The organism is Variovorax sp. 3319 (assembly GCF_031456585.1).
In the GTDB taxonomy this organism is placed as follows: domain Bacteria; phylum Pseudomonadota; class Gammaproteobacteria; order Burkholderiales; family Burkholderiaceae_C; genus Variovorax; species Variovorax paradoxus_P.
In genome coordinates, this window is the sequence record NZ_JAVDUZ010000006.1 from 1 (window position 1) to 113,729 (window position 113,729).

Consider the following 113,729-nt stretch of genomic DNA (forward strand, 5'->3'; position numbering starts at 1 on the left):
GGGCGCTGCTGATCATTCCGGTGATCCTGATGTACACGGCATGGAGCTACTGGGTGTTCCGCGGCAAGGTGAGGCATGGGGATGGGTACCACTGACCCTGGTGCTGTCCCCGGTGCTGTCCGCGGTGCTCACGGCCGCGGCAAATGGCTGCGCCGGCTCGCATGGCTGCTCGCCATCTGGGCGGCCAGCGTCGGCACCCTCTTTGCGGTGGCGCTGGTCTTTCGCTGGCTGATGCGCGCGGTAGGCCTCACTGCGCCGTGAGGCCTGCTGCAGGCTAGTGGTGCTGCGCGTGGGCAGGTGCAGCCCGCCGGCGGATCTCGCTCTGGAGCGCACGTTGTCCCGCTGCCAGGGCGGCTTCGTAGGTGTCCGCCGGATCGAAGGCGTCGCGAAGCACCTTGGGGTTCGCTCCGTCCGTATCCGTTTCAAGCAGGCGCCAGACATATGAACCGAGGGCTGGCTCCTCGATGATGAGTTCGATGGGTTGTGTCATTGCTTCAACTTGCACACACCGAGGGCATCTGTATGTAGGCGAAGTTCGAATGCTGCAGGCCCCGTCTTCGATTTGGGGTTCTTCTACCTGGAGTTCTTTCGATTCGAACTCTTCAGTTGGGCTTTCTGCCGTCGCTCGCAGCCGTCAACCGCAGCGCATTGCTGATGACCGACGCAGAGCTCAGGCTCATCGCCAGCGCCGCGATCATCGGCGACAGCAGCCAGCCGGTGAACGGAAACAGCACGCCGGCGGCCAGGGGCACGCCCAGCGCGTTGTAGATGAACGCGAAGCCCAGGTTCTGCTTCATGTTGGCAATGGTTTTTTCCGAGACGATGCGCGCCTGCGCAATGCCTCGCAGATCGCCCTTCACCAGCGTGACCTGCGCGCTGTTCATTGCAACGTCGGTGCCGGTGCCCATGGCCACGCCCACGTCGGCCTTGGCGAGCGCGGGCGCATCGTTGATGCCGTCTCCGGCCATGGCGACGATGCGGCCTTCGCGCTGCAGCTTTTCGACCAGAGCCAGCTTGTCGGCCGGCTTGACTTCTCCATGCACCTCGTCGATGCCCAGCCTTGCGGCCACGGCCCGCGCCGTGGTCAGCCCGTCGCCCGTTGCCATGATCACGCGCATGCCTGATTGCTTGAGCGCCTCCAGCGCCTCGATGGTGGTGGCCTTGACGGGGTCGGATACCGCGAGCAGGCCCGCCGGATGGCCGCCCGAGGCAAGGAACATGACGCTGGCCCCTTCGGCGCGCAGGGCTTCGGCCTGCGGCTTGAGTGCATCGACGGGCACGCGCAGCTGATCCATCAACGCAGTGTTGCCAAGCGCCAGCTTCTTGCCGCCAACCATGCCGCTCACGCCGATGCCGCTGCTCGATTCGAACTCATCCGCCGCGGTCAACGGCAGGCCGCGTTCGCGCGCCGCCGCCACGATGGCGTGCGCCAGCGGATGCTCGCTCCCCTGGTCGAGGCTGGCCGCAAGGCGCAGCACGTCGTCTTCGGTAAATCCGGGCAAGGCCACTGCGCGTTCGAAGCGGGGCTTGCCTTCGGTGAGGGTGCCTGTCTTGTCGACGATGAGCGCATCCACCTTGCGAAAGTTCTCTATGGCCGCCGCATCGCGGAAAAGCACACCCTGCGTGGAGGCCTTGCCGGTGGCCACCATGATCGACATGGGCGTGGCAAGACCCAACGCACAGGGGCAGGCAATGATGAGTACCGCCACCGCATTGATGAGGCCGTGGGTCCAGCTGGGCGCCGGCCCGAAGAACCCCCACGCAAAGAAGGTCAGCAGCGCAATGCCGATGACGACCATGACGAAGTAGCCCGCCACGTGGTCGGCCATTCGCTGCATCGGGGCCCTGGAGCGCTGGGCCTGCGCCACCATTTGCACGATGCTCGCGAGCACGGTCTGCGAGCCGACTTTTTCCGACTGCATCACCAGCGCGCCGTTGGTGTTGAGCGTGGCGCCGATGAGCTTGTCTCCAACGCGCTTGGTCACCGGCAGGGGTTCGCCCGTGAGCATGGATTCGTCGACCGCGCTCGCGCCCTCGACTACCACGCCGTCCACCGGCACCTTTTCGCCGGGCCGCACGCGCAGCTTGTCGCCGACGTGCACATGGGCGATGGGTACGTCTTCTTCAGCACCGTCGGCACCGATGCGCCGAGCTGTCTTGGGTGCAAGGCCCAGCAGCGACTTGATGGCCGCCGAGGTTTGCGAGCGCGCCCTGAGTTCGAGAATCTGGCCGAGCAGGGTGAGCGAAATGATCACCGCGGCGGCCTCGAAGTACACCGCCACGCGTCCCATGGACATGAACGATTCAGGAAAAACGCGGGGCGCCACGGTGGCGACCACGCTGTAGACGAAGGCGGCCGCTGTGCCGAGGCCGATGAGCGTCCACATGTTGGGGCTGCGGTTGGCTACCGACTGCACCGCGCGCTCGAAGAAAGGCCATCCCGCCCACAGCACGATGGGAATGGAGAGAGCCAGCTCGATCCAGCTCTGCGTGGCCATTTCGAACCACTGCAGGCGGTGCCCGGCCATTGCGAGCACGGCGACTGCAATGGTGAGCGGCAGCGTCCAGAGAAAGCGGCGCTTGAAGTCGCGCAGCTCGGGATCTTCTTTTTCTTCCGCGTCGAGGCTGGGCATTTCGGGCTCCAGCGTCATGCCGCACTTGGGGCAATTGCCGGGGTGGTCTTGCCTGATCTCCGGATGCATCGGGCAGGTGTAGATCGTGGGCGATCCGGTTGGCGCGCCGGGCTCGCCGCCGGCCATCGCCGCGTGGTGGCCTTCGCGAGGATGGTGGTGCTGATGTTGGTGGTGGGAATGTCCCGGGTTGGAACGCATGTCGTTCATTCGAGCTCTCCAGAAAGAACCGTGAGTACGCGCGTGCCTCGGCGGATAGCCATGTTCATGGCAACTCCTTTGTTGAACACGGGCTTCAGTGTCAGGGTTGACATCGTGGCAAGGTCAAGCCCGTCTGCGGCCGCCAGGAACGCTGCAAGAACGTCAAGCAAAAAGCCCCCGGTTCATTGCAGAACCGGGGGCTTTTTGGTTTGGGCGCGGTGTTGTGTCAGACCGCTGAAACGGACGGCTTGGCTGCATTGGCAGCGGCGCCGCTGCGAGCGCCCGGCGGGGTCTTGACGATGGAGGTGAGCGCGGGCTCGGCCATGCGCAGCGACGCGAGATCCGGGCGCGGGCGCCGCAGTTGGGCGTCGGCGGCAAATGCCAGTTCCATGGCATGCGCCGCACCCAGCACCTGGTGGTCGGCCCGGAAGCCGCCGACGATCTGCAGCCCGAATGGCATGCCCGCATGGTCGACGCCGCAGGGCAGCGAAAGCGCCGGGTGCGTCGTCAGGGTGACGACGTACGTCAGTGCCAGCCAACGGTAGTAGTTGGCCTGCTTCTCGCCGTTGATGGTGTCCGCATACAACTGCGTCCACGGGAAGGGCGACACCGGCGTGGTGGGCGAGAGGATCAGGTCGTAGTCTGCAAAGGTCGCCTGGAACCGCTTGATGAGCCGGGTCTGCTCGGCCTGCGCCCAGGCGCTGTCGAGCAGGCTCATCTGCGCGCCCATTTCGTAGTTGGCGCGGGAGTTGGGGCCAAGGCTGGCCGGGTCGCGCTGGTAGGCCGCGTGCATGCCGGCCACGAAGGCTTCGGCGCGCAGCACGTCGAAGCAGCGGTGCGCCTCACCCAGGTCGAGCGTCACCTGGTCGCACGACTTGAACAGGTGCCGCATGGCGCCGATTTTCTGGCGCATGGTGGCGCGAATGCTGTCGTCCACCGCGCAAACGCCGAAGTCTTCGGTCCATGCCACGCGCAGCCTGCTCAGGTCGATGTCCATCGGCTTCTGAAAAGACAACGCGTCGAGCGGATAGCTCAGCGGATCGCCCGCGTGCATGCCGGCGGAGGCGGCCATTTGCAGGCACGCATCCTCGACCGTGCGGCCCATGGGGCCGACGACGGAAATCGGCGTCCAGCTGAGCAGCTTTCGCACGCTCGGCACAATGCCGGGCGAAGGCCGGAACCCGACCACGCCGCACTTGGAAGCCGGAATGCGCAGCGAGCCGCCGGTGTCGGAGCCGGTGCACACGGGCAGCATGTCGCACGCAAGGGCCGCGGCCGAGCCGCCGGAGGAGCCGCCGGCATTCAGGTTGGGGTTGAACGGGTTGCCGGTGGCGCCCCACACCTCGTTGCGCGAATTGGCACCCGCGCCCATTTCCGGAACATTGGTCTTGGCCGCAACGATGGCGCCGGCCCTTCGAAGGCGTGCGACCAGCTCGATGTCTTCATCGGGCACGTGATCGCGAAAGATGGCGGAGCCCCAGGTAGTGAGCAGGCCCGCGGTGGGCTCCAGGTCTTTCACGCCTAGCGGAAGGCCATGCAGCAGGCCCAGCGCATCGCCGCGCATGACGGCGGCTTCAGCAGCCTTGGCTTCGGTGCGCGCACGTTCGAAGCAGGTGGCGGTCACGGCGTTGACGAACGGGTTCACCCGTTCGATCTGCGCAATGCACGCCTCCAGCAGCTCGACGGGCGAGACCGCCTTGCTGCCGATGAGCCGGCGCAGTTCGACGGCGGATTGTTCGATCAATTGGGTGTCCATCAGTCTGCGGTGATGTTGGCGCGGGCGGCAACGGCGCGCATCAGCGGCAGTTCCTTGTTGATCAGCTCGCTCACGGCGGCGCCGTTGCTGAACGCCGGCTCCAGGCCCTGCGCGACCAGCTTGGCGCGGGTGTCCGCGTCGGCCACGGTTGCGGCCAGCGCCTTTTCGAGCTTGGCCTTCACGTCGGCGGGCAGGCCCTTTGGCGCCGACACGACCAGCCAGGTGTCCATGTTGATGTCGGGGTAGCCGCTCTCGGCCATGGTGGGCACATCGGGCAGCAGGGTGGAGCGCTTGGCCGTGGTCACCGCAATGGCCTTGATCTTGCCGCTCTTGAGCTGGGGAATGGCTGCACTCACCGTGTCGATGCTGAACGGAACCTGGCCGCCCATGAGGTCGGTCATGGCCGGTGCGCTGCCTTTGTAGGGCACGTGCGTCATCTTCAGGCCGGCGGCGCTCAGGATGGTTTCTCCCGCAAATTGCGCCGTGGTGCCGGTGCCGTACGAGGCATACGAATACTTGCCGGGCGATGCCTTCACGTAGTCCACGAACTGCTTCACGGTCTTTACCGGCACTTCGCTGTTGGCCAGCAGGATGAGGCCGACGCGCCCGACCAGGCCAATCTGGTCGAAGCCCTTGACCGGGTCGTACGGAAGATTCGCGCGGATGGCCGGGTTCACGGTGAAGGTGGTGCCCGAGCTCACCAGCAGGGTGTAGCCGTCTGGCGCCGCCTTGGAGACATAGCTCGCCCCAATGACCGTGCCGGCACCCGCGCGGTTCTCTATGACCACGGGTTGGCCGAGCTCCTTGCCCAGGCGCTGGGCGAGCACGCGGCCGTTCACATCGGTGGCGCCGCCCGGCGGAAAAGGAATGACGAGCGTGACGGGGCGCGACGGAAAAGCGGTCTCCGCGGCGGCCGCCATCGATGCAAGGCCAAGGCAGGACATCAGCAGCAGGCTGGCCAATGCGGGGAGGCGTTTCATGAAAGTACTCCTGAGGGACGGTGGGCGTGACGGGGGTGTGACGGTGGAATGCAATTCCATCCTAGGAGCCGCAGCCTGCTGCCACAAGCGCAATGTTTAGAATTGTGGATTGCCGTTTCGGCAATCGAGACAACCGCTTGCCACCCTTGCACCGGAGAATTCCATGGCTCTTCATGCGCTGCAGGAGACCGCTGTGCGGTACTTCCTGGAGGTGGTGCGTACCGGCTCCGTAAAAGAAGCCGCGCTCAAGCTCAACGTGGCGCCTTCGGCCGTGAGCCGGCAGGTGGCACGGCTGGAGCGCGAACTCGACACGTTGCTGTTCGACCGCCACGCACGCGGCATGGTGCCCAACGCCGCCGGCGAACTGCTGGCCGCCCACGCCAAGCGCATGCAGCAGGACATCGAACGGGTTGCAACCGACATCGAGGGCTTGCGAGGCCTGCGCAGCGGCCGCGTGCGTGTGGTGAGCACGGAAGGCTTTGCCTTCGACTTTCTTCCGACGCTGATTGCGCGGTTTCGCAGCAAGCATGCGGGCATCCGCTTTCACCTGGAGGTGTGCTCGCCGAGCGACATACCCGCGCGCATACGCGACGGCGAGGCGGACATCGGCATTACGCTGAGCTCCGTCCCCGAGCCGGGCATCAAGATCGAGTTGCGCCATCCGAGCCCCATCCTCGCCGTGATGGCCAACGACCATCCACTGGCGGCGCAGCGGCAACTGTCGTTGCGGCAGGTGGTGGCCTATCCGCTGGGGCTGCCGCCGCAGGACAGCTCGATCAGGCAACTTCTGGACACCAGCTGCAGCAGGCAGGGGCTTCAATACGTGCAGGCCATGTCGAGCAACCACGCGAATGCGCTGGTGAGCTTTGCTGCGGCAGGGGGCGGCAGCATCGCGTTCTACGGGGAGTTGTCGATTCGCACGCAGCTCAAGTCGAAGGCGCTGGTCGCCATTGCGCTGAAGGACCGCGAAATGAACGAGCGCCACCTCGAGGTCGAGACGCTGGCAGGCCGGTCGCTGCCCGATGCGGGCAAGGCATTCGTGCAATTCCTGACAGATGCCGTCAAGGCGAGTGGGTGAAGGCAAAGAAACCGGTTCCCGCGTGCGCTACACTCCGCGCCGCTTGCAGTGGCCCCAGCTGCTGCGCCGTCATAGGCAACATGACGAGAACAATCCAAAGGAAATTTTCAAGTGAACCGTATCGAACTGGTCGAAAAGATCGCCGCCGCCCATAACGTCAGCAAGGCCGAAGCCGCCCGTATCGTGGAAACCGTCACGGGTTCCATCGTCGCCGCAGTGAAGAAGGGCGACCCCGTGCAGCTCATCGGCTTCGGCACCTTCAAGCAAGTGGCTCGCGCCGCGCGCACCGGCTTCAACCCGCAAGCGGGCGCGAAGATCAAGATCGCCGCACAGAAGGTGCCCAAGTTTGTGCCGGGCGCAGCATTCAAGGCCGCCATCGACCCCAAGGCTGCAAAGCGCAAGGCCGACAAGGCAGCTGCCAAGCCCGTCGCCAAGAAGGCAGCACCGGCCAAGAAGGCCGCCGCTCCCGCCAAGAAGGCCGCCAAGAAGTAAGACTTCGGCGAGCATGGCTTGCGGCTGCAAGGCTGCTGCCAAGGCAAAACGGCCCTTCGGGGCCGTTTTTTTATTGCCCGTGCGCCCCGCGAGCATCAAGCCAGCGTTGTGCCCAGTCTCGCAAGGATGAGGTCGTACAGCGTCTGGGCTGCGACCGAGAGGCTTCCTTCGCGGCGCTGCACCAGGTAGATGGTTCGGGTGAGCCCTGGCAGCGCCAGGGGCCGTGTCACGAGCGTGTCGCGCCGAAAGTGAAAGAGCGTGAGCTCCGGCACCACGCTGATGCCGATACCGGCCTCGACCAGCCCCGTGACGGTGGCCAGGTGTTCCACCTCGAACACCGCATTGAGCCGCAGCGGGTGCAGCGCGGCGTCCAGCGACTGGCGCACGCTGCTGTTGCGCGCCATCTGTATGAAGGGCCAGGGCGCGAGCTGCTTTGCAGTCAGCCTGGGTACGTCGGCCAGCGGATGGTCCTTGCGGCAGACCAGGTGAAAGCGGTCTTCGCAGAGCTTGCGCCCGCGCAGGTCGCTGGCCGCGGCTGCATCGGCGCCGGTGGTGGCCAGCGCAAAGTCGGCCTGATGGCTGCGCAACTGCGCAATGCACGCGTCGGACAGCGCATCGTGCAGTTCCACCGTGATGCCGGGCCAGGTTTGCATGAACTCGGCAAGGATGGCCGGCAGCCAGCCCGCGGCCAGCGAAGGCAGCGCCGCCACGCTCACGCGGCCCTTGCGCCGCTCCGTGTGGTCGGCGAGGTCGCCGATGGCGTCCTGCATATCGTCGAGCAGGCGCCGCGCAGAGGGTTCGAACAGCCGGCCCTCCGCCGTGAGCTGCACGCTGCGCGTGTCCCGGTCAAAAAGGCGGGTGCCGAGCGTTTCTTCCAGTGTGCGGATCAGCGCGCTGAATGCCGGCTGCGATAAATGACAGGTCTGCGCCGCGCGCGTAAAGTTGCGCTGCTCGGCCAGCGCCGTAAAGGCGCGCAGTTGTCGGCTGGAAAGGTCGGGCGCGGACATCGATCTGGAAATTGGATAGAACGGCCCCGGCTCCGGGGTTTGCGGATGGTATCTCTGTGCCTTGCGCGCAACGAGTCCGCCCGGCTTTCCAGTCTGCGAGTCATGGGAAACACGCGATTCTGTAAAAAACTTCTTACAGGAAGCACAATCGGCATCATGATCCGGGGCATGAAGACCGGCGAAGCAGCATCCGCTTGGCGACCTGCCCTCTGGGTTCGTGTCGCCGCGCTTGCTTTGGCTTTCGCGGCAACGCACAGCGCAGCACAGCCATCCGCGCCAACGCGGCTGCGCGTTGTGGGCGGACTGGCCGGCCTCAACCAGTACGCGCTGCACGAAGAGCGTTTCTGGGGCAAAGACCTGGCTCGCCTGAGCGGCGGCAAATACACCGCGAGCATCGTTCCGTTCAACCAGGCCGGCGTGCCGGGGCAGGAAATGCTCAATCTCATGAGATTGGGCGTCATTCCGTTCGGCACCGCCTTGCTGAGCCAGATCAGCAACGAGTACCCCGAAATCGGCACGCCGGACATCGCGGGCCTCAACCCCGACATGCCCGCCATGCGGCGGGTGATCGGCGCCTTCAGGCCGTACCTCGAAAAAACGCTGCGCGAGCGCCACGGCGTCGAGCTGCTGGCGGTGTATGTGTATCCGGCCCAGGTGATCTTCTGCAAGCAGCCTATGAAGCAGCTTTCCGATCTCTCCGGCCGGCGCGTTCGTGTTTCGGGCGCCACCCAGGCCGACTTCGTGCGGGCCCTTGGCGGCGTGCCGGTGTTCACCGAGTTTGCCGAGGTCATGGCGAACATGAGTTCGGCCAACACCGAATGCGCCATTACCGGTGCCATGTCCGGCAACACGCTCGGCCTGCACAAGATCACCACCTCGCTCTATACGTTGCCCATCAACTGGGGCGTTGCGGTATTCGGCGCCAACACCGACGCATGGAACGCGCTTCCCGCTGACCTGAAAGTCCTGCTGAAAAGCGAGCTCCCGAAATTGGAGGCCGCGGTCTGGGAAGAGTCGGAGCGCGACACCGGCAACGGCATCGCGTGCAACACGGGCGCCGCTACTTGCGTGAAAGGTACCAAGGGCTCCATGGTCGAGGCACGTCCTTCCGCCAATGACGAACGCCGCAGGCGCGAAATATTCGCCGCGAGCGTGCTGCCCCGGTGGGTGCAGCGATGCGGAGCCGTGTGTGCGGAGGTCTGGGATCAGACTGTCGGCCCGGTCGTGGGCATCAAGGCTCCCGTCGGGCAGTGAACAAGCTGCTGCCCCGCCGCATCACCGCCTTTATCTATGGCGTAGCGGCGCTGTTCCTGACGGCCGTTCTGGCCATTGCCGCATTCACGATGTGGCAGACCTACGAAAAGGCGATTGCCGACGACGAGAGCCAGGCCATGCGCTTCGTCGTTACCTCGGAAGCCGCGCTCAACCGCAGCCTTCTGGCGGTCGACATGCTGCTGGCGGGCATGGGCCAGTTCTTGCGCAACTCCAGCCTGGAGAGCGTCGCCAACGACATGGTCAAGCCCGAAACCGCGCAGCTGATCGAAACCGTCGTCAGGCAGAGCCTGCTGGTCCGGTACGTTGCGCTGCTCGACCCCGAAGGCGCGGTGATCGCGTCTTCCGACCGCCGGGGCGCAAAGCTGGCGCTGCAGTTGCCCCCGGGGTTCCTGAAGGAAATCCTGAGCCGGCCGGGCTCGATGCTGTCGGTGAGTGCGCCCACGGTGAGCCAGGCGACGTCGCAGCAGGTGCTTTATTTTGGGCGTGTGCTCCGGCTGGCGGACGGCGGCAAGATCGTGGCGGTGGCCGAAGTGCAGGTCTCCATGCTCACCACCATCCTGGCGCAGGGGGCGAACATCAAGGGGCTCGAGGTCACGCTGGAGCGCGAATCGGGCACATTGCTGGCCAGCACGCCGCCGCGCGACGATCTTGCCGGCCGATCCGTCGGGCCGGCCTTGATGGACCAGGCCAGCGACGGGCGCCCGCACCGCATGAAAGCACGGCTCAGCGGCGAGCCCGCCATCGTCGTCGCCCGGCCCACGCTGCACAGAAACCTGCTGATCGTCGCCGGTATTCCGCTCGAGTTCACCCTGGAGGACTGGCGCAGCGAACGCAACTCGATCCTCGGCGTAACGCTGGCTTTTGCGCTGCTGATCCTGTCGGTCAGCTACTTTGCGCGCGCGCAGCTTTCGCGCCAATGGCGCGCGCGTGCCGACCTGGTTCGCTCCAAGGCCACGCTGGACCAGGCGCTCGAATCCATGGCGGACGGCTTTGTGCTGCTTGACCCCGATGGCCGCGTGATCACCTGGAACCGCCGCTTCGTCGACTACTTTCCGTGGGCGGAAAAGCTGCTCGCGCCCCAGGCGCCGTTCCAGCCCATCGATGAACAGAATTCCCGCAGCCTGCAGGCGCACAGCGAGCAGGAGCTCGTCTTGCCGGGCGGGCAGGTGATTGTCGCGGTCAAGAGCCCGACGCCGGACGGCGGCCTGGTGTGCATCTACCGCGACGTTACCGAGAAGAAGCGCCACGTTTCCGACATTCTCGAAGGCAAGGCGCAGCTGCAGGCCACGCTGGACGCACTGCCCGACGTGCTGCTGGAGGCCGGCATCGACGGCCGGTGCTACCGCTTCCATTCGCCGCGCAGGCCCAAGTCTTCGATCAAGGTGCGCGAGCCGGTCGGCAAGATGATGTCCGATCTCTTGCCCGCGAATGCCGCGGCCGAGGTGATGGTCGCGCTGCGCGATGCGTTCGAGTTCGGGTTTTCTTCAGGGCGGCAGTTCGAGACCCGGGTTCTGAAGGGCACCGTATGGTTCGAGATTTCGGTCTCTCGCAAGCTGGTGGGCGAGGGCGCCGACGCGCGGTTCATCGTCATCCTGCGGGACATCACCGAAAGCAAGCTGGCTGCCCGCGAGATCGAGCACCTTGCCTTCTATGACAACCTGACGGGCCTGCCCAATCGGCAGCTGTTGCTGCACCGGCTGCAGGCCGCGGTCGATTCCAACATTCGCCGCACGCGCCATGGGGCGCTGTTGTTCCTGGACCTGGACGACTTCAAGACGCTCAACGATGCACTCGGGCATGCCACCGGCGATGCCTTGCTCAAGCAGGTGGCCGGCCGGCTGCAGGGCAGCCTGAGCGAAGGCGGCACGGTGGCGCGTCTTGGCGGCGACGAATTTGTGGTGCTGCTCGAAAACCTGAGCGAAGACCCCGCCGTTGCGGCAATGCAGACCAACGCGACCGGCGAAGCCATTCTTGCGGAGCTGGGCGAATCGTTCCAGCTGGAAGACCACGAGTACCACAGCACGTGCAGCATTGGCGCCGTGGTGTTCAGTTCGGCGCACCAGTCGCTGGAAGACCTGCTCAAGCAGGCCGACATTGCCATGTACTACGCAAAGTCGGCCGGCGGCAATGCGCTGCGTTTTTTCGAAACGGCAATGCAGACCGCTATCACTGCCCGCGCAACGCTCGAGAGCGAACTGCACGCGGCGCTGGCGGGCAACCAGTTCGTGCTGCACTACCAGAGCCAGGTAACGTCGGAAGGCCACATTGCCGGCGCGGAAGTGCTGATTCGCTGGCACCATCCGGAGCGTGGCATGGTGCCGCCCGGCGGCTTCATCGAGCTGGCCGAAGAAACCGGGCTGATCGTGCCCATTGGCATGTGGGTGCTAGAGACGGCCTGCGTGCAGCTGGAGCGCTGGAGCCACGACCCGAGGCGCCGGCACCTGCAGCTGGCCGTCAACGTCAGCGCGCGCCAGTTCCGTACGGCCGACTTCGCGGAACGCGTTCGCGATGTGCTGCGCAGGACCGGCGCAGACCCGACAAAGCTGAAGCTCGAGCTGACCGAGAGCCTGCTGCAGGACAAGATGACCGAAACGGTCAGCAAGATGCAGTTGCTCGCGTCGATGGGCATCCGTTTTTCGATGGACGACTTCGGCACCGGCTATTCGTCGCTCTCATACATGACGCAATTGCCGCTGGACCAGATCAAGGTCGACAAGTTCTTCGTGCAGAGCATCGGCACCGATCCGAAGGTCGAACTGATCATCCAGGCCATCATCGGCATGGCGCGCAACCTCGAACTCGAAATCGTGGCGGAGGGTGTTGAAACGCAGCAGCAGTTCGAGTTTCTGCAAATGCACGGAAAGATGCTGTGCCAGGGCTACCTGTTCAGCAGGCCAGTGCCGCTCGAAGAGTTCGAAGCGCAGCTGGACGTTGCCATGGCGGACTGAGCGCACGCCACGCCCCGCCGGAGTCCACATACGATGCGTCTCCAGATTTCCGACCTGACGCAATTCAGCCTGCGAGCCCGGCTCTCGGCAGGCGTGGTGGCCATTGTTTTCCTGACGACGGCAGGCATTGCCGGCGTTGCGCTCTACTTCATCAAGCGCAACATGCAGGCGACCATCGCCGAAGAGCAGTTCGAGCGGATCTCTGCCATTGCCGATGCGGTGGACCAGAAGTTCCTGAGCCGCCGCACCCTGCTCAAGACCTTCGGCGACAGCGTGGAAAGCCGCAATTTCACTGGCGCCGAGGGGCTGCAAGACCTTGTCATGCAGCACAAGTCGCTCAAGGAGGCGTTCGACAACCTGGCCTTCATTGACGCGCAGGGCGAGATCGTTGCCAACCTGAACGGTGCGCAGCAGATCGGCAAGATCAACGTCAAGGACCGCGATTATTTCAAGGGAACCATCTCGACCGGGGCGGGAGTGGTCTCCCAGCCTTTCAGGAACCGCATCAGCGGGCTCGCGCAGGTTGCCATGACGGAGCCCGTGCTCGACCGGGAAGGCAAGGTTGCGTATGTCATTGCGGCGTTCATCACGCTGAGCGAACAAAACTTCCTGGGCGAGCTTGCCAACGTGAGGTTCGGCAAGAGCGGGTACATGTTCATCGTGAACACCGCCGGCATCATCGTCGACCATCCCGACAAGTCCCGGCTCCTGCAGCACATCGATGCCGACGGCGTACCCAACCCTGCCGTCGATCGCGCCATTGCCGGCGTGGAAGGCGCAGCCGAAGGGGTGAACCGCAGGGGCGTGCATGCCCTCTACGCGTTCAAGCGCCTGCAGCAGACCAACTGGGTGCTCGGTGCGATGTATCCGCGCCAGGAAGCCTTTGCCAAGACGGAGCAGATCGAACGCTTTGCGTGGACGGCCGCACTCTTGCTGACGCTCCTGGCCGGCGGGCTCACCTTTGCGACCGTTCGCTCGCAGCTCGCGCCGTTGTCGCGCCTGCGCGAGCACATGCAGGTGTCGCGTGCCAATTCGGGCTATACGCCGCTCGAGGAGGAGCCTGGCTACGACGAGGTGGGCGATCTTTCGTACACCTTCAATTCGCTCATGCGGGAGCGCAGGGCGGCGCAGCAGCGCTTGCAGTCGAGCGAACGATTCTTGCGCGACGTTACCGACAACCTGCCCGCCGTGGTCGCCTACTTCGACAGCAAGCAGCGCTGCCTCTTTGCAAACAAGCCGGGGCTGCGGATGCGCGGCAGAACGCAGGCGGACATCGGCCGCATGACCATGCAGGAATCGCTGCCCGACGCGGTCTACCGGCAACTCGCGCCGCAGGTTGCCAAGGCGCTCGAAGGAACGCCCACGCGCACCGAGGGCACCTATGAGCGCAAGGGCAAGGAGGGCTTCTTCGAATGCCACCTGCTGCCCGACATGCGCGATGAAGGCGTGGTGGGCTACTACGTCATGACCTTCGACATCACCGAGCGCAAGCAAGCCGAGATGCGAAGCGCCAGCAGCGAGCGGCGCCTGCGCGGGCTCACCGACAACGTGCCGGCGCTGCTGACCGAACTCGATCTTGAAGAGCGTGTGGTTTTCTGCAATGGCCGGTATCTCACCTGGCTCGGCATCGAACCGGCCTCGATGATGAACCGGCACATCCGGGAGATCATCGGCGAGGCGAACTACGAGGTGCGCAAGCCGCTTTTGGCGCGCGCCTTTGCGGGCGAGGTGCTGTCGTTCGAACAGACGGCCGAGCTGCTGATCGGCGAGCGGACCCTGCAGACGACTTACCTGCCGCAGAGGAACGCCGACGGCGCCGTGGTCGGCTTGTACGTGGTTGCGCACGACGTTACGGACCTCAAGCAGAAGCAGCGGCAACTGGACACCCTTGCGCGTGAAGACGCGCTCACGGGCCTGCCGAATCGCCGTTCTTTCGAGGAACATGTCCGAGAGGCGATGGCCAGGTCGCGGCGCTCGGGCAAGCCGGTGTGCCTGCTGTTTCTGGACATCGACTACTTCAAGTCGATCAACGATTCGCTGGGCCATGCGGCAGGCGACGCGGTGCTCAGGGAGTTTGGCCGTCGTCTCAAGGAGAGCGTGCGCGAGACGGACATGGCGGCGCGCTACGCCGGCGACGAATTCGTGATTCTTCTCGAAAATGCCGGCGGTGCGTCCGAAGCGGGCACGGTCGCGCAGAAGGTGCTTGCCGCCATGCGGCCGGCGTTCCACCTGTCGAGCCGCACCTTGCAGGCGACCGCCAGCATCGGCGTTGCGATCTCGGAGGGGGACGAGGATTTCCCGTCCTTGTTCATGCGCGCCGACGCCGCGCTCTACGCCGCCAAGAAAGAGGGAAAGAACCGGTTCATGATGGCTGCGCCAAGAACCGAGCCGCCGGACAGCAACCCATGGCCGCGCCAGGAGCCTTCGAGCGCCTGAAGCCTTGAAGCCTCCCGGTGCAATCTGGCGAATCTGCTCAATCTGGGTTTTGTCCTACGCGGAAAGTACCTGCCGCTGTCCTAAATTGGCGGCACCTGCCGCACAAGCAGGAAGCGCATGCCGTGCACGGATGAACGGCCACTGGAGGAAAAAGAGCAATGGCAGATCACGGCGGTGGGAGTGCACCTCTGAATCAACGCACTCTGACCGACGCCGATTTCCGGCAGATGGTCGAAACGGTTTCGGACTATTCCATCATCCTGCTGGACCCCGGCGGCATCGTCATCAGCTGGAACGGCGGCGCACGAAAGCTCAAGGGGTACGACGCGCCGGAGGCCGTGGGGCGGCACTTTTCTCTTTTCTACCCGAGCGAGCTGCTGGAGCAGGGCCAGCCCGAGCTCGCCCTCGAAGCGGTACGCAAGACCGGCCACATGGAAGAAGAAGGCTGGCGCCTGCGAAAGGACGGCACGCGCTTCTGGGCCAGCGTGGTCATTACGCTGATGACCGCGCCGGGCGGAGAGGTGCGCGGCTTCTCGATGATCACAAGAGACCTCAGCGAGCGCCGCCGCCAGGACGAGATGCTGCGCATGAGCGAAGAGCGCTTCCGGCTGTTGGTGGAAGGCGTGAAGGACTATGCGATCTTCATGCTCGACCCCGGCGGGCATATCGTGAGCTGGAACCTCGGCGCGCAAAAGAACAAGGGCTACGAGGCCTCGGAGATCATCGGGCAGCACTTCTCGGTGTTCTATCCGCCGGAGGTTGCCGCGGTCGGCTGGCCCGAGGAGGAACTGCGCAACGCGCTGCGCGACGGGCGCTTCGAGGACGAGGGCTGGCGCATACGCAAGGACGGCAGCCGCTTCTGGGCCAGCGTGGTCATTACCGCGCTGCACGACGCCACCGGGCGGCACCGGGGCTTTGCCAAGGTGACGCGCGACCTGACGGAGCGGCGCCGCGTGACGGCGCTGGAAGACGAAGGGCGCCGGGTCACCAACTTTCTCGCAATGCTCGGGCACGAGCTGCGCAATCCGCTTGCGCCGATTTCGAATGCACTGGAGCTCCTCAAGCGCGAAAAAACCGAATCGGCCGTCATTGCCCATAGCCGCGACATCATCGGCCGTCAGCTCAGGCAGATGACAAGGCTGGTGGACGACCTGCTCGACGTAGGCCGCATCACGAGCGGCAAGATCCACCTGGAGAGCAAGCCGGTTCGCTTGCGCGAAGCCATTGCCGAGGCGGCCGAGGCGGTCCGCCCGCTCATCGACAGCAAGTCGCAGGCCTTGCACCTGCACTGCGAGCGGGACGACCCCTGGATCTCGGGCGACCGCGCGCGAATCATCCAGATCGTCAGCAACCTGATTCACAACGCCGCAAAGTTCACCCACAACGGCGGCAACATCCATGTCTCGCTCTCGCAGCCTGGAGAAGATGCAGACATCAGCGTGCGCGACGACGGGCCCGGCATACCGCCCAAGGACTTGCAGCGCATTTTCGACCTGTTCGTGCAGGGCGAGCAGAACATGGCCAGAACGCAGGGCGGCCTCGGCCTGGGGCTCAGCCTTGTGCAGCAACTGACGACGCTGCACGATGGCCGGGTGAGTGCATTCAGCACCGGAAGGCCGGGAGAGGGCAGCGAGTTCGTGGTGCAGTTCCGCACCACCCAGCCGCCGGTGACCACGCTCGAGGCGCAGCCGCGGCCTGTGGGCGAGCAGTGCGTGCTAGTGGTGGACGACAACGTGGACGCGGCCGAAACCATGGCGCTGCTTCTGGATGCGCTGGGCTACAAGTCCAGCGTGGCGCACGGCGGCCTGTCGGCCATCGAGGCGGTCAAGGCGCAAGACCCCGACGTGGTGCTGCTGGACATAGGCCTGCCGGACCTGAGCGGATATGAAGTCGCCAGGCGCCTGCGGGCCGAAATGATCAACCCCCCGCCGCTGATTGCCATTACCGGCTACGGCCAGGCCAGCGACCGCGAGACCAGCCTCGAGGCGGGCTTTCGTGCCCATCTCACAAAGCCCGTGGACATCGACAAGCTGACCGCGCTGCTCGAGCAACTGCTCGAATCTTCGCGGCCCTGAGGCGCTAGGCCGGGTGCGGCGGCTCCACGGGCAGCGCCCGCTTGTGGGCGCTCTTGCGGTGCGTTGCAAGAATGATCTCGCGTGCCGCGGCCGACACCGGCTTGCCTTCGAGAAAGTCGTCGATCTGCTCGTAGCTGACGCCGAATGCGTCTTCGTCGGGCTTTTGCGGCACGAGCGATTCGAGATCGGCAGTCGGCACCTTGAACACCAGCGCCTCGGGTGCACCCAGTTGCTGCGCTAGCGCACGCACGCGGCGCTTGTTGAGCCCGGTGAGGGGCGTGATGTCGGCCGCGCCATCGCCGAACTTGGTGAAGAAGCCCATCAGTGCCTCGGCCGCATGGTCGGTGCCGATGACGATGCCATCGTGCGCGCCGGCCACCGCAAACTGCGCAATCATGCGTTGGCGAGCCTTGATGTTGCCGAGCACGAAGTCTTCATGCGCCGCATCGCGGAACGCGAGCTCGCCGCCTTTCAATGCCGCGAGCATGCCGTCCGCGGCGGGCCGTATGTCGACGGTCAGGGTGCGGTCGGGCTTGATCACGGTGAGCGAGCGTTGCGCTTCGGCTTCGTCCTTCTGCACGCCGTAGGGCAGGCGCATGGCAATGAAGGTGGCGTCGCGGCCTTCGGCGCGAAGCCGCTCCACCGCGCGCTGCGCAAGGCAGCCGGCCACCAGCGAATCGACACCGCCGCTGATGCCCAGCACCAGCGTCTTCAGGCCGGTGGTGCGCAGGTAGCCGGCCAGAAAGTCGATTCGCCGCTCGACCTCTTGCGCGGCATCGAACACCGGCGCCACGTGCAGTGCGGCAATGATCTCGCGCTGCACGGCGTCGACGGGGGCAAGTTCACCAGCATTCATGAGACGGCCTTTCTGCGTTCATTCATTGGAGCGAATTAAAAATCGACCAGGCTGAGGCCGATGCTCAGCACGGTGCGCTTCCGGTTGTAGTCCACCAGCGTATCGCCGTAGCCGTGGAACAGCTGCGTGTGGAAGCGCAGGTTGCTCGTGGTCGGATCGCCGATGGCCTTCAGCCACTCGAGCCGGATCGAACCGCGCCCGCTGTCGCGCAGGTTGTTGCGCACCGTGAGGCCCAGGGTGTTGTCGCGGTTGAAGTTCCAGCGGCCGGTAACTTCGGCACGGCCGATGTAGCTGGAGATGTCGGGGTTGTCGTCCTTGGCCACGTCTTCCGACAGCCGCTGCCAGACCCGCCCGGTAATGCTGAAGCGGTCGTCCAGCTCGGCCCCGCCCATCAGGTACACGCGGTTCCAGCTGCGGGACAGCGGCAGGCTCTGGCCGTTGGACTGGTGCACGAGGCCCACGCCCGCATAGCGCCAGCGCCAGCCGCCGGGCAGCTTGAAGTCGAGCGGGTAGACATACATCATCTCGGGCTCGTGGTCGGTCGTGCGGAACGGCCGCGAGATCGAGCCGTTGAACAGCTGCCAGGTCGACTGCTGCGAATACGCGAACCAGAGCGAGTCTTTCTTGATCGGGTCGTCCTGCGTGAGCAGGCCCTGCGCGATCTTGGTACGCACCGAGAGGCCAATGCGCATTTCGTTCGCCTGGTAGTTCACGGGGGAGGCGGTGTGGCCTTCGGAGGGCGAGGTGGGCGTGTCCGGCTTGCTGGTGGCAGCCGAGGCCGACACATTCAACGGCCGGTAGCCGCGGAAGCCGAAGGTGCCGCAGTCGGTGCCGTTCTCCAGCTCCCAGAAACGGGAAAGCGCCGAATACTGCCGGTCGCGGCAGCCCTCGCTGGTAGCGACCGACACCACGCGGGTGGCCGGAATGGAGCCGTCCACCGGCGGTGCGGGCTGCGTGCTTGCCAGCACCGGCGGCGCGGCCGGCACCGACACCGAGGGCAGTGTCTGCTGCTGCGCCCAGCGGTCGAAGCAGGCCAGCCGGGCTTCGTTGCTGTTGCCCAGTGCGGCGCATTGCTGCCACGTGAGCTGGGCATCGGCCAGCGGGCTGGAAGGCTTTTCGACAGCTTGTGCGTTGGCCAGCGACGACGCAAAGAGGCCGGGCGCCAGCAGGCTCGCGGCAAGAGTGGTTCGTAGGTGGATTGCGTTCATTTGTCTGCGGTCCGTTCCGTCTTTTTCAGAGTGAAGGGATGTGTGGTTTCGTCGGCTGCATTGCGCCAGGTGCCCCTGAACTCGCGTCCGCAGGAGTCCGGCTGCAGCGTGCCCGACCACACGCCGCTGATGCTGCGCCCGTCGAGCGACTCGTCGATGGCGAGCTCGCCCTCGTCGTCCACGTCGCCCGCCAGTTGCGCAACCGATGGGCTTGCCGAAGGAGCCGCCGCCGCACGCGTGATGGTGCCGCGCACGCCCACGTATTCAGGGTGCTTGCCGAGCACCACCGTTGCGGTGCCCGGAAGGCCGTCGAAGCGCGCCTGCCAGCTGCCATACAGCGCCTCGACCGGCAGTTCACGCGCGGTGGCGGGGCATCCGGGCGCGGCCGTGCTGCGGCCGGCCAGGCCCCCGGGGCCGGCGCATGCGGTGCACAGCGCCGCCAGCGAAAGCAATAGAACCCGCGCCTTCATGACGCGGAAGCGGCAGCCGCTGCAGCTGCCGCGCTGTCTTGCGCCTTGCGCGCGAACTCGGCGCGCAGCGCCTTGAGCTTCTCGCGCGGGTCTTCGCGGGTGGTGGCCTTGTCCAGGCCCATTTCGGCAATGAAGCGGCTCGGCACGCAAGGCACCATTTCGCGTCCTTGCTTGCGCTTCTTGGTCCAGCTCACCGCAAGGCTGCGCTGCGCGCGCGTAATGCCCACGTACATCAGGCGGCGCTCTTCCTGCAGGCGCTGCAGCGTTTCGTCGCTCACCTTGAGCTGGCGGCCGTTGTCGTCTTCGAGCTTGAACGGCAGCAGGCCTTCGGTGACCCCGATGAGCATCACGTGCGGCCATTCGAGGCCCTTGGAGGCATGCAGCGTCGACAGCGTGACCACGTTCTGGTCCTGCTCGCGCTCGCTGATGGTCGAGAGCAGCGAGATGGTCTGCGCCACCTCGAGCAGGCTCTTGCGTTCGCTCTCGATGTTGTTGTCGGCGCCCGAGGCGTCGTCGATGGTGCCGCCTGCGCGCTGCGACATCCAGTCGACGAATTCCAGCACGTTGGTCCAGCGTGCGGCCGCGGCCTGCTCGCTGTCCTCGCCGTCGTAGAGGTGCTTTTCGTAGTCGATCTCTTTCAGCCAGTCGAGCATGAAGGTGCGCGAATCTTCGGCGCCCATGGTGCGGCGCGCGCGGTATTCCAGGTCGTTGATGTAGCGGCCGAACTCGTGAATGCCCTCGAGCGTGCGCTTGGGCATCACGCTTGGCAGCGACGGGCTGAAGAGCGCTTCGAACAGGCTCAGCTTGTACTGGCTGGCAAAGGTGCCGAGGCTCGCGAGCGTGGTGTGGCCGATGCCGCGCTTGGGCGTGGTGATGGCGCGCAGGAACGCCGGGTCGTCGTCGTTGTTGACCCACAGGCGAAACCAGCCGCACAGGTCCTTGATTTCGGCGCGGTCGAAGAAGCTCTGGCCGCCCGAGACCTTGTACGGAATCTGCGCCTTGCGCAGTGCCTGTTCGAACACGCGCGCCTGGTGGTTGGCGCGGTAAAGAATGGCGAAGTCGCGAAACTCCTTGTACTGCTTGCCCTGCGCCGTGGCGTCGCCCGCACGCAGGCTGATGATGCGCGCCACTGCGCGCTCGGCCTCGTGCGCCTCGGAGTCGGCATCGACAATGCGCACCGGCTCGCCTTCGCCCAGTTCCGAGAACAGCGTCTTCGGAAACAGCTTCGGGTTGGGACCGATCACGTTGTTGGCCGCCCGCAGGATGGCGCTGGTGGAGCGGTAGTTCTGCTCCAGCTTGATGACCTTCAGGTTGGGGTAGTCGACCGGCAGCTTGCGCAGGTTGTCCAGCGTGGCGCCGCGCCAGCCGTAGATCGACTGGTCGTCGTCGCCCACCGCCGTAAAGCGCCCACGCTCGCCGGCCAGCGCCTTCAGCACTTCATACTGGGTGGCGTTGGTGTCCTGGTATTCGTCCACCAGGATGTGGCCCAGCGTGTTCTGCCACTTGGTGCGCACTTCGTCGTAGTCGCGCAGCAGCTTGAGCGGCATGCCGATGAGGTCGTCGAAGTCGACGCTCTGGTAGGCCGTGAGCCGCTCTTCGTAGCGCGCCATGATGCGCGCGGTGATGCGCTCGTTGTCGTCCACCGCGGCGGCCTCAGCCTGCGCCGCGTTCAGGCCCATGTTCTTCCACTTGCTGATGGTCCACTGCCAGATGCGCGCGGTGGCGGTGTCGGTGGTGCCGCCGGCGTCCTTCAGGATCTTGGTCACGTCGTCGCTGTCCAGGATGCTGAAGGCCGGCTTCAGGCCCAGCACGGCGCCGTCTTCGCGCATCATGCGCACGCCCAGTGCGTGAAAGGTGCAGATCACCACATGCTTCGCGTCGCGTCCGATCAGCCCCTTGGCGCGTTCGCGCATTTCGCTCGCGGCCTTGTTGGTGAAGGTAATGGCCGCAATGCGCTTGGGCTCCAGGCCAGCCTGGATGAGCCGGCCGATCTTGTGCGTAATGACGCGCGTCTTGCCCGAGCCCGCACCCGCGAGCACGAGGCAGGGGCCATGCAGGTAATTGACAGCTTCTTGTTGCGCGAGATTGAGACCGGAAGACATGAGGAGTGGGAACGGAAGGCCGCGAGGGAACGGGCAGGCGCAAAGCGGGCAATGATACGGGGCGCAGCTCTCGCACAACCCCTTCGAAGTTCACGATGCGGGATGCAACGACAATCACACCGTGCTGCCCGTATTTCTCGTTACCTTTCCTTTCTTTGCGTTGATTGCCGCAGGCTATGGCGCCGCCCGGTCGCGCGTCCTTCCGCTGGACGCGATTCCCGGCCTCAACACCTTCGTGCTTTATTTCGCGCTGCCTTGCATGCTGCTGCGCTTTGGCGCCGACACGCCCATTGGGCAGTTGCTCGACGGCAGCGTCGCACTGGTGTGGGGCCTGTGCGCGCTGGCTGTGGTGGCGGGCACGGTCGCTTTCACCCGCAACCGGCGCATCGGCTGGAACGACGGTGCCTTCGGCGCCCTGGTGGCGGCGTTTCCGAACACCGGCTTCATGGGCGTGCCGCTGTTGGTGGCGCTGCTGGGTGCGCAGGCGGCGGGGCCGATGATCATCACCATTGCATTCGACCTGGTGGTGACTTCGTCGCTGTGCATTGCGCTCTCGCGGCTCGACAGTGCCGGTGGCGCGGGCGGTGCCGGCGCAGGCGGGGGGCATCACGGCCCGCGGCAGGCGGCGCGCCAGGCGCTGCGCGGCGTTCTGGTCAACCCGATGCCTTGGTCCATTCTGTTGGGCGTGCTGTTGTCGGCCGCGCGCTGGCGCCTGCCGGGGCCGGTGGAGCGCACCGTGGCCATGCTGGCCGATGCAGCCTCGCCGGTGGCGCTCTTCACCATTGGTGCGGTGCTGGCCCGGTCGGCATTGCTCGCCCGCGAGCATGCCGCAAGCGCGGAGGTTGCCGCTGCAATGGGCGTCAAGTCGGCGCTTGCGCGCAAGGCACCGCTGGCCGACGTGCTGCCGGTCGTGGGCATCAAGCTGCTGGTGCATCCCGTGCTGGTGTGGGTGGTGGGGCAGGGCGCCATTGCGCTCGGGCTGCCGCTTTCTTCTTCGGCGCTGATGGTGATCGTGCTGGTGGCGGCGCTGCCGAGCGCCAGCAACGTGGCCATGCTCGCCGAGCGCTTTGGCGCCGACAACGGCCGCATCGCGCGAATCATCTTGTGGACGACCGTGGCGACGTTCTTCAGCTTTCCATTGGCGGTGGGCCTGCTGCGCTGAGCCGGCGCGCCGCAAGGCGCTTTCGTCGAATCAGGGCGTCAGCACGCCGAGCTTGAACGGATCGGCGTCCGAAAGGCGCTCGCACTTGGTGAAGTCACGGCCCTGGGTGCCGTCGCAATAGAAGGCGTTGTAGATGCGGCCGAAGAGCGTCGGGCTCGCCGTAAAAAGCACCCCATGGTCGGGTTGCCAGTTGTCCTTGACAGGCCCGGCAGTGAGCTCCGCAGTGCTGGCTGCGTCAGGCGAGGTCACGGCAGAGGTGGTGCTGGAGGGCGAGAATTCGGCAAGCGTCTTGTGGACCTCGCCGCCCCGCCAGCGCATTGCCAGTTCTGATGCCGAGGGCCTGGCGGCCACGGGCAGCAGTACGCCGTTCACCTGGAAGCCGGCGCCAAAGCGATGCGTCTTGCCGGCAAGAAAAGCGTAGGCGCAGGCGGCCATGCACTGGCCGCGAACCTCGGTTTCGACGCCGCTCGAGCGGATTGCGTCGGCAAAAGCGCCGGCTGCTTCGGCGGTGCCGCCGAAAGAATCTTCGAACACCACGGTGCGCACCGTGCCTTTGTCGAGGTACTCGGTAAACGTCTTGATGGCCGTGCCGTCGAGCATGCCCGACACCACCAGCCGGCTACCCTTCAAGTCGAGTTCGGCCGCGGAACATGCGAGGCATGCGAAAAAGAGAGCCAAAACCAGAGATGAAGGCAGTTTCACGGCAACCCCAGGCGAGCAGCGTTCTTGCTTGACGCGCGACGCCGGAATGGGCTCGCGCCATCACAGCTTGATTAGCGGACGGGTATGCAGTCAACCGTTTTTTCAGATTATTTCCGATTGGCGTGTAGGCCATAAGCCATAGCTATCGTTACCACTACAGATGAGTGCTTGTGTTTTCAAAACACTGCTAAAGTGTTTGCAAATCAAAGTATGTATGGGGGCACTATGGCAATACTTGTTCGTATTCTGCTGTGGCTGGCCTGGGTCGCCAGCGTAGGCTGGTTGTGGCACGCCGAGACGCTCGGCACAGCCACCTCGCTTGCGCTTGGCGCCTTGAGCCTTGTGGTGTTCGCATGGCCCGGAAGCATTGCGCGGCGACGCAGCAGCGAGCTGCGCTACGTCGACATGGGCAAGGAGCCGGCGGGCCTGCACCACTGACCACAGAGCCTGGCCTCGCTGCGAGGCCGGCTCAAATGCTGTGCGGGTCTACGTCGACCAGCCAGCGGATCACGCCCTTGCCTTCAGGCGTGCGACGCAGCGCGTGAAGCAGTGGCTGCCAGGCTGCGAGCAGGCGCTGCAGCGCGGCGCGCGACGGGCTTTCGATCAGCATCTGCGCCCGCTCCACATTGGCCACGCGCTGAATGGCAAGCGGCACTGCGGGGTAGCGCAGCACACGGTCGGCGCCTTCGAGTGCGTCGGCCGCCGCATTTGCCGCATTCAGAAACGCCTGGGCCGCCTCTTGCGTGCGCGCGTCGGCGCGCAGCAATGCCTGGAACGCAAAAGGCGGCATGCCGGCCGCGGCGCGCTCTTCGAGTTGCTGCCGCGCGAAGGCCGCGTAATCGTGCCTTCGCAGCGCGGCGAAGAGCGGATGCTGCGAATGATGCGTCTGGATCCACATCTCGGCCGTGGCGCCTTGCGCCGCCAGGTACGCGGCGTCGCGGCCTGCGCGTCCTGCCGATTGCATCAGCAGGCTGAAAAGCCGCTCGGGTGCGCGAAAGTCGCTGGAGAACAGCGCGCCGTCGGGGTTTACGGCCGCCACCAGCGTGATGCGCCGGAAGTCATGCCCCTTGGCGATCATCTGCGTGCCGACCAGCACATCGACCTCGCCCGAATGCACGGAGGCGAGCTGCGATTCGAGCGCGCCCTGCTTCTTGGTGCTGTCTGCGTCGATGCGGGCAATGCGCACCGCGTTGCCGTCGGGCCTTTTTACGCTGGCGAACAGTTCGGCCAGGTGCTCTTCGAGCCGCTCCGTGCCCCGGCCGACGGGCGCAATGTCGGGGTTGCCGCAGGCGGGGCAGGCGCGCGGCACGCGCTCGGTAAAGCCGCAGTGGTGGCAGCGCAGCGTACGGTCGATCTTGTGGAACACGCGAAAGGCGCTGCAGTGCGGGCACTCGCTCTTCCAGCCGCAATCGGCGCACGCCAGCACCGGTGCGTAGCCGCGGCGGTTCAGGAACACCATGCTCTGTTCGCCGCGCGCAATGCGCTGGCCGATGGCGTCGAGCAGCGCGGCCGAGAGCACGGTCTTGGGCGGCTGCAGGTTCATGTCGACCAGCCGCACTGCCGGCAGCTCGCCGGCGCCGATGCGCGAGGGCATGGCAAGCCGCACGTAGCGGCCGCCCGGGTCTTTGCCCTCGGCTGGGCGGCTTTGGTGCCAGCTTTCGAGCGAGGGCGTGGCCGAGCCGAGGATGACTTTTGCGCTCTCGCGCTGGCCGCGCCAAACGGCGAGGTCGCGCGCCGAATACCGGGCGCCTTCCTGCTGCTTGTAGCTGGGGTCGTGTTCTTCGTCGACCACGATGAGCTTCAGCCCCGGCATCGAGGAGAACACCGCCATGCGCGTGCCCAGCACGATGCGCGCGGCGCCGCTGTGCGCCGCAAGCCAGCTTGCGAGCCGCTGCGGATTGGTCATGCCGCTGTGCAGCGACACCACGGCGTCGTCGCCGAAGCGCGCCTTGAAGCGGGCTTCGAGCTGCGGCGTGAGGTTGATCTCGGGCACCATCACCAACGCCTGCGCGCCGGCATCGTGTGCGAGCAGGTCGGCCACGCAGCGCAGGTACACCTCGGTCTTGCCGCTGCCGGTGCTGCCGACCAGCAGGAAGGTGCCCGTTTCGGCCTCGATGCGTGCAAGGGCGGCGGTTTGCTCCGGGCTGAGCGCGATCAGGTTGGCGGCTTCGGCCGTTTCGGCGACCGGTCCCGTCGTGGTCTTGCGCTTGAGGCGGCGGGCCAGTTGCGTGCCGGTCAGGTCGCGCAGCTGCGGCGGCAAGGCTGCGAGTGCGATTTCACCGATCGAGCGCTGGTAATAGCGTGCGGCAAAGGCCACCAGGTCTCGCCACGCGTCGCCCAGGGGGGCGAGCGCATCGAGCGCGGCGCCCACTGGCTTGAGCGCCATGTCCGGCTCGGCGCCGTCCAGCGAAGCGGGGTCGTTCCAGACCACGCCCAGCACTTCGCGCCGACCCAGCGGCACCCGCACCAGCGTTCCGGGCACAAGCGGCACCGCGCTGGCGTAGCTCAGCAGGTCGCCAAGCGCGGCATGCGCGGGGGTTTGCACGGCGATGTCGAGCCGCCAGGCCATCGCGGCGGGCGTGCTCGCCGGCGTTGCCGCCGTTTCCGGGTCTGGGCTGCTGGCGGTGGAAATGGGCGTCCCTGTTGGCAATGTTTGTTAATGCGACTTTGAGCAAAATCACTTAAGTCGTTGATTTTTCAGTGCTTTGAAGCTCATCCAGAGATTCTGTGGATAACTTTGTTGACAACAGGGCTCGACACGCTGGGGAGCCTTGAAAATCAAGCGTCTGACTGGATTGCCCTTAAAAAATGCAAAGTTCAAATCCTATATAAATCAACCACTTACGAGCGCTACTTGTTTAGGAGCAAAGAGGGCCTCGCCTCAGATAATCTTGCGCAGTGCAGCACGTGTTTTGTGCATAAGTCGCCCCTCCTACACCGTTTTTGCGCTTGACAAACGCCGGCAAACTGCTTTTCAGAGAAAACCAGTTCACCGTCACGGGCAGCCCGGCGTGTAACAGTTTCAACTACGCGAGGCGCGCAACGAGCGGGACTGCGCATGCACCGCCTGCACCAGTGCCGCCACGTGGTCGGGCGGCGTAAATTGGCTGATGCCGTGGCCCAGGTTGAAGATGTGGGTCGGCCCTTTGTCAGCCCCGGCGTGCGGCTTGCCGAATGCCTGCAGCACTTTGGCCACCTCGGCCTCGATCTGCGCTGCGGGCGCGAATAGCACGTTGGGGTCGATGTTGCCTTGCAGGGCCTTCGCCTTGCCATCGCTGCCTTCGCCGACCAGTCGGCGCGCGGCGGCGAGGTTCACGGTCCAGTCGACGCCGAGCACTTCGCAATCGAGTTCGCGCATGGTTTCGAGCCACAGGCCGCCGCCCTTTGTAAACACGATGCGCGGCACGGCCTGGCCGTCGGGGCCGGTGCGCTTCAGGCCAGCCAGCACGCGAGCGGTGTAGGCAAGGCTGAATTCCTGGAAGGCGCCGTCGGCAAGAACGCCGCCCCAGCTGTCGAAGATCATCACGGCTTGGGCGCCGGCGTCGATCTGCGCATTGAGGTAGGCGGCGACCGCGTCGGCGTTGACCGCGAGCACGCGGTGCATGAGGTCGGGGCGGCTGTAGAGCATGCTCTTTACGAGCCGGTAGTCGCTGGAGCCCGCGCCTTCGACCATGTAGCAGGCGAGCGTCCACGGGCTGCCCGAAAAACCGATGAGGGGCACGCGGCCGTTGAGCGCCTTGCGGATGGATGCCACGGCATCGAACACATAGCGCAGCTTGGCCATGTCGGGCACTTCGAGCGCCGCAACGGCCGCTTCGTCGCGCACGGGGCGCGCAAAGCGGGGGCCTTCGCCGGCTTCGAACGACAGGCCCAGGCCCATGGCGTCGGGCACGGTGAGGATGTCGGAGAAAAGAATGGCGGCATCGAGCGGGTAGCGCTCAAGCGGCTGCAGGGTGACTTCGGTGGCGTAATCTGTGTTGGTCGCCAGCCCCATGAAGCTGCCGGCCTTGGCGCGGGTGGCCACGTACTCGGGCAGGTAGCGTCCGGCCTGGCGCATGAGCCAGACGGGGGTGTGGTCTGTGGCCTGGCGCCAGCAGGCCCGCAGGAAAGTGTCGTTTTGCAATGGGGCGAAAGGCATGTCCCGATTGTCGCAGGGGGACTGGGTTTCTTTTCTGGGCGCTGTTGTTTGGGGCGCCGCTGTTCAGGGAGGGTGCCCAGGCCACCGGGTACTCCCCTCCGCGAATGTCCCCCGGCCTTCGGCCTCCTCCTTTATTTCGCTGCGCGGAGCACCCGATGCCCTGTGCCCTTGGGCAAGCTGCTCCTGGGTCAAAAATCAGACTACCGGCACCCGCACCGAATCCGCAGGATTCACCTGGCGCCGGTACAGCAACAACGTGGCCACCAACCCGCAAATGGCTGCGGCAGTCATCCACAAACCTGGCGCGCCCTTGTCGCCGGTCATCTCGATCAGGCCGGTTGCAATGGCCGGTGTGAAGCCGCCGAACAGCGCCGTGGCCAGGCTGTAGGCCAGTGAGAAACCGGCGGTGCGCACGTTGACTGGCATCACCTCGGTGAGCGCCACTACCATCGCGCCGTTGTAGCTCGCGTAGAGGAAAGACAGCCACAGCTCCACTTCGAGCATGCGCGCAAAGCTGGGCGCGCCCACCAGCCACTTGAGCGACGGGTATGCCGTGAGGATGGTCAGTGCCGTGAACAAGACCAGAAGCGGCTTGCGGCCGACGCGGTCGGAAAGCGCGCCCATGATCGGCAGCCAGATGAAGTTGGAAATGGCCACGCACAGCGTCACGATGAGCGCATCGGTCGTGCTCAGGTGCAGCACCGACTTGCCGAAGGTGGGCGTGTAGACCGTGATCAGGTAGAACGACACGGTCGTCATCGACACCAGCATCATTCCTGCGACCACCAGGCCCCAGTTAGCCATCATCGACTGGAAGATTTCGCGCGCATCGGGGCGGTGCTTGCGCGCCATGAACTCCTCGGTTTCTTGCAGCGAGCGGCGAATCATGAACAGCACCGGCACGATCAGGCAACCGACGAAGAACGGAATGCGCCAGTAGAAGTCGCCGATTTCCTGCGAAGTGAAGGTCACGTTCAGCCAGTAGCCGAGCGCCGCCGCCACGATGATTGCCACCTGCTGGCTCGCGGATTGCCAGCTTACGTAAAAGCCCTTGCGCCCCGGCGTGGCCATTTCGGACAGGTAGACCGAGACACCGCCCAGTTCCACGCCGGCCGAGAAGCCCTGCAGCAGCCGTCCGACCAGCACCAGCAGCGGCGCGGCAAAGCCGATGGTGGCGTAGGCCGGCACGCAGGCGATGAGCAGCGTGCCCAGCGCCATCAGCGCGAGCGTAACGATCAGGCCCTTGCGGCGGCCCACGCGGTCGACATACGCGCCCAGAAAAATCGCGCCCAGCGGCCGCATCAGGAAGCCCGCGCCGAAGGTCATGAAGGTCAGCATCAGCGAGGCGAACTCGTCGCCCGCCGGGAAGAAGGCCTTCGAGATCTGCGTGGCGTAGAAGCCGAACAGGAAGAAGTCGAACATCTCCATGAAATTGCCGCCCGTCACGCGCAGGACGGTGGCGAATTTCGAGGAAGAGGAAGAAGGGGAAGACGAGGAGGGCGACGAAGCCGCAACTGGAGCGGCATTGTCTGAAGAAGCACGGGCGGCCGGACCCGGTTGCGCGGCGGTGTGCGCAGTGTTCATTTCGTTGTCCCCTTGGGCGAAGTAGTTCGTCCGAGGGTAGGCCGGGGTTCCCGACCGCCGCCTGACCACCGCGGTCAGGTACCTGTCATTGCCGGTTCTTGCTTCAGGTCTTGTATTTGACCGAGCAGCCGTACGGCCGCGTGGAGGCTGCTGAAACCGGCTTGCCGCCGAAGGCTTCACCGAGCGCCTGGTTCACGTAGTTGGTCGCGCTCTTGATGTCGTCGGGCCGGGCCGAGGCAATGCTGTCGATGCCGCCCGCGTAGACCAGCATGCCCTTGGGGTCGATGATGAAGATGTGCGGCGTGGTGCGCGCGCCGTAGGCCTGGCCGATGACACCGTCTTCGTCCATCAGCACCGCGGTGGGCGAGGCCTTTTGCGACTTCATCCATGCGTCGAGTGCGGCGGGCTGCAGGTAGTCGCTGGCTGCGCGCTCGGTGGAGTTGACCGACAGCCACACCACGCCCTGGGCCGTGGCGGATTTTTGCGTGGCGGGCATGTTGCCGCTGTTGTAGTGCTTGCGCACGAACGGGCAGCCCGGGTTGGTCCACTCGAGCACCACGAACTTGCCGGCAAAGTCGGAGAGCTTGTGCTTGGCGCCGCTGGTGTCCACGGCAACGAAGTCGGGCGCCTGCTGGCCCACGGCGGGCGCTGCAAAGGCGTTGTTGCCCATCAGGAAGCTGGCGCCGAGCGCCACGGCTGCCGCCACGACGGCGCGTCGCGAGGCACGGGAGAGGGCGGCGCGGGCGTGGCGCGCGGCACGGATGGAACGCGAGTCGGACGATGGCGAAAGTGACATGGCCAGCTTGAACTCCAGAATAAAAAAACAAACAACGGCGACAGCTTAGGCCGCTTTTCTAAAGTGCATGTGACAACCCATGTCACGCTGGTGGTCAAAGCGCCGACAGCGCCGCGCGAACCTCGTCCTTGCCCAGAATCTCGGTCAGGACGATCGGCGCCTTGCCGGGCGCCTGCAGCACATAGAGCGGCACGCCGCTGCGTCCGAGCGAAGTCAGCGCGGCGGTAATGGCAGGGTCGCGGCGCGTCCAGTCGGCGCGCAGCATCGCGACCTTCTTGCTGTCGAAATCGGCCAGCACCTCGGCGTCTGCAAGGGTGGCCTTCTTGTTGTATTGGCAGGTCACGCACCATGCGGCCGTAAAGTCGATGAACACCGGCTGCCCCGCACCCGTGAGCTCGGCCACGCGCTCGGCAGACCAGGGCTGCCAGCGCTGCCCCGCGCTCGATGCCAGCCTGGCCGGCTCTACCGTTTGCAGCACGTTGCGACCAATGGCCGCGGTGAGCACCGCAGTAAAGGCGACCAGCACCGTGGCAATGACCAGCCGCGTGCGGCCGCGCAGCGTCAGCGCCCAGACGATGGCGGCCATGCACACCAGCAGCGCGAGCAGCGTGCCTGCGCCGTCGATGCCGCTTTGCTGCCCCAGCACCCAGACCAGCCAGGCCACCGTCGCGAACATCGGAAACGCCAGCAGCCGGCGCAGTGTGTTCATCCAGGGGCCGGGCTTGGGCAGCAGCCGGGCAATGGCCGGAACGAAGCCCGCCACCAGGTAGGGCAGCGCCAGGCCCAGGCCCAGCGCCGCGAACAGCAGCAGGGCCTGCGCGGCGGGGAGGCCGATGGCAAAGCCGAGCGAAACGCCCATGAACGGCGCGGTGCACGGCGAAGCGATGACCACGGCCAGCACGCCCGAGAGAAAGTCGTTGGCAATCGGGTGCTTGGCCTGGGCGGAACACACCGACACCGGTGCCGCGCGGCCGAATTCGAAAAGCCCCACCAGGTTGAGACCGATGAGCGTGAACAGCGCCGCCAGGGCGGCCACCACGGCAGGCGATTGCAGCTGAAAGCCCCAGCCGAGTTGGGCCCCTGCCGCACGCAGGGCGAGCATCGCGCCGCCCAGCGCGAGAAACGAGAGCATCACCCCCCCCGTGTAGGCCAACCCCGCCGCGCGCTGCGCGCTGCGGTTGCCCGCCTGGCGCGCGAAGCCCAGCACCTTGATGGCCAGGATCGGGAACACGCAGGGCATGAGGTTGAGCAGCAGGCCGCCGAGCACGGCGCCAAGCAGCGCGACGATGAAAGCGCCCGCGGGCTGGGGCGGCAGGTCCGTGGGCGGGGCCGAGGCAGCCGCGTTTGCAACGTTTGCGGCGTTGGCCGCGAGCGCGGCTTGCAGCGCGGGCGAAACCTCGGCGCGCGGCGCGGCGGTCGGCCAGGTGCCGCTCACCGGCGCCTCGGTACGCCAGGCCACCGGCTGGCCCGGCTGCCGGTCGGCCTCTGCCAGGGCGACCACCAGCGGCAATGCCGTAGGGCTGGCGCTGCGCTGGTCTGCCAGCGGCAGCGTGGCGGTCCAGGTACTGCCTTGCCAGCTTTGCGTCCAGTCCTTGCCCGACACGGCCGCGGTGCGGATCACTTCGGGTGTTTCGGGAAAGAAGCCGAGGGTCTTGCCCTGAACCGCTGCGGGCAGGCCTTCGAGCCGCACCTGCAGGTTGTTGCCGCTGACTTCAACGACGCCGGGCTTTTCGAGCGGCTGCGGCTGTGCGGCCTGGGCGGCATCGAAGTCTGCCTTGTGCAGCGCGGTCGAGCCCTGCAGCGGCAGGGCCAGTGTGAACTCGCCTTCTTCGGGAATGCATTCCTTGCGGCACACCAGCCAGGTGGCCTTGAGCCGTATGTCCAGCCCCGAAGCGCCCGTGCCCAGCGCCAGCGGAGGCTTGAAATTGCTCGACACCTCGAGCGGCACCGGCAGCAGCACCGTGTTCTCGTAGCCGTAGTTGGCGAGGTTGCCGATGGGGATCTTCTTCGGCACGGGCCATGCAATCTCGCCGGCGGCCACGCCCGGCGGGAGCGTCCAGTTCAGCTCCGTCGGCAAGCCGGAATCGCCGGCGTTCTTCCAGTAGGTGTGCCACTCGGGCTGGTGGGTGATCTGCAGACCGACCCAGACCGGGGCGCCGGGCGCAACGCCGTTGGGCGCATGCGCGACCAGTTCGGCGCGCACGTGGGGGGTGGTGACGACAGCACCTGGCTTGGATGCCAATTGCGCGGCAGCCGGCATGCAGGCTGCGGCGGTTGCTACCAGAAACGTAGCTAAATGAATGCGGGAGAGGATCATGCCGATCAGTCGGAGCAGGCGGGCGGTGCGAAGTTCCGGGCGTTTCGGGGGCTCAAGCAGCCCAGCCCAGCACCACGCGGCGGCTGTTGGCGCTCTTTTTCTCGATCTTGGTGACCATCACCGCGCCAATCTCGGCAGTATTTGCAACATGTGTGCCGCCGCAGGGCTGAAAGTCGATCTGTGCCTCGCCTTCGCCGCCGATGCGAATGGTGCGCACCGTACCCGTGCCGCGCGGCGGCTGCACGCTCATGCTTTTCACCAGCGCCGGGTTGGCGTCGAGCTCTTCGTCGGTAATGGCGCCCACGGTCAGCGGATGGGCCGCTTCCACCAGCCGGGCGAGGCCGGCGGTCAGCGCTTCCTTGTCGAGCGGGTCGGTCATGTGGAAGTCGATGCGCGCGTAGTCGGGCGTGATCGAGCAGCCGTTCACCGGCACGGGCACCAGGTGGCACAGCAGATGGCTCGCCGTGTGAAAGCGCATCAGCCGGTGGCGGCGCTCCCAGTCGAGGCGTGCCGTTACGGTGTCGCCCGGCTTCAGCGTGGCCAGCAATTCGGCCTGCTCGGGGGCGGGCACGTGAACGAATTCGCTCGTCGGCTGGCCGTCTTCATTCTTGGCCTTTCGGGTGTCGGCAATGACCACCTCGCGTCCGTCCGCCAGCGCCAGCACGCCCGTGTCGCCGGCCTGCCCGCCGCCAAGCGGATAGAACACGGTGCGGTCCAGCACGATGCCGGAGTCGTCGATGCGCAGGATGCGGGCTTCGCAGGCGCGCAGGTACGCGTCGGCGCGGAACAGGTCGTCGGTCATGCGGCGATGGTAGCGGCGATGCGTGAATGAGGTGCGCTCACGCCAAAAAGCGCCCATGACCGACAGTCCATGCGGGCGCCGTCCGCATGATTTGCGAGATGCGGCCCGCTTGCCGCGACAACCAAGGAGAGCGAATGAAGGTTCCTCGCATCAACGTTTCCTCGCTGGCCTCCGTTGCCACCGTCACCGCCGCGGTAGCCGCCGCGCTGGCGCTGGCCGGGTGCGGCGAAGCCGCAAAGATCGCGCCCGAAGCAACGACCGGGCCTCGCCCGCAGCTGGCCGAGCCCAACAAGACGCTGGTTCCCACCGTGAACGTGGCCACCGCGGTCGGCTGGGCCGACGCCGCCGCTCCCAAGCCCGCCGGGGGCTTGCGCGTGCAGGCGCTGGCGCGTGGGCTCGACCATCCGCGCTGGGTGTACACCCTGCCCAATGGCGACGTGCTGGTGGCCGAGAGCAACAAGCCGCCCAAGCCCGAAGGCAGCACCGACGGCGGCAGCGGCCCGGTGGCCAAGGTCCGCAAATGGGTCATGGAGAAGGTCATGAGCCGCGCCGGTGCCGGCGTGCCGAGCCCCAACCGCATCACGCTGCTGCGCGATGCTGACGGCGACGGCACGGCCGAAGTGAAGCAGGTGTTCCTGTCGAACCTGAGTTCGCCGTTCGGCATGGCGCTGGTGGGCAACGAGCTTTTCATCGCCAATGCGGATGCGCTCGTCAAGGTGCCCTACACCGAGGGCCAGACCTCGGCCAGCGCCGCGCCCACGGTGGTAACGCCGCTGCCCGCGGGCATCAACCACCACTGGACCAAGAACGTGATTGCAAATGCCGAGGGCACCAAGCTCTACGTCACAGTCGGCTCCAACAGCAATATCGGCGAGAACGGGCTCGCGGCCGAAGAAGGGCGCGCCGCCATCTGGGAAGTGGACGTGAAAAGCGGCGAGAAGCGCCTGTTTGCGAGCGGCCTGCGCAACCCCAACGGCCTGGCCTGGCACCCCGAAACCAAAGCGCTCTGGACCGTGGTCAACGAGCGCGACGAGATCGGCAGCGACCTGGTGCCCGACTACCTGACCTCGGTAAAGGACGGCGCCTTTTACGGCTGGCCCTGGAGCTACTACGGCGGCCACGTGGATGCGCGCGTGACGCCGCCGAACCCCGAAATGGTCGCCAAGTCAGTGGCACCCGACTACGCGCTGGGCTCGCATGTGGCGCCGCTCGGCCTGGTCTTTTCGGACGGGCGGGGAATGCCGCCCCAGTTTGCAAGCGGCGCCTTCATCGGCGAGCACGGTTCATGGAACCGCAAGCCGAAGTCGGGCTACAAGGTGGTGTTCGTGCCCTTCACCGGCGGCAAGCCGAGCGGGCCTCCGGTCGATGTACTTACCGGGTTTCTTTCTGCCGACGAGAAGGCGCAAGGCCGGCCTGTGGGCGTGGCGCTCGACAAGAGCGGCGCGCTGCTGGTGGCCGACGACGTGGGCAACGTGGTCTGGCGCGTGTCGGCTGCGAAGTAGCTAGCCGCGGGTGCCGTTCGTGCTCACCGTGGTTGCGAAGCGCGGCCGATTCGGTAGAGCCGATGCCGTCGCAGCGGGTGTCCCTCGGGCACCGCAGGGTGGTCGAATGCGCCGGCCGCGTCTTCCTGCATGCCGATCCGTTCCATCACGGCCGCCGAACGAAGGTTGCCGACGGCGGTGAACGCCACGATCTCGTCGAAACCGAGCCTTTCGAAACCGACTTGAAGTGCGCCGCTCGCAGCCTCGCTCGCCAGACCCTGGCCCCACCACTTTCTGGCGAAGCGCCACCCGATTTCCACGCAGGGTGAAAAGGGCAGGGTGGCCAGGGGCACGTTCAGGCCCGTGAAGCCTGCAAATTCACCAGAGTCCTTGTGCTCGACCGCCCAGAAGCCCCAGCCGTTCTCGTCGATGCGAGCCTTCAGGCGCCCGGCCAGCGCATCGCTCGCGGCACGTGTGGGTAGCGGCAGAAGAAACGCCATGACTTCCGGGTCGGCTGCGAGCGCAGCAAAGGGCGCGAGATCGCTCTCGCGCCACTGCCGCAACCGAAGGCGCGGGGTTTCGAACTCGATCAGGGGCTGGGTGATTTTGTCGGCCATACGGCCGATTTTGCGCAAAAGCCGAAAGGGCTCAGAAGCCCGCGAGCACCACCTTGCCCTGCGCGGTGCCGCTTTCGATCAGCGCATGCGCCTTGCGGAGATTGGCCGCATTGATGGTGCCAAAACTTGCATTCGCCGTGGTGCGAATGCGGCCCTCGTCGACCAGCGCAGCCACTTCGGCCAGCAGCGCGCCCTGCTCGGCGATGTCCGGCGTTTCGAAGCGCGAGCGTGCAAACATCATTTCCCAGTGCAGCGAGATGCACTTGGTCTTGAGCGGCATCGCGTCGAGCGTCGGCAGGTCGTCGATCACCGCCAGTTGGCCCTGGGGCTTGAGGCTTTCGATGATCTGCGTGTAGTGCTGGCCCGTCTGCGTGAGGCTTGCGACCATGTCGACCTCGCCGATACCCGCTGCCTTGAGCTCGGCCGCGAGCGGCTTCGAATGGTCGATGACCGCATGCGCGCCCAGCGTCAGGCACCAGGCCCGCGTTTCGGCGCGCGAAGCGGTGGCTACCACGCGCAGCTGCGTGAGCTGGCGCGCCAGCTGAATGAGGATGGAGCCCACGCCGCCGGCACCGCCGGTAATCAGCAAGGTCTGTCCCGCGCCGCCGCCTTTCGGCACCTTGAGGCGGTCGAACAGCAACTCGTACGCGGTGATGGTGGTCAGCGGCAACGCGGCAGCCTGCGCGTCGTCGAGGCTCTTGGGTGCGAGGGCTGCAATGCGCTCGTCGACCGCGTGCATTTCCGAATTGGCACCGGGCCGGATGATCGAACCGGCGTAGTACACGCGGTCGCCGACCTTGAAGTTCTGCACGCCGGCGCCGACCGCCTCGACCGTGCCCGCGGCGTCCCAGCCCAGCACTTTGGCTTGGCCGGCTTCGGGCGCCATGTTCTTGCGCACCTTGGTGTCGACCGGATTGACCGAGACGGCCTTGACGCGCACCAGCAGGTCGCGCGGGCCGACCGCAGGCGCGGGCAATTCGATGTCCTGCAACGACTCGGGGTTGTCGATGGGGAGGGACTGGTAGTAACCGATGGCTTTCATGTCGAAGGACCTTTCTTGAACGATGGCTCGACTGTAGGATGGCAAATGAAAATTGATAAGACCGGCGTTCGAAGCAACACCTTCAAATGAAAATTGAAAATCTGTCAGACCTGCAAGTGCTGGTGCAGACTGCGCGCGGCGGCACGTTGACGGCGGCGGCCCATGCACTGGGCATGACTCCCGCCGCCGCCAGCGCAACGCTCAAGCGGCTGGAAACGCAGCTCGGCGCGCGGCTGTTCGAACGGTCGACCCGCGCCATGCGCCTGACGTCGCAGGGCCAGACGCTGCTCGACTACGCCGTTCGCGCCTTCGAGCTGCTGGACGAAGGCGAATCGCTGGTCACGGCCGATCGAGGCGAACTGGTCGGCACCTTGCGCGTGGCCGCCCCGTCGGACCTCACGCGCAGCACGCTGCTGCCCTGGTTCGACGAGTTCCTGGCGCTGCACCCGGGCGTGCAGTTGTCGCTTTCGGTCGGCGACCGGTTGCTCGACGTGACCCGCGACGAGGTCGACCTGGCACTGCGCTACGGTGCGCTGGCCGATTCACGCCTGGTGGCACGGCCCTTTGCGCTGACCAACCCACTGCTCACCGCATCGCCCGGCTACCTGCGGCGCCATGCTGCGCCCAAGACCCCGCAAGACCTGGTGCACCACAACTGCCTCACGTTCGATCGCGGCGGGCGCCGCCACCGCACCTGGCGTTTTGCGCAGAACGGGCAATGGACCGAGGTGCGCGTAAAGGGCGACCGCAGCGTGGACGACGCATCGCTCGCGCGCGAGTGGGCCGTTGCGGGGCGGGGCATCGTGTTGAAGTCGGCACTCGACGTGCGCGATGACCTGCGCAAGGGCACGCTGGTGCGCCTGCTGCCCCAGTGGGACACCGAGCCCTATCCCCTGCACGCTCTGCTGCCGAGCGGGCGCTTCGTGCCGGCCCGTGTGCGGGCGCTGGTGGATTTTCTTGCCGCCAAGTTCGACGCGCTGGCGCCGCTGCCCTAGATCATCGGCGTGACGGCGCCGTCCATCGCCACGATGGCGCCGGTGATGTAGCTCGCCCTAGGCGATGCGAGAAACACCACGGCGTTGGCAATTTCTTCAGGCGCCGCAATGCGCCCGAGCGGCAGCCTTGCCTTGGCGCGCTGCAGCGCTTCGTCGCTGCCGATTCCTTGCAGCTTTGCATCCGCCTTCAGCCCTTCCTGCAGCCGCTCGGTGAGCGTGAGGCCGGGGTTCACCGCGTTCACCCGCACGCCCTTGGCCGCATAGGCCGAAGCCATGCCGGCACTCACCAGCATGAGCGCCGCATTGGCCGCGCCGCCGGCCATATGGACGGGGCTTGCCACCTTGCCGCCCTGGCCGATCACATTGACGATCGCGCCTTGGCCGCGCTGGCCCATTCGCTTGACCACCGGATCGATCATGTGGATGTAGGTGAAGTACTTGGCGTCCATGGCGTCGTGCCAAGCGGCCGCGTTCAACTCGTCGGGTGGCGTGCGGCGCGCGGCGCCCGCGGAGTTGACCAGCACGTCGACGGGCCCGAAGGCCTGTTCCGCGGCGTCGAGTGCGGCCACGGCCCCGGCCGGATCCTTGAGGTCGGCGGCATGCACCGACACACGGCCTTCGGCTTCTGCAAACGCCTCGACGAGCGTCTTGCGTCCTTGCTCCAGGTTCTTCAGGTCGCGCGAGACCAGGCTCACGCGAGCACCTTCGCGCAAGAAGCCGAGCGCGCAGGCCAGGCCAATGCCCTTGCTGCCGCCCGTGATGAGAACGTGCCGGTCCTGGAGCTGGAGATCCATGTGAGAGTCCTTGACGTGAGTCGTTGAAAAAGAGGCCGCGCGGCGCGGGGTCGCGTGGATTGAATCACCGCTCTAAGATCGGCGGATGAACGCTCCCTCGGTATCCCTGCCCCGCTACTGGTCTCAACTGACGACGCGCGACTTTGCTGCGCTCGATGTGGCAGCCACCGTGGCGGTGCTGCCGCTTGGAGCGACCGAACAGCACGGGCCGCACCTGCCGCTGGGTGTGGACACCGTGTTGGCCGAAGGCATCGTTGCCGCGGCGCTCCCGCTGCTGCCCGCCAACCTGCCGGTGCTGTTCTTGCCCACGCAGCAGATCGGCCTGAGCCCCGAGCACGCGCGCTTTGCGGGCACGCTCACGCTCTCGGCCGAAACAGTGATTCGCATGTGGAAAGAAATTGGCGCCGGCGTGGCGCGGGCCGGCGTGAAGAAGCTGGTGCTCTTCAACGCGCACGGCGGGCACGTGGGCGCAATGGACATCGTGGCGCGCGAACTGCGCGCGGAGCACGGGCTCATCGTGTACAGCGTGAGCTGGTTCAATCTTCCGCTGGGCAACGCGGGCGCGCAGTTCGACGCCGGCGAGCATCGCTTTGGCGTGCATGCGGGCGACATCGAAACATCGATGATGCTGGCGCTTGCGCCAGAGCGTGTGCGCATGGGCGAAGCGAAGAACTTTCGCTCCACCTCCGAGCAGCGCGCGGCGGACTACGCGATTCTCGGCAACGGCAAGAGCGCAAAGCTGGGCTGGGCGATGGAGGACTACAACCCGCAAGGCGCGGCGGGCAATGCGGCCGCGGCAACTGCTGCGCGTGGGCAGGCTGTTGTCGATGCTGCTGCGGAACAGCTGGCGTTGTTGTTGGCTGAGGTGTCTCGGCTGCCGTTGGATACGGCTAATACTGGGCCGTTGCCTTAGTCGTCATTGGTTCGGTTGGTTGGCTGCCTTGTTCAGGGGGGCGCACCCGCCGACGGGGTACCTTGCTCCGCGAATGTCCCCCGGCCCGCCTCTAGGTCCGCACGCCACTGCGTCCCAGCACCCCTGCGAACATCTCCGAGTCGACATTGCCGCCGCTCACGCAAATGCCGACCGTCTTGCCACGCCAGCGCTCCTGCTGTTGCAACGCCCCCGCGAGCGCCGCAGCGCCCGCGCCTTCGGCGACGTTGTGCGTGTCGCTGAAGAGAATGCGCATGGCCTCGGCAACCTCGTCGTCGGTGACGGTAATGACGTCATCGGCCTCGCGCAGGATCACCTCCACCGACTCGGGCACCGGCGTGCGGCAGGCCATGCCGTCGGCCAGCCGCGTGCTGACGGGAGACTCGACAGGCCGCCCCTCGCGAAAGGAATCGCGATAAGCCGTGGCATGCGCCGACACCACGCCAATGAGCCTGGTCGACACGCCGCAATGCGCCCGCGCCGCGGCCGCCGCGGCAAAGCCCGAGCCGAGGCCGATCGGCACGAAGAGCACATCGGGCGGGTTGCTTTTCAGTGCGCTGAAGAATTCGACATACGCGGTCGACACGCCGCGCACCAGCTCTCGGTGAAACGATGGAACCCGATGCATGCCGTCGCGCTCGGCGAGCATGGCGGCATGCTCCGCGGCGGCCTGAAAGTCTTCGCCATGCTCGACCAGCTGCACGCCCAGCGCGCGCATTGCGGCGTTCTTCTCGAGCGAGTTGCCGTGCGGCACCACGATGGTGGCCGCGAGCCCGTGGCGCCGCGCCGCAAAGCCCACCGACTGGCCGTGGTTCCCGCGCGTGGCGCTGATGGCATGGCGCACCTCGGGCCGCTCGCGCGCCAGGGTCTCGAAATAGGTGAGCCCGCCGCGAATCTTGAAGGCGCCGGCCGGCGTGTGGTTTTCATGCTTGGCCCATACCGTGGCACCCAGGCGTTGCGTCAGCAGCGGCCATGCGTACTGCGGGGTGGGCGGCATGGCGGCGCCCACGGTGCGCTGGGCGGATTCGATTTCTTCGCGGGTGAATCTCACGACAGGCCTTTTTTTCTTGTGCTTACTTGCGTTCCGTGAGCGCGACGCGAACCGCCAGCGCCGCCAGAACGCTGCCCATGATGTAGCGCTGCGCGCGCAGCCAGCCCGCGCTTTGCGACAGCACGGCCGTGATGCTCGCCGCACCCAGGATCATGACGGTGTTGACCGCCGCGCTGCTGGCGATTTGTGCGGCGCCCAGTTGCATGCTTTGCAGCAGCACCGAGCCGCGCTCTGGGTGGATGAACTGCGGAAAGAACGACAGATAAAACATCGCGACCTTGGGGTTCAGCAGGTTGGTGAGAAAACCCATGCGGAACAACTTGCCGGGCCGGTCGGCCGGCAGTGCGCGTGCCTCGAACGGCGCATTGCCGCCGGGCTTGACCGCCTGCCATGCAAGCCACAGCAGATAGGCGGCGCCGGCCAGGCGAATGGCGTCGAACGCGAGCGGCACGGCCAAAAGCAGCGCGGTGAGCCCGAGCGCGGCGGCAAACAGGTGCACCAGAAAAGCCATGAGCACCCCGCCGAGCGAAATGAGCCCGGCGCGGCGGCCCTGGATGAGCGTGCGCGACACGCAATAAATCATGTTCGGCCCTGGCGTGAGCGCGAGCAGGATGGAGGCGAGCGCAAACCAGGCGATTTCGGTCAAGGTCAGCATGTCGGTCAGAGTCCTTCGGATCGAAGAGTGACGGGGCCGCGCGGCGTGTCGAGCACGGCCACGAGGTTGGGTGCGCCGGGCTGCACGGCCATGCCGGCCATGCCAATGGTGGAAAGCGCCGCGGCCAGGTCGGCCGCACGCGGGTGCGTGGCGTGCAGCGATTGCAACGCGAGGCCCGAAGCGGGCATGGCATCGGTGGGATGCACGGCGCCCCACTGGATCAACGTGGGCAGCGCGCCATAGAAGAGCCGCTGGCCGTCGTCGCGCACCGTAATCTGCCATTCGAGCCGGCCGGCAGGCGTGTCGCGCGAGGCCTCCAGCAGATGGCCGCGATCGATGTGCGCATGCTCTTCGTGCGCCAGCGCCTGCAGGGTCGCGTTTGCATTGGGCACGCGCGCAACGAAGTGAATCAGCCGCGGCCCACGCCTCACGAGGCCTGCCTGCAGCACGGCATCGTCCAGGTCGAACCAACGGCGCGTGCCGGGACGCGATGGACGCTTGCCCGGTTCGATGGCGATGATTTCCAGATACGCCTGGGGAAACGCGTCGCTCGCTATGTTGAGCAGCCGGTTGTGCGTGCCCATCAGCGGATGCGCGCCGCCGGGGCCGGGCGTCACGCCCAGGGTGGCTTCGCACCACGCCACGCCTTCGGCCAGCGAAGCGGCGGCGATCACCAGGTGGTCGAGTTGCGCGGACATGGTGTCTTGCTCCTACAGCGTGACCTGGCCGTCGATGCAGGTCACGGCGTCGCCGCCGACCCACACCCTGCCGTCGCTGTCGCGCTCGATGTATACGCGCCCCGCACGGCCGAGGCACTGGCCCTGCGCGGCCACGTAGCGTGCAGGCATATGGCCGTCGGCAATCAGCCATTCGGCAAGGCCGGCGTTGAGGCTGCCCGTAACCGGGTCTTCTTCGACGCCGATGGGCGCGGCGAAGGCGCGCACCTCCAGGTCGATCTTCTGGCCGTCGTTCTCTGCGGCCGCGGCCTTGCCGCCGAAGGCGCGCGCCTCGCGGTTCGACCGGCCGATGAGCATCGATGAGCCCTCGGCCGCAGGCACGCCGGCCACCCCGGCCTTGACGCCGAGCTCCTTCAGCATGCGGTGGTCGGGCACGAGGCGCAGCACGGTGTCTGCATCGCTGAGCAGCAGGCCGAACCACATGGGGCCGTTGTCCAGCACCTGGGCCGCAACAATCTGCTGCGCCTTCAGGCCCAGTGCGCCCGCCACCTTGGCCAGCAGCGTGGGGCTGGGCGCGCTGCGCTTGAGCGGCGGGGCCGAGAAAGCCAGGCGTTCGCCTTCCAGCCGCAGCGGCACCAGGCCTGCTGCGCATTGCTGCACCACACGGCCCGCGGCCTTGGGCTTGCCACCGGCCTGCAGCCAGGCATGGCAGCTGCCGATGGTCGGGTGGCCCGCGAACGGCAGCTCGCCGCCCGGCGTGAAGATGCGCACGCGGTAGTCGGCCGTGGGCTCGGTCGGCGGCAGCAGGAAGGTGGTTTCAGAAAGGTTGGTCCACTGCGCAAAGCGCTGCATGGCGGCGTCGTCGAGACCGGAACCGTCGAGCACCACGGCGAGCGGATTGCCGAGGTAGGGCGTTGCGGTGAAGACGTCGACTTGTTTGAACGGGCGGGGTTTCATGCGTGTCATTCGAGCGGAAGGTCGAGCACGCCGCGCGTGCCCGGACGGGAGAGGAGTTCGCCGTACCAGCGTTCGAGGTTCGGCCAGCTGGGGCGCTGGTATTCGGCCGGCGGCAGGCCGAACCAGCGGTGCGCCTCGCAGCCGATGGGAATGTCGGCCATGGTGAAGCGATCGCCCGCCATGAAGGGCTGCCGCGCAAGATGCGCGTCGAGCATTGCAAACAGGGCTTCGCTCGCGCGCACCGATGCCGCGATGAGCGCGGGTTCGCGTTCGGCCGGCACTGTGCGCACCCATTGCACGAAGGCGTCGCGGCTTGCGCGGTTGAGCGTGGTCTGCTGCCAGTCCATCCAGCGCTCGGCGTCGAAACGCGCGGCCAGTTCGCTCGGGTAGAACTTGCCGTGCGAATGCTTGGCGCACAGATAGCGCACGATCACGTTCGATTCCCAGAGCGTGACGCGCTCGCTGCCTTCGCCGTCGTCGATGGTGGGCACCATCGCATTCGGATTGAGCGCCAGGTATTCGGGCGTTTGCACCACGCCGAAACGGCCGCCGGCTTCGGTGCGTTGAAAGTCGAGCCCGAGTTCTTGCGCGCACCAGACGACTTTGCGCACGTTGATCGAACTGATGCGGCCCCAGATATTGAGCATGGTGTTCAGCTTCCTTGGACAGGTGTGGCGGACAGGGCGGAAGGCATGGAAGGACGATCGAGCAGCAGCAGGCGAATCGCCAGGCCGACCATTACCAGTGCCAGCAGGCCGCGCTGGAACTTTTCGGCGCCGGGCCGGCGCTGCAGCCATCGGCCGACCTGGCCGCTGCATGCGCCAAGCAGCGTGTTGAATGCGAGCGCGGCTGCCGAGAGCATGACGCCGAGCTGCACCAGTTGCAAGGGCACGCTGCCGCGCGCCGGGTCGACGAACTGCGGCAGGAACACCATGAAGAACAGCAGCGCCTTCGGATTGACCAGGTTGTTCAAGAATGCCATGCGCACGATGCGTCCGAAGGCGGAAGGCCGCGCGCGCGTGCCGCCGGGCAATGCGCTGCTGCGGCGCAAGGACTGCACTGCGAGCCAAAGCAGGTACAGCGCGCCCGCGTAGCGCAGCACGTCGAAGGAAGGCGGCCATGCCGCTATCAGCGCGGTTACGCCCGTTGCGGCAAAGAGCGTGTGCACCAGGTCGGCCGACGAAATGCCGAGCGCCGCCGCAAATCCGCCGCGCGGCCCGTGCGCCACGCCGTGCGAGAGCACGAAGGCCATGTTCGGCCCGGGCGACAGGAACAGCGCGAGCACGGCCAGAAGGAAAAGCGCGAGCGTGGCGAGGCTGATCATGGTGTTGTGGCTTGCTGCTTTCTGTTTTTCAGGCGGCCATGGTTGCCGCAACTTGCGGAAGATAAGGCTCGATGTTGCGCATGGCCCGTGCCACGTAGTCTTCCTTCTCGCCGACCGGTGCGACATAGTGCAGGGCACTCTTCGCTGCCTCGACGCCTTCGCTGCGCGCGATGAGCCACGCCGCGAGATAGGGCGCCGACAGGCATCCGCCCGCAGTGGCCACGTTGCCGCTTGCGAAGAAAGGCTGGTTGAGCACTTCGACGCCGGCCTCCTGCACCCACGGCTTGGTCGTGAGGTCGGTGCAAGCGGGCACCGCACCCAGAAGGCCTAGCTTGGCGAGCAGCAAGGTGCCCGAGCATTGCGCGCCGATCAGCTGCCGCTTGGCGTCGAGCCGGCGCAGCACGCCCATGACGGCGGGATCGCCTGCGATCTCTCGCGTGCGAATGCCGCTGCCGAAGAGCACCGCCTCGGCCTCGGTGGCGGCTTCGAGCGTGGAGCTCGAATGCACGGTAACGCCGTTCATCGAAGTGACGGTCGCGCTGGGCGCGGAAAGCGTCACGCGCCAGCCCGGCTTCTTGACGCGGTTGAGCACGCCAAGTGCAACCAGCGAATCGAGTTCGTTGAAGCCGTCGAAGGTGAGTATGGCGATGTGCATCGTGAGTGCCTTCTTGCGTTGGCTCAGACCGGTTCGGGTGCGAGCTTGCGTTCGCCCAGCAGCGCGAGTTCTTCGCGCAGTGTCAGGGCCAACGCAGCGATGGCAACGTCGATCTCCTCGACGCTGGCCGTGACGAACGACAGGCGCAGCGTGCGCGGATCGCCCTGGCCTGCGTAGAACGGCGCACCCGGAACAAAGGCCACGTTGCGCTCCACGGCCTTGGGCAGCAGTGCCACCGTGTCGATGCCCTCGGGCATGCGCGCCCACAGGAACATGCCGCCCTTCGGCGCGTTGAACTTCACGTCGAGACCGGCCATCTCGCGCGTGAGCGCGGCGATCATCGCATCGCGTTGGCGCTTGTAGAGCGCGCGGATGGTAGGCACGTGGCTCTCGAGAAAGTTGTCTTTCATTACCGCCGAAACCATGCGCTGCGTGAAGATGGGCGTGTGCAGGTCGACCGCCTGCTTGGCCTGCAGCAGCTTGGGATAGACGGCCTTGGGCGCAACCAGGAAGCCCAGGCGCAGGCCGGGAGCCAGCACCTTGGAGAAAGAGCCCAGGTAGATGCAGCCTTCAGGGTTGCGTGCGGTCAGCGGCAGCGGCGGCGCTTCGTCGAACCACAGTTCGCCGTAGGGGTTGTCCTCGACGATGGGCAGGCCCGCAGCGGCGGCCGCGGCCGAGACCGCCGCGCGGCGCTCTTCGGTCATGGTGCGGCCCGTGGGGTTCTGGAAATTGGGAAGCAGGTAGATGAAGCGTGCATCCTTTGCCTTGGCCACCAGGTCTTCGACGATCACGCCGTCGTCGTCGCTTGCCACGCTCACGGGCCGCGGCTCCATCGGGCCGAAGGCCTGCAGCGCGCCAAGGTAGGTGGGCGTTTCGACCAGCACCTTGCTGCCCGGGTCGAGCAGCACTTTGGCGACGAGATCCAGCCCCTGCTGCGAGCCTGTGGTGATGAGCACCTGTGCGGGGTCCACGTTCCACGGCAGCATGTCGGCCACGGCCTGGCGCAGGGGTCCATAGCCTTCGCTTGCGGCGTATTGCAGGGCCGCCTGGCCGTCCTTGTGCAGCAGCTCGGCGCAGGCGTCGGCAAAGGCCTGGATGGGGAAGGTCTTGGGCGAGGGCAGTCCGCCGGCCAGGCTGATGATGCCGGGCCGCTCGGTGACCTTGAGGATTTCACGCAGCACCGACGGGTTCATCTTGGCGGCGCGGGCGGCGAGTTTCCAGTTCATGGGATCTTCTTTCAGTCGGGTGGGGTGAGAGGCGAATTTTCAGGATTGTTCCGCGCGTGCCGAGCGCGGCGAAACGGCAGGAGCGGCCTGCGATTGCGAAAGGCGCTTGCCAAGCACCACGGTGCAGACCACTGCGGCGGCAAAGCCGAGGGTAACCACATCGAGCGGTTCGCCCAGCAGCGGAATGGAAGCAAGTATCGAGAGAAAGGGCTGCAGCAGCTGCGTTTGGCTCACACGCAATGCACCGCCCATTGCAAGGCCGCGGTACCAGGCAAAGAAACCGATCCACATGGAGAACACGCCGACATAGACAAAACCCGCCCAGGCCGTGGTTGCAATGGGCTGTTGCGGCCAGAGGACCAGCGTGGCCGGCAACGTGATGGGCAGCGCCATCACGCACACCCAGCAGATCACGCGTTCAGCGCCGAGCGCCGGTGTGACCTGCGCCCCGTAGATGTAGCCAAACGAAGCCGCGATGACCGCACCGACCAGCAGCAGGTCGGCCCATTCGAAACCGAAACCGTGTCCGTTCTGGCTTGCACGCAGCACGGAGAACAGCACCACCAGCACGCTGCCTGCAACGGCGCAGAGCCAGAAGCCGAGCCGCGCACGCTGGTGCAGCACCAGGGCTGCGACCGCGGCGGTTACCAGCGGCAGCAGTGCGGTAACCACGGCTGCATGGCTGGCTGTAACCACGCGCAGGGCATAGCCGAGCAGCAGCGGATAGCCGATCACGTTGCCGAGCACCGCCATGCCCAATGGCTTCCACTGGTGCGGCGCGGGCCGTGGCGAACGGGTCGCGGCCAGGAAGATCGTCGAGAGAATGCCAGCCAGCGCGGCGCGACCGAGCGTGACGAACCATGGCGAAAGCTGCGGCGCGTCTTGCGTGCCGGTAGCGAGCCGTGTCATCGGCAGGGTGACTGCGAACAGCGCCACGCCGATCACGCCCAGCCACATGCCCAGGGTCTCGTCCTTGATCGCGAGTCGTTTGGTCATACGCTGAGCATCCACCAGGCCGTGAGCACCAGCACCAGCCCCATCGCGCGGTTGAACCACAGCAGGCGCTTGCCTTTGGCCAGCCATTCGCGCAGCAGCGCGCCGACCAGCGCGTAAGTGAAGTTGCTGATGAAGGCGTAGACCAGCATTACCGGCGCGACGATGGCGAACCGGCCCAGCTGGTCGGGCTGCCCCGCAATCCAGCCGGCAACCAGCGTGAGGGCGAGCAGCCAGGCCTTGATGTTGACGAACTGCAGCATCACGCCCTGTCCGAAGCCGATATCGAGGTTGGCGCCGTCCGCGCGGCCGAGCGTTCCGCTGCCGCTCAGCTTGTAGGCGAGCCACAGCAGGTAGCCCACGCCGAGCGCTTTGATGGCCAGGCGCAGCGGCGGCACTGCCACCACCAGTGCACCGATACCCGCCGCGCACAGCACCAGCAGCAGCGTCCAGCCCACGGGCACCGCCACGACAAAACGCATGGCGCGCGGCAGGCCGCCATTTGCGGCCAGGGCAGTGGAGAGCGTGGTGTTGGGCCCGGGCGAGAAGCTCATCGCCGTGGCCAGCACCAGCAGCGCGGTGAATTCTTGCCAGTTCATTGCATACACTCTAAACTTCGCGACCATTACAGTTCCAATACAGTTGATCGAACATATTCGAAATCTGTATTGGTCTGCCACTCGACACAGAAGCGCAACGCCGATGCTGACACGAACCTCCACCCAGTCGCTCACAGGGCAATTGGCCGACCGCCTGGCAGAGCGCATCCGCACGCGGCTGTTGCCGCCCGGCGCGCGCCTGCCCTCGGTGCGCGAATGCGCCCGCCAGCAGGGTGTGAGCCCGTACACGGTGGTAGCGGCTTATGACCAGTTGCTGGCGCAAGGCCTGGTCGAGGCGCGCCGGCAGCGGGGTTTCTACGTGCGCGATGCCGCGCCCCCGCCGGAGGGGCGTCCGGCCAATGCGGCGCCCATGGTCGCGCAGATGATGGCGTCGCGTGTACCGGCCGACGCGAGTTCGCTCATCCGCAGCATGTTCCACAGGCCGAGCGACAAGCCGCAGCCCGGCATGGGCGTGTTTCCGCCGGACTGGATGTCTTCGACCTTCATGCCGACGGCGGTGCGCCGCATGACCAATACAGCCGCGCTGCAGGAGTTGTCGCTCCAGTACGGTGAACCCTCCGGCGACGCCGCGTTGCGCCGCAGCCTGTCGAACAAGCTCGTGGGCATCAACGTGCCGGCCGCGCCCGACCAGATCGTGACGACAGTCGGCGCAACGCACGCGCTGGACATCGTGAGCCGCACGCTGCTGCGCGCGGGCGATCCGGTCATGGTGGAAGAGCCGGGCTGGGCGCTCGAATTCGCGCGGCTCGAGGCACTGGGCATGCGCATCCTGCCGGTGCCGCGCCGCGCCGACGGGCCCGACCTGGAAGTGATGGCGCAGTACTGCGCGCTGCACAGCCCCAAGCTGTTCGTGAGCGTGAGCGTGCTGCACAACCCGACGGGCTACAGCCTGACGCCGGGCAGTGCGCACCGTGTGCTCAAGCTGGCCAACGAACACGACTTTCACATTGTCGAAGACGACACCTACAGCCACCTTGCGCCCGAGCACGCCACGCGGCTGAGTGCGCTCGACGGCCTGCAGCGCACCATCTACGTGAGCGGCTTCGCGAAGATCCTGGCGCCCAACTGGCGCATCGGCTTTTTGGCCGCGTCGCCCGAACTGAAGGAGCGGTTGCTCGAAACCAAGCTGCTGGCGACCCTGACCACCCCCACGCTTTTTGAGCGGGCGCTGTCGTGGTGCATCGACCAGGGGCAATTGCGCCGGCATGCCGATCGCATACGCATCCGGCTCGACGGTGCACGCAGCCGCGCAGTCAAGCTGGCCATGGCGCACGGCTGCAGCTTTGCCTCGGAGCCTGCGGGCCTGTTCGGCTGGGTCGATACCGGTGTGGACACCGATGCACTCACGCAGCGCATGCTCGACCAGGGCTACCTGCTCGCGCCGGGCTCGCTCTTTCATGCGCGAAGGCCGCCGAGCACGATGATGCGCATCAACTTCGCAACTTCGCAGGACGCCGCTTTCTGGAAGGTGTTCAGCAAGGTCCGTGCGGAACTCTGAGCGCTCTTGACAGCTGAACGGGAAGGGGCGCAAGCCCAAAAGGCGATGCCTTGGAGTAAGCTGGCATCACAAGAAAACCCAACCCGGAGACTCCTGCATGAGCAACGCCAGCCAGCCTTTCGACTTCAGCCAGTTTGTCCCCGGATTCGACTTTCTGAAGAACCTCGCAGGCGGTGCCGCTGGAGCGGGGGCTGCCACGAGTGCGGTGCCGGGTTTGCCGAGCCTTGCGAGTTGGGTTGCGCCCACGCTCAGCGTGGAAGAGGTCGACAAGCGCATCCAGGAGCTCAAGACCGTGCAGTACTGGCTGGAGCAGAACGGCCATGCGCTCAAGGCCACCATCCAGGCGCTCGAGGTGCAGAAGATGACACTTTCGACCTTGCGCGGCATGAACGTGCGCATGGAAGATATCGCAAGCGCTTTCACCAAGCAGACGGCTGCGGCAGCACCTGCGGCCGCGCCAGTTGGTGCCGCGCAGGCCGAGCCCGAACCTGAAGCCGAGGCGGAAGAAGAGGCGCCGGCGCCTGCCAAAAAGGCGCGCAGCAAGCCCGGCTCGGCAACTGCCGCATCGGGTGGCGACAGCGGCGTGGTCGATCCCATGCAATGGTGGGGCTCCCTCACCGAGCAGTTTCAGCAGATCGCCACCTCGGCGCTGCACGACGCGGCGCAGCTCAAGGTGCCCGCACCAGCCGCTGCTCCCGCGGCTTCAAAGCCGGCGGCCAGGAAAGCGACAACAGCAACCGCCGCCAAAAAGAAGGCGCCGACGGCCGCGCGAAAGCGAACGACCGGCCGCCGCTGACGTCATACGTACACACACATCTTGAAGAGAACGGGTCGGCACGCATCATGAAGTTGTTTCCCTCCGGTCACGCCACCCACCCGCAATGGCGCATGGCGGCCGGCCTCGTGCTGGCCCAGTTGCGCGCCCAGATGGCGCTGCCCGACTACGCCTCGGCACCGACCCTCGGCCTGCTCTACATCACCGATCACTACGCTTCGGATGCGCAAGACATCCTCGACCACCTGAGCGCCGAGCTTCCGGAGGTTACCGACTGGTCGGGCACGGTGGGCATCGGCGTTGCGGCCAACAACGCCGAGTACTTCGACGAGCCTGGCCTGAGCCTGATGCTCTGCGCGTTGCCGAGCGATCAGTACCGCGTGTTCTCCGGCGTTGCGCCGCTGGGCAACTCGGAGATGAGTGGCTTCGAGGCTCATACCGCGCTGGTGCATGCGGACCCGGCTACTCCTGACCTGCCCGAGCTGATCGGCGAGATGGCGGGCCGCACCGACACGGGCTATCTGTTCGGTGGGCTCTCGTCGGGCCGTGCGGGCGCGCTGCAGTTTGCGGTGGGTGGCAATGGCAACATCCGCGGGCACGGCGCGGCGGGCGGTGTGTTCTCGGGTGGCTTGTCGGGCGTGGTGTTCGGCGAAGGCGTGCGGCTGGTGTCGCGCGTCACGCAAGGCTGCCAGCCCCTGCGCTCCGGCGCCGGACGCGAACGCGAGATCACCGAAGCCGACGGCAACCTGTTGCTCAAGCTCGACGGCGAACCCGCGCTCGACGTGCTGCTGGCCGACCTGCAGGTGTCGCTGGAGCGCCCGCAGGAAGCCATCGACGCGGTGCGCGCCACCCTGGTGGGCTTGGCCGATGCGGGCAGCGACGGAATTCGCCGCACCGGCGACCTCGGCGCGGACGTGCTGGTGCGCCACATCATCGGACTGGACCCGACCCGCCGCGGCATCGCCATTGCCGACGTGGCAGAGGCCGGCATGCGCCTGACCTTCTGCCGCCGCAATGCACAGGCCGCGCGTGCCGATCTGATGCGCATCTGCGCGGAAATTCGCGAAGAGCTTGAGCCCGAAGAGCAGACGCTGGCCACCGCGCGTGCCGTGGCGGCCGGCGAGGCCGAAGCAGCGCCGCACCCGGCGCGCCGCATTGCCGGCGCCGTGTACGTGAGTTGCTCGGGGCGCGGCGGGGCGCACTTCGGCGCACCGGGCGCCGAACTGCAGATCGTGCGGCATGCGCTGGGCGACGTGCCGCTGGTGGGGTTCTTTGCGGCGGGTGAAATTGCGCGGCATCACCTGTATGGGTATACGGGTGTTTTGACGGTGTTTACCGGCAACGACTGATCCCGTCGCGCCGGCGGACCAATCAGGCCGGCTGCAGCATGCGCGGGGCTGTCGCAGGCATGCCGGCAAACGCAAAATCGACCTCGGGCGCCAGCCCGCTCACGATCCGCGCCACCGACTTTCCCGACCCGCACGCATGCGTCCAGCCAAGCGTGCCGTGTCCGGTGTTCAGGTACAGGTTCGGCAGCTTCGTCTTTCCGATCAATGGCACGTTGCTCGGCGTCGCGGGGCGAAGGCCGGTCCAGAATTGCGCCTGCGTGGTGTCGCCTGCCCCGGGAAAGAGTTGCTCAACGCGCCGGACGATCGCTTCGCATCGCACGCGGTTCAAGTCGCGATCGTAACCATTGAGCTCGGCTGTGCCGGCAATGCGCAGGCGGTCACCCGACTCCGACGTATAGCGCGAGAACACGAGCTTGAACTCGTCGTCGGTCAGCGAAACCTGGTGCGCCTTGGTGGCGTCTTTGACAGGCAGCGTGACCGAATAGCCTTTGGCCGGATAGATCGGCAGGCGAATGCCCAGCGGTGCGGCATACAGGGGGCTCAACGAACCCATTGCAAGCACGAAGGCATCGCCGCGAATGCGTTGGAAGCGGCCTTCGCTGTCGGTGGCCTCCACGTGGTCGATGCTGCCGCCAGTTTCGCGCAACGCAGTCACCGTGTGGCTCATGAGGAACTTCACGCCGGCTGCTGTCGCAAGGCGTGCCATTTCGCGTGCGAAGAGATTGGCGTCGCCGGATTCGTCTTCTGCCGTGTAAGTGGCGCCGGCCAGTTGTGGACGGATGTGGGCAAGGGCGGGTTCGATCTTCACCGCCTCGTCCGCGGAGATGATTTGCCGTTCGCAGCCGAGCGCGCGCATCTGCTCGGCAGGTTCCAGGGCGCTGTCGAATTCCTTCTGCGTCGTATAGAAGTGCAGGATGCCTTGCGTGCGCTGGTCGTACGCGATGCCGGTGTCGCGACGCAGTTGCTGCAGCACTTCGCGGCTGTAGGTGCCCAGGCGCACGATCTGCTCGATGTTGTGCTTCGTGCGGCCAGGGGTGCATTCGCGCAGGAACTGCAAGCCCCAGAGCCATTGGCGCATGTCCGCGCGAATGCGAAAGAGCAGCGGGGCGTCTTCCTTGCCCAGCCACTGCAGCACCTTGAGCGGTGCGCTCGGATTGGCCCAGGGTTCGGCATGGCTGACGGAGATCTGCCCGCCGTTGGCAAAACTGGTTTCGGCGGCGGGGGTGGCCTGCCGGTCGACGACGGTCACTTCGTGGCCGAGTTGCTGGAGGTAGTAAGCCGAGGTAACACCGAGCAAGCCGGCGCCAAGAACGATCACGCGCATTTCAAATACCTTTGAGGTTGAAGCGCTTGAACTGCGGGCGAGGTTTGCTATTGAATAAATAGCAAGCAACCGGACGACCGCCGTCCAAGTTGCCGCTCCCCCTGTCCTCGGTACCTGAGAGATTCACCCGCTGCGCCCGCAACGGGTTTGCTCCTTCGGTGCATCACGCGAAGTGATGGCTCTCCAGACGGCGTGTCAGTTGGTGCAGTACGGGCCCCTTGCCGAAATTTCGAGAACTTCGTCGGGCCGACCTGAGCGTTTATGGGAGTTTGCGCCTTCGGTAGGGCAACCGGGGTTGCCCGCTCTCCTGCAGTGGGGCGATTGTAGGCGGGGCTCGTGGGGATGCCAACCGTTGTCGTGGCACTGTGCGCCAATGGGATAATCTTCAGTCCATTCGCCAGAGGGCGATCGTTCGACAACAACAGGGGACTCCATGATCCTGGTAACCGGCGGCGCAGGCTTCATTGGCGCCAATTTCGTACTCGACTGGATCGCGCAGAGCGATGAGCCCGTCGTCAACCTCGACAAGCTGACCTACGCGGGCAACCTCGAGACGCTCGCGTCGCTCAAGGGCAACCCGAAGCACATCTTCGTTCAGGGCGACATCGGCGACAGCGCCTTGGTCGATCGCCTCCTGGCCGAGCACAAGCCGCGTGCCGTCGTGAACTTTGCCGCGGAATCGCACGTTGATCGCTCCATTCACGGCCCCGAGGACTTCGTGCAGACCAATGTGCTCGGCACCTTTCGCCTGCTCGAATCGGTGCGCGGCCACTGGAGCGCGCTGCCGGCCGAGCAAAAGTCCGCCTTTCGTTTCCTTCACGTGTCGACCGACGAGGTCTACGGGTCGCTATCCAAGACCGACCCTGCGTTTACCGAAGAGAACAAGTACGAGCCCAACAGCCCGTACTCGGCCAGCAAGGCCGCAAGCGACCATCTCGTACGCGCCTGGCACCACACTTATGGTCTGCCGGTGGTCACCACCAACTGCTCCAACAACTACGGGCCGTTCCACTTTCCCGAAAAGCTCATCCCGCTGATGATCGTCAACGCGCTGGCCGGCAAGCCCCTGCCCGTTTACGGCGATGGCATGCAGGTGCGCGACTGGCTCTACGTGAAGGACCATTGCAGCGCCATTCGCCGTGTGCTCGAGGCAGGCAAGCTCGGCGAGACGTACAACGTCGGCGGGTGGAACGAGAAGCCCAACATCGAGATCGTGAACACCGTGTGCGCTCTGCTCGACGAACTGCGCCCGCGCGCCGACGGCAAGCCGTACAAGGAACAGATCAGCTACGTTACCGACCGACCCGGCCACGACAGGCGCTACGCCATCGATGCGCGCAAGCTCGAGCGCGAGTTGGGCTGGAAGCCGGCTGAAACCTTCGACACCGGCATCCGCAAGACCGTCGAGTGGTATCTGGCGAATGGCGATTGGGTGCGCAACGTGCAAAGCGGCGCGTACCGCGAGTGGGTCGAGAAGCAATACGACACGACGAAGGCGATCGCATGAAGTTGCTGCTGCTGGGCAAGGGCGGACAGGTCGGCTGGGAACTGCAGCGCAGCCTTGCGCCATTGGGCGAACTGGTGGCGCTCGATTTTGACAGCACTGAGTTCAATGCCGACTTCAGCCGTCCCGAGCAGCTTGCCGAGACCGTGCTGAAGGTGCGTCCTGACGTGATCGTCAATGCCGCAGCTCACACCGCTGTCGACAAGGCCGAGAGCGAGCCCGACTTTGCGCGCAAGCTCAACGCCACCTCGCCCGGCGTGGTGGCCGAAGCCGCCGGGCAGATTGGCGCACTCATGGTGCATTACTCGACTGACTACGTGTTTGATGGCAGCGGCAGCAAGCCCTGGCAGGAAGACGATGCCACCGGCCCTCTCAGCGTGTATGGCCAGACCAAGCTCGAAGGCGAGCAACTGGTGGCCAAGCACTGCGCCAAGCACCTGATCTTTCGCACAAGCTGGGTGTTCGCTGCGCGCGGGGGCAACTTCGCCAAGACGATGCTGCGCCTGGCCAAAGAGCGGGACCGCCTGACCGTCATCGACGACCAGTTCGGAGCCCCGACGGGCGCCGAGTTGCTCGCGGACATAACCGCACATGCAATTCGCGCCACCTTGCAAGACCCTGCCAAGGCGGGCCTGTATCACGCGGTGGCTGGTGGCGAAACCAGTTGGCACGGGTATGCGCGCTTCGTGATCGAACAGGCCAGGGCGGCCGGCGTTGAGCTCAAGGCCGGACCCGAGGCCGTCGACCCCGTGCCCACCAGCGCCTTCCCAACTCCCGCGAAACGCCCCGCCAACTCGCGATTGGACACGCGCAAGCTGCAGTCCACCTTTGGGTTGGTGCTGCCGCACTGGCAGCAGGGGGTTGCCAGAATGCTGCGCGAGACCCTTTGATAGATACAGCGCAAGAGAAGCACACAAGCAAGCAGCAAAAAGCGGAGAACACAACACAATGACCATGAAGACCACGCAACGCAAGGGCATCATCCTGGCTGGCGGCTCCGGTACCCGGCTGCATCCCGCCACGCTCGCGCTCAGCAAGCAGCTGCTGCCGGTGTACGACAAGCCGATGATCTACTACCCGCTCAGCACGCTGATGCTCGGCGGCATGCGCGACATCCTTATCATCAGCACGCCGCAGGACACCCCGCGCTTCCAGCAACTGCTGGGCGATGGCAGCCAGTGGGGCATCAACCTGCAGTACGCTGTGCAGCCCAGCCCCGATGGCCTCGCGCAGGCTTTCATCATCGGCGAAAAGTTCGTAGGTAATTCGTCCAGCGCGCTGGTGCTTGGCGACAACATCTTCTACGGCCATGACTTCGCGCAACTGCTGGCCGATGCCGACTCCAAGCCTTCCGGCGCCACTGTATTCGCCTACCACGTCCACGACCCCGAGCGCTATGGCGTGGTGGCTTTCGATGCGAAGGGCAAGGCCAGCAGCATCGAGGAAAAGCCGCTGAAGCCGAAGAGTAGCTATGCGGTTACGGGCCTGTACTTCTACGACAACCAAGTGGTCGAGATTGCCAAGGCCGTAAAGCCGAGTGCGCGCGGCGAACTGGAGATTACGGCGGTCAATCAGGCCTATCTCGACCGTGATCAGTTGAATGTGCAGATCATGCAGCGTGGCTATGCCTGGCTGGATACCGGCACGCATGAGAGCCTGCTGGAGGCTGCGCAATTCATTCAGACCCTGGAGCATCGGCAAGGGCTCAAGATTGCGTGTCCTGAAGAGATTGCGTGGCGCAATGGATTCATCGATCGCGAGCAACTGGCAAGGCTCGCTTTGCCGCTTCAAAAGAACGGCTACGGCAAGTATCTGAATCATCTACTGGCTGACGAGGTCCGCTCGTGAAGGCAACACCCGCCGCAATTCCTGAAGTGCTGATCATCGAGCCGAGGGTCTTCGGCGATGCGCGCGGTTTCTTCTACGAGAGCTTCAACAGCAAGGCGTTTGACGACGCTGTTGGTCGCCACGTCGAGTTTGTTCAGGATAACCATTCGCGTTCAGCCAAGGGCGTGCTGCGAGGCTTGCACTATCAGATTCAGCAGCCGCAAGGCAAGCTGGTGCGGGTGGTGCAGGGCGCTGTGTTCGACGTGGCCGTGGACATCCGCAAGTCTTCGCCGAGCTTCGGGCAATGGGTGGGTGTTGAATTGACTGCGGACAATCACAAGCAGCTGTGGATACCCGCGGGGTTCGCACATGCCTTTCTTGTGCTCAGTGCGACGGCGGATTTCCTCTATAAAACCACGGACTACTATGCGCCGGCGCACGAGCGCTGCATAGCGTGGAACGACCCGGCAATCGGCATTGCGTGGCCAGACATCGAGATGGCGCCTCTCCTGTCTGCAAAAGACCAAGCTGGCGTTTCGCTGAATCAAGCCGAAACATTCGACTGAAAAGCAGCAAAAAATTGGTTGCGATGCAGTCGATCCTGCAACTATGTCACGCCTTGCATAAATACTGGATTTGCAAAAGCGCCGACGGTGCACTTAATCTCCCGACACTCCTTGGAAGATAAGTTGACGCGAGCAGGTATTCAATGCACTTTTCATCAAGTTGGCCGTATTTCCTGTGACGGGCCGATGCGGGTGTCACCAGGCCGAATGGCACAATCTTCATCATTCGCTATCAAGAGGGAAGCATATGTATAGTCACACGACGCCCGCGAGCAGACCGTTTGAACAAAATTCTTGAATTAAGGGCGCCATGAAAAGCGGTGAGAAGTTCCGTATTGCACATTTGAGTCCAGCGTATTTTTCTCCAGACTCGTATGTGGGCGGCGGAGAGAGATATGTTGACTATCTCGCGCAATCGTTGCAAACGGTCCCGGGTTTCGATCAGGCCATATTCTCGATCGGACCAGATGATCAGTTATTTTTGAGAAACGGTATTCTGGTCCGTGTCCTGAAAAATGAGTCGTCACATCCGGGAATGACGAACGCGTTGTCGACGCGACTATGGCGCGAGCTTGAGGGATTCGATCTCGTTCACATACACCAGTGCTTGACGTTATTTGGCGCATTCAGCACGTCGATAGTTCGCTCGCTAAAAATCCCAGCTATTGGTACTGATCTCGGCGGTGGCGAAGATCCGCAAATGTTGCGTGGCCGAGGGATCGAGCTTTTGGATGGTCTGATATCTATTTCGAAATATGCCCGCAATCTTGTGGGGTCACATTTCAAAGGGCCCCACGACGTTCTTATCGGGCCTGTGGATACTGATCGATTCATACCGGCTCCGGGGGAGCCGTCTGGCAATGCAGGTCGAATGTTGTGCGTCAGCCGCATATTGCCGCACAAGGGGATCGACCGCGTGATTGCAGCGCTGCCTCCCTCTCTGAGCTTGACGATCGTCGGCCGCCCTTATCACCAGCCGTATTACGAATTGCTTGTAAAAATGGCAGAGGGGAAAAACGTCAATTTCGTTCTAGAAGCGGACGACGACGCACTTCTTGATATCTACAACAACAGTGCAGTGTTCGTGCAAGCATCCACGGCGCATGACATTTATGGAAACAACGTTGCGAAGCCCGAATTGATGGGCTTGACTACGCTGGAGGCTATGTCATGCGGGCTACCCGTTATCGTGTCGGATGCCGGGTCGCTGCCGGAACTGGTGACCGATGCTCGATTCGGTCAAGTATTTTCTTCGCACAACGATTTGGTGGCGATCTTCGAAAAAGTGGCCGCCGGAACCTGGCCGCCACGTGATGCTGGAGAACTCGCGCGCGCACACGTCATTTCTACTCACGGCCTCAAGGCAATTGGAGCTCGTTTGGCTGAGTTTTACAGGCACACGATAGCGAGCCGGAAAAACTGAGGGTATAGCATTGCGAATTCTCTTTCTTACCAATCTTTATCCGCCGCTCATAATAGGCGGCTATGAAATTGCATGCGCACAAACTGCAGAAGCGATGCGCAGCCGCGGGCACGAAGTCCAGGTTCTCACTACCTGGAGCCACGTCCCTCAGACAACGAAGACGCCAGATTGGATTCAGAGGCGCCTGGATCTGCACTGGTATGTTCCACATACTCCAAACCAGACGCTGGAAGTTCGCGATCTCCACAGCGCGGTATGCTCGTCCTACTCCAACACACTTCACCTCCTGGATGCGTTGAAAAATTTCCGCCCGGATGTTGTATCTGCGTGGAATCTGACAGGAATCGGTGGATTGGCCATGATGGATTTGTTAAATCATGTGGGTGTGCCTTGGACGCTATATCTGGGAGATCGGGTGCCGGTTGATATTGCCGCCAACGTGCCGGCTGATGTCAGAGGAATATTTAATGCTCGCGGAGGCGAGGTCTACGAGCAAGCCCGTATTTTCTCGGTGAGTCAAAATCTACTTGATGAGATCGAAACGGAATCAAACATATCGTTTCCTCAGGGCGCCGACATCGTGGCCGGGTGGGCCGATCTTTCTCAATCATTGCCACACCAGCCATACTTGCAGAACGGAAAGGCGCGGTTCGTGGCGGCAAGTTCCTTGGGGCCGCACAAAGGCACTGAGTTAATTGTCGAGGCCAGTGCACAGTTACAGGCGAGCGGAGTTGATTTCTCTGTCGACATTTTTGGCGAAGGCGATTTGCCGCGCTATGTAGATATGGCAAAACGGCTGCGTGTGGGAGAACGTGTCCGGTTTCTTGGGTCGCTGCCCTATATGGATCTCCTGAAGGCGTATTCGGGGTACGACGCGTTTCTTTGTCCAACTTGGGAGCGGGACCCATTCCCCTTCGCGCCTCTAGGGGCTGCGGGTTGTTATACCCCGCCGATATTGACCAGGAATTGCGGAACCAGCGAGCGACTTGTCGACGGCGTTCACTGCTTAAAGATCGAACGGACAGCAGAAGATCTTGCAAGAGCAATGGCCGAGGTTGCAACTGGGCAGGTGGACTTGGGAAAGATGGGCCGTGCCGGTCGACGTTTGGTCGAGGGAGATCTCTCTTTCGAGCGTCATCTGGACAAGATGGAACGCGCGTTCGAGGAGTCGGCGCGCCCTTGGGAGATGCCTCACGATCCGAAGCTTCCACTGCTTCTATTCCTGAAGCACAACTTGTCCGTGAGGTTGCGTTTTGGGTGAAATTAAGCAACGCACGCAGGCACAGCGCCACCTGATTCTGGGTGGAGACGGTTTCATCGGCCGTCATGTGGCGTTATTGTTGGCCCGCAAAGGCTTCAGCGTGACGATTGCCACGCGGCTGCCCCCAAGTTTTGCTTTCCCTGAGGCCGAAGCTGGTCGCATCTCAAGAAAATCCTTCGAATTGGCGTCTGCCGATTGGGACGAGCTTGTAAAAGATGTCGATGTGGTTCATCACTACGCCTGGAGTTCCATACCTGCCAGCGCAAACGCCAATCCTGCCGGCGATTTGCTTTTGAACGTCTCCGCCACCATTGGATTGCTAGATGCATTAAGGCGAAAAGGCCAAGGACGCGTTGTATTTACGTCGTCGGGCGGAACTGTGTACGGAAAGGTAAACAGAACCCCCATCGATGAGGATGTCGTCCTTAGACCGATTACTGCCTACGGGGCAGGAAAAGTGTCCGCGGAAATATATTTGAGTTTATTCCGTTCCATGCACGGCATTGACTGCAGGATCGCTCGAATCTCTAACCCCTACGGTGCCGGTCAAAATGTTGCGCGAGGTCTTGGAGTAATCACAACATTCTTGCAACGCTCGTTGACCGGCGAGGACATAGTCATTTGGGGCGATGGAAACGTAACGCGCGACTTCATTCACATTGCTGACTTGGCTGCTTGCTTGGCCAATCTGGCCGTGGCGCCACCTTCGGATCAGTTCATTTTCAATGTCGGCACTGGCCTTGGGGCAAGTTTGAATCAGGCCATCGCGGAAATAGAGAAAGTTTTAGGCCGACAACTTACCGTCAGACGCTCTCCATCCCGGCTCATTGACGTGCCGGTGAATGTTCTCGCTATTGATCGGGTATGTAGAGCGCTGAGCTGGGAGCCGCAGGTTTCGTTGTCGGCGGGAATTGAGAACACCATTGGAGACTTGAAGACTGGTTGCTCATTTTCCAGTCTGGTCTGATGTGAAAATTTATTTAATTGTTAGTATAAGCTGGAGAAATTGATGGAGCTTGGAAATCTATCGGAATTTGGACGATCAAGGTCTTCAACCCGCTGGGCAACGAATCCGGTGCGAAGATTCGTTTGGTGGTTAATTGCCCCATACTTTCGTGGCGCTGAAGGACGGATTGCTGCCAGGATCGACGCGGTTGATGCAGGCATTCGGAACAAAATTCCGGAAATCTCGGCTGAACTTGAAAGGGTTGCAACTGAAGCGGAAAAGAGGGCTTCTGCAAAGGTTGCCTCTCTGACGGGTGGCCTGCGAAAGGACGCCTTGGCCGTAGCAAATCGTATTGCGGGACTGGAGGAGGAAGCCGGCGTCCTGAGTGGCAATGTCTCTGCGTTAGGCCAAAAAATCGAGTCAATTGCTCATGGCGTGGAGGAGCGCATTGGCAAGCTCGAGGCTTCACTCCAAAAATACGAAAAGCTGAGTGCCAATTTGCCGCAGGAAAAAAACCCGAACGGTCTGGTCATCGCCAATGGGCAGGCGGGCGAGCGATTGCTCGTGCGGCAAAATGATCATATCGGGAAGCGGATTATTGCGGGCGAAGAGTGGGAGCCGCACGTCAGAAAAGCGATAGAAGAGGCCGCCAGACCCGATGGAATCGCGATTGATGCAGGTGCGTATATCGGCATACACACACTCACAATGTCACGCTGCTTCTCCACCGTTCATGCGTTTGAACCCCAACTTGGGGTTTTCCAGGTTCTCTGTGGCAATTTAGCCTTGAATGAGCGTTTGAACGTCGTTACCCATAACGGCGCCCTGTACGATCGCAGCATCGCCATGCGGCTCGCCCCACAAGACCATCAAGAAGTTGGCGTTCCGATGGTCGGCGGTGATATCGATTACAAGCTAATTGAAAACGCCGCGGCCTTGTCATTCGAAGTTGCAGCGCCCGGTGATCCGCACGTTGATGCAATCGCGCTCGACGACTTGGCGCTTGAAAATATTTCGTTGATTAAAATAGATACCCAAGGCTCGGATCTCCGAGTGCTGGTCGGCGCGGAACGCACAATTGCTAGATCAAAGCCGGTCGTTCTCTTCGAATGGGAACGAGATTTGGCAGCCCTCCACGGGGCTACGCTTGAAGGGTTTTTCGGATTTTTCGAGAAGCTCAACTATGACGTCGAGATTTTGCACGAAACTTCTCCGGGGCGCCAAGCGGACTATATTGCCAGGCCTCGAAGCACATGAGATCTTCAATGTTTAATGATTTTCTCAAACTTCGACGAGCGTGATGCGGATATTGATCCTGGCTCCTTGGCTGTATCTCAATCCTCGCAATGGCGGACAGCTTCGCGCGGCGTCTATAACAAAGGCCTATGAGGACGCGGGTCACGAAGTGCGGGCGGCGGGCCTATACATTCCTAGTGAAAGCCGGTTGAATGACATAAGGCCGACGGACATTGCGCTACGAGGCGACGCGGGGGAATTCCATGGCAAGCTCCCGGGCGAGACGCGACGCTCGGAGATGTCTTGGTGGGAGGCTGTGGCGGCAGCGCCAGAGAGCTTTGCCGCTTTTGCCCAAGTCGTGCGCGAATTCCGACCAGATCTCCTGCAGTTTGAAGAAATTGCGCTTTGGCCCGTCGTGAGGCGCCTGAGGCGCGAAAATTATCTGGATGGTGTCACGATCGTACACTCGTCATATAACTTCGAAACCATTGCGTGGGGTCACAGGAGCGTTGCTGCAGGCGACGTAACACCAGAGACTATTCGCGATATCGCGCAAATCGAGAAAGAGATTGCGTCGGAAGTAGATCTCATCCTCACTGTGTCAGAGGGTGACGCTCAGGAATTCGTCAAGCTTAATGATGCAGCGAAGGTGTGCGTTGCACCAAATGGCGTCAACTGCGATCAAAGCGCCAGTGCCAACAATATCGGGGCAGTTTCGTCATACCTGCCTGCGAGCTTGCCTTATGCGCTATTCGTTAGCAGTGCGCATCCGCCGAATGCACGAGGCATTGTCGATTTTGCAGCGGATGCCTCCGGGCATCCGCTGCGCCACGGCGAAATTATGGTTTGCGGTAAAGTTGGCGCGCTGATGAAGGCTGCTCCGCAGTTTGGAAAGGCAACGAAGATTCTAGGAAGATGCCGCTTCCTGGGCTGGGTTGACGATACTGCGCTAAGCGCGCTCTACGGTAATGCAAGAGTGGTGATTCTCCCGAAGATGTATTCGGGAGGATCGAATTTGAAGACAGCGGAAGCTATTATCAGTGGCCGTCCCATAGTGGCAACGAGGCTTGCCTTTGAGGGTTTTGAGCAGTGGATTGGCTTGCCTGGTGTTGCGATAGCCGATGACCCGGACGAGTTTTGGCGACTTGTCGACGGTTACTTGATGAACGGGCATGTCGAACAATCCCGTCCCCAGGAGAGCGTCGAGGGGTTGCTATGGAAAAATTGTCTTAGACCGATGATCCACGAAGCCGAATTGACCCGCGCTCACGCGGCGGCACGTGTCGATCCGGTGGACGGAGCAATGAGCGCTGATGCACGTGGTGCCTAAGCGCATTGTCCCGCCCGCCCGCCCGCGACTATCGGCATGGGTGCTTCGCCCGAGGGCCTACGCGCTCGCATGGCTCTTGTCGAGCGCCGGTAACATGCGGCGGAGCGTTTCCTCCAAAGTCGGGACTTCAAGTTTGGCACCATGTCTTGAAAGCAATGCATTCAACTTTGCCGGACTGCCGCAAAGCCGATGTACCTCATTGCCTCGGACAAAAGCTGGATTGACGGTAACTTCTATTTGGTGACCCGTTATTTGAGTGAAAGAGTCAATTACGTGCTGGAGCTCGTAAGGTTGACCTGAACACACGTTGTAGATTCCACCGGGCTCACCATACGCGAGCAACAACAGGTACGCGCTGCACACCATTCGAACGTCATTGAACTCCCGCTCCACATGGAGGTTGCCGAGCGCAATAGAGGATGCTCGGGCGGCAAAGTGCATGGCCAGCTTCGGAATCAGGAAGTTCACGTCCTGGCCTGGCCCCGTATAGTTGAAAGGGCGAGTGATTATCAGATTCAGTCGATCCCCATATATTCGGGCCATGCATTCCATGGCGAGCTTGCTCGTGGCGTAATGATTGACCGGCGCAGGCGGCTGCGTTTCACTGATCGGCGACTGCGCTGTGTTGCCGTAGATGTTCGCGCTGCTCGCCAGAAGCACACGTTGGGGTGGCGTGGGTAGCTTGGTGAGCGCGTCGAGCAGGTTTGTAGTGCCCACCACGTTCACCTCGTAGAACGCCTTTTCGTCGGCATGCCCTACGAAGCTGATTGCTGCCAGATGAACCACCGCGTCAGGTAATGCCTCGAGCACCTCTTGGCAAAGCGCGTCGCTGTCTGTCAGATCGGACTGCAGGGCAATGACCGAGTGTCCCTCGGCCAATGCACGTTCGGTGAAATGCCGACCGGTAAAACCCTTGGCGCCAGTTAGCAGGATCCTCAAAACGAGAAGCCCTGGCGATTGCGTCGAAGATCCGCCTCGACCATCATCTGGCAGAGTTCCTCGAGCGTGGTCTTTGGCTCCCAGCCGAGTTGGGCCTTGGCCTTGGCCGGATTCCCGATCAGCAGTTCGACTTCCGCGGGCCTATAGAACTTCGGGTTGATGCGCATGACGGTCCTTCCGGTGGCTGTGTCCACAGCCGATTCGCCTTCGCCGCTGCCCTTGAAGTCCACTGTGATTCCCGCGCCCTTGAATGCCATGCTCACGAAGTCGCGCACAGTTTCGGTGCGGTTGGTCGCCAGGACGTATGTGTCGGGCGTGTCGATCTGGAGCATCCGCCACATGCCCTCGACGTATTCCTTTGCAAAGCCCCAATCGCGTTTGGCATCTAGATTGCCGAGTTCGAGGACGTCGAGTTGGCCGAGCTTGATCTTGGCAACGCTATCCGTGATCTTGCGCGTCACGAATTCGCGGCCACGCAAAGGGCTTTCGTGATTGAACAGAATGCCGCTGCAGCCGAAGATGTCGTAGCTCTCGCGGTAATTGATCGTCATCCAGTGGGCATAGAGCTTGGCGACGCCGTAAGGACTGCGCGGATAGAACGGCGTGTCTTCCACTTGGGGGATGGCCTGGACCTTGCCGAACATCTCGGAGGTGGACGCTTGATAGAAGCGGATCTTGGGATTGACGAGGCGGATGGCCTCCAGCAGATGCAATGCGCCAACGCCGGTTATCTGGGCGGTCGCTGCAGGCTGGTTGAAGCTCACGCCCACAAAGCTCTGAGCCGCAAGGTTATAGACCTCGACCGGCTCTGCCTGACGGATCAATTCAATCGAGCTTCCCAGGTCGGTCAGGTCGTACTCGACAAGATGCAGGTCGGGGTTGCTCTGAATGCCAAGTTCCTCAATGCGCCAGAAGTTGACGGAACTGGTGCGGCGATAGGTGCCGTAGACGACATATCCCTTGGCGAGCAGCAATTCAGCCAAGTAAGCGCCGTCTTGGCCCGTGATGCCCGTTACAACGGCATGTTTCTTCATGAGGACTTTCTCTGTAGTGTCTAAAAATCGCATGACGCGTCGGCTTGTGCCATTCATGGGAAGGCAACGCGAACGGGCTGGCGCAGAACCCTTGATTTTGCCAAATCGGAGAAGCTGGATTCGCCATATTTAGTTACGTAACTTGCCTGTAGCCGGGTATCCATGGGGTGGCGCGATCAACCGGGGTCTTTTTGACTTGGAGCAGCTGCGCGAAACGCTCGCCACAACCTCGCAACTGCAACATAGATCACGGCATGCGTGGGTGAAACCCAACAGTCAACGGGGATAATAAATGCGACGCAAGCCGGACACATGCGCCAAGGCGTGCCCCGGCGCAGGGAGCAAGGGCGGCATCGGGCGGGGCAGGTACGCCAAACTCCAGACATAAAAGCGAATATGAGTGACACACCACGAGACGCAGAAAAACTCGCCGAAGCGGAGCGGCAGATTGCCGCACTCAAACTGCGGCTGGAGCTCCAGGAGCGACTCGTAGTAAGCAGCGAAGACTCCTTTGAGGCCCAGATCGAATCGGCAAATCAACGCGTGGCGCTCGCGTTGCATCAGCGGAACGAGTTGCTCCAATCGGCGTCCTGGCGCCTCACCGCTCCGTTGCGGAGGGTGTCGGCGGCGATTCCTTTGTCCTGGCGCGGATATCTGCGCCGCGCAGCCAAGGCAACGTGGTGGGTCGCGACGCCCTGGCGCACGCCGCAGCGACTGCAGTTTCTCAAGGAGCGTCGCCGAAATGTTGGCGCGAATGTCTCGAGAGTTGCGCCGGCAGTCGGGACTGATATCGGCTACGACAGCTCGGACGGTTATCGCCAATGGATCGTCGAAAACGAGCATCGCTCGACCGCGCTTGTGGAGGGGGCGGGTAGCCCGCGGCTGAGTTTCCTGTTGTGTGCAAGTGCCGCGCAGCTTGAGATGCTGATGAGAACGGTAATGTCGATTCGTGCGCAAGACTTGCCCCAGTGGCAACTCCTCGTTGCCGACACGAGCGAATTTGCTGGCGCGCTTGATGAATACCTTCGAGCGTTGCAGGATGAAGAGCCGCGCGTCATCGCTTTGCCTGCGCGCGGCAGGAGCCGCGCCGAAGCGCTGGCTGCCTGTCTGCCGCATGCCGACGGCGACTTTATTGCGGTGCTCGACGCCGGGGATGTCGTTGCACCGGGCGCCGCAATCGAAATTGCAAATGCGCTGTCCGTGGCGCCAGCCAGCGATATTATTTATTGCGATGAGGACGAATTGTCGGCGGAAGGCGCGCGAATTCGGCCTTACTTCAAGCCGAGTTGGTCTCCGGAACTGCTCTATGCCTTCAACTACTTCGGGCGCTTGACGCTGCTGCGTCGGCACCTCGTCGAGGCTGCAGGTGGTATCGACCCTGAATGTGGTGCAGGTCTCGAATGGGACCTGAATCTGCGCGCGAGCGACATTGCGCAAACCATTACCCGCATTCCTAAGGTTCTTTGCCACCGGTCAGTCAATGGCCATCGAGACAGGCCAGCCGCCGGTTCAGCGGAGGCTGCGGCGCAGCGCGAAGCATTGCGCAAGTTCTGGGCGCGAAAGGGCATTGACGCCTCCGTTCAGACGCAGCCCGATGGCACCCAGCACGCCACTTGGACGATCGACCGCCCCCCCCTCGTCTCGATCGTGATTCCTTCCAAGAACAAGGACCACTTGCTGCGCATGTCTGTCGGCGGACTGTTGCGCGGAACGTCATACCCGAACAAGGAAATCATCATTGTGGACACCGGCTCTACCGAGCCGGAAACGCTGGCGTACTACGCCGAGCTCGCATCGGAGCCAGGCGTTCGCATCGTTCATTTCAACAAGACCTTCAACTATTCCGCGGCGTGCAACTACGGCGCGACGTTCTCGCACGGCGAGATCTTGCTGTTCCTGAACAATGACATCGAGGTCACCTCTCCCGATTGGCTGCATGAAATGGTGCGGGTCGCGATGCGCCCTGGCGTCGGAGTGGTCGGCGCCAAGCTGGTGTATCCCTCGGGCGAACTGCAGCATGGCGGCGTGGGCGTCGGCATTCATCTGTGCGGCCTGATGTATCGCAGCGCCGAAGAGCGCGGCTGGGGCGTGTTCGGCTCGCCGGATCACGCCCGCAACTGGCTCGCGATCATGGGCGCGTGCCAAATGGTGCGGCGGGACGCATTCGAACGCGTCGGCGGGTTCGACGAGTCGTACTTGATTGCGATGAGCGACGTCGCACTCTGCCTGCATATTTGGCGTGCCGGCTACCGGACTGCCTATGTACCGCAGGCCCGTCTCGTGCATCACGAGGGCGCGACGCGAGGCCACAGCAACCCCGGGGTCGACATTGGCCGGGTGGCTGACGACATTCGTGCGCTGGGTATCGATGACGACCCTTACCTTCATCCCGAACTGGATGCGGACCACGCGATTCCGTCGCTTCGAGCAGCCACGGCGCCGACGATCCGCGAGAAGCTCAAGGCCGGCCTTCGCGAATTCGGCTCGCTGAGGCCGCAGATGCGGACTCTTGATCTGTCGAATGACGGCGCATGCCTGGCTATCGCCATGCTGCCGCGCGACAGCGTGATCTGGGCGCCCCAGCCCGCGCATGGCGTGCGCGATGTCTGGTCTGCGGCCAGGTGGTGCCTGGACCTCTTGCGCACGCGCGCTGATGTCCGCCTGCGATTTCCCGCTGCGCTATCCGAAGGTCCTGATGGCGCGTTTTGCCGTTGGCTCGAAGCTGAAGGCGCGGAGCATTTCGGGCTAGACGGAGACGCAGTGGCCTCGATCCGCATGCTGTGGTCTGAAGACCTTGCAGCTCGTGCGCGCCAAGCGTTTCTCTTTCATTCGGAAGTCAGGGCCGTGTTGCCTCACGGCTTGCTGCCCATTGGCATGCCCGAACTGTTCTACTGGTTCATGCAGCATGGCCGGCGCAATGCAGGCCTGAGGCTGGAGGAAGTCTGGTGGCTGTTCTGGACAGCTGCGGAAACTCCAGAGGCCGAACTGGTCAGGGCCTACGAATTTACACCCGACTGGCAAAGGCTCTATCCCGACGGGCTGACGGTCTTCGGCCGCCGTGCGTTTGCCTCTTGGTTCTGCGCAAATTACCGCGTGGCCGAGCTGTGGGCCGACCCGGTGCGTTGGCCGGTCGACATCGCGCCTGCCCGCCAAGTTCGGTCGGCCTACCGCGCGCGCGACCAATGGCAGCGTGCACATCCCGAAGCGCTCGACAAGATCGAGGCAGCCAAGGCACTGATCGAATGGCTCCAGTCGCCCGAATCCATGCAGCCCGAAGCTGTAAGGGCATGGTGCGCCGGTCTCGACAAGGAAAGCGTGGCGGCTGAAATGACGAGGCTCGGCGTGAACGTCATCGGTCATTTCTCGTATCCGTCGGGTCTTCGGGTCTCTGTGGAGGCACTGGTCAAAGGCTTGGGGGAGGTAGGCGTGCAAACCGCGCTGCGCGATCTTCGGACCGACAAGAAAGATGATCCGGTTCACGCACAGTTCCGCGATTTCGAGGATTTCGAAACGACCATCATCCACACGCAACCGGAGCCCTTCTTCGACGAGGCCTATAGCCGCAGCGATCTGAGCGAGCACTTGCCGCGCACTTATCGCATCGCCTACTGGTACTGGGAATTCGACTCGATTCCGGACTCGTGGCTCGATGCGGCAACCAAGGTCGACGAAGTCTGGACGGCCACTGAATTCGTTGCCAAGGGCTTGCGCGAACGGCTCTCGATTCCAGTGCGGACGATATTCCCTGGCGTCGCTCTCGGCACCTATCAGCAACGAGAGCGCAAGTACTTTGGCCTGAAGGACGGGAGCTTCACGTTTCTGTTCACATTCCACATGATGAGCGTGATGGAGCGCAAGAATCCGCTTGGGCTTATCCAGGCATTCAAGACGGCGTTCTCGGCGCAGGACGATGCGACACTGGTGCTGAAGACGTCGTTCGGTGACCGCCATCCGGCGCAATTGCAGGAACTGCGCGCTGCCGCAGAGGGCCACAACATCGTGGTGATCGATCAGGTTTACAGCCCCGACGAAGTGCTGTCGCTGATGGACGCGTGTGACGCTTATGTGTCCCTGCATCGCAGCGAAGGATTGGGCCTCACGATGGCCGAGGCCATGCTGATGGGAAAGCCGGTCATCGCGACCAACTACTCCGGCAATGTCGACTTCATGGGCGAGGAAGACAGCCTGTTGGTGCCCTACAAGTTGGTGAAGCTCGGTCGTCCGATCCCGCCCTACGACGAGAAGCTCGAGTGGGCGGAACCGTCGACAGAGCACGCCGCGCAGCTCATGCGACGGCTTTACGAAGACCGTGAATGGGCAAAGCAGATCGGAGCGCGGGGCAAGGCTCGGGCGGCAATCGATTTGTCGCTGCAAACCGCTGGCCACAGGGCCGCTGCGCGACTCGCCGAAATCCGTGCATCGATGCGGACGATCCCCAAGGACTGAATTCGTCGACGGAGTCGGGGAAACGGCCCAAGGCAGAGCGCCTGGGCCCCTGAATGTCAGAAATCAGGCGGCCAGCTTCGCACGCTCGGCCTGTAATTCAGCCATGTATGCGTCCATGTCGACTTGCTCCAGTCGGCCATGGTTAAGCTTCACGACCTTGTTGCATTCCTTGGCGATCAACTCGGGCGAGTGCGAAGCAAGCACCAAAATGCCGGACTTGGATACAACGTCGCGCATGCGCTTCTCGGCTTTTTCGGTGAATTCTGCGTCACCCACCGAGAGCCATTCGTCCATAAGAAGAATGTCGGCCTCAACGCTGGTTGAGATCGAGAAAGCGAGCCGCATCATCATCCCTGTGGAATAGGTGCGCACAGGCATGTCCACATATTGGCCGAGCCCGCTGAATTCGCAGATGTCGGGCGTGCGCTCGTCGATTTCCTTCTTGCTCATGCCCATTACCAGGCCACGCAACATGATGTTCTCTACGCCGGTCGCATCCATCTCGATGCCCAACGATGGATCGATAAGGCTTGATACGCTTCCTTCACGCCGGAACTCACCGGCCGACGGCTCGTAAACGCCGGCTAGGGTGCGTAGCAAGGTCGATTTGCCGGCACCGTTGTGGCCTATGAGCCCCAGCCGATCACCGCTGCGCAGTTCGAGGTTGATGTCGCTCAGTGCCTGAACAACAGTGACGCCGGTTTCCTTGCCAAAACGTCCCCCAGTGACAGATGCAGCAAGCGTTTTCTTCAGCGAGGCCGCGCCTGCGCCATAGATGGGAAAGTTGACGGCGACGTTCTTGAGTGAGATGGATGCCATATTCAGAGCCAATAAACGACGCGCCGACGGTACTTGATGAAGAGCAGCATGGACGCGACAACGCTGACGACTGTCCAGGCCAGGATGCCCAGCCAGCTATGCATTTCGGCCACGCCGCCCATCAGCGGAGTGCGCAGCAGGTCGAGCATCTGTGCAAAGGGATTCCACAGGATGTACTGAGCACGCCCCGGGAGGCTTTCCGGAAGCCAGAAAACAGGCGTCAGAAACATCAGCATTTGCATGATGCTGGTCACGATCTGGGTTACGTCGCGATAGCGCGTGCAGATCAGGCCGAGCAGCAGGCCCAGAGCATGCGCGTTGATGACCAGTATGGCGAGGGCCGGCAGCACGAGCAGTACCGACCAAGACAGTGAAATACCGGCCCAGAGCGCTACCGGGATATACAGCACGATCTGATGCGCAAACTGAATGAGGTTGCGGGCAATGCTGCGCCAGACAAACAGGCTGATTGGAAAGTAGCCCTGCTTCAGGTAATTGGACGAGCCCACGAACGCGTTGCACGACTCGGATACCACGCTGGAAAAGAAGCCCCAGAAAATGATACCGAGTGCGAGGTGCGGGAAGAACTTGGACAGTTCCGTGCCAAAAAGCGAGCTGTACAGCGGTCCCATGCCTCCGATCATTGCGCCCATGCTCAGCGTGAGCCAGAGCGGTCCGAGCATCGAACGCCGATAACGAAGAACGATATCGAACCAGGCCAGGGTCCACCAGATGTCGGTGCGACGTGTTCCTTCCCACCAGTCGGATAGGGCGCTGCGGTGGAGGTTGGAGTGGATTTTTTCGGTCATGCGCGTCCGTAGGTGTCTGCGAGCCTGACGATGTCGTCTTCGCCAAGGTAAACACCGCACTGGACTTCAATGAGCACCAATAGCTCTTCGCCGATATTGGTCAAACGATGTTTCTCCTTCAATGGAATATGGCGGTATTCGCCTGGGCCGGTGACATGTTCGATGTCGCCGATCTGGACGATGCCCCGCCCTTGCACCACTACCCAGTGCTCAGAGCGCTGGTGGTGATACTGCAAAGACAGCGATTCTCCGGTTTTGACCGTGATTCGCTTGACCTTGTAGCCGTCTTCTTCCTTGAGCGTTGCGTAGGTGCCCCATGGGCGGTGCACCACGGAGGGCAGATGAACCGCCTCGTGCTTGCGCGCTTTCAGCGTATCGACAACCTTTTTGACTTCCTGCGCACTGTCCTTGTGGGCGACCAGTAGCGCATCGGGAGTGTCGACGATGACAAGGTCGTGAACGCCCAGCGTCGCCACCAACTTCGGAATGTGACTGTCTATCTGGACGTGGGTGCCGGTGGTATCGATGGCCACCACATCAGACGGCATGGTGTTGCCGCTGGCATCCGGCGGCTGCGCCTTTGCCACAGCGGGCCAGGAGCCGACATCGCTCCAATGGAACTTGGCCGGCACAACGTGAACGTTGTCGGCAGGCTCCATCACCGCATAGTCGACACTGATGTCCGGCTGGAGCCCGAACGCGTGCAGGTCGAACTGGATGATGTTGCCCTCGTGTTTGGAGGTTTGGAGTGCCTTGCGGGCTGCGGCCAGCAGTTCGGGCGCATACTTTTCGAACGCGCCGACAATGGCGTCTGCTGTAAAGCAGAACATTCCGCTGTTCCAGTAATAACGGCCCGTGGCCAAGTATTCCTGCGCAGTCTGCAGATCTGGCTTCTCTACAAAGCGCTTGGCCGGTTGACTCGCCCTCGAGACCTGAGCCACTTCGATGTAGCCGAAGCCGGTGTCGGGACTCGTCGGGCTGATGCCAAAGACCACCAACGCGCCGTTCGTAGCCAGCTTGAAGGCTTGGCTGGCACTGGCGACGAAGGCTTCGACGTCGGGCACGAGATGGTCTGCGGACAACACCAGCATCACGGTTTCGCCGCCGAATTTTTCGATGCATTGCAGCGCAGCGAGTGCAATAGCCGGGCCTGTGTTGCGGCCCTTCGGCTCAAGAAGGAGTGTGGCGTCAGGGGGGTCGACCATTTGCCCCAGCACGTCCTTGGTGAGAAAAAGATGATCCTTGTTCGTGACGATCATCAGATCGCCTGTGCCGCAGGCTTGACCACGTTCGATGGCCTGCTGCAATAACGTCGAGCCCCCGAGCTTCATGAATGGTTTGGGAAATGCCTGCCGCGATGCCGGCCAGAGCCGGGAGCCCGCACCGCCGGAGAGCACAACTGAGAGGACACGCATTTTTTTCCTATTGCTCTTATAACGCGCCAATTTTACGTCCAGCGTCCACAGCCAAATTTGCGCGCCCCAAACGCCTTTCGCGACGTCGATCACGTTTCGGTTGCGAAGATAATCGCGCCCGGGGCGCCGCGTATAACCGCCGTACTGCGGTATGGCTCCATTTTTCACGCACCACCAAAAAGTCGCCGCGTCCGTTTCGCGGATGCGCAATCTATGAAATCTGCTTATCAATTCATCCTCGGCTTGGCCGCGCTTTGGCGGGGGCCTGGTCTACTGGGGCGCGTACAGCGGGCATGGCGAATGTTCAAGAAGTCGGGTTGGCCCGGCATTCGCTGGGAGCTCGGACGGCGGATAGGCGGTTACAACAACTATTCGACATGGGTGCGGCGCTACGACACGCTCACCCCCGAACTGCACGAGAAGATTGCACAGCGCGTAGCGGCCATGAAAGACCGGCCGCTGATCTCCGTGCTGATGCCCACCTACAACCCCAACCCGGCCTGGCTGCGCGAAGCCATCGAGTCGGTGCGCGGGCAGATCTATCCCCACTGGGAACTTTGCATCGCCGACGACGCATCGCCTTCGGCCGAGGTGCGCGAAATCCTCAAGTCGTACAGCGAGACAGACCCGCGCATCAAGGTGGTGTTCCGTCCTGAAAACGGCCATATCTCGGCGGCGTCGAACAGCGCTCTGGAGTTGGCCGCGGGCCCGTGGGTGGCGCTCATGGACCATGACGACCTGCTGCCTGCGCACGCGTTGTTCTGGGTGGCCGATTGCATTGCCGAGCACCCCGGTGTGCAACTGATCTATTCGGACGAAGACAAGGTCGATGAAGGCGGTCATCGCTTCGGGCCTTATTTCAAGTCCGACTGGAACGTCGATCTGTTTCGTTCGCAGAACATGTTCAGCCACCTCGGCGTGCTGTCCACCGAGCTCATGCGTTCGGTTGGCGGTTTTCGGGTGGGCCTCGAGGGCTCCCAGGACTGGGACCTGGTGCTGCGATGTATGGAACGCGTGGAGCCTGGGCAGATTCAACACATTCCGCGCGTGCTTTATCACTGGCGGGTGCATGCCGAAAGCACGGCCCGGTCGATGACAGCCAAGCCTTATGCGGCGATTGCGGGCGAGCGGGCACTGAACGAACATTTTGTACGCACTGGGGTGCGTGCCACGGCTGAACATCTCGATTTTGGCTACCGCGTGCATTACGCCTTGCCCGATGTCTTACCGTTGGTTTCGTTGATCATTCCCACGCGCAATGCGTTGCAACTGACTCGCCAGTGCATCGAATCCATCTTGCAGAAGACGAGTTATTCGCGCTACGAAATCATCATCGTCGACAACGGCTCCGACGATCCCGCCGCACTGGCCTGGTTCAAGAGCGCTGCCGCGGAAAACCCCAATATTCGCGTGCTGCGCGACGACCGGGACTTCAACTATTCGGCGCTCAACAATGGTGCGGCTGCCATCGCGCAAGGCGAGGTGCTCGCGCTCGTCAACAACGACATCGAAGTCATTTCGCCCGACTGGCTGAGCGAAATGGTCAGTCTCGCGCTGCAGCCCGGCGTCGGTGCTGTGGGCGCGCGGCTCTGGTATCCGGGCAAGACACTCCAGCACGCGGGCGTGATCCTGGGCGTGGGAGGCATCGCCGCGCATTCGCATCGCGGCATGCCGGCGGGAAGAGAAGGCTATGCGGGACGCGCGGCGCTTATCCAGTCGCTCTCGGCCGTTACGGCGGCCTGCCTGGTCATCCAGAAAAGCCACTACCTGAAAGTTGGCGGGCTTGACGAAGTGCACCTCAAGGAGTCGTTCAACGACATCGATTTTTGCCTGCGGCTGCGCGAGGCGGGTCTGCGCAACGTATGGACACCGTACGCTGAACTGTTCCACCACGAGTCTGCGACCCGTTCCAAGAATGTCTCGCAGAAGAGAAAAGAGCAGTTCGAGGAAGAGGCAGCCTACATGCAGCAACGATGGGGCGAGCTGTTGAAGAATGACCCTGCCTACAGCCCGAACCTGATGCTCGCGCGCGAAGACTTCAGCTACGCCTGGCCGCCGCGCCTGGCGCCGGTCTGAAGATGCTGGGAATTTCGGTCGCGCTTTGCACGCGCAACGGCGCCCGCTATGTGGCGGCGCAAGTGCGAAGCATCTGTACGCAGGACAGGCTGCCGCGCCAGATTGTGCTTTCGGACGATGGCTCTACGGACGAGACCATCGCCACCGTGCGCAGCACCCTGGCAGATTGCGGCGTTGCCGATCGCGTCGAACTGGTCGTTTTTCAGAATTCCCCGGCGCTGGGCGTCACCCGCAATTTCGAACAGGCCGTGCGGGCGTGCACCCATGAGCTCATTGCGCTCTGCGACCAGGACGACGTGTGGCACGCAGGCCGGCTGGCTCGCATGGCTGCGCGCTTCGAAGCGGAGCCCGAGTTGCTGCTGCTGCACACCGATGCCCGCCTGGTCGATGCCGAACTCGCACCGCTCGGCACTTTGCTTTTTCATGCGCTCGAAGTGCGCCCGGCTGAACTGGCGGCCATTGCCAATGGCAATGCCTTCGGCGTATTGCTGCGGCGAAACCTGGTGACCGGTGCCACGACCCTGTTTCGCAAGGATTTGCTCGCATCCGCGTTGCCGTTCCCGGAAGGCTGGGTGCACGATGAATGGCTCGGCGCCGTGGCGGCGGCCACAGGCCGTGTCGACGTGATCGCGGAGCCGCTCATCGACTACCGCCAGCATGCAAGCAACCAGATAGGCGCACGCCGGCCAACCCTCTCCGAAAAGATCGGCAAGGCCTTTGTCGAGCGCGGCGACAAGCATTGGGCGCGGTTGCGCAGGGCGGAGGCGCTTCTTGACCGCTTGAGCTCCCTCGGCGCGAAGGTGCAACCGAAGTACCTCGAGGCCCAGCGCGCCAAGGTGGCGCACCAGCGTTTCAGGGCCGAGTTGCCGCGCTCGAGACTTGCGCGCGCGGTCCCCGTTTTGTTCGAGGCCGCCCGGGGCCGCTACGACCGCTTCGGGCGCGGCTGGCACGCTGTGGCGCAAGATCTGCTGGAGCGCGGATAGCGCCAGCCCCTTGCCCAACTTGGCTATCGGGCGTTCGCGCTCGCCTTCAGCCGCCTGTAGCGCCAGAAGGCACCCGAAGTCCACACCTTCAGCAAGCTGGTCACGTGCCAGTAAAGGTGCTTCTTGCTGGTGCGGCTGGCACGCTGGGCCTCGTGGCGCGCCAGCAGGGCTTCTCCCACCTGCAGCTTCCAGCCCGCCAGCCGGGTCCGGGCGCAAATGTCGAAATCTTCGCCGTACATGAAGAAGCGCTCGTCGAAGCCGCCGATCTGGCGGTATGCCTCGCTGCGAAACAGCATGAACAGCCCCGGAATCCACGCCGGCACCGCCGGGCGCTCATAGCCCGGCTTTCGGCGGGTCACGATTTCCAGCGGCGTGATGATCTCGCGATGCTGCTCCGGTGTGCTCTTGCCCGGTTCCAGAATGCGCGGCGTCAGCAGTCCGGCGTCGGGTGCGGCCTGTGCAACCAGCGGCGCCAGCACGTCGGCGTCAAAACGGATGTCCGGATTGAGCACCAGGAACCACGGCGTGTCGCAGTGCTGGAACGCCTGGTTGTGATTGGCGCCAAAGCCCTTGGGCTGGGCGTTCTCGATGCGCTCGACCGGAAAGCGCCATTCCTCGCCCGCCAGCACGTCGTCTTCGGGGATGTTCAACGTGAGCACGACTTTGGCAACCGACGCACCGCTGAAGCGGCCGAGTTGCTCGAGCAGCGGCCTTATCAGCGCGAGCTGACCGTGGCTGACGATCGAAACGGTAATGGGAGGAAGGGAGGGGGAGGGCGCTGGCATGGTCTAATTTCGCTCGGGAATTCTAGAGTTCCCCAACACCCACACATGATTGCTCTGATCGTCATCAGTTTTTTTGCCTCTGCCTTCGCCGTGCAGCTGTTCATGCGCCGTGCGCGCAGGCATGCGCGGCTCTATGGCACGGACATGCCCCAGCGCTTCCACAAGGGGCACGTGCCGCGGCTCGGCGGCGCCGGGATCATGTTTGGAATGGGCGTGGCCTGGCTGGCCGCCGGCATCACGGGAACCGATCCGTTCAACGTGTCGTGGCCAGTCAAGGCGTCGATGCTCACGCTGCTGTGCATTGCACCGGCCGTCATCGCCGGCATCGTGGAGGACGTGACGCAGAACGTCAGGGTGCGCTACCGGCTGGGGCTCACCATCGGCTCCGCCTTGCTGGCGTGCTGGCTGCTCGGGCTCGGCTTGTCGCGCACCGGCATCGAGACGGTCGATGGCTGGCTGGCGCTGGTTCCCTATGGCGCCGTGGTCTTCGCGGCACTTGCCATCGGCGGATTGCCTCATGCCTTCAATATCATCGATGGCTACAACGGGCTGGCCGGCACCGTGGCCGTGCTGGTCTGCCTTGCCATTTCTCACGTGGCGCTGCAGGTAGGCGACCGCCAACTCGCGGCAATGATGGTCTGCCTGGTGGGCGCTACCGTCGGCTTTTTGATCTGGAACTATCCGCGCGGCAAGATCTTTGCCGGCGACGGCGGGGCCTATGTATGGGGCATGGTCATCGCCGTGGCCTGTGTCACGCTGGTTCAGCGGCATCGCGTGGTCTCGCCGTGGTTTCCGATGCTGCTGCTGATCTATCCCGTCTGGGAGACGCTGTTTTCCATCTATCGCAAGCTCGCGCGCGGGCAGTCGCCCGGCACGGCGGACGCGCTGCATTTTCACCAGCTCATTTTTCGCCGCATTGTGCGGGTGGCCTTTGCAGACGACGAGGCTCGCCAATTGCTGGCCCGCAACAACCGGACATCTCCCTACCTGTGGATGTTCGCGGCGCTGTCGGTCGTGCCGGCCGTGCTGTTCTGGAACAACACCGTCGTGCTGATGCTCTTTTGCCTGCTCTTCGTCACGACCTACGTCGGCGCGTACCTGATGATCGTGCGATTCAAGGTGCCGCGCTGGCTGCGCCCGTGACGGCACCCAAGACTGCGCGCTTGTTGCGACAATTTCATCTATCTATCGTCCTCACCGTTTTGGAGCCTGCCCGCCCATGACCGACCCCGTCCTGAACATTCCCCCGCGCGACAAGGCCGAGATATTGGCCCAGGCGCTGCCGTACATCCGCAAGTTCCACGGCAAGACCATCGTCATCAAGTACGGCGGCAATGCCATGACCGATCCGGCCCTGCAGGCCGACTTTGCCGAAGACGTGGTGCTGCTCAAGCTGGTCGGCATGAACCCCGTGGTGGTGCACGGCGGCGGCCCGCAGATCGAGGCGGCGCTCAACCGCCTGGGCAAGAAGGGCAGCTTTATCCAGGGCATGCGCGTGACCGATGCCGAGACCATGGAAGTGGTCGAATGGGTGCTGGCCGGTGAGGTTCAACAGGACATCGTGGGCCTGATCAACCAGGCCGGTGGCAAGGCCGTGGGCCTCACCGGCCGCGACGGCGGCATGATCCGGGCGCAAAAGCTCAAGATGGCCGACCGCGCCGACCCCAACCTGCACCATGACGTGGGCCAGGTCGGCGACATCGTCTCCATCGACCCCAGCGTGGTCAAGGCGCTGCAGGACGACGCTTTCATTCCGGTGGTCAGCCCCATCGGCTTCGGCGAGGAGAACGAGAGCTACAACATCAATGCCGACGTCGTCGCCGGCAAGCTCGCCACCGTGCTCAAGGCCGAGAAGCTCATGCTCCTGACCAACACGCCCGGCGTGCTCGACAAGGACGGCAAGCTGCTCACCAACCTGAGCGCGCGAGAAATCGACGACCTGTTCGCCGACGGCACCATCTCCGGCGGCATGCTGCCCAAGATCGAAGGCGCGCTCGATGCCGCCAAGAGCGGCGTGAACGCGGTGCACATCATCGACGGGCGCGTGCCGCACGCCATGCTCCTCGAAATCCTGACCGACCAGGCCTACGGCACGATGATTCGCGCGCGCTGAGCGCAGTTTCCACAGGGCGGGCTCAGCCCTCGTATCCGTTCGGATTGCCTTGCTGCCAACGCCAGCTGTCCGCACACATCTGGTCGAGGCCGCGATGCGCACGCCACCCCAGCGTTGCCTGCGCAAGCGAAGGATCGCCCCAATACGCAGGCACATCGCCAGCTCGGCGCGGGCCGATCTCGCAAGCAATCGTTCGCCCGCTCGCGCGCTCGAACGCATGCACGACTTCCAGCACCGAGGCGCCGCGGCCGGTGCCCAGGTTGAGCTTGACCAGCCCCGGACGGGCCTCTGCGTGCTGCAGGGCCGCCACGTGTCCTTCGGCCAGGTCCATCACGTGCACGTAGTCGCGCACCCCGGTGCCGTCGGGTGTCGGATAGTCGTTGCCGTGAATCACCAGCCTGTCTCTTTGCCCCACCGCCACCTGGCAAACGAACGGCATCAGGTTGTTCGGCTTGCCTTGCGGATGCTCTCCGATGAGGCCGCTTTCATGGGCCCCGACGGGGTTGAAGTAGCGCAGCAGCGCAATGCGCCATTCCGGTTCGGCGCGATGCAGGTCGGTGAGAGCTTCTTCCACCATGTGCTTCGAGCGGCCATAGGGGCTCGCCGGCCTGCAAGGCGCGTCTTCCGGAATGGGGGAGTGGTCGGGTTCGCCGTACACCGTGGCCGATGACGAAAAGATCAGGGTCCGCACGCCTGCCTGCTGCATTGCCGAGGCGAGCACGAAGCTTCCGTGCACGTTGTTGTCGTAGTAGGCGAGCGGGTCGGCCACCGAGTCGCCAACGGCCTTGAGGCCGGCAAAGTGGATCACGGCCGAGAATCGTTCGGTGGCCAGCACGCGGTCGAGCAGGGCCCTGTCGCGCACGTCGCCTTCGATCAGCCGGGGCGCGCTGCCCGTGATCTGGCGCAAGCGTTCCAGCACCCGCACGTCGCTGTTGCCCAGGTTGTCCAGGATTACCGGCACATAGCCAGCCGCGGCCAACGCCACACAAGTGTGGCTGCCAATGAATCCAGCCCCACCGGTCACCAGTACGCTGTTGGCCATGAAAAACTCTTTACTTTGTAAGGTTGGTTGATTCTGTACGAGCTTTCCCGCCCCCGTTTGCGCGCGCTCACTGCGCGACCCTGTGCGAGAATCAATTGATTACATCTTTGCACGCGCTCCCATGCAGAACGAAGAGACAAGCTATCCCGGCGTAGAAACTCCTACAGAAACGCTGGCAGCCGCCGCCCCCGTGCGAAAGCGCCCCAAGCCGGGGGAGAGGCGCGTGCAGATTTTGCAGGCGCTGGCCGCCATGCTGGAACAGCCAGGCTCGGAGCGGGTAACCACCGCGGCACTGGCCGCCCGGCTGGACGTTAGCGAGGCCGCGCTTTATCGCCACTTCGCAAGCAAGGCCCAGATGTTCGAAGGCCTCATCGACTTCATCGAGCAGAGCGTCTTCACCCTGGTCAACCAGATTCTGGAGCGCGAAGGTGCCACCGGTGCGCAGCAGGCCGCAAGAATCCTCACGCTGCTGGTGCAGTTTGCCGAGCGCAACCCGGGCATGACCCGCGTCATGGTGGGTGATGCGCTGGTGTTTGAGAACGAGCGGCTCCAGCAGCGCATGAACCAGTTCTTCGACAAGATCGAGGCCACGTTGCGCCAGGTGCTGCGCGGCACCGCCGCTGCCGATGGTTCTGCAACCCCCACGGTCGACGCACAGGTGCGCGCCGCCGCGCTCACGGCCTTTGTCGTTGGCCAGCTGCAGCGCTTTACGCGCTCGGGCTTCCGCCGCGCGCCTTCGGAGCACCTCGAAGCCACGATCGCGCTGATCGTCTGAGCCGCGGCACGGGCGACCCTAGCCCCCTCTGGCTACCCACGGCAACAGCCAGGCAGGGTTTGCCGCTCGACTTGCGCGATGCCCGGGCGTACGATCAGCGCCCCCTTGCCGCTGATGAGTCGCGGCGACAAGCCGAGTTCGTGAAGCTTCTGAACGGAGGTTCGTATGAGCTATCACCTGGAAGGTCGCCTGCTTGAAGTTTGCAACTGCAATGTGCTGTGTCCCTGCTGGATCGGCGAGGACCCTGACAACGGCACCTGCGACACCATCGTCGCCTGGCGCATCGACAAGGGAACCATCGACGGTATCGACGTCGGCGGCAACACCATCGCGGCCGTGGCGCATGTGCCCGGAAACATCCTCCAGGGCAACTGGACGGCGGCAATCTTCGTCGACGACAACGCCTCCAAGGAGCAGGAAGAAGCGCTGCTCAAGGTCTACACCGGGCAAGCCGGCGGACCGATTGCCGACCTGGCCAAGCTCATCGGCGAGGTCGTGTCGGTGGAGCGCGCGCCCATTCGATTCACGGTGAGCGAAGGCAAGGGCGAGCTGGAGATCGGCACCGACTACTACGCCGAACTGGAGCCCTACCGAGGGGCAACCGGCGGGCAGACCACGCTTTCCGATACCGTGTTTTCCACCGTGCCGGGCGCGCCGGTATTCGTCGGGAAAGCGCCCACCTACCGGTCGAAGAACCCCGCCCTGGGCATCGACCTGAACCTGAAGAACCACAACGCGTTGCAAAGCACTTTCGTGTTCGACTCATGAACGCCGCGCTGCCGCGCAGCGCCGTCCGGCACCGCCGCGTGTTCGTGCCGGTTCTTGCCGCGCTGGTCGCGCTGGCATGGCTGGCGTTGTGGGCTTGGGCGCGCAGCCCCTACGGGCGCTATCTCGAACACGGCAATTGGACCGCTTCGGGCCCGGCTGCTTTCCTTTGCCAGGTCGTTCCCGCGGGCGACGTGGTCGTGCCTGCCGTGCTCTACGCCGCGGCGTGGATCCTCATGACAGCCGCCATGATGCTGCCGACCACGCTGCCGCTGTTCAACGCCTTCGACCGCCTGACCGCCGGGCGCCCCGACCATGCACGCCTGCTCGCAATGCTGGGCCTCGGCTACATGGCGGTGTGGGGCGCCTTCGGCTTGCTGGCGCATGGGCTGCACAGCGCAGTGCTGGCGCTGCTCGCCAGCGCCCCCACGCTGGCCTGGCATGGCTGGGTGCTCGGCGCTGCGACCATTGCGCTGGCCGGCGCGTTCCAGTTCAGCCGCCTCAAGCACCAATGCCTCGAAAAATGCCGCACGCCTTTGAGCTTTGTCATCGAGCACTGGCGCGGCCATGCGCAAGCACGCCATGCGTTTGCGTTGGGCACCCACCACGGGCTCTTCTGCGTGGGCTGCTGCTGGGCGCTCATGCTGTTGATGTTCGCGCTCGGCACAGGCAGCCTTGGCTGGATGCTGCTGCTGGCCGCGGCCATGGCATTGGAGAAGAACGTTGCGTGGGGCCACAGGCTGAGCGCACCGCTGGGTTTCGCGTTGTTGGGGTGGGCCGTCTTCGTGGTGGCGAGCCATGTCTGAAGCCGTGTCGGAGCTGCGCCGCGGCCCTTCCATCCTGCGGACCATTGCGCTGACGGCGGTGGCCATGCTCGCGTTCGCGGCCAATTCGCTGTTGTGCAGGCTCGCGCTGCAGCGGCAAGGCATCGATCCGGCCAGCTTCGGCAGCATTCGGCTTGTTTCCGGCGCAATCACGCTTGCGCTCGTGGTTCAGCTGAGGGCGCGGCCCCCTTCGGCCGCCCGAGCCGATTGGCTTGCCGCCGTCATGCTGTTCGCCTATGTCGCCTTCTTTTCTTTTGCTTACCTCAGCCTTTCTGCGGGCACGGGCGCGCTGATCTTGTTCGGCGCGGTGCAGCTCACGATGCTGGGCGCGGGCCTGGGCTCCGGCGAGCGCTTCGGGCCGGTTGCATGGCTTGGTTTCGTGCTGGCGGCAGGCGGGCTCGTCTACCTGGTGTTGCCTGGCGTCGCCGCGCCACCGCTCGCCGGCGCTGTGCTGATGGCCGTTGCCGGCGTTGCATGGGGCGTGTATTCGCTTCGCGGCCGTGGCGTGGCCGATCCGCTCGCCGCCACGTCGCGCAACTTTTTGCGTGCCGTGCCGTTGGCGTTGGCCCTCAGCGTGGTTTTTGTGGCGCGCGCCCATGCGGACGCGACCGGCATTGCCCTGGCGGTGGCCTCCGGCGCGTTGACCTCGGGCATCGGCTATGTCGTCTGGTATGCGGCGCTGGCTCGCCTTTCTGCCATGCAGGCGGCCACCGTTCAGCTGTCGGTGCCGCTCCTGGCTGCGTTCGGCGGCGTGCTGCTGCTCTCGGAAGCAATCACGCCGCGGCTGGCCGCGGCATCAGTTGCAATCCTGGGTGGGATTGCCATCGTGCTGAGCCAGAAGTCGCGCAATGCGCGCCGCCAGGTAGAACGAGGCGGAACGAGGTAGAGCCAGGTAGAAGCCGTGGCCCCGGGCTTTCAGGCGATTGCCACGCCCACCTTCGAACCGGCAGCGACTATTTCTCCCCAAGTCGCATCGTCCAGCCAGATGCCTTCGCGCTCGCGCGCAACGCGTGCGGCGCGCTCGGGTTCGCCCGCGATCTGCACCTGGTCGAAGCCGGCGCCCGGCGGGCTCTGGCGCAGCCAGTCGACAAAGGCCGTGGCCTCCTGTGCAAAGCTGGCCTGGGTTCCCAGCTTTGCCGGGTCGATGAGGATGGTCAGCATGCCGTTGAGCACCGTGCGGGCGGTGTCGGCCGGGCGGTGCCACGTGCCGCCGCCGGTGAGCGCGCCGCCCAGCAGCTCGCAAGCCATGGCCATGCCATAGCCCTTGTGCTCGCCGAAGGTCATGAGCGCGCCGAAAAGTCCGTTCGATTGCGGCACCACCACCACGCCCGGGTCGTTGGTCGGCGCGCCGCGCTCGTCGATCAGGTAGCCGTCGGGCACCTTCTCGCCCTTGTTGTGCGCAACGCGCATCTTTCCTTGTGCCACGCGGCTGGTTGCAAAGTCGAGCAGAAAAGGTTCGGCCCCAGCCAGCGGAATGCCGATGCAGCAAGGGTTGGTGCCAAAACGTCCGTCGCCGCCGCCCCATGGCGCCACAACGGGCCGCGACAGCACATTGACGAAGTGCATCGACACCAGGCCTTCGGCCGTTGCCATTTCGGCAAAGTGCCCGATGCGGCCCAGGTGGTGCGCGTTTGCGAGCGTGAAGATGCAACTGCCGTGCTGCCTGGCACGTGCAATGCCAAGCTCCATCGCCTGCACGCCGACGACCTGCCCGTAGCCATGCTGGCCGTCTAGCGCGAGCAGCGTGCCGATGTCTGCGTTGACCTTGACCGATGCATTGGGCACCAGGCCGCCTTCGGCCACTGCGTCGACATAGCGGGGCAGCATGCCCACGCCGTGAGAATCATGGCCGCTCAGGTTGGCGAGCACAAGGTTGGCGGCCACCTGCGCGGCTTCGGCAGGCGTGCTGCCCGCGGCTTCGAGAATGCGGGCGCAGTGCGAACGCAGATCGGAGGCTGGAAGTGTTTGGGGCATAGGTTCCTTACATCACTGCGCCGACTTGCCACGGCACGAATTCGTTTTGGCCGTAGCCATGCTTTTCACTTTTCGACGGTTCGCCGGACGCGGTGGCCAGCACCAGTTCGAAGATACGCTGGCCCATCTCCTGGATCGAACTGCTGCCGTCGACGATCTCGCCGCAGTTGATGTCCATGTCCTCTTCCTGCCGCTGCCACAGCGCCGAGTTGGTCGCGAGCTTGAGCGAAGGAGAGGGCGCGCAGCCGTACGCCGAGCCGCGCCCGGTGGTAAAGCAGATGATGTTTGCGCCGCCCGCCACCTGCCCGGTGGCGCTCACGGGGTCGTAGCCCGGCGTGTCCATGTAGACGAAGCCGTGCGCCGTTACGGGCTCTGCGTATTCGTACACCGCCTCGAGGTTGCTGGTGCCGCCCTTGGCGACTGCGCCGAGCGACTTCTCGAGAATCGTCGTGAGGCCGCCGGCCTTGTTGCCCGGTGAGGGGTTGTTGTTCATCTCGCCCTGGTTGATCTCGGTGTAGTGCTCCCACCACTTGATGCGGTCCACCAGCTTCTGGCCCACCTCGCGCCGCACCGCCCGCCGCGTGAGCAGGTGCTCGGCGCCATAGACCTCGGGCGTTTCGCTCAAGATGGCCGTGCCGCCATGCGCCACCAGCAGGTCGACCGCCGCACCCAGCGCCGGGTTGGCGCTGATGCCCGAGTAGCCGTCGGAGCCGCCGCACTGCAGGCCGATGGTGATGTGCGACGCACTGCAAGGCTCACGCTTTGCCGCATTGGCGCGCGGCAGCATCTCGTTGATGAGTGCAATGCCTTTCTCGACCGTCTTGCGGGTGCCGCCCGTGTCCTGGATGTTGAAGGTGCGAAAGTTCTCGCCCTCTGCCAGGTGGCCCGTTGCCAGCCAGGCGTTGATCTGGTTCGCCTCGCAGCCCAGCCCCACCACCAGCACGCCCGCAAAGTTCGGGTGCGTGGCATAGCCCGTGAGCGTGCGCTCCAGGATCTGCATGCCCATGCCCTGCGTGTCCATGCCGCAGCCCGTGCCGTGCGTGAGCGCCACGATGCCGTCGACGTTGGGGTAGTCCGCCAGCGCAGCCGGATTGGTCTTGCGCGAAAAGTGGTCGGCTATGGCGCGCGCCGCCGTGGCCGAGCAGTTCACGCTCGTGAGCACGCCGATGTAGTTGCGCGTGGCCACGCGGCCGTCCGCCCGCTTGATGCCCATGAATGTGGCCTCTCGCTTGGCGGGCGCCGGCTTCACGTCGGCGCCGAAGGCGTAGTCGCGCTCGAAGTCGCCCTTGTCGGGCCCCATGTCGAGGTTATGCGTGTGCACGTGCTCGCCGGCCGCGATCGGCTTGCTCGCAAAACCGATGATCTGGTTGTAGCGGCGCACCGGCTCACCCGCAGCAATGGCGTGTGTCGCCACCTTGTGGCCGGCGGGAATGAGGCCGCGCACGGCAAAGTCTTCGACCTTGGCGCCGCCGACCAGCTGGCTGCGCGCGATCACGACATCGTCGGCGGGATGCAGGCGAATGAAGGGATTCATCGTGGAACTCGTGTTGTGTGGGTCAAAAGAACATTTTCGGGAGCCACAGTACCAATGCAGGCACATAGGTAATCGCGGCCAAGGCCAGCAGCAGCGGAATGAGCCACGGCAGGATCGCCATGGTCGTGCGCTCGAAGCTCAGCCCCGCCACGCGCGCCAGCACGAACAGCACCATGCCCATCGGCGGATGCAGCAGGCCGATCATCAGGTTCAGCACCATCACCAGGCCGAAGTGAATCGGATCGACGCCCAGCTGCGTGGCAATCGGCAGCAGGATGGGCACCAGAATGGTGATGGCAGCGGTGGGCTCCAGGAAGCAGCCAACGAACAGCATCAACAGGTTGGCCAGCAGCAGGAACACCCAGGCTTCCTTGGTGAAGCCCAGCACCCAGCTTGCTATGTCGGTGGTCACGCCGGTGGCGGTAAGCATCCATCCGAAAATCGAGGCCGCCGCCACGATGAACAGCACGGTCGAGGTGGTCTCGATGGTGTCGAGGCAAACGTTGACAAACATCTTCCACGAGAGCGTCTTGTACCAGGCAAAGCCGAGAATCATGGCCCACACGCAGGCGGCAATCGCGCCTTCAGTCGGGGTGAAGAGGCCCGTGCTCATGCCGCCGATCAGCAGCACCGGCGTCATGATGGGCAGCAGCGCCTCGAACTTGAAGATCTTGTCGAGCACGAAGAGCGATGCCAGGCCTGCAAACACCGTGAGCTGCGGCGGCGTGCCCAGCTTTGCCACCAGCAGCCAGATCAGAAGCGGCCAGGCGATCACCACGGCCAGTTCGCACATGGCCTTGAAGAAACGCGTGCTCGAAAACTTGACGTCGCCGCCCCAGCCATTGCGATGGGCAAAGTAGGCCACCGTCAGCATCATCAAGATGGCCAGCAGCGCGCCGGGCAAGATGCCTGCAAGGAACAGCGCCCCCACCGACACGTTGGCCATCATTCCGTAGATCACGAACGGAAGGCTCGGCGGAATGATCGGGCCCAGCGTGGCCGAGGCGGCAGTCACGCCGACCGCGAACTCGGTCGAGTAGCCGTGCTCCTTCATGGCCTTGATCTCGATGGTGCCCAGGCCCGCCGCATCGGCAATGGCCGTGCCGCTCATGCCCGCGAAGATCACCGAACCGAGCACGTTCACATGGCCCAGGCCCCCCTTGAGCCAACCGACCAGCGCAAGAGCGAAGTTGTAGATACGGGTTGTAATGCCCGCGTTGTTCATCAGGTTGCCCGCCAGGATGAAGAAGGGCACCGCCAGCAGCGGAAAGCTGTCGATTCCGCTCACCATGCGGTGGATGACGACGAACGGCGGGAGGCTGCCGCTCACCAGGATGTACGCCAGCGATGCGCCGGCCATGGCCACGGCCACCGGAATGCCGCCCGCCATGAAGATCAGGAAGAATATTTTGAGCATGCAGTGTTCTCGTCGGGCTCAGTGGTCGGCCAGGGTGGATTCGGGGCGTTCGAGCACGCTGTAGCCGCGCTTCCAGTGAATGCGCGCTACCTGGATCGAACGCCAGGTCATCGCGATGAAGCCGAACAGGCACAGCGCATAGACGATGTTCATGGGCGCATCGACGATGGTCATGCGTGTGTTGTTGCCGATCTTCAGCATCATCTGCACCGTCATGATCACGGCCGCAACGAAGAACGCGGTGCGCAGCACATCGACCGCGCGCGACACCCATCGGCCCATTGCAGGGGGCATGTGACGGTAGAAAAAGTCGACCTGAATCTGGTTGTTCTTTGCGACCCCGACGGCCGCGCCGATGAAGACCACGGCAATCAGCATGTAGCGCGCCACTTCTTCGGTCCATGCGGCCGAGTCGTTCATCACGTAGCGCGTAACGAACTGGTAGAACACCGTGAGCCCGAGCAGCCAGAAGATCGCAAGCGAGATCCAGCCTTCGGCAATGGTGGTGGAAAGGTCGACGGCCTCGTCTTCCGCATGGAAGTTGCCCTCGTCATCAATGATTTTTTGTTCGGTCATGCCAAGTCTCGTGAAAGGGTGCGGGCCCATTCCAGGAACACCGCGGAACCGGCTTTGCCGGGCCGCTGGTGTTGCCCCCTGCAGGGGGGTGGGCGAAGCGACACGAAGTGCGCGCAGACTGGGGGTTTACTTAATTGCCGTGATGCGGTCGTAGTCTTGCTGGCGGTAGCCGTGGTCCGTGGGCTTGGTGTTCTTCAGCACGGCTTCGCGGAACGCGGCCTTGTCCACCGTGATCACGTTGTTGCCCTTCTTCTTGAACTCCTCTACCAGGCGGGCTTCCGAGGCAATGATGTCGCGGCCCGTCTTTTCAGCCGCTTCCTGCATCACTTCGGTGAAGATCTTCTTCTCGTCCGCCGAGAGCTTGCCCCACAGCTGGCCGGAGGTCACCGTCAGCAGCGAGTCGACGATGTGGCCCGTGAGCGAGATGTTCTTCTGCACCTCGAAGAACTTCTTGGCCTCGATGGTGGGCAGCGGGTTTTCCTGCGCATCGACCGTGTTGTTCTGCAGTGCCAGGTAAACCTCGGCAAAGGCAATGGGCGTGGCATTGGCGCCCAGCGCCTTCGGGAAGGCCAGGTACGCAGGTGCATCGGGCACGCGGATCTTCAGGCCCTTCATGTCCTCCGGCTTGGTCACCGGCTTGGCTGCGCTCGACGTCACGTGGCGCGCGCCGTAGTAGTTGAGCGCCGTGATGTGGTTGCCGCTCTTTTCGTCGTAGCCCTTGGCAAGCTCCTGGAACACGTCGCTCTTGGCGTACTTCAGCAGATGCTCCGCGTCGCGGAAGATGAACGGAAAGTAGGTAACGGCCAGCGGCTTGTACGTGTTGCCTGCAAAGCTCGCGCCCGTCAGCACAATGTCGACCGTGCCGAGCGTCATGCCCTGGTTGATGTCCGCTTCCTTGCCAAGGCTCGATGCGGGAAACACCTGGATGTCGTACTTGCCGTTGGTGCGCTTCTTGATCTCTTCGGCCGCCCACACGGAATACTTGTGGAACGGCTCCGAGGTTTCGTACACGTGAGCCCACTTGAGCTTGGTCTGCGCACCGGCAATGCCGGCGGTGCCCAGCGCGGTGGCTGCCAGGGCGCAGGCGGCGATGGCTTTCAGGGCGTTTCGTTTGCTGTTCATCGGTTTGTCTCCGTTTTAGTGGCTGAAAGAAAAATGCTGCTGGCGATTCAGGAAGTTTTTGCGCGGCGCCAGCTCGCGCTGAATCTCTGGTGCGAGTTGTCCATGTGGATGTGCATTGCGGCGCGCGCGCCCTCGGCGTCGTGCGCGGCCACTGCGTCGCGAATGGCCTCGTGCTCGGCAATGGCCGAGCGCCACGAAGGCACCGTTTCGAAGTAGCCGCCCAGGCGCGTAAAGATGGGCCCGTTGCGCGAATCCCAGAAGCTCTGCACTGTTTCCACCAGCACCGCGTTGCCGCTGGCCGAAACAATGGCTACGTGGAATGCGCGGTCCCCGTCCAGCGGCAGCACGTCGCGGTCTGCAAGCTCGCGCATCAGTTCGATGGCGCGGCTCATCGCGTCGATGTCCTTGCGCTTGCCGATGGTGGCTGCAATGGCTGCGGTTTCGCCCTCGATCACCCGGCGCGCGCGAATCAGCTCGAGCGGTCCCCATTCGGTGGGTGCCACCGGCTTGCTTGCGCGATGGGAGCGGTCGAGCACATACACGCCCGAGCCGGTTCGAACCTCGACCCAGCCCTCGACCTCGAGCGCAATCAGCGCCTCGCGCACCGAAGGCCGGCTCACGCCGAGCTGCTTGGCCAAATCGCGTTCGGCCGGCAGCCGCGCGCCGACCGCGAATTCGCCCTGGCCGATCAGCCCACGGAGCTGGTCGGCAATCTGGCGGTACAAGCGCTGCGGTTCAACGGTTTGGAGCGGCACGGATGTCTGTTAAGGGTTGTCCTGAATTGGACAAGTGGTAAGGCCAATTCAGAATACGATCCGCACCGCGCCATTGCCATCAGGCCAAACCCTGAACGGCCGGTTCCATCTTTCAAGGAGACATGCATGAGACTCAAGGGCAAGACCGTGCTCGTGACGGCGGCCGGACAAGGCATTGGCTACGCGAGCGTGCTCGCCATGGCCGCCGAAGGCGCACAGGTCTGGGCGACCGACGTGAACGAGAAGCTGCTCGAACGCTACGCCGGCGTGGCCAACGTTCGCACCGCCAGGCTCGACGTGCTCGACAAGGAAGCCATCGGCGCCTTCTTCAAAAGCCTTCCCGCGCTCGACGTGCTGTTCAACTGCGCGGGCGTGGTGCACAACGGCACCGCGCTCGACGCCTCCGACAAGGACCTGGAGTTCGCGTTCAACCTGAACGTGCGCGCGCAGTTCTGGACCATCCAGGCAGCCCTGCCCGGCATGCTGGCCGCGGGGCGCGGCAGCATCATCAACATGGCGAGCGTGTGCTCGAGCATGAAGGGGCTGCCCAACCGCTTTGTCTATGGCACCACCAAGGCGGCGGTGCTCGGGCTCACCAAGAGCGTGGCGGCCGACTTTGTGGCGCGCGGCATCCGCTGCAACGCCGTGTGCCCAGGCACGGTCGACACACCCTCGCTCGGCGAGCGCATCAACGCCAACGAAGATCCGGACGCCGCGCGAAAGGCCTTCATCGCCCGCCAGCCCATGGGACGGCTCGCCCAGGCCGAAGAGATCGCGCCCGTGGTGGTGTTCCTGGCCAGCGACGAATCGGTGTTTGCAACAGGCCAGGCCTTCACGGTAGACGGCGGCATCACCATATGAACCAGCTCGACTTCGCCGGGCGCCATGCCGTGGTGACCGGCGGTGCGGCGGGGCTGGGCTACGGCATTGCCGAGCGGCTGATCGCATCGGGCGGCAGCGTCACCCTGTGGGACCGCGACGAAGCCGCGGCAGGCAAGGCCGCCGCAGCGTTGGGTCCGAAGGCCTTTGCGGTCAAGGTCGATGTGGCGCAGCAGCCTTCGGTTGTGGCGGCCGTCGCGCAAACGCTGGCGCATTCGCAGCGCATCGACGCGCTGGTCAACAGCGCCGGCATCACGGGCCCCAACACCAAGCTCTGGGACTACCCCGCGGACGACTGGCGGCAGGTGATGGACGTCAACATCAACGGCGTCTTCCTGTGCTGCCGCGAAGTGGTGGCGCAAATGCGCAAGCAGGGCTACGGCCGCATCGTCAACATTGCCTCCGTGGCGGGCAAGGAGGGCAACCCCAACGCCAGCGCCTACAGTGCGAGCAAGGCCGCCGTGATTGCGCTCACCAAGTCGCTGGGCAAGGAGCTGGCCGACACCGGCATACGCGTCAACTGCGTAACGCCCGCTGCAGTAAAGACCGCCATCTTCGACCAGATGACACCGGAGCACATCGCGTTCATGCTCTCGAAAATTCCGATGGGCCGCTTCGGCACGGTGCAAGAGGTGGCTGCGATGGTCGGCTGGCTTTGCACCGAAGATTGCTCGTTTTCCACCGGCGCCGTGTTCGACCTCTCCGGCGGCCGATCCACTTACTAGTCAGACAACCGTCTTCCCCAAGATCCCCCAAGAAAGGACAACATGAAACTCGTTCGCTATGGCAACCCCGGCAAGGAAAAGCCCGGCCTCATCGACGACGAAGGCCGCCTGCGCGACCTGAGCGCGGTGGTCAAGGACATCGGGCCCGAGCAACTCGGCGATGCCGCCATTGCCAAGCTGCGCAAGCAGAAGATCGACAAGCTGCCGCTGGTCAAGGGCAAGCCTCGCTTCGGCAGCCCCGTGGCCAACGTCGGCAAGTTCATTGCCATTGGCCTCAACTACGCCGACCACGCCGCCGAATCGGGCCTGCCTATTCCTGCCGAGCCGGTGGTCTTCATGAAGGCGACCAGCTGCATCCAGGGCCCGAACGATCCTGTCATGCTGCCCAAGAACTCGGTCAAGAGCGACTGGGAAGTGGAGCTTGGCGTGGTCATCGGCACGCGCGCGCGCTATGTCTCGCAAAAGGACGCGCTCAACTTCGTGGCCGGCTACTGCACCATCAACGACGTGAGCGAGCGCGAGTTCCAGATCGAGCGCGGCGGCACCTGGGACAAGGGCAAGGGCTGCGACACCTTCGGCCCCATCGGCCCTTGGCTGGTAACCCGCGACGAAGTGCCCAATCCGCAAAAGCTGTCGATGTGGCTCGACCTCAACGGCAAGCGCATGCAGACCGGCAGCACCAAGACCATGATCTTCAGTATTGCCAAGATCGTGAGCTACCTGAGCCAGTTCATGACGCTCCTGCCCGGTGACGTCATCACCACCGGCACGCCGCCCGGCGTTGGCCTCGGCATGAAGCCGCCGCTCTACCTGAAGAAGGGCGACGTGATGACGCTGGGCATCGAAGGGCTCGGCGAGCAGCGCCAGGAAGTGATTCCGTTCAAGCTGTAAGCGGCAAGCGAACAGCCACAAACGGCGCGGCGGGCAATGTCCCGGCGCGCCGTTTCTCTTTGTGCAGTCGTCGCTTTAAATGTCCCATTGACAGAACATTGAAACTGCAAAAACATCAAAGGCATGTCGCAAATGCCTTTGCCGAAGTACCACCAGATCTATCTGGTCCTGCGTGAGCAGTTGCACGAAGGGCGTTTTGCGGAGGGCCTGCCCGGTGAACTCGCGCTCATGGCTCAGTTCGGCGTGGCACGCGTCACGGTGCGCCGCGCGCTCGAGCAGCTCTCGTCCGAAGGGCTGATCGCACGCAACCCCGGCCGCCGCACACGCGCGCTGCCGCCGCCGGGGGCGGGCGAGTCGTCCGGCGCAACGAGCCTGGAGCGCGCCAACCTGCGCGGCCTGCTCGAGAACCTCGTCACCATGGGCCTGCACACCTCCGTGAAGGTGATCGAGGTCGCGACCATCACAGCCTCCACCCAGGTGGCCGAGGCGCTGCAGCTGCAGCTGGGCGATGCCGTGCAAAAGGCGGTGCGCGTGCGCTCCACCAAGGAGGGGCCGCTCTCCCACATCACCACATACGTGCCCGACACCATCGCGCGCCGCTTCGGCCGCCGCGAGCTGTCGAAGAAGCCGATCCTCGTGCTGCTGGAGGAGTCGGGCGTGAAGGTGGGCCGCGCGCACCAGACCATCTCGGCGCGCCTGGCAGATAACGTGCTTGCGCAGCACCTGGACGTGTCGGTCGGCTCGGCGCTGCTCGCGGTGCGCCGCCTCATCTACGACGAAGACGAGCGGCCCGTGCAGTGGCTGCACGGCCTCTACCGCCCCGACCGCTACACCTACGAAATGCAGCTCTCCCGCGTGGGCAGCATCGACGCGAAGGTGTGGGTCAGCAAAGACGTGTCAGCCAAGTTCAACTGAAGAGAAAAAGGAAAGCCCACCATGCAGAACCGCCGCAGTTTCGTGTCGCAGTCCGCCGCCCTGGCAACTGCCGTTGCCTTCCCGCTCGTGGCCGGCGCGCAGCCCAAGGCCGTCAAGGTCGGCGTGCTGCATCCGGTCACCGGTGCGCTCGCCTATTCGGGCCAGCAGTGCCGCCTGGGTGCGCTCATGGCCATCGAGGACATCAACGCAGCGGGCGGCATCAAGTCGCTTGGCGGCGCAAAGCTCGAGGCCCTGCTCGGCGATGCGCAGTCGCAGCCGCAGGCGGGTGCCGCCGAGGTCGAGAAGATGAACGAGGCCGGCGTCTCGGCCATCGTGGGCGCGTATGCCTCGGCCATTTGCCTGGCAACCACGCAGGCCGCGGCCAAGTACAACCTGCCGCACGTGGTGGACGTGGGCGTGGCCGACCAGATCGTGGAGCGCGGCCTGAAGAACACCTTCCGCTTCGGCCCGGGCTACAAGAAGTCGACCGAGGTGGCCATGGCCAACCTGCTGGTGCTCAACAAGGCGGCGGGCAACCCCGCCAAGACGGTGATGATCATCCACGAGGAGTCGCTCTTCGGCGCCGGCACCGCGCAGCTGCTCTCGCGCGAGTTGCCGGGCTACGGCTTCGAGGTGAAGGAAGTGGTCAAGCACGCCAACCCCACGCGCGACTTCAACAACATCGTGCTGCGCATGAAGTCGATCAATCCCGACATCGTGATTCCGGCCAACTACTACAACGAGTACGCGCTGCTCGTGCGCACCATGCAACAGCAGAAGGTGGTGCCCAAGGCGATCTTCTCGGTGCTGGGCGGCGCGGCGTCGAGCTACAAGTTCGTGAAGGAATTTCCGGATGCGGCCAACGGCATCATCGACTGCAACCACTGGTTCAATCCCAAGGACAAGCGCGCGCAGGAGCTGCGCAAGCGCGTGGAGGCCAAGGGCCAGTTCTTCAGCTACGAGGTCTTCATGACCTACGCGTCGATGTGGCTCCTGGCCGATGCGCTGGAGCGCGCCAAATCCGCAGAGCGCGCGGCCATCGTCGATGCGCTGGAGAAGAGCACCTTCTCGAACCACTTCATGCCCTACGGCCCGACCAAGTTCGTCAACGGCCAGAACGAAGGCGCGCAACCGCTCATGACGCAGGTGGTGAAGAACGACATCAAGGTCATCATTCCGCGCGACTACCGCGAAGTGGACCCGGTGTTCCCGCTGCGCACGGCCTGAAGCGGAAGGCGGGATGTTCGATTTCGGCATTCTTTTCCCGTCGGTCCTGAACGGGCTGACGACGGGCGCGGTGTACGCACTGATCGCGCTGGGGCTCACGCTGATCTACGGCGTCCTGCACATCATCAACTTCGCGCATGGCGCCAGCCTCATGCTGGCGCTGTACGCGGTGTACTTCCTGAAGGAGCGGCTGGGAATCGATCCCTATCTTGCGCTGCCCATCGTCGTGACCGGCATGTTCGCGCTCGGCTATGCGCTGCAGCGCGTGGTCATCAACCGCGCGGGCCACGGCAAGGACGAGAACATCCTGCTGGCAACGCTGGGCATCGCCATCGTCATGGAGAACCTCGCGCTGCTGTTCTTCAAGTCGGACACCCGCAACATCGACACCGCCTATTCGCTCAGCACCGTCGCCATCGGCCCCGCGATGATCGCGGTGCCCAAGCTCGTGGCCTTCGCGGGCGCGCTCGTGGTCTCGGGCGTCCTGTTCTGGATCATGGGGCGCACCGACCTGGGCCGCGCCATCCGCGCCGTTGCCAAGGAGAAGGAGGGCGCCAAGCTCATGGGCATCGACGTGGACCATGTCTACGCAATGAGCTTCGGCATCGGCCTGGCGTGCCTGGGCGCGGCGGCGTGCTTCCTGTTGCCGGCGTACTACGTCAATCCGCAGGTGGGCGGCGGCTTTGTGCTCGTGGCCTTCACCATCGTGGTGCTCGGAGGCATGGGCAGCTTCGTGGGCGCGCTGGTCGGCGGCTTCCTTGTCGGCATCGTCGAGTCGCTCGGCGGCCTTTACCTCGGTGAGTCGCTTGGGCAGATCGGCATCTTCGCGATCTTCATCGGCGTGGTGCTCTTCAGGCCGCAGGGCATGTTCGGGGCCAAGGCATGAACGGCGCACACAGGCAACTCGCGGGCATCGCGCTTTTTGCGGTGCTGGTCGGCTGCGTGCCGCTCGTCACAAAGTCGGGCGTCACGCTGAACTTCGTGATGATGGCGCTCTACGCCACGCTCATCGCACAGGCCTGGAACATCCTGGGCGGCTTCGGCGGGCAGTTCTCGTTCGGGCATGCGCTGTTCTTCGGCACCGGGGCCTACATCCAGGCCATCGCGCAACTGCAAGGCGGCATCAACGCCTGGGTCGCACTGCCGCTGGCCATCATCGGCGGTGCGCTTGTCGGGCTTTTCGTCGGCGCGCTCAGCTTCCGCTATGGCCTCAAGGGGTCTTACTTCGCGCTCGTCACGCTGGCCTTCGCCGAGGTGTTCCGCATCCTCGCGCTGTCGGTTGACTTCACGGGCGGCGGCGTGGGCCTGATGGTGCCGTTGCGCGAATCGGTAGCCAACCTGCAGTTCTCGTCGCGCGCGGGTTACCTGTGGGTCGTGCTGGCAATGGTCGTCGCGGCGCTGCTGGTCACCTGGTGGCTGCGCAACGGACGCTTCGGCGCATACCTGCAAGCGGTGCGCGACAACGAAGATGCGGCCCGCGCCGTCGGCGTCGACCCGTTCCGCGTGAAGCTCGGGGCCATCGGCCTTTCGGCGGCGTTCATGGGCGCTGCGGGCGCGTTCTACGTGCAGGTGTTCCAGTACATCGACGCGGGCATTGCCTATGGCCCGGCCGTGTCGATCGAGGCACTGGTCGCGGCCATCGTAGGCGGCATGGGAACGATGTGGGGCCCGGTGCTCGGCGCCGTCGTGCTGCATGTGCTGTCGGACCTCACGCGCAACCTCTTCGGCGAACTGCCCGGCATCAACATGGTGATCTACGGCACGGTGCTCGTGCTCATCGTCATCTTCGTGCCGCGCGGCATCGCGGGCATCGGGCTGTCGGTGCGGCAGCTGTGGCAGTCGAAAGGAGGTCGCCATGACTGATGCCCTGCTGGCCATCGACGGCCTCTCGCGCTCTTTCGGCGGCCTGAAGGCCGTGCAGAACGTGAGCCTCTCGGTGCGCGAGGGCAGCCTGAGCGCGCTGATCGGACCGAACGGCGCGGGCAAGACCACGCTGTTCGCGCTGATGTCCGGCTTCCTGAAGCCCGACACCGGCACCGTGCGCTTCGCGGGCGAGGACATCACCGGCCGCGAGCCGCACCGCAATGCCGCGCTCGGCATGACCCGCACCTTCCAGATCGTGAAGCCCTTTGCGGCGCAGACGGTGCGCGAGAACATCGCCGTGGGTGCGCACCTGCATGTGCGCGGCCGCGCCGAGGCGCTGCAGAACGCGGAGGCCGTCGCGCTGCGCGTGGGCCTTGCGCCGCAGCTCGACAAGCCCGCATCGGACCTTACCGTGGCCGGCCGCAAGCGCCTCGAACTGGCCCGCGCGCTCGCCACGAAGCCGCGCCTTCTGCTGCTGGACGAAGTGCTCGCCGGCCTCAACCCCCAGGAGATTGCCGAGATGATGCCGGTGGTGCGCGGCATTGCCGACAGCGGCGTCACGGTGCTGATGATCGAGCACGTCATGCAGGCCGTGATGAACCTCGCCGAGCACGTGTGGGTGCTCGCGCAGGGCCAGCTCATCGCCGAGGGCAGCCCGGCGCAAGTGACCTCCGACGACAAGGTCGTCGAAGCCTACCTGGGCCATGGCACCGCGGCGCGGCTGCGCAAGGCTGCATCGGGAGTCGAGGCATGAGCGCGCTTTTGGAGATCCAAGGCCTGCGCGGCGGCTACGGCCGCGTCGAGGTGCTGCGCGGCGTCGACCTGCAGGTGAACGCGGGCGAGATGGTCGCGCTGCTCGGCAGCAACGGCGCGGGCAAGTCCACGCTCAACAAGATGGTCTGCGGCCTGTGCCCCGCCTGGGGCGGCACGGTGCGTTTCGACGGCAAGGACCTGAGCGGTGCGCACTACCGCGACGTGGTCAAGGCCGGCCTCATCCAGGTGCCTGAGGGCCGCAAGGTGTTTCCCAACCTGAGCGTGCTGGAGAACCTGGAACTCGGCTCCTTCACCCGCGCTCGCGAGCGGCGCGCGGCCAACGTCGAGAAGATGTTCCACATCTTCCCGCGGCTGCGCGAGCGCATGGCGCAGCACGCCGGCACGATGAGCGGCGGCGAGCAGCAGATGCTGGCCATTGCGCGTGGCCTCATGGCCGAGCCGGTGCTGCTGATCCTCGACGAGCCCTCGCTCGGGCTTTCGCCGCTCCTGGTCGAAGAGATGTTCTCGCTGATCCGTGAACTGCGCGACGGCGGCCTCGCGGTGATGCTGGTCGAGCAGAACGTGGGCCAGTCGCTCGAAATTGCCGACCGCGCCTACGTGCTGGAGAACGGCAGCGTGCGCTTCTCGGGCCTGCCCGGCGAATTGCTTGGCAGCGACGAACTGCGGCGCGCCTACCTGGGGCTCTAAGCCCGAATAAAACACCCCCGATTTCCTCGGAGACACAACACATGAAAAGACGCGACATCCTCCTCTCGTCGCTGGCCGCTGCATGGACCGGCAGTGCCTTTGCGCAGATCGGCAGCGCGCCGGTACGCATTCTCGTGGGCGCGCCCGCGGGCGGCTCGACCGACACGCTTGCGCGCTCGCTCGCCGTGAGCATGGGGCCGGCACTCGGCCGCACGGTCATCGTCGAGAACCGGCCCGGCGCGGGCGGCAACATTGCCGCCGATGCGGTGGCCAAGGCCGCGCCCGACGGCAACACGCTGCTGATGAGTTTCACCAGCCACGCGATCAACGCCACGCTCTACCCGACGCTGCCTTTCGATCCGGTAAAGGACTTCACTGCGCTCACCTGTGTGGCCACTTCACCCTCGATCCTCGTGGCGCACCCGTCGGTGCCCGCCAAGGACGTGCGCGAGCTCATCGCGCTTGCCAAGTCGAAGCCCGGCCAACTTAACTTCGCGATCGGCGCGGTGGGCTCGTCGCTCCACATGGCAGGCGAGGCGTTCAAGATGCAGTCGGGCGTGGACATCGTGAACATTCCCTACAAGGGCACCTCGCCCGCGGTGCAGGACGTGCTCGCGGGCCAGGTGCAGCTGATGTTCGCGGCCGTGGGCAACGTCAAGGCGCACATCCAGGCCGGCAAGCTCAAGGCGCTGGGCGTCACCACGTCCAAGCGGCTGCCGGCGTTTCCCAGCGTGCCGGCGATTGCCGAGGCACTGCCGGGCTATGAGTCGAGCGCATGGTTCGGGCTCTTCGGGCCGGCCCACATGCCTGCCGAGCGGGTCAGGCAGATCGGCGATGCCGCGCGCAACGCGCTGCAGCAGGCCGACATGCGACAGCGCCTGGAAACCGAAGGCGCGATTCCCGTCGGCAATTCGACCGAGCAGTTCTCAGCCTTCGTGCAGAGCGAAATCACGCGCTGGGCCCAGGTGGTCAAGTTCTCGGGAGCCAAGCCGGAATGACGTTGAAGGCTCCAACCCGCGCGCCGGCCCAGACGCTGGCGCAGAAGCTCATCGCACGCGCGAGCGGACGCGAGCGGGTGTCGGTGGGCGAGATCGTCACCTGCGGCGTCGACCTGGCGATGTTCCACGACTCATCGGGCCCGCGGCGCCTCAAACCCATGCTCGAGGAACTGGGCGCGCAGATCTGGGACCGCTCGCGCGTGGTTCTGGTCATGGACCACTACGTGCCCGAGCGCGACGACGACTCGCGCCGCATCGTGCGCATCGCGCGCGATTGGGCGCGCGACCAGCAGCTGCCGCATGTGTACGACAGCCAGGGCATCTGCCACGTGGTGGTGCCGCAGCACGGCCACATCCGCCCCGGCATGCTGTGCGTGGGCGGCGATTCGCACTCGCCCACCGGAGGCGCGTTTGGCGCCTACATGTTCGGCATCGGCAGCACCGAGATGCTGGGCGTGATGGTGACCGGCGAGATCTGGCTGCGCGTGCCCGAGACCATCCGCATGTGGTGGGACGGCGCATTGCCCGCAGGCGTGACCGCCAAGGACATGATGCTGCACATGATCGGCCGCTTCGGCATGAACGGCGGGCGCTACCAGGCGGTCGAGTTCGCGGGGCCGGCGGTTACCGCGCTGTCGATGCAGGAGCGCATGACGCTCTCGAACATGAGCGCCGAGCTGGGGGCGCAGGCCGGGTTGATCGCGCCCGACGCGACCACGGCCAAGTTCTTGGCCGGCGCAGGCGCACCGCCCGTCGACATGGCGCCGTGGTTTACCGACGAAGACGCCGCACTTACCGACCATCGCTTCGATGCCTCCACGCTCGAGCCCTACGTTGCCGCGCCGCACAGCCCGGCCAACGCGCACGGCGTGAGCCGTTACGCGGGAACGCCGGTCGATGTGGCCTACATCGGCGCCTGCACCGGCGCCAAGCTCGACGACCTGCGCGCCGCTGCGCAGGTGCTGCGCGGGCACAAGGTGGCGAGCGGCATTCGCCTGATCGTGGCGCCCGCGAGCATTCGCGACCAGGAACAGGCGCGTGAAGAGGGCGTGCTGCAGGTGCTGATGGACGCGGGCGCCGAGCTGTTCCCCACCGCGTGCGGCGCATGCTCCGGCTACGGCGACCCGATGGGCGACGACGTCACCGTCATCTCCACCACCGCGCGCAACTTCAAGGGTCGCATGGGCTCGCCGACCGCGCAGGTCTACCTGGGCTCGCCCTATACGGTGGCGGCGGCCGCATTGCGCGGCTTCGTGACCGACCCGCGCGAGGTACTCGCATGAAAGACCAGACCCTGCACCGGGTGTGGCGCCTGGGCGCCGACATCGACACCGACGCGCTCGCGCCCGGCCACGCGATGAAGCACGGCATCGACATCATCGCCAGGCATTGCCTGGAGGCCATCCGCCCCGATTTCGCAAGCCAGGTGCAACCGGGCGACGTGATCGTGGCCGGCCCCAACTTCGGCATCGGCTCCTCGCGCGAGCAGGCTGCGGCCGTGCTCGTGCAACTGGGCGTCGGCGCGGTGATCGCACCGTCATACAGCGGGCTCTACTTTCGCAATGCTTTCAACGTCGGCCTGCTGCTGTTGACCTGTGCCGAAGCCGAATCGCTGGTCGATGGAGAACGCGTCGCGCTCGACATCGCGGCTCCCGCGGTCGTTTCGTCCCAGGGTACGCGGCTGGCATGCGAGCCCGTGCCGGATTTCCTCATGGACATGGTCCGCGCCGGCGGACTGATGAATCAACTGCGCCAGCGCGCCGGCGCCACGCTTATCCAGAAAGCAAGCAATGCCTGAACCTTCTTCCCCCACGGGCACCCTCGACCCGGTCACGCTCGCCGTACTGCGCGGCCGCCTCGAGCAGGTGGCCGACGAGATGGACGCCACGCTCTACCGCAGCGCGTTCAACCCCATCATTGCCGAGGCGCACGACGCCTGCCACGGGCTGTACGACGCGGCAAGCGGCGACACGCTGGTGCAGGGCAAGTCGGGCCTGCCGGTGTTCGTGGGCGCCATGGCCTTTGCGGTGCGCGCCACCATGAAGGCGGCCGAGCCGCGCGGAGGCATGAAGGACGGCGACATCTGGATCAGCAACGACGCGTACGACGGCGGCACGCATGCCAACGACTTCAAGCTGGTCAAGCCGTTCTTTCGCAACGGCAAGCTCTACTGCCACATGGCCTCGGCCGCGCACTGGCACGACGTGGGCGGCGCAGTGCCCGGCAACTACAACCCTGCGGCCACCGAGTGCTGGCAGGAGGCGGTGCAGATTCCGCCGGTGCGCATCGTGCGCGGCGGCGTGCTCGATGCCGACGTGCTCGCCATATTGCAGGCCAACACGCGCCTGCCCGATAGCCTCTGGGGCGACCTGAACGGCCAGCTCGCCGCGCTGGAGCTCGGCGAGAAGCGCCTGCACGGCCTGCTGGACGAATACGGCGACGACCTGGTGCTGAGCGCATTGGGCGAGCTGCGCGGCCGCGCGCTGCGCCTCATGCGCTCGCACATCGCTTCGCTGCCCGACGGGCGCTACAGCTTCGAAGACGTGCTGGACAACGACGGCATTACCAACGAGCCGCTCACCATCGCGCTCGACATGACGGTGGCTGGCGACCGGCTGCTGCTCGACTTTTCACGCACCTCGCCGCAATGCGCGGGGCCGGTGAACATCTCGCGCGCCACTGCGGTGGCCGCCTGCTACGTCGCGCTGAAGCACCTGTTTCCCGACGTGCCCGCCAATGCCGGCGTGCTCGACGCGGTGGACTTCGACATTCCCGACAAGCTGGTGATCAGCTGCGAGCGCCCGCGCCCGGTCGGCGGCTACACAGAAACCATCCTGCGCATGATCGACGTGATCTTCAGCGCCGCGGCGCAGGCCGACCCGACGCGCGCGGTGGCGCAGGCCTACGGAACGATCAACGCGCTGTCGATAGCCGGCCACCGCAGCGACAAGGGGCGCGAAGGCCAGCGCTGGGTAATGTTCAGCTTCTTCGGCGGCGGCCATGGGGGCCACTCGGGCGGCGACGGGCTCTCGCACGGCAACGCGCCAATCTCCACCGCGACGATTCCGCCGCTCGAGATTCTCGAAGCCGCGTACCCGGTGCGCTTTACCGAATGGTCGCTGCGCGCCGATTCGGGCGGCGACGGCCGGCACCGCGGCGGCCTGGGCGCCGTGTACGAAATTGAACTGCTGGAGAAAGACGCCGAGGTGTTCGTCTTCGGCGAGCGCGGCACTTCTCCGCCCAAGGGCATTGCTGGCGGAGGCGAGGGTGCGGTCAACAGGTTCAGCTACGAAAACGCCGGCGAGTGGCATACGCCGCCCATGGTGTCGAAGATGCGCGGCATCCAGCTTGCGCGCGGCGAGCGCGTGCGGCTCGAAACGCCGGGCGGCGGCGGCTGGGGCCATGCGGCCGGGCGGACCGCGCCGGAGCGCCAGGCTGACAGCGCGATGGGCTATGTGACCACCGGCACCCATGCTGGAACCAATGCCGGCAGCAGCGACAAGAAAGCGTCCGAATGACTTCCACCGGTAAATCCCTTGTCGTCGGCGTCGATGTCGGCGGCACCTTCACCGACCTCTTCGTGCTCGACGAGGCCAACGGCACGGCGCGCATCGTCAAGGTGCCCTCCACGCGCGGCGAGGAAGCGCGCGGCTTCATGAACGGCGTGGCGCGCGTGACCGATTCGGCCGCGGCCATTGCCACCATCGTGCACGGCACCACGGTCGGCACCAATGCGCTGCTCGAACGCAAGGTGGCGCGCACCGGCATCATCACCACGCGCGGTTTTCGCGACGTACTGGAGATGCGCCGCCGCGACCGCCCCGAGACCTGGGGCCTTCGCGGCAGCTTCACGCCCGTGGTGCCGCGCGACCTGCGCCGCGAGGTGGACGAGCGCGTGCTGGCCGACGGTACGCTGCACACCGCGGTCGACCTCGAACAGGTGCGTGCCCAGGCGCGTTCGCTGCTCGAGGCCGGCTGCGAAGCCGTGTGCGTGTTCTTCATCAACACCTACGCCAACCCCGAGAACGAGCGCCTTGCCGTCGCAGCAGTGCGCGAGCTGTGGCCCAACCCGCACGTCACTTCGGCCTGCGAAGTGCTGCCCGAGATCCGCGAGTTCGAGCGCTGCTCGACCGCCACGCTCAACGCGGCGCTGCAGCCGGTGGTGGGCAGCTACCTGGGACGGCTCGAGTCCGACCTGCGCAGCCAGGGCTTCGCGGGTGAATTGCTGGTGGTGCAGAGCAACGGCGGCGTGATGTCGCGCCAGACTGCAAGCGACCTGCCGGTGCGCACGGCGCTCTCCGGCCCGGCGGCCGGCGTGATTGCCTGCGCGGCCATTGCGCGCGCGGCGGGCTTTCCGAACGCGATCACCGGCGACATGGGCGGCACCTCGTTCGACGTGTCTCTGGTCGCAAACGGCGAGGCCGCGCTGGCTGCGCAGACCGCCATCGAGTTCGGCATGGTGATCCGCTCGCCGATGATCCAGATCGAGACCATCGGCGCGGGCGGCGGCTCCATTGCCTCTGTCGATGCGAGCGGCATGCTGCAGGTGGGGCCCGAGTCGGCCGGCAGCGTGCCCGGGCCGGCATGCTACGGACGCGGCAACACGCGCCCCACGGTGACAGATGCCAACGTGCTGCTGGGGCGCATCGCGGCGGACCGTCCGCTCGGCGGCGGTTTGCTTGCGGCACTGGATGCGGAGAAGTCGCGCCAGGCCATCGAAGAGCATGTCGCGCGGCCGCTGGGCCTGGACGTGCATGCCGCGGCCGAGGCGATTCTCACCGTGGCCAATGCGCGCATGGCGGGGGCCATCCGTCTCGTTTCCATCGAACGCGGCCACGACCCGCGCCGCTTCGCCTACATGCCCTTCGGCGGTGGCGGCGCGCTGCATGTGTGTGCCATGATGCGCGAGGTGGGCGTGGCAACGGGCATCGTTCCGCGCTACCCCGGCGTGACCTCGGCGCTGGGCTGCGTGATGGCCGACATGCGCCATGACGCGGTGCAGACGCTCAACAAGCCGCTGACCGAACTCGACGTGGGCGATGTGCAGCGCCGCATCGACGAACTGGCGGCAGGCTGCCAGCAACGCCTCGATTCCTCGGGCGTGCGCTTCGACGAAGTGCGCGAGGTGATCGCGCTCGACATGCTCTACGCAGGCCAGACGCACACGCTGCCCGTGGTGCTCGCCGATGCGGGCAAGGCGCCGCTCACGGCAGCATCCATCCGCGCCGCATTCGAGGCCAGCTACACCGCCGCATTCGGCCGTGTGCTCCAAGGCATCCCTGTGCGCGTGATGAACCTGCGCTATGCGCGCATCGGCGTGCGCCCCAAGTTCGACCTGAAGGTGCTCGCTCCCGAAGGGGAGGGCAGCACCGCGCCGCTGGGCACGCAGCGCGTGTTCCACCACGGTCAGTGGCACGAGGCCGTGCGCTATGCGCGGCTCGATCTGCCGGTAGCCGCGCGCATCGAAGGGCCCGCAATCCTCGAACAGGCCGACACCACCGTGTGGCTCGAGCCCGGCTTCCACGCCGAGGTGGATGCGCACGGCAACCTGCTGGTGAGGTTGTCATGAGCGAAAGGGCGAAACCTGACGCGTCGAAGACGGCGCTGGTCATCATCGACCTGCAGAACGACTTTCTGGATGCCAAGGGCGCCTATGCGCGCGGCGGCGACACCAACCCGCCGGCGCTGCTGTTGCCTGCGCGCGTGGCCGCAGTGGCGCGTGCGCTCAAGGCGGCGGGCGGCCTTGTCGTCGCGAGCCAGTTCACGCTGTGGCCCGATGCCAACGGCGAGCCCATGGTCTCGCCGCACCTGAAGGCACTGCGCCCATACCTGAAGAAGGGCGACTTCGCACCCGGCAGCTGGGGCCAGGCGAACGTCGATGCGCTGGCCGGGCTCATCGACGCGACGGTCAGCAAGGTGGCGTACTCGGCCTTTTTCAACACGCAGCTCGACTGGGTGCTGCGCCGCGCGGGCATCGACACCGTGGCGGTCTGCGGCGTCGTCACCAATGGCGGCGTCGCGAGCACGGTGCGCGATGCGCACATGCGCGACTACCGCACGCTGGTGCTCGCCGACGGCTGCGCGGCCTTCGGCGAAGAGCGCCACCAGACCTCGCTGGCCGACATGCGCAATGTGGCCGAGGTAACGGACTGCGCGGCCTTCACCGCATCGCTCGCATGAGTGCAGGCCCCACGCGCCTCATCCGCCGCGCGGCACGGTTGGAGGCTGATGCGCACGTGTCGGTCGCCATAGTCGGTGGCGGCGCCTGCGGACTCACGGCCGCGCTGATGCTGGCCGATGCGGGCGTGGAGTGCGTGGTGCTGGAGCGCGATGTGCTGCCTAGCGGATCGACCGCGCTGTCCTCGGGTTTCATTCCCGCGCCCGGCACCCGAACGCAACTTGCGCACGGCGTGCAGGGCGACAGTGCCGGGCGCTTTGCCGCCGATATCCAGGCCAAGGCGCACGGACGCGCGGCGCCTGCCTTGGTCGACGCCTATGCGAGGTCCATCGGTCCGGCGCTCGACGCACTGCAGGAGCGGCACGGGCTGCAGTGGATGCTGCTGGACGGCTTTCTCTATCCGGGGCACAGCGTGCATCGCATGCACGCGCTGCCGCAGAAGACCGGTGCCGCGCTGATGGCCGCGTTGCAGTCGGCGGTAGAGGCAGCAGGCGTTCCCGTGCTGACGCGGGCGCTGGTCGATACGCTGGTGCTCGATGCCGAAGACCGCGTGATCGGCATCGACTACACGAGGCCCGACGGCAGTCGTGAAACGCTGGCCTGCGACGCGCTGCTGCTCGCCTGCAACGGCTTCGGCGGCAATGCGCAGATGGTGAGCGCGCTGCTGCCCGAGATGGCCGAAGCCACCTTCGGCGGGCACGCCGGCAACGACGGCAGCGCGATCCTCTGGGGCGAGTCGCTCGGCGCGCGGCTGCGCGATCTCGGCGGATACCAAGGCCATGGCTCGTGGGTCACGCCGCAAGGGGCGCTGATGTCATGGGCCGTGATGATGGAAGGCGGCGTGCAGGTCAATTGCGAAGGCCGGCGCTTCCATGACGAGACGCAGGGCTACTCGGAGGCCGCGGTGCATGTGCTCGCGCAGCCGGGCGGCATTGCGTGGAACGTGTTCGATATGCCGCTGCTCGCATTGGCGCGCGGCTTTCCCGACTTCTGCGATGCGGAAGCTGCAGGTGCGCTGCGCCGCTGCGAATCGGTCGCGGCGCTGGCGGACTGCATCGGCTGCGAGCAAACCGTTCTGCAGGCCACGCTCGATGCGATGCACGGCAACGACCTCTCGTCCGACGGCCGCGTGTTCGCACGCGCACTTCAAGCACCGTACTTCGCGGTGAAGGTCACGGGCGCGCTCTTCCACACCCAAGGCGGCCTCGACACCGCGCCCGACATGCGCGTGCTGCGCCAGGACGGCGCGCCCTTCGCCAACCTGCTTGCGGCCGGTGGCGCGGCGGGCGGGGTGTCGGGTGACGCGGTGTGGGGCTATCTCTCCGGCAACGGCCTCTTGAGCGCCGTGGCCGGCGGCTACATCGCGGCGCGCACCGCCGCCGCATTGATCCATTCGACGAAAGCGTCCAGATGACGAACCTCTCCTTCAAGACCCGGCTCGCGCGCAACGACATCGTGCTCGCACCCGGCGTGTATGACGCGCTCAGCGCATTGGTGGCCGAGCAGGCCGGCTTCGAGGCGCTGTACCTCTCGGGCGCCTCCATCGCCTACACACGGCTGGGCCGCTCCGACGTGGGCCTGACCACCTTCACCGAAGTGGCCGACACGCTCGCTCGCATCACCGAGCGAGTGAACCTGCCGGTGATCGTCGATGCCGACACCGGCTTTGGCAACGCGCTCAACACGCAGCGCACGGTGCGCGGCTTCGAGCGCGCGGGCGCGGCGATGGTGCAGATCGAGGACCAGACCTTTCCCAAGCGCTGCGGCCATCTCGACGGCAAGGCCGTGGTGCCCGAGCGCGAGATGGTCGGCAAGCTCAAGGCCGCACTCGACGCGCGCACCTCGAGCGACACGCTGATCCTCGCTCGCACCGATGCGGTGGCTGTCGAAGGGCTGGAGGCTGCGCTCGACCGCGCCGAGGCGTACCTCGCCTGCGGCGTGGACGCACTCTTCATCGAGGCGCTGCGCTCGCCCGAGCAGATGGATGCGGCCTGCCGGCGCTTCGCAGGCCGCGTGCCGCTCCTGGCCAACATGGTCGAAGGCGGCAAGACGCCGATCCAGGACGCGGACGCGCTGCAGAAGCACGGCTTTCGCATCGCGATCTTTCCGGGCGGCACGGCGCGCGCGGTGGCGCACACGCTGCAGGGCTACTACGCCAGCCTGCACCGGCACCGCACCACGCAGCCGTGGCGGCCGCAGATGCTGGACTTCGACGCGCTCAACGACGTGATCGGCACGCCGGAGCTGATGCGCATCGGCCAGAAATACGACTGACGTGCCGCGGGTGCTGCGCCCTCAGCGCAGCACCCGGATCAGCTCGTCGTACACCAGCCGCACGCGCGCCGGCACCGGAGCGCGCTGCGGGCGGTAGACGTTGATCGGCCAGGGCTCCGGTGCATCGGCCTCCAGCACGGCCACCAGCGCACCCGTTTGCAGCCATGGTTCCGCCAGCGGCGCGATGAGCTGGCCGAAGCCCACGCCGGCCAGCACGGCGGCACATTCGGCATCGATGTCGTCGGTCACGAAGGCCGGCGACGTCACGGTAACGACCCGCCGTTTGCTGAAGGCCCACGGCCAGGGGCGGCCCGAGCTCATGTCGATCAGCGCGGTGAGCGGCAGCGCCGAAAGCGCATCGAGGCTCTGCGGCGTGCCGACCCTTTCGACGAGTGCCGGCGCGCCCACCACATGCAGCGGCATTTTTCCGACGGTGCGCGCGACAAAGCGCGCGTCGCGCATCGGCCCTACGCGGATGCCGATGTCGATCTGCTCGTCGACCACGTCGGCATGCTGCTCGGACAGGCGCAGGTCGAGCACCAGCCCCGGGTGAGCCGCGAGCAGCGGCGCGAGCGCCTGCGGAATGAGCCGTGCATACATGTGCGGCGCCGTGACCCGCACCGTGCCGGCGTGGCGGGACAGCGTGCGCCGGTCGATCTGGTGAAACAGCTCGTCCACGCCGCCCACAGCCGCACGGGCGCGCTCGGCAAGCTGCCGGCCGAAATCGGTGAGCTGCACACCCCGCGTGCTGCGGTGGAACAGCGGCTCGCCCAGTTCTTCTTCAAGCTCGCGCACGGCGCGCGTCACGACCTGGGGCGATACCGACAGGCGCACGGCCGCCTCGCGAAAGTTGGCGGCATCTGCGGCGGTGCAGAACACGCGCAGGGCTTCAAGGCGGTTGGCCATGGTGGTGCTCTCCGGAGGGTCAAGAGAAAGAGTATTCCATTTTCAGGAATTCTGAAGTCGCAAGAGTTTCATTTACGGGAACGCGTGGATTTTTCACACTGCGTGCACTTCCTGTTTTTCTTCATTACTCCGAAAGGAACTTCCATGACATCCGTTCAAGACAACATCCGCGGCAAGGTTGCCATCGTCACCGGCGCGAGCAGCGGGCTCGGCGAATCGACTGCCCGCCACCTGGCCGCACGCGGCGCCAGGGTGGTGCTTGCGGCGCGTCGCACCGACCGCCTCGACAAGGTGGTCGCCGAAATCCGCGAGGCTGGCGGCGAAGCGATTGCCGTTGCCACCGACGTGGCCCGGCGCGCCGACCTGGAAAAGCTCGCGGCCGCGACCGTTGAGACCTTTGGCCGCATCGACGTGCTGGTCAACAACGCGGGCGTGATGCCGCTTTCACCCATCGACAAGCTCAAGGTCGACGAATGGGACCGCACCATCGACGTCAACATCAAGGGCGTGCTCTACGGCATTGCCGCGGTGCTCCCGCGCATGCAGGCCCAGGGAAGCGGCCACATCGTCAACGTTGCATCCATTGCGGGGCTGAAGGTGTTCACGCCCATCGGCACCGTGTACAGCGCAACCAAGCACGCGGTGCGCGCCATCTCCGAGGGGCTGCGCGTGGAAATGGGCAACAGCGGCGTGCGCGTGACCATCGTGTCGCCCGGTGCGGTGGATTCGGAACTCAAGTTCGGCAGCAGCGACGCCGAGAGCGCCGCCGGCGTGCAGGCCTTCTACGAAGCCAACCAGATTCCGGCCGATTCCGTGGCCCGCGCCGTGGTCTATGCGGTGGAGCAGCCCGCGGACGTGGACATCAACGAAGTGGTGCTGCGGCCGGTTGCGCAGGAGTTCTGATCGGGAAGGGGCCGGTGACGGCCCCGAGTGCATCGATTAACCTTCAACCGCGGAAGGGCATTGACATCGAAAAGCGGAAAGCCCCTGCAAAATAGAACGACCGTTCGTTTTATTCGGAGCTCCCACGATGTCTGTCAATGCCGTTCCCGCCAAGCCGGTCCGTGCCGCCCAGAAGGGCCAGCAGACCAAGGCCGTCATTGTTGACGCGGCGCTGGCGCTGGCAGCGCAGATCGGGCTCGAGGGCCTGTCGATCGGCGCGGTGGCCGAGATCACCAAAATGAGCAAGTCGGGCGTTTTCGCCCACTTCGGTTCGCGCGAGGAACTGCAGATCTCGGTGGTGCGCGAGTATCACGCACGTTTCGAGCAAGAGGTGTTTTTTCCGGCGCTCGAGTCGCCTCGCGGTCTGCCTCGCCTGCGCGCCATGTTTGCCAACTGGATGAAGCGCACCTCGGCCGAGATCGACTCGGGCTGCATCTACATCAGCGGCGCCTCCGAGTTCGACGACCGCCCCGGCCCGGTGCGCGATGCGCTCGTGGAGTCGGTCAGCATCTGGCAGGCGGCCGTTTTGCGCGCCATCGTTCAGTCGAAGAGCGAAGGCCACCTGCGCGCCGACGCCGACGAGCGGCAGGTTGCCTTCGAAATCCACGGCCTGATCCTCGCGCTGCACTACGAAGCACGCTTTCTGCAGGTGCCCGGCTCGATCGGCCGGGCGAACACCGGCTTCGACAACATCCTTGCGCGCAGCGCCACGCCCGATGCGCCGCCTGCTGCCCAGCCGGCAGCCGCAAAACCTGCTGCCCGCCGGCTCAAGCCCGTGCGCTGAGCAGTCCCGTTTTTTTTCGTTTTCCTTTTTCCTTTTTATCCAAGTTTCGACCAGGAGAGTCCCGGATGCCTACCTACAACCCGCCCGTACGCGACATGCAGTTCGTGCTGCACGAAATGCTCAACGTCGCTGATGAACTCAAGGCGCTTCCGGCCCATGCCGAGACCGATGCCGACACCATCAACGCGGTGATCGAAGAGGCTGGAAAGTTCGCGGCCGAAGTCACCTTCCCGCTCAACATCAGCGGCGACGAAGAGGGCTGCACGCTCGACAAGACCACGCATGAAGTCAAGACCCCCAAGGGCTTCAAGGACGCCTACGCCAAGTACGTCGAAGGCGGCTGGCCTGCGCTGTCGTGCGACCCGGCCTTCGGCGGCCAGGGCTTGCCGTTCGTGGTGAACCAGTGCCTGTTCGAAATGCTCAATAGCGCGAACCAGGCCTGGACCATGTACCCCGGCCTTTCGCACGGCGCCTACGAGGCGCTGGTGGCCCACGGCACCGAAGAGCAGAAGAAGACCTACCTCCCCAAGCTCACGAGCGGCGAGTGGACCGGCACCATGTGCCTGACCGAGCCGCACTGCGGCACCGACCTGGGCCTGCTCCGCACCAAGGCCGAGCCGCAGCCCGATGGCAGCTACCGCATCACCGGCAGCAAGATCTTCATCTCGGCCGGCGAGCATGACATGGCCGACAACATCATCCACCTGGTGCTGGCCCGCCTGCCCGATGCGCCCAAGGGCAGCAAGGGCATCAGCCTGTTCGTGGTGCCCAAGTACAAGGTCAAGGCCGATGGTTCGCTCGGCGAGCGCAATCCGATCTTCTGCGCCGGCCTGGAGCACAAGATGGGCATTCACGGCAACGCCACCGCGCAGATCGTGATCGAAGGCGCCACCGGTTCGCTGGTGGGCGAGCCCAACAAGGGCCTGCAGGCCATGTTCGTGATGATGAACGCCGCCCGCCTGGGCGTGGGCAACCAGTCGCTGGGCCTTACCGAAGTGGCTTACCAGAACGCACTGGCCTACGCAAAAGACCGCACGCAGATGCGCTCGCTCTCGGGCGTAAAGGCCAAGGACAAGGAAGCCGACCCGATCATCGTGCACCCCGACGTGCGCAAGATGCTGCTCACTGCCAAGGCGTATGCCGAAGGCGGCCGCGCGCTGCAGATCTTCTGCACGCTGCTGCTCGACAAGGCGCACAACCATCCCGACGAAAAGGTGCGCAAGGACTCGGACGAACTGGTTGCGCTGCTCACGCCCATCGTCAAGGCCTTCATTACCGACAACGGCCACATTGCAACCAACGCCTGCATGCAGGTGTTCGGCGGCCACGGCTTCATCAAGGAATGGGGCATGGAGCAGTTCGTGCGGGACAACCGCATCAACATGATCTACGAAGGCACCAACACCATCCAGTCGCTCGACCTGCTGGGCCGCAAGGTGCTGGGCAACAACGGCGCGTCGCTCAAGAAGTTCGGCAAGCTCGTTGCGAAGCTGGTCGAAGAAGAAGGCGTGAACGAGAAGATGGCCGAGTTCATCAACCCGATTGCGGGCCTGGGCGACCAGCTCACCAAGTTCACGACCGAGATCGGCTTCAAGGGCTTCCAGAACCCCGACGAAGTGGGCGCCGCCGCTGTGGACTACCTGCGCGTGGCCGGCCACTTCGTGTTCGGCTACCTGTTCGCACGCATGGCACAGGTGGCACTGCGCGAAATTGCCGCCGGCAACACCGATCCCTTCTACGTCGCAAAGCTGCAGACGGCTCGCTTCTACTTTGCCAAGCTGTTCCCGGAGACGGCAACGCTGATGCGCACGGCGCGCGCCGGCAGCAAGGTGCTGATGGACACGGAAGCCGCGCTGGCCTGAGGCCGCCCATCTACGTTGAGATCGTTCAATCGGAGCCGCTCATGAAAACGACGCTTGCAGCCATCGTCCTTGCTGCCATTTCTGCCACGGCCATGGCGCAGAGCACTCCGGTGGGCCTGTGGCGCAACGTCGACGACAAGACCGGCGAGGTCAAGGCCGAGATCCGCATTGGCGAGGCCGGCGGCGCGCTCATCGGCCGCATCGAGAAGACGCTGAAGAAGGACACCAAGCCCGACGCGATCTGCGAGGAATGCACCGACGACCGCAAGGGCAAGCCCATTGCGGGCCTCGAAATCATCCGCGGCGGCAAGAAGGCCGAGGGGAAAGACGTCTGGGAAGGCGGAAAGATCCTCGATCCCGAGAACGGCAAGGAATACCGCGCGAGCTTTACGCCCATCGACGGCGGCAAGAAGCTCGAGGTGCGCGGATACCTCGGCCCCTTCTGGCGTACCCAAACCTGGACCCGCATTCCTTGACCCACCCCCGTAGCTGCTCACTTCTTGTGGCAGCCTCCCCCTTGAGGGGGCAACACCGGTGGCCCGGCAAAGCCGGTTCCACGGTGTTCCCCGAATTGATTCAAAACTTTAAAGCCCAGCTATGTCCCGATTTCAAGTGAAGAAGGTCGCCGTGCTCGGCGCCGGCGTGATGGGCGCGCAGATTGCGGCCCACCTCGTCAACGTGCGCGTTCCGGTCGTACTGTTCGATCTGGCCGCCAAAGAAGGCCCCAAGAACGGCATCGTCACGCGCGCCATCGACAACCTCAAGAAGCTCAAGCCCGCGCCGCTCGGCGACGTGGCCGATGCGGTGCTCATCGAGCAGGCCAACTACGAAGATGACCTGGCCAGGCTCGGCGAGTGCGACCTCATCATCGAGGCCATTGCCGAGCGCATGGACTGGAAGCTCGACCTGTACAAGAAGATCGCGCCGCACGTCGCCAAGCATTCGATCCTGGCCTCGAACACCTCGGGCCTCTCGATCACAAAGCTGAGCGAAGCGCTCCCTGAAGCGCTGAAGCCGCGCTTCTGCGGCATTCACTTTTTCAACCCGCCGCGCTACATGTTCCTGGTGGAACTGATCAACACGCCCACCACCGAACCGAAAGTGCTCGACGACCTCGAGGCTTTCGTTACCAGCACGCTCGGCAAGGGCGTGGTGCGCGCGCACGACACGCCCAACTTCATTGCCAACCGCGTCGGCATTGCCGGCATGCTGGCCACGCTGAAAGAGGTCGAGAAGTTCGGTCTTACGCCCGACGTGGTGGACGACCTCACCGGCAAGAAGCTGGGCCGCGCAAGCTCGGGCACCTTCCGCACGGCCGATGTCGTGGGCCTGGACACCATGGCCCACGTCGTCAAGACGCTGCAGGACAACCTCGACGAGAAGAGCGATCCGTTCTACGCCAACTTCTCGACGCCGCCAGTGCTCGCCAAGCTGCTCGAACTGGGCAACCTGGGCCAGAAGACCAAGGCCGGTTTCTTCAAGAAGGCAGGCCGCGACATCCTGCGCTTCGACCTGAAGAGTGGCGAGTATGTGCCCGCAGGCGCCAAGGCCGACGAGGTGTATGGCCGCATGCTCAAAAAGCCCGCGGGCGAGCGCCTGAAGCTCTTGCGCGAGAGCGAAGGGCCGGAGGGCCAATTCCTGTGGGCCATTCTGCGCGACAGCTTTCACTATGCGGCCGTGCACCTGGAGACCATTGCCGAGAGCGCACGCGACATCGACTTTGCGATGCGCTGGGGCTTCGGCATGAAGCAGGGCCCGTTCGAGCTCTGGCAAGAGGCTGGCTGGGCGCAAGTCGCCAGGTGGGTGCAGGAAGACATCGATGCCGGCAAGGCGCTGAGCACCGCACCACTGCCCAAGTGGGTGTTCGAAGGCGCGGTGGCCGAGGCCGGCGGCGTTCATACGCCGGAGGGTTCGTGGAGCGCGTCGCAAGGCAAGTTCGTTCCGCAGCGCAAACTGCCTGTGCACGACCGCCAGCTGTTCCCCGAAAGCGTGCTTGGCGCCAACGCGGCCGATGCCAGCACAACCGGCACCACCATCAGCGACGAAGGCGATGTGCGCGTGTGGACGCTCGACGGTGAAGTGCTCATTGCCAGCATCCATTCGAAGATGCACGCCATCAGCCCCGATGTGGCCGAGGCGCTGGGCGCCGCTGTAGACCTGGCCGAAGCCGAATACAAGGGCCTGGTCATCTGGTCGCCCGACGAGATGTTCTCGGTCGGCGCCGACCTGCAGGCAATGCTGCCGGCCTTCGTGGTCGCAGGCATCGGCGCGGTCGAAGGCGCTGAGGAAGAGCTGCAGAACGTGATGCTCAAGATCCGCTACGCCAACGTGCCGGTGGTTTCCGCCGTGCGCGGCATGGCGCTGGGCGGCGGCTGCGAGCTGGCCGTGTATTCGTCCAGGCGCGTGGCGGCGATGGAAAGCTACATCGGCCTGGTCGAAGTGGGCGTGGGCCTGATCCCCGGCGCGGGCGGCCTGACCTACATTGCTCGCCGCGCGGCCGAGAACGCAGCGGCATCGACGGGCACCGACCTGCTGCCCTTCCTTACCGAAGGCTTCACCGCCGCGGCCATGGCCAAGGTGGGCACCGGCGCTCTCGATTCGAAGAAGCTCGGCTACCTGCTCGAGAGCGACGTGATCGTGCCGAACAAGGACGAGCTGCTGTACGTGGCGCTGCAGCAGGCCAAGGCCATGGCCGACGCCGGCTACCGCCCGCCGCTGCGCCGCACCTTCCGCGTGGCCGGCCGCAGCGGTGCCGCGACGATCAAGGGCCAACTGGTGAACATGCGCGACGGCGGCTTCATCAGCGCGCACGACTTTCACATTGCCAGCCTGATCGCCAATGTGGTGACCGGCGGCGACGTGGACGCCGGCTCGTTGGTGACCGAGGAATACCTGATGACGCTGGAACGCAAGGCGTTCTGCTCACTCATCGTGCATCCGAAGACGCAGGAGCGGATCATGGGGATGTTGAGCACGGGGAAGCCGGTGCGGAACTGACCTGCATTTCTCCTTCCCCTCCGGGGGAAGGCAGGGATGGGGGCTCTCCAACCAAACACGATGCGAAACCAGTCCACGCCCAACGCACGCGCAAACGCGCAAGCGCTTCGCCGCGAGATGACGGACTCCGAGCGCAAGCTCTGGGCCGGGCTGCGCGCGGAACAACTGGGTGTGAAATTTCGACGTCAGCACCCGCTGGGCAACTACATTGCCGATTTCGCATGTTTGGCACCGAAGCTGATCGTCGAGCTCGACGGATCGCAGCATCAGGTGCAACAAGGCTACGACGAGCGGCGCGACGACTTCTTCCATGCACAGGGTTTCGATGTGTTGCGCTTTGCATCGAACGATCCATTCACCAATCTTGATGGGGTTCGCCAGGCCATCGCCAACAGGCTTGTCGAATTGACGCCGTCGGCCCCCATCCCAGCCTTCCCCCGGAGGGGGAAGGAGCAAGAAAATCCAGGAGCCTCTTCATGAGCAGCAAACAAATCCAAGACGCCTACATCGTCTCCGCCACCCGCACCCCCATCGGCAAGTCGCATCGCGGCT

General features: G+C 64.7%; 101 protein-coding genes and 2 riboswitches (1 of these 103 running past the window's edge). Of the genes, 57 read left to right on the forward strand and 44 right to left on the reverse strand.

Translation table 11 applies throughout. The features are described 5' to 3' along the window. Positions 1–81 precede the first annotated feature (81 nt). Positions 82–261, forward strand: coding sequence for a DUF2474 domain-containing protein (locus J2X67_RS13370; RefSeq protein ID WP_309953691.1), 180 nt, complete (start codon positions 82–84; stop codon positions 259–261). Between the two features lie 13 nt (positions 262–274). Here the strand turns inward: J2X67_RS13370 and J2X67_RS13375 are convergent, their stop codons facing one another. From J2X67_RS13375 to J2X67_RS13390, 4 genes are all read right to left on the reverse strand, one after another. Continuing rightward, positions 275–490, reverse strand: a complete 216-nt coding sequence (locus J2X67_RS13375; protein ID WP_309953693.1) for a hypothetical protein — start codon at positions 488–490, stop codon at positions 275–277. A gap of 112 nt (positions 491–602) precedes the next feature. Continuing rightward, positions 603–2,759: a copper-translocating P-type ATPase gene (locus J2X67_RS13380; protein ID WP_309954082.1), complete on the reverse strand. Its 2,157-nt coding sequence runs from the start codon at positions 2,757–2,759 to the stop codon at positions 603–605. 298 nt (positions 2,760–3,057) lie between these two features. Continuing rightward, entirely contained in the window at positions 3,058–4,587 is a 1,530-nt protein-coding gene (locus J2X67_RS13385; RefSeq protein ID WP_309953696.1) for an amidase family protein, read from the reverse strand. Then, the gene (locus J2X67_RS13390) at positions 4,587–5,567 is read right to left on the reverse strand and encodes a tripartite tricarboxylate transporter substrate binding protein (protein ID WP_309953698.1); all 981 of its coding nucleotides are present in this window, start codon (positions 5,565–5,567) and stop codon (positions 4,587–4,589) included. Before J2X67_RS13390 ends, J2X67_RS13385 begins: the two co-directional genes overlap by 1 nt. A gap of 163 nt (positions 5,568–5,730) precedes the next feature. Between J2X67_RS13390 and J2X67_RS13395 the strand changes: the two genes are divergently transcribed. Beyond that, the gene (locus J2X67_RS13395; protein WP_309953700.1) at positions 5,731–6,645 is read left to right on the forward strand and encodes a LysR family transcriptional regulator; all 915 of its coding nucleotides are present in this window, start codon (positions 5,731–5,733) and stop codon (positions 6,643–6,645) included. Positions 6,646–6,756: 111 nt separating this feature from the next. Continuing rightward, positions 6,757–7,137: an HU family DNA-binding protein gene (locus tag J2X67_RS13400; protein ID WP_309953702.1), complete on the forward strand. Its 381-nt coding sequence runs from the start codon at positions 6,757–6,759 to the stop codon at positions 7,135–7,137. A gap of 95 nt (positions 7,138–7,232) precedes the next feature. On the opposite strand, the gene J2X67_RS13405 is transcribed toward J2X67_RS13400, so the two are convergent. Further along, entirely contained in the window at positions 7,233–8,144 is a 912-nt protein-coding gene (locus J2X67_RS13405) for a LysR substrate-binding domain-containing protein (protein ID WP_309953704.1), read from the reverse strand. A gap of 168 nt (positions 8,145–8,312) precedes the next feature. Here J2X67_RS13405 and J2X67_RS13410 point away from each other — a divergent pair, with 168 nt between their 5' ends. From J2X67_RS13410 to J2X67_RS13425, 4 genes are all read left to right on the forward strand, one after another. After that, the gene (locus J2X67_RS13410; RefSeq protein ID WP_309953705.1) at positions 8,313–9,398 is read left to right on the forward strand and encodes a TRAP transporter substrate-binding protein; all 1,086 of its coding nucleotides are present in this window, start codon (positions 8,313–8,315) and stop codon (positions 9,396–9,398) included. Then, the gene (locus J2X67_RS13415; RefSeq protein ID WP_309953706.1) at positions 9,395–12,367 is read left to right on the forward strand and encodes an EAL domain-containing protein; all 2,973 of its coding nucleotides are present in this window, start codon (positions 9,395–9,397) and stop codon (positions 12,365–12,367) included. The genes J2X67_RS13410 and J2X67_RS13415 overlap by 4 nt, the downstream gene beginning before the upstream one ends. Before the next feature lie 33 nt (positions 12,368–12,400). Further along, the gene (locus J2X67_RS13420) at positions 12,401–14,803 is read left to right on the forward strand and encodes a diguanylate cyclase domain-containing protein (protein WP_309953707.1); all 2,403 of its coding nucleotides are present in this window, start codon (positions 12,401–12,403) and stop codon (positions 14,801–14,803) included. A 158-nt stretch (positions 14,804–14,961) separates the two neighbouring features. After that, positions 14,962–16,878 carry a PAS domain S-box protein gene (locus tag J2X67_RS13425; RefSeq protein WP_309953708.1) on the forward strand — a complete coding sequence of 639 codons (1,917 nt, stop codon included), beginning with the start codon at positions 14,962–14,964 and terminating at the stop codon, positions 16,876–16,878. 4 nt (positions 16,879–16,882) lie between these two features. Here the strand turns inward: J2X67_RS13425 and nadE are convergent, their stop codons facing one another. The 4 genes from nadE to J2X67_RS13445 are packed head-to-tail and all read right to left on the reverse strand — an operon-like array spanning position 16,883 to position 21,514. Next, positions 16,883–17,734, reverse strand: coding sequence for an ammonia-dependent NAD(+) synthetase (nadE, locus tag J2X67_RS13430; RefSeq protein WP_309953709.1), 852 nt, complete (start codon positions 17,732–17,734; stop codon positions 16,883–16,885). A 35-nt stretch (positions 17,735–17,769) separates the two neighbouring features. Next, entirely contained in the window at positions 17,770–18,942 is a 1,173-nt protein-coding gene (locus J2X67_RS13435) for a phospholipase A (RefSeq protein WP_309953710.1), read from the reverse strand. After that, positions 18,939–19,412 (reverse strand): hypothetical protein, encoded by a 474-nt coding sequence (locus J2X67_RS13440; RefSeq protein WP_309953713.1) that lies wholly within the window; start codon positions 19,410–19,412, stop codon positions 18,939–18,941. The genes J2X67_RS13435 and J2X67_RS13440 overlap by 4 nt, the downstream gene beginning before the upstream one ends. Next, positions 19,409–21,514, reverse strand: a complete 2,106-nt coding sequence (locus tag J2X67_RS13445; protein ID WP_309953715.1) for a UvrD-helicase domain-containing protein — start codon at positions 21,512–21,514, stop codon at positions 19,409–19,411. The genes J2X67_RS13440 and J2X67_RS13445 overlap by 4 nt, the downstream gene beginning before the upstream one ends. Before the next feature lie 121 nt (positions 21,515–21,635). On the opposite strand from J2X67_RS13445, the gene J2X67_RS13450 reads away from it, so the two are divergent. Further along, complete coding sequence (locus J2X67_RS13450; RefSeq protein ID WP_309953717.1) at positions 21,636–22,676, forward strand: AEC family transporter; 1,041 nt, start codon at positions 21,636–21,638, stop codon at positions 22,674–22,676. A 30-nt stretch (positions 22,677–22,706) separates the two neighbouring features. On the opposite strand, the gene J2X67_RS13455 is transcribed toward J2X67_RS13450, so the two are convergent. Beyond that, positions 22,707–23,276: a hypothetical protein gene (locus J2X67_RS13455; protein ID WP_409050502.1), complete on the reverse strand. Its 570-nt coding sequence runs from the start codon at positions 23,274–23,276 to the stop codon at positions 22,707–22,709. A gap of 327 nt (positions 23,277–23,603) precedes the next feature. Here J2X67_RS13455 and J2X67_RS13460 point away from each other — a divergent pair, with 327 nt between their 5' ends. After that, positions 23,604–23,816 (forward strand): hypothetical protein, encoded by a 213-nt coding sequence (locus J2X67_RS13460; protein ID WP_309953719.1) that lies wholly within the window; start codon positions 23,604–23,606, stop codon positions 23,814–23,816. Between the two features lie 31 nt (positions 23,817–23,847). Here J2X67_RS13460 and priA read toward each other — a convergent pair whose 3' ends face one another. The 6 genes from priA to J2X67_RS13490 form a co-directional block, all read right to left on the reverse strand. Then, on the reverse strand, positions 23,848–25,947 hold the full coding sequence (priA, locus tag J2X67_RS13465; RefSeq protein WP_309953721.1) for a primosomal protein N': 2,100 nt from the start codon (positions 25,945–25,947) through the stop codon (positions 23,848–23,850). 453 nt (positions 25,948–26,400) lie between these two features. After that, the gene (hemE, locus tag J2X67_RS13470) at positions 26,401–27,516 is read right to left on the reverse strand and encodes a uroporphyrinogen decarboxylase (protein WP_309953723.1); all 1,116 of its coding nucleotides are present in this window, start codon (positions 27,514–27,516) and stop codon (positions 26,401–26,403) included. A gap of 195 nt (positions 27,517–27,711) precedes the next feature. Beyond that, positions 27,712–29,100: an MFS transporter gene (locus J2X67_RS13475; protein WP_309953725.1), complete on the reverse strand. Its 1,389-nt coding sequence runs from the start codon at positions 29,098–29,100 to the stop codon at positions 27,712–27,714. 103 nt (positions 29,101–29,203) lie between these two features. Next, entirely contained in the window at positions 29,204–29,896 is a 693-nt protein-coding gene (locus J2X67_RS13480; RefSeq protein ID WP_309953727.1) for a redoxin domain-containing protein, read from the reverse strand. Between the two features lie 94 nt (positions 29,897–29,990). Continuing rightward, complete coding sequence (locus J2X67_RS13485; RefSeq protein WP_309953728.1) at positions 29,991–32,213, reverse strand: thioredoxin family protein; 2,223 nt, start codon at positions 32,211–32,213, stop codon at positions 29,991–29,993. Positions 32,214–32,265: 52 nt separating this feature from the next. Then, positions 32,266–33,015, reverse strand: a complete 750-nt coding sequence (locus tag J2X67_RS13490; RefSeq protein ID WP_309953729.1) for an alanyl-tRNA editing protein — start codon at positions 33,013–33,015, stop codon at positions 32,266–32,268. A gap of 134 nt (positions 33,016–33,149) precedes the next feature. On the opposite strand from J2X67_RS13490, the gene J2X67_RS13495 reads away from it, so the two are divergent. Continuing rightward, positions 33,150–34,517: a sorbosone dehydrogenase family protein gene (locus J2X67_RS13495; RefSeq protein WP_309953730.1), complete on the forward strand. Its 1,368-nt coding sequence runs from the start codon at positions 33,150–33,152 to the stop codon at positions 34,515–34,517. A gap of 23 nt (positions 34,518–34,540) precedes the next feature. On the opposite strand, the gene J2X67_RS13500 is transcribed toward J2X67_RS13495, so the two are convergent. Both J2X67_RS13500 and J2X67_RS13505 read right to left on the reverse strand, forming a co-directional pair. After that, positions 34,541–35,113: a GNAT family N-acetyltransferase gene (locus tag J2X67_RS13500; RefSeq protein WP_309953731.1), complete on the reverse strand. Its 573-nt coding sequence runs from the start codon at positions 35,111–35,113 to the stop codon at positions 34,541–34,543. A 31-nt stretch (positions 35,114–35,144) separates the two neighbouring features. Further along, on the reverse strand, positions 35,145–36,155 hold the full coding sequence (locus J2X67_RS13505) for a zinc-binding alcohol dehydrogenase family protein (protein ID WP_309953732.1): 1,011 nt from the start codon (positions 36,153–36,155) through the stop codon (positions 35,145–35,147). A gap of 86 nt (positions 36,156–36,241) precedes the next feature. Between J2X67_RS13505 and J2X67_RS13510 the strand changes: the two genes are divergently transcribed. Then, positions 36,242–37,150, forward strand: a complete 909-nt coding sequence (locus tag J2X67_RS13510; RefSeq protein ID WP_309953733.1) for a LysR family transcriptional regulator — start codon at positions 36,242–36,244, stop codon at positions 37,148–37,150. Here J2X67_RS13510 and J2X67_RS13515 read toward each other — a convergent pair. Next, positions 37,147–37,944 carry an SDR family oxidoreductase gene (locus J2X67_RS13515; protein WP_309953734.1) on the reverse strand — a complete coding sequence of 266 codons (798 nt, stop codon included), beginning with the start codon at positions 37,942–37,944 and terminating at the stop codon, positions 37,147–37,149. The two genes, J2X67_RS13510 and J2X67_RS13515, sit on opposite strands and share 4 nt — an antisense overlap. An 85-nt stretch (positions 37,945–38,029) precedes the next feature. Between J2X67_RS13515 and J2X67_RS13520 the strand changes: the two genes are divergently transcribed. Beyond that, positions 38,030–38,857 (forward strand): creatininase family protein, encoded by an 828-nt coding sequence (locus J2X67_RS13520; protein WP_309953735.1) that lies wholly within the window; start codon positions 38,030–38,032, stop codon positions 38,855–38,857. 91 nt (positions 38,858–38,948) lie between these two features. Here the strand turns inward: J2X67_RS13520 and J2X67_RS13525 are convergent, their stop codons facing one another. Genes J2X67_RS13525 through J2X67_RS13570 form a run of 10 tightly spaced genes read right to left on the reverse strand, consistent with a single transcriptional unit; the run spans position 38,949 to position 47,012 of the window. Continuing rightward, the gene (locus tag J2X67_RS13525; RefSeq protein WP_309953737.1) at positions 38,949–39,926 is read right to left on the reverse strand and encodes a threonine dehydratase; all 978 of its coding nucleotides are present in this window, start codon (positions 39,924–39,926) and stop codon (positions 38,949–38,951) included. Positions 39,927–39,948: 22 nt separating this feature from the next. Further along, a complete protein-coding gene (locus J2X67_RS13530) occupies positions 39,949–40,581 on the reverse strand; it encodes a LysE family translocator (RefSeq protein ID WP_309953739.1) in 633 nt (210 codons plus the stop codon). A 5-nt stretch (positions 40,582–40,586) separates the two neighbouring features. Further along, positions 40,587–41,279, reverse strand: a complete 693-nt coding sequence (locus J2X67_RS13535) for a VOC family protein (protein WP_309953740.1) — start codon at positions 41,277–41,279, stop codon at positions 40,587–40,589. Positions 41,280–41,291: 12 nt separating this feature from the next. Then, positions 41,292–42,215: a PhzF family phenazine biosynthesis protein gene (locus J2X67_RS13540; RefSeq protein ID WP_309953741.1), complete on the reverse strand. Its 924-nt coding sequence runs from the start codon at positions 42,213–42,215 to the stop codon at positions 41,292–41,294. 5 nt (positions 42,216–42,220) lie between these two features. Next, positions 42,221–42,862 carry a glutathione S-transferase family protein gene (locus J2X67_RS13545; RefSeq protein ID WP_281147742.1) on the reverse strand — a complete coding sequence of 214 codons (642 nt, stop codon included), beginning with the start codon at positions 42,860–42,862 and terminating at the stop codon, positions 42,221–42,223. Between the two features lie 5 nt (positions 42,863–42,867). Beyond that, positions 42,868–43,539 carry a LysE family translocator gene (locus J2X67_RS13550; RefSeq protein ID WP_309953743.1) on the reverse strand — a complete coding sequence of 224 codons (672 nt, stop codon included), beginning with the start codon at positions 43,537–43,539 and terminating at the stop codon, positions 42,868–42,870. Positions 43,540–43,567: 28 nt separating this feature from the next. Further along, on the reverse strand, positions 43,568–44,194 hold the full coding sequence (locus J2X67_RS13555) for a DJ-1/PfpI family protein (RefSeq protein WP_309953744.1): 627 nt from the start codon (positions 44,192–44,194) through the stop codon (positions 43,568–43,570). Positions 44,195–44,217: 23 nt separating this feature from the next. Continuing rightward, on the reverse strand, positions 44,218–45,420 hold the full coding sequence (locus tag J2X67_RS13560; RefSeq protein ID WP_309953747.1) for a PLP-dependent aminotransferase family protein: 1,203 nt from the start codon (positions 45,418–45,420) through the stop codon (positions 44,218–44,220). 39 nt (positions 45,421–45,459) lie between these two features. After that, complete coding sequence (locus J2X67_RS13565) at positions 45,460–46,416, reverse strand: DMT family transporter (RefSeq protein WP_309953748.1); 957 nt, start codon at positions 46,414–46,416, stop codon at positions 45,460–45,462. Beyond that, complete coding sequence (locus J2X67_RS13570; RefSeq protein ID WP_309953750.1) at positions 46,413–47,012, reverse strand: LysE family translocator; 600 nt, start codon at positions 47,010–47,012, stop codon at positions 46,413–46,415. The genes J2X67_RS13565 and J2X67_RS13570 overlap by 4 nt, the downstream gene beginning before the upstream one ends. Before the next feature lie 103 nt (positions 47,013–47,115). Between J2X67_RS13570 and J2X67_RS13575 the strand changes: the two genes are divergently transcribed. The 3 genes from J2X67_RS13575 (at position 47,116) to J2X67_RS13585 (ending at position 50,655) form a co-directional block, all read left to right on the forward strand. After that, positions 47,116–48,531, forward strand: a complete 1,416-nt coding sequence (locus J2X67_RS13575; RefSeq protein ID WP_309953752.1) for a PLP-dependent aminotransferase family protein — start codon at positions 47,116–47,118, stop codon at positions 48,529–48,531. A 97-nt stretch (positions 48,532–48,628) separates the two neighbouring features. Continuing rightward, entirely contained in the window at positions 48,629–49,327 is a 699-nt protein-coding gene (locus J2X67_RS13580; protein WP_309953753.1) for a PhaM family polyhydroxyalkanoate granule multifunctional regulatory protein, read from the forward strand. Between the two features lie 47 nt (positions 49,328–49,374). After that, positions 49,375–50,655, forward strand: coding sequence for an FIST N-terminal domain-containing protein (locus J2X67_RS13585; RefSeq protein WP_309953754.1), 1,281 nt, complete (start codon positions 49,375–49,377; stop codon positions 50,653–50,655). 22 nt (positions 50,656–50,677) lie between these two features. Here J2X67_RS13585 and J2X67_RS13590 read toward each other — a convergent pair whose 3' ends face one another. Beyond that, positions 50,678–51,979 (reverse strand): D-amino acid dehydrogenase, encoded by a 1,302-nt coding sequence (locus tag J2X67_RS13590; RefSeq protein WP_309953755.1) that lies wholly within the window; start codon positions 51,977–51,979, stop codon positions 50,678–50,680. Positions 51,980–52,070: 91 nt separating this feature from the next. Beyond that, positions 52,071–52,176: riboswitch (glycine riboswitch) on the reverse strand. Between the two features lie 32 nt (positions 52,177–52,208). Then, positions 52,209–52,299, reverse strand: a riboswitch (glycine riboswitch). Between the two features lie 113 nt (positions 52,300–52,412). Here J2X67_RS13590 and rfbB point away from each other — a divergent pair. The 9 genes from rfbB (at position 52,413) to J2X67_RS13635 (ending at position 62,072) form a co-directional block, all read left to right on the forward strand. Beyond that, positions 52,413–53,486: a dTDP-glucose 4,6-dehydratase gene (gene rfbB, locus J2X67_RS13595; protein ID WP_309953756.1), complete on the forward strand. Its 1,074-nt coding sequence runs from the start codon at positions 52,413–52,415 to the stop codon at positions 53,484–53,486. Beyond that, a complete protein-coding gene (gene rfbD / locus J2X67_RS13600; protein ID WP_309953758.1) occupies positions 53,483–54,373 on the forward strand; it encodes a dTDP-4-dehydrorhamnose reductase in 891 nt (296 codons plus the stop codon). The genes rfbB and rfbD overlap by 4 nt, the downstream gene beginning before the upstream one ends. Positions 54,374–54,431: 58 nt before the next feature. Next, positions 54,432–55,331: a glucose-1-phosphate thymidylyltransferase RfbA gene (gene rfbA / locus J2X67_RS13605; RefSeq protein WP_309953760.1), complete on the forward strand. Its 900-nt coding sequence runs from the start codon at positions 54,432–54,434 to the stop codon at positions 55,329–55,331. Further along, positions 55,328–55,876: a dTDP-4-dehydrorhamnose 3,5-epimerase gene (gene rfbC, locus J2X67_RS13610; RefSeq protein ID WP_309953762.1), complete on the forward strand. Its 549-nt coding sequence runs from the start codon at positions 55,328–55,330 to the stop codon at positions 55,874–55,876. Before rfbA ends, rfbC begins: the two co-directional genes overlap by 4 nt. 310 nt (positions 55,877–56,186) lie before the next feature. Continuing rightward, positions 56,187–57,299: a glycosyltransferase family 4 protein gene (locus J2X67_RS13615; RefSeq protein WP_309953764.1), complete on the forward strand. Its 1,113-nt coding sequence runs from the start codon at positions 56,187–56,189 to the stop codon at positions 57,297–57,299. Positions 57,300–57,309: 10 nt separating this feature from the next. Further along, positions 57,310–58,560, forward strand: coding sequence for a glycosyltransferase family 4 protein (locus tag J2X67_RS13620; protein WP_309953766.1), 1,251 nt, complete (start codon positions 57,310–57,312; stop codon positions 58,558–58,560). Continuing rightward, complete coding sequence (locus J2X67_RS13625) at positions 58,553–59,527, forward strand: NAD-dependent epimerase/dehydratase family protein (protein WP_309953767.1); 975 nt, start codon at positions 58,553–58,555, stop codon at positions 59,525–59,527. Before J2X67_RS13620 ends, J2X67_RS13625 begins: the two co-directional genes overlap by 8 nt. A 42-nt stretch (positions 59,528–59,569) precedes the next feature. Then, a complete protein-coding gene (locus J2X67_RS13630) occupies positions 59,570–60,763 on the forward strand; it encodes an FkbM family methyltransferase (RefSeq protein ID WP_309953769.1) in 1,194 nt (397 codons plus the stop codon). 43 nt (positions 60,764–60,806) lie between these two features. Beyond that, positions 60,807–62,072, forward strand: coding sequence for a glycosyltransferase family 4 protein (locus J2X67_RS13635; protein ID WP_309953770.1), 1,266 nt, complete (start codon positions 60,807–60,809; stop codon positions 62,070–62,072). 57 nt (positions 62,073–62,129) lie between these two features. Here the strand turns inward: J2X67_RS13635 and J2X67_RS13640 are convergent, their stop codons facing one another. Both J2X67_RS13640 and gmd read right to left on the reverse strand, forming a co-directional pair. Beyond that, a complete protein-coding gene (locus J2X67_RS13640) occupies positions 62,130–63,011 on the reverse strand; it encodes a GDP-mannose 4,6-dehydratase (protein WP_309953772.1) in 882 nt (293 codons plus the stop codon). Further along, positions 63,008–64,045: a GDP-mannose 4,6-dehydratase gene (gene gmd, locus J2X67_RS13645; protein WP_309953774.1), complete on the reverse strand. Its 1,038-nt coding sequence runs from the start codon at positions 64,043–64,045 to the stop codon at positions 63,008–63,010. The genes J2X67_RS13640 and gmd overlap by 4 nt, the downstream gene beginning before the upstream one ends. 396 nt (positions 64,046–64,441) lie before the next feature. On the opposite strand from gmd, the gene J2X67_RS13650 reads away from it, so the two are divergent. Continuing rightward, entirely contained in the window at positions 64,442–68,491 is a 4,050-nt protein-coding gene (locus J2X67_RS13650; protein ID WP_309953776.1) for a glycosyltransferase, read from the forward strand. Positions 68,492–68,554: 63 nt separating this feature from the next. Here J2X67_RS13650 and J2X67_RS13655 read toward each other — a convergent pair whose 3' ends face one another. The 3 genes from J2X67_RS13655 to J2X67_RS13665 are packed head-to-tail and all read right to left on the reverse strand — an operon-like array spanning position 68,555 to position 71,534. Continuing rightward, positions 68,555–69,310 (reverse strand): ABC transporter ATP-binding protein, encoded by a 756-nt coding sequence (locus J2X67_RS13655; protein ID WP_309953777.1) that lies wholly within the window; start codon positions 69,308–69,310, stop codon positions 68,555–68,557. 2 nt (positions 69,311–69,312) lie between these two features. Further along, complete coding sequence (locus J2X67_RS13660) at positions 69,313–70,119, reverse strand: ABC transporter permease (protein ID WP_309953779.1); 807 nt, start codon at positions 70,117–70,119, stop codon at positions 69,313–69,315. Beyond that, positions 70,116–71,534 carry a mannose-1-phosphate guanylyltransferase/mannose-6-phosphate isomerase gene (locus tag J2X67_RS13665; RefSeq protein WP_309954083.1) on the reverse strand — a complete coding sequence of 473 codons (1,419 nt, stop codon included), beginning with the start codon at positions 71,532–71,534 and terminating at the stop codon, positions 70,116–70,118. The genes J2X67_RS13660 and J2X67_RS13665 overlap by 4 nt, the downstream gene beginning before the upstream one ends. Before the next feature lie 300 nt (positions 71,535–71,834). On the opposite strand from J2X67_RS13665, the gene J2X67_RS13670 reads away from it, so the two are divergent. Together J2X67_RS13670 and J2X67_RS13675 are read left to right on the forward strand one after the other, a co-directional pair. Continuing rightward, a complete protein-coding gene (locus J2X67_RS13670; protein ID WP_309953780.1) occupies positions 71,835–73,610 on the forward strand; it encodes a glycosyltransferase family 2 protein in 1,776 nt (591 codons plus the stop codon). Positions 73,611–73,612: 2 nt separating this feature from the next. Further along, entirely contained in the window at positions 73,613–74,593 is a 981-nt protein-coding gene (locus J2X67_RS13675; protein ID WP_309953781.1) for a glycosyltransferase family 2 protein, read from the forward strand. Positions 74,594–74,616: 23 nt separating this feature from the next. Here the strand turns inward: J2X67_RS13675 and J2X67_RS13680 are convergent, their stop codons facing one another. Then, positions 74,617–75,378 carry a glycosyltransferase family 2 protein gene (locus tag J2X67_RS13680; RefSeq protein WP_309953783.1) on the reverse strand — a complete coding sequence of 254 codons (762 nt, stop codon included), beginning with the start codon at positions 75,376–75,378 and terminating at the stop codon, positions 74,617–74,619. Between the two features lie 45 nt (positions 75,379–75,423). Here J2X67_RS13680 and J2X67_RS13685 point away from each other — a divergent pair, with 45 nt between their 5' ends. Further along, the gene (locus J2X67_RS13685) at positions 75,424–76,521 is read left to right on the forward strand and encodes a glycosyltransferase (protein WP_309953785.1); all 1,098 of its coding nucleotides are present in this window, start codon (positions 75,424–75,426) and stop codon (positions 76,519–76,521) included. Between the two features lie 76 nt (positions 76,522–76,597). Continuing rightward, a complete protein-coding gene (gene argB / locus J2X67_RS13690) occupies positions 76,598–77,491 on the forward strand; it encodes an acetylglutamate kinase (RefSeq protein ID WP_124959799.1) in 894 nt (297 codons plus the stop codon). 22 nt (positions 77,492–77,513) lie between these two features. On the opposite strand, the gene galE is transcribed toward argB, so the two are convergent. Further along, the gene (gene galE, locus J2X67_RS13695; RefSeq protein ID WP_309953786.1) at positions 77,514–78,533 is read right to left on the reverse strand and encodes a UDP-glucose 4-epimerase GalE; all 1,020 of its coding nucleotides are present in this window, start codon (positions 78,531–78,533) and stop codon (positions 77,514–77,516) included. Between the two features lie 121 nt (positions 78,534–78,654). Here galE and slmA point away from each other — a divergent pair, with 121 nt between their 5' ends. The 4 genes from slmA (at position 78,655) to J2X67_RS13715 (ending at position 81,783) form a co-directional block, all read left to right on the forward strand. Next, positions 78,655–79,308, forward strand: coding sequence for a nucleoid occlusion factor SlmA (gene slmA, locus J2X67_RS13700; protein WP_309953788.1), 654 nt, complete (start codon positions 78,655–78,657; stop codon positions 79,306–79,308). A gap of 165 nt (positions 79,309–79,473) precedes the next feature. After that, entirely contained in the window at positions 79,474–80,076 is a 603-nt protein-coding gene (locus J2X67_RS13705; protein ID WP_281147789.1) for a DUF1326 domain-containing protein, read from the forward strand. Continuing rightward, positions 80,073–80,879 carry a DUF2182 domain-containing protein gene (locus tag J2X67_RS13710; RefSeq protein WP_309953790.1) on the forward strand — a complete coding sequence of 269 codons (807 nt, stop codon included), beginning with the start codon at positions 80,073–80,075 and terminating at the stop codon, positions 80,877–80,879. Before J2X67_RS13705 ends, J2X67_RS13710 begins: the two co-directional genes overlap by 4 nt. Further along, positions 80,872–81,783: a DMT family transporter gene (locus J2X67_RS13715; RefSeq protein WP_309953791.1), complete on the forward strand. Its 912-nt coding sequence runs from the start codon at positions 80,872–80,874 to the stop codon at positions 81,781–81,783. The genes J2X67_RS13710 and J2X67_RS13715 overlap by 8 nt, the downstream gene beginning before the upstream one ends. Positions 81,784–81,812: 29 nt before the next feature. On the opposite strand, the gene J2X67_RS13720 is transcribed toward J2X67_RS13715, so the two are convergent. The 6 genes from J2X67_RS13720 to J2X67_RS13745 all read right to left on the reverse strand — a co-directional run bounded on the left by J2X67_RS13720 (position 81,813) and on the right by J2X67_RS13745 (position 88,275). Continuing rightward, positions 81,813–82,871 (reverse strand): malate/lactate/ureidoglycolate dehydrogenase, encoded by a 1,059-nt coding sequence (locus tag J2X67_RS13720; RefSeq protein WP_309953793.1) that lies wholly within the window; start codon positions 82,869–82,871, stop codon positions 81,813–81,815. A gap of 7 nt (positions 82,872–82,878) precedes the next feature. Further along, positions 82,879–84,405: an altronate dehydratase family protein gene (locus tag J2X67_RS13725; RefSeq protein ID WP_309953795.1), complete on the reverse strand. Its 1,527-nt coding sequence runs from the start codon at positions 84,403–84,405 to the stop codon at positions 82,879–82,881. 22 nt (positions 84,406–84,427) lie between these two features. Beyond that, entirely contained in the window at positions 84,428–85,822 is a 1,395-nt protein-coding gene (locus J2X67_RS13730) for a TRAP transporter large permease (RefSeq protein WP_309953796.1), read from the reverse strand. An 18-nt stretch (positions 85,823–85,840) separates the two neighbouring features. Then, positions 85,841–86,398 carry a TRAP transporter small permease gene (locus tag J2X67_RS13735; protein WP_309953797.1) on the reverse strand — a complete coding sequence of 186 codons (558 nt, stop codon included), beginning with the start codon at positions 86,396–86,398 and terminating at the stop codon, positions 85,841–85,843. A gap of 126 nt (positions 86,399–86,524) precedes the next feature. Further along, positions 86,525–87,520, reverse strand: a complete 996-nt coding sequence (locus J2X67_RS13740; protein WP_309953799.1) for a sialic acid TRAP transporter substrate-binding protein SiaP — start codon at positions 87,518–87,520, stop codon at positions 86,525–86,527. 47 nt (positions 87,521–87,567) lie between these two features. Further along, the gene (locus J2X67_RS13745; protein ID WP_309953801.1) at positions 87,568–88,275 is read right to left on the reverse strand and encodes a FadR/GntR family transcriptional regulator; all 708 of its coding nucleotides are present in this window, start codon (positions 88,273–88,275) and stop codon (positions 87,568–87,570) included. A 126-nt stretch (positions 88,276–88,401) separates the two neighbouring features. Here J2X67_RS13745 and J2X67_RS13750 point away from each other — a divergent pair, with 126 nt between their 5' ends. The 17 genes from J2X67_RS13750 to J2X67_RS13830 all read left to right on the forward strand — a co-directional run bounded on the left by J2X67_RS13750 (position 88,402) and on the right by J2X67_RS13830 (position 105,686). Next, positions 88,402–89,136: an SDR family oxidoreductase gene (locus J2X67_RS13750; RefSeq protein ID WP_309953802.1), complete on the forward strand. Its 735-nt coding sequence runs from the start codon at positions 88,402–88,404 to the stop codon at positions 89,134–89,136. Then, positions 89,133–89,879: an SDR family NAD(P)-dependent oxidoreductase gene (locus J2X67_RS13755; RefSeq protein ID WP_281147798.1), complete on the forward strand. Its 747-nt coding sequence runs from the start codon at positions 89,133–89,135 to the stop codon at positions 89,877–89,879. The genes J2X67_RS13750 and J2X67_RS13755 overlap by 4 nt, the downstream gene beginning before the upstream one ends. A 42-nt stretch (positions 89,880–89,921) precedes the next feature. Further along, positions 89,922–90,770 carry a fumarylacetoacetate hydrolase family protein gene (locus J2X67_RS13760; RefSeq protein ID WP_281147799.1) on the forward strand — a complete coding sequence of 283 codons (849 nt, stop codon included), beginning with the start codon at positions 89,922–89,924 and terminating at the stop codon, positions 90,768–90,770. 132 nt (positions 90,771–90,902) lie between these two features. Continuing rightward, positions 90,903–91,685: a GntR family transcriptional regulator gene (locus tag J2X67_RS13765; RefSeq protein ID WP_309953804.1), complete on the forward strand. Its 783-nt coding sequence runs from the start codon at positions 90,903–90,905 to the stop codon at positions 91,683–91,685. Positions 91,686–91,706: 21 nt separating this feature from the next. Beyond that, positions 91,707–92,912, forward strand: a complete 1,206-nt coding sequence (locus tag J2X67_RS13770; RefSeq protein WP_309953806.1) for an ABC transporter substrate-binding protein — start codon at positions 91,707–91,709, stop codon at positions 92,910–92,912. A 13-nt stretch (positions 92,913–92,925) separates the two neighbouring features. Then, positions 92,926–93,798 carry a branched-chain amino acid ABC transporter permease gene (locus J2X67_RS13775; protein WP_309953808.1) on the forward strand — a complete coding sequence of 291 codons (873 nt, stop codon included), beginning with the start codon at positions 92,926–92,928 and terminating at the stop codon, positions 93,796–93,798. Continuing rightward, a complete protein-coding gene (locus J2X67_RS13780; protein WP_309953809.1) occupies positions 93,795–94,775 on the forward strand; it encodes a branched-chain amino acid ABC transporter permease in 981 nt (326 codons plus the stop codon). The genes J2X67_RS13775 and J2X67_RS13780 overlap by 4 nt, the downstream gene beginning before the upstream one ends. Beyond that, positions 94,768–95,529 (forward strand): ABC transporter ATP-binding protein, encoded by a 762-nt coding sequence (locus tag J2X67_RS13785; protein ID WP_281147804.1) that lies wholly within the window; start codon positions 94,768–94,770, stop codon positions 95,527–95,529. Before J2X67_RS13780 ends, J2X67_RS13785 begins: the two co-directional genes overlap by 8 nt. Further along, positions 95,526–96,236, forward strand: coding sequence for an ABC transporter ATP-binding protein (locus J2X67_RS13790; protein ID WP_206177139.1), 711 nt, complete (start codon positions 95,526–95,528; stop codon positions 96,234–96,236). Before J2X67_RS13785 ends, J2X67_RS13790 begins: the two co-directional genes overlap by 4 nt. Positions 96,237–96,277: 41 nt before the next feature. Then, positions 96,278–97,234 carry a tripartite tricarboxylate transporter substrate binding protein gene (locus J2X67_RS13795; protein ID WP_309953812.1) on the forward strand — a complete coding sequence of 319 codons (957 nt, stop codon included), beginning with the start codon at positions 96,278–96,280 and terminating at the stop codon, positions 97,232–97,234. Next, a complete protein-coding gene (locus J2X67_RS13800; RefSeq protein ID WP_309953813.1) occupies positions 97,231–98,517 on the forward strand; it encodes a 3-isopropylmalate dehydratase large subunit in 1,287 nt (428 codons plus the stop codon). Before J2X67_RS13795 ends, J2X67_RS13800 begins: the two co-directional genes overlap by 4 nt. Next, a complete protein-coding gene (locus J2X67_RS13805) occupies positions 98,514–99,032 on the forward strand; it encodes a 3-isopropylmalate dehydratase (RefSeq protein ID WP_309953815.1) in 519 nt (172 codons plus the stop codon). The genes J2X67_RS13800 and J2X67_RS13805 overlap by 4 nt, the downstream gene beginning before the upstream one ends. Continuing rightward, a complete protein-coding gene (locus J2X67_RS13810; protein ID WP_309953816.1) occupies positions 99,025–100,752 on the forward strand; it encodes a hydantoinase B/oxoprolinase family protein in 1,728 nt (575 codons plus the stop codon). The genes J2X67_RS13805 and J2X67_RS13810 overlap by 8 nt, the downstream gene beginning before the upstream one ends. Then, a complete protein-coding gene (locus tag J2X67_RS13815) occupies positions 100,749–102,803 on the forward strand; it encodes a hydantoinase/oxoprolinase family protein (protein ID WP_309953817.1) in 2,055 nt (684 codons plus the stop codon). Before J2X67_RS13810 ends, J2X67_RS13815 begins: the two co-directional genes overlap by 4 nt. Continuing rightward, positions 102,800–103,414 carry an isochorismatase family cysteine hydrolase gene (locus tag J2X67_RS13820; protein ID WP_309953818.1) on the forward strand — a complete coding sequence of 205 codons (615 nt, stop codon included), beginning with the start codon at positions 102,800–102,802 and terminating at the stop codon, positions 103,412–103,414. Before J2X67_RS13815 ends, J2X67_RS13820 begins: the two co-directional genes overlap by 4 nt. Beyond that, positions 103,411–104,826, forward strand: a complete 1,416-nt coding sequence (locus tag J2X67_RS13825; RefSeq protein ID WP_309953819.1) for an FAD-dependent oxidoreductase — start codon at positions 103,411–103,413, stop codon at positions 104,824–104,826. Before J2X67_RS13820 ends, J2X67_RS13825 begins: the two co-directional genes overlap by 4 nt. Beyond that, on the forward strand, positions 104,823–105,686 hold the full coding sequence (locus tag J2X67_RS13830; RefSeq protein WP_309953820.1) for an isocitrate lyase/phosphoenolpyruvate mutase family protein: 864 nt from the start codon (positions 104,823–104,825) through the stop codon (positions 105,684–105,686). Before J2X67_RS13825 ends, J2X67_RS13830 begins: the two co-directional genes overlap by 4 nt. A gap of 21 nt (positions 105,687–105,707) precedes the next feature. On the opposite strand, the gene J2X67_RS13835 is transcribed toward J2X67_RS13830, so the two are convergent. Beyond that, positions 105,708–106,592, reverse strand: coding sequence for a LysR substrate-binding domain-containing protein (locus J2X67_RS13835; RefSeq protein ID WP_309953822.1), 885 nt, complete (start codon positions 106,590–106,592; stop codon positions 105,708–105,710). A 144-nt stretch (positions 106,593–106,736) separates the two neighbouring features. Here J2X67_RS13835 and J2X67_RS13840 point away from each other — a divergent pair, with 144 nt between their 5' ends. From J2X67_RS13840 to J2X67_RS13870, 7 genes are all read left to right on the forward strand, one after another. Further along, positions 106,737–107,495 (forward strand): SDR family oxidoreductase, encoded by a 759-nt coding sequence (locus J2X67_RS13840; protein WP_309953823.1) that lies wholly within the window; start codon positions 106,737–106,739, stop codon positions 107,493–107,495. A gap of 127 nt (positions 107,496–107,622) precedes the next feature. Beyond that, positions 107,623–108,318, forward strand: coding sequence for a TetR/AcrR family transcriptional regulator (locus J2X67_RS13845; RefSeq protein ID WP_309953824.1), 696 nt, complete (start codon positions 107,623–107,625; stop codon positions 108,316–108,318). A gap of 65 nt (positions 108,319–108,383) precedes the next feature. After that, positions 108,384–110,180 (forward strand): acyl-CoA dehydrogenase C-terminal domain-containing protein, encoded by a 1,797-nt coding sequence (locus J2X67_RS13850; protein ID WP_309953825.1) that lies wholly within the window; start codon positions 108,384–108,386, stop codon positions 110,178–110,180. Between the two features lie 41 nt (positions 110,181–110,221). Next, on the forward strand, positions 110,222–110,656 hold the full coding sequence (locus J2X67_RS13855; RefSeq protein ID WP_309953826.1) for a DUF2147 domain-containing protein: 435 nt from the start codon (positions 110,222–110,224) through the stop codon (positions 110,654–110,656). A 121-nt stretch (positions 110,657–110,777) separates the two neighbouring features. Continuing rightward, entirely contained in the window at positions 110,778–113,177 is a 2,400-nt protein-coding gene (locus J2X67_RS13860; RefSeq protein ID WP_309953828.1) for a 3-hydroxyacyl-CoA dehydrogenase/enoyl-CoA hydratase family protein, read from the forward strand. Positions 113,178–113,237: 60 nt separating this feature from the next. Next, the gene (locus tag J2X67_RS13865; protein WP_309953829.1) at positions 113,238–113,657 is read left to right on the forward strand and encodes a DUF559 domain-containing protein; all 420 of its coding nucleotides are present in this window, start codon (positions 113,238–113,240) and stop codon (positions 113,655–113,657) included. Then, positions 113,654–113,729: the beginning of an acetyl-CoA C-acyltransferase gene (locus J2X67_RS13870; protein ID WP_309953830.1), read on the forward strand. The gene runs 1,127 nt beyond the window's last position; the window shows 76 of its 1,203 coding nt (coding positions 1–76); its start codon is at positions 113,654–113,656; its stop codon lies off the right edge, out of view. The genes J2X67_RS13865 and J2X67_RS13870 overlap by 4 nt, the downstream gene beginning before the upstream one ends.

Bases quoted from the DNA above. Each gene is read 5' to 3' on its own strand.
- J2X67_RS13370 (WP_309953691.1), top strand. From the start codon at position 82: ATGGGTACCACTGACCCTGGTGCTGTCCCCGGTGCTGTCCGCGGTGCT.
- J2X67_RS13375 (WP_309953693.1), bottom strand. From the start codon at position 490: ATGACACAACCCATCGAACTCATCATCGAGGAGCCAGCCCTCGGTTCA.
- J2X67_RS13380 (WP_309954082.1), bottom strand. From the start codon at position 2,759: ATGGCCGGCGGCGAGCCCGGCGCGCCAACCGGATCGCCCACGATCTAC.
- J2X67_RS13385 (WP_309953696.1), bottom strand. From the start codon at position 4,587: ATGGACACCCAATTGATCGAACAATCCGCCGTCGAACTGCGCCGGCTC.
- J2X67_RS13390 (WP_309953698.1), bottom strand. From the start codon at position 5,567: ATGAAACGCCTCCCCGCATTGGCCAGCCTGCTGCTGATGTCCTGCCTT.
- J2X67_RS13395 (WP_309953700.1), top strand. From the start codon at position 5,731: ATGGCTCTTCATGCGCTGCAGGAGACCGCTGTGCGGTACTTCCTGGAG.
- J2X67_RS13405 (WP_309953704.1), bottom strand. From the start codon at position 8,144: ATGTCCGCGCCCGACCTTTCCAGCCGACAACTGCGCGCCTTTACGGCG.
- J2X67_RS13410 (WP_309953705.1), top strand. From the start codon at position 8,313: ATGAAGACCGGCGAAGCAGCATCCGCTTGGCGACCTGCCCTCTGGGTT.
- J2X67_RS13420 (WP_309953707.1), top strand. From the start codon at position 12,401: ATGCGTCTCCAGATTTCCGACCTGACGCAATTCAGCCTGCGAGCCCGG.
- J2X67_RS13425 (WP_309953708.1), top strand. From the start codon at position 14,962: ATGGCAGATCACGGCGGTGGGAGTGCACCTCTGAATCAACGCACTCTG.
- nadE (WP_309953709.1), bottom strand. From the start codon at position 17,734: ATGAATGCTGGTGAACTTGCCCCCGTCGACGCCGTGCAGCGCGAGATC.
- J2X67_RS13435 (WP_309953710.1), bottom strand. From the start codon at position 18,942: ATGAACGCAATCCACCTACGAACCACTCTTGCCGCGAGCCTGCTGGCG.
- J2X67_RS13440 (WP_309953713.1), bottom strand. From the start codon at position 19,412: ATGAAGGCGCGGGTTCTATTGCTTTCGCTGGCGGCGCTGTGCACCGCA.
- J2X67_RS13445 (WP_309953715.1), bottom strand. From the start codon at position 21,514: ATGTCTTCCGGTCTCAATCTCGCGCAACAAGAAGCTGTCAATTACCTG.
- J2X67_RS13455 (WP_409050502.1), bottom strand. From the start codon at position 23,276: ATGCTCGACGGCACGGCCATCAAGACGTTTACCGAGTACCTCGACAAA.
- J2X67_RS13460 (WP_309953719.1), top strand. From the start codon at position 23,604: ATGGCAATACTTGTTCGTATTCTGCTGTGGCTGGCCTGGGTCGCCAGC.
- priA (WP_309953721.1), bottom strand. From the start codon at position 25,947: ATGGCCTGGCGGCTCGACATCGCCGTGCAAACCCCCGCGCATGCCGCG.
- hemE (WP_309953723.1), bottom strand. From the start codon at position 27,516: ATGCCTTTCGCCCCATTGCAAAACGACACTTTCCTGCGGGCCTGCTGG.
- J2X67_RS13475 (WP_309953725.1), bottom strand. From the start codon at position 29,100: ATGAACACTGCGCACACCGCCGCGCAACCGGGTCCGGCCGCCCGTGCT.
- J2X67_RS13480 (WP_309953727.1), bottom strand. From the start codon at position 29,896: ATGTCACTTTCGCCATCGTCCGACTCGCGTTCCATCCGTGCCGCGCGC.
- J2X67_RS13485 (WP_309953728.1), bottom strand. From the start codon at position 32,213: ATGATCCTCTCCCGCATTCATTTAGCTACGTTTCTGGTAGCAACCGCC.
- J2X67_RS13490 (WP_309953729.1), bottom strand. From the start codon at position 33,015: ATGACCGACGACCTGTTCCGCGCCGACGCGTACCTGCGCGCCTGCGAA.
- J2X67_RS13495 (WP_309953730.1), top strand. From the start codon at position 33,150: ATGAAGGTTCCTCGCATCAACGTTTCCTCGCTGGCCTCCGTTGCCACC.
- J2X67_RS13500 (WP_309953731.1), bottom strand. From the start codon at position 35,113: ATGGCCGACAAAATCACCCAGCCCCTGATCGAGTTCGAAACCCCGCGC.
- J2X67_RS13505 (WP_309953732.1), bottom strand. From the start codon at position 36,155: ATGAAAGCCATCGGTTACTACCAGTCCCTCCCCATCGACAACCCCGAG.
- J2X67_RS13510 (WP_309953733.1), top strand. From the start codon at position 36,242: ATGAAAATTGAAAATCTGTCAGACCTGCAAGTGCTGGTGCAGACTGCG.
- J2X67_RS13515 (WP_309953734.1), bottom strand. From the start codon at position 37,944: ATGGATCTCCAGCTCCAGGACCGGCACGTTCTCATCACGGGCGGCAGC.
- J2X67_RS13520 (WP_309953735.1), top strand. From the start codon at position 38,030: ATGAACGCTCCCTCGGTATCCCTGCCCCGCTACTGGTCTCAACTGACG.
- J2X67_RS13530 (WP_309953739.1), bottom strand. From the start codon at position 40,581: ATGCTGACCTTGACCGAAATCGCCTGGTTTGCGCTCGCCTCCATCCTG.
- J2X67_RS13535 (WP_309953740.1), bottom strand. From the start codon at position 41,279: ATGTCCGCGCAACTCGACCACCTGGTGATCGCCGCCGCTTCGCTGGCC.
- J2X67_RS13540 (WP_309953741.1), bottom strand. From the start codon at position 42,215: ATGAAACCCCGCCCGTTCAAACAAGTCGACGTCTTCACCGCAACGCCC.
- J2X67_RS13545 (WP_281147742.1), bottom strand. From the start codon at position 42,862: ATGCTCAATATCTGGGGCCGCATCAGTTCGATCAACGTGCGCAAAGTC.
- J2X67_RS13550 (WP_309953743.1), bottom strand. From the start codon at position 43,539: ATGATCAGCCTCGCCACGCTCGCGCTTTTCCTTCTGGCCGTGCTCGCG.
- J2X67_RS13555 (WP_309953744.1), bottom strand. From the start codon at position 44,194: ATGCACATCGCCATACTCACCTTCGACGGCTTCAACGAACTCGATTCG.
- J2X67_RS13560 (WP_309953747.1), bottom strand. From the start codon at position 45,420: ATGAACTGGAAACTCGCCGCCCGCGCCGCCAAGATGAACCCGTCGGTG.
- J2X67_RS13565 (WP_309953748.1), bottom strand. From the start codon at position 46,416: ATGACCAAACGACTCGCGATCAAGGACGAGACCCTGGGCATGTGGCTG.
- J2X67_RS13570 (WP_309953750.1), bottom strand. From the start codon at position 47,012: ATGAACTGGCAAGAATTCACCGCGCTGCTGGTGCTGGCCACGGCGATG.
- J2X67_RS13575 (WP_309953752.1), top strand. From the start codon at position 47,116: ATGCTGACACGAACCTCCACCCAGTCGCTCACAGGGCAATTGGCCGAC.
- J2X67_RS13580 (WP_309953753.1), top strand. From the start codon at position 48,629: ATGAGCAACGCCAGCCAGCCTTTCGACTTCAGCCAGTTTGTCCCCGGA.
- J2X67_RS13585 (WP_309953754.1), top strand. From the start codon at position 49,375: ATGAAGTTGTTTCCCTCCGGTCACGCCACCCACCCGCAATGGCGCATG.
- J2X67_RS13590 (WP_309953755.1), bottom strand. From the start codon at position 51,979: ATGCGCGTGATCGTTCTTGGCGCCGGCTTGCTCGGTGTTACCTCGGCT.
- rfbB (WP_309953756.1), top strand. From the start codon at position 52,413: ATGATCCTGGTAACCGGCGGCGCAGGCTTCATTGGCGCCAATTTCGTA.
- rfbD (WP_309953758.1), top strand. From the start codon at position 53,483: ATGAAGTTGCTGCTGCTGGGCAAGGGCGGACAGGTCGGCTGGGAACTG.
- rfbA (WP_309953760.1), top strand. From the start codon at position 54,432: ATGACCATGAAGACCACGCAACGCAAGGGCATCATCCTGGCTGGCGGC.
- J2X67_RS13615 (WP_309953764.1), top strand. From the start codon at position 56,187: ATGAAAAGCGGTGAGAAGTTCCGTATTGCACATTTGAGTCCAGCGTAT.
- J2X67_RS13630 (WP_309953769.1), top strand. From the start codon at position 59,570: ATGGAGCTTGGAAATCTATCGGAATTTGGACGATCAAGGTCTTCAACC.
- J2X67_RS13635 (WP_309953770.1), top strand. From the start codon at position 60,807: ATGCGGATATTGATCCTGGCTCCTTGGCTGTATCTCAATCCTCGCAAT.
- gmd (WP_309953774.1), bottom strand. From the start codon at position 64,045: ATGAAGAAACATGCCGTTGTAACGGGCATCACGGGCCAAGACGGCGCT.
- J2X67_RS13650 (WP_309953776.1), top strand. From the start codon at position 64,442: ATGAGTGACACACCACGAGACGCAGAAAAACTCGCCGAAGCGGAGCGG.
- J2X67_RS13655 (WP_309953777.1), bottom strand. From the start codon at position 69,310: ATGGCATCCATCTCACTCAAGAACGTCGCCGTCAACTTTCCCATCTAT.
- J2X67_RS13660 (WP_309953779.1), bottom strand. From the start codon at position 70,119: ATGACCGAAAAAATCCACTCCAACCTCCACCGCAGCGCCCTATCCGAC.
- J2X67_RS13665 (WP_309954083.1), bottom strand. From the start codon at position 71,534: ATGCGTGTCCTCTCAGTTGTGCTCTCCGGCGGTGCGGGCTCCCGGCTC.
- J2X67_RS13670 (WP_309953780.1), top strand. From the start codon at position 71,835: ATGTTCAAGAAGTCGGGTTGGCCCGGCATTCGCTGGGAGCTCGGACGG.
- J2X67_RS13675 (WP_309953781.1), top strand. From the start codon at position 73,613: ATGCTGGGAATTTCGGTCGCGCTTTGCACGCGCAACGGCGCCCGCTAT.
- J2X67_RS13680 (WP_309953783.1), bottom strand. From the start codon at position 75,378: ATGCCAGCGCCCTCCCCCTCCCTTCCTCCCATTACCGTTTCGATCGTC.
- J2X67_RS13685 (WP_309953785.1), top strand. From the start codon at position 75,424: ATGATTGCTCTGATCGTCATCAGTTTTTTTGCCTCTGCCTTCGCCGTG.
- argB (WP_124959799.1), top strand. From the start codon at position 76,598: ATGACCGACCCCGTCCTGAACATTCCCCCGCGCGACAAGGCCGAGATA.
- galE (WP_309953786.1), bottom strand. From the start codon at position 78,533: ATGGCCAACAGCGTACTGGTGACCGGTGGGGCTGGATTCATTGGCAGC.
- slmA (WP_309953788.1), top strand. From the start codon at position 78,655: ATGCAGAACGAAGAGACAAGCTATCCCGGCGTAGAAACTCCTACAGAA.
- J2X67_RS13705 (WP_281147789.1), top strand. From the start codon at position 79,474: ATGAGCTATCACCTGGAAGGTCGCCTGCTTGAAGTTTGCAACTGCAAT.
- J2X67_RS13710 (WP_309953790.1), top strand. From the start codon at position 80,073: ATGAACGCCGCGCTGCCGCGCAGCGCCGTCCGGCACCGCCGCGTGTTC.
- J2X67_RS13715 (WP_309953791.1), top strand. From the start codon at position 80,872: ATGTCTGAAGCCGTGTCGGAGCTGCGCCGCGGCCCTTCCATCCTGCGG.
- J2X67_RS13720 (WP_309953793.1), bottom strand. From the start codon at position 82,871: ATGCCCCAAACACTTCCAGCCTCCGATCTGCGTTCGCACTGCGCCCGC.
- J2X67_RS13725 (WP_309953795.1), bottom strand. From the start codon at position 84,405: ATGAATCCCTTCATTCGCCTGCATCCCGCCGACGATGTCGTGATCGCG.
- J2X67_RS13730 (WP_309953796.1), bottom strand. From the start codon at position 85,822: ATGCTCAAAATATTCTTCCTGATCTTCATGGCGGGCGGCATTCCGGTG.
- J2X67_RS13735 (WP_309953797.1), bottom strand. From the start codon at position 86,398: ATGACCGAACAAAAAATCATTGATGACGAGGGCAACTTCCATGCGGAA.
- J2X67_RS13740 (WP_309953799.1), bottom strand. From the start codon at position 87,520: ATGAACAGCAAACGAAACGCCCTGAAAGCCATCGCCGCCTGCGCCCTG.
- J2X67_RS13750 (WP_309953802.1), top strand. From the start codon at position 88,402: ATGAGACTCAAGGGCAAGACCGTGCTCGTGACGGCGGCCGGACAAGGC.
- J2X67_RS13755 (WP_281147798.1), top strand. From the start codon at position 89,133: ATGAACCAGCTCGACTTCGCCGGGCGCCATGCCGTGGTGACCGGCGGT.
- J2X67_RS13760 (WP_281147799.1), top strand. From the start codon at position 89,922: ATGAAACTCGTTCGCTATGGCAACCCCGGCAAGGAAAAGCCCGGCCTC.
- J2X67_RS13765 (WP_309953804.1), top strand. From the start codon at position 90,903: ATGCCTTTGCCGAAGTACCACCAGATCTATCTGGTCCTGCGTGAGCAG.
- J2X67_RS13770 (WP_309953806.1), top strand. From the start codon at position 91,707: ATGCAGAACCGCCGCAGTTTCGTGTCGCAGTCCGCCGCCCTGGCAACT.
- J2X67_RS13775 (WP_309953808.1), top strand. From the start codon at position 92,926: ATGTTCGATTTCGGCATTCTTTTCCCGTCGGTCCTGAACGGGCTGACG.
- J2X67_RS13780 (WP_309953809.1), top strand. From the start codon at position 93,795: ATGAACGGCGCACACAGGCAACTCGCGGGCATCGCGCTTTTTGCGGTG.
- J2X67_RS13785 (WP_281147804.1), top strand. From the start codon at position 94,768: ATGACTGATGCCCTGCTGGCCATCGACGGCCTCTCGCGCTCTTTCGGC.
- J2X67_RS13790 (WP_206177139.1), top strand. From the start codon at position 95,526: ATGAGCGCGCTTTTGGAGATCCAAGGCCTGCGCGGCGGCTACGGCCGC.
- J2X67_RS13795 (WP_309953812.1), top strand. From the start codon at position 96,278: ATGAAAAGACGCGACATCCTCCTCTCGTCGCTGGCCGCTGCATGGACC.
- J2X67_RS13800 (WP_309953813.1), top strand. From the start codon at position 97,231: ATGACGTTGAAGGCTCCAACCCGCGCGCCGGCCCAGACGCTGGCGCAG.
- J2X67_RS13805 (WP_309953815.1), top strand. From the start codon at position 98,514: ATGAAAGACCAGACCCTGCACCGGGTGTGGCGCCTGGGCGCCGACATC.
- J2X67_RS13810 (WP_309953816.1), top strand. From the start codon at position 99,025: ATGCCTGAACCTTCTTCCCCCACGGGCACCCTCGACCCGGTCACGCTC.
- J2X67_RS13815 (WP_309953817.1), top strand. From the start codon at position 100,749: ATGACTTCCACCGGTAAATCCCTTGTCGTCGGCGTCGATGTCGGCGGC.
- J2X67_RS13820 (WP_309953818.1), top strand. From the start codon at position 102,800: ATGAGCGAAAGGGCGAAACCTGACGCGTCGAAGACGGCGCTGGTCATC.
- J2X67_RS13825 (WP_309953819.1), top strand. From the start codon at position 103,411: ATGAGTGCAGGCCCCACGCGCCTCATCCGCCGCGCGGCACGGTTGGAG.
- J2X67_RS13830 (WP_309953820.1), top strand. From the start codon at position 104,823: ATGACGAACCTCTCCTTCAAGACCCGGCTCGCGCGCAACGACATCGTG.
- J2X67_RS13835 (WP_309953822.1), bottom strand. From the start codon at position 106,592: ATGGCCAACCGCCTTGAAGCCCTGCGCGTGTTCTGCACCGCCGCAGAT.
- J2X67_RS13840 (WP_309953823.1), top strand. From the start codon at position 106,737: ATGACATCCGTTCAAGACAACATCCGCGGCAAGGTTGCCATCGTCACC.
- J2X67_RS13845 (WP_309953824.1), top strand. From the start codon at position 107,623: ATGTCTGTCAATGCCGTTCCCGCCAAGCCGGTCCGTGCCGCCCAGAAG.
- J2X67_RS13850 (WP_309953825.1), top strand. From the start codon at position 108,384: ATGCCTACCTACAACCCGCCCGTACGCGACATGCAGTTCGTGCTGCAC.
- J2X67_RS13855 (WP_309953826.1), top strand. From the start codon at position 110,222: ATGAAAACGACGCTTGCAGCCATCGTCCTTGCTGCCATTTCTGCCACG.
- J2X67_RS13860 (WP_309953828.1), top strand. From the start codon at position 110,778: ATGTCCCGATTTCAAGTGAAGAAGGTCGCCGTGCTCGGCGCCGGCGTG.
- J2X67_RS13865 (WP_309953829.1), top strand. From the start codon at position 113,238: ATGCGAAACCAGTCCACGCCCAACGCACGCGCAAACGCGCAAGCGCTT.